The sequence below is a fragment of the Rhizobium sp. SL86 genome, from assembly GCF_026672545.1.
GTDB lineage: Bacteria > Pseudomonadota > Alphaproteobacteria > Rhizobiales > Rhizobiaceae > Neorhizobium.
Map to the genome: position 1 here is coordinate 57,672 of NZ_JAPPRJ010000007.1, position 108,135 is coordinate 165,806.

Annotated in this window: 92 protein-coding genes, 9 pseudogenes and 1 CRISPR repeat array (1 of these 102 cut by a window edge); of the genes and pseudogenes, 41 read left to right on the forward strand and 60 right to left on the reverse strand. The window is 59.7% G+C overall.

The annotated features are described in order from the left end of the window. The 11 genes and pseudogenes from OU993_RS20170 to OU993_RS20220 form a co-directional block, all read right to left on the reverse strand. Positions 1-571: pseudogene (locus OU993_RS20170) on the reverse strand (DUF7007 domain-containing protein) (it extends 323 nt beyond the left edge of the window). Beyond that, positions 568-2,319 (reverse strand): ParB N-terminal domain-containing protein, encoded by a 1,752-nt coding sequence (locus OU993_RS20175; protein ID WP_268160489.1) that lies wholly within the window; start codon positions 2,317-2,319, stop codon positions 568-570. Before OU993_RS20175 ends, OU993_RS20170 begins: the two are co-directional and overlap by 4 nt. A gap of 382 nt (positions 2,320-2,701) precedes the next feature. After that, complete coding sequence (locus OU993_RS20180) at positions 2,702-3,913, reverse strand: IS256 family transposase (RefSeq protein ID WP_268159800.1); 1,212 nt, start codon at positions 3,911-3,913, stop codon at positions 2,702-2,704. A 661-nt stretch (positions 3,914-4,574) separates the two neighbouring features. Beyond that, on the reverse strand, positions 4,575-9,665 hold the full coding sequence (locus OU993_RS20185) for a DEAD/DEAH box helicase family protein (protein WP_268160491.1): 5,091 nt from the start codon (positions 9,663-9,665) through the stop codon (positions 4,575-4,577). 91 nt (positions 9,666-9,756) lie between these two features. Then, a complete protein-coding gene (locus tag OU993_RS20190; RefSeq protein ID WP_268160493.1) occupies positions 9,757-10,362 on the reverse strand; it encodes a DUF1419 domain-containing protein in 606 nt (201 codons plus the stop codon). A 208-nt stretch (positions 10,363-10,570) separates the two neighbouring features. Beyond that, entirely contained in the window at positions 10,571-11,464 is an 894-nt protein-coding gene (locus tag OU993_RS20195; protein WP_268160494.1) for a DUF3991 and TOPRIM domain-containing protein, read from the reverse strand. A 183-nt stretch (positions 11,465-11,647) separates the two neighbouring features. Continuing rightward, a complete protein-coding gene (locus OU993_RS20200) occupies positions 11,648-11,824 on the reverse strand; it encodes a hypothetical protein (protein WP_268160496.1) in 177 nt (58 codons plus the stop codon). Positions 11,825-12,748: 924 nt separating this feature from the next. Then, positions 12,749-13,177, reverse strand: coding sequence for a GlcG/HbpS family heme-binding protein (locus tag OU993_RS20205; protein WP_268160498.1), 429 nt, complete (start codon positions 13,175-13,177; stop codon positions 12,749-12,751). Between the two features lie 77 nt (positions 13,178-13,254). Then, positions 13,255-14,343 carry a substrate-binding domain-containing protein gene (locus OU993_RS20210; protein ID WP_268160500.1) on the reverse strand — a complete coding sequence of 363 codons (1,089 nt, stop codon included), beginning with the start codon at positions 14,341-14,343 and terminating at the stop codon, positions 13,255-13,257. Positions 14,344-14,371: 28 nt separating this feature from the next. Further along, on the reverse strand, positions 14,372-15,394 hold the full coding sequence (locus OU993_RS20215; RefSeq protein ID WP_268160502.1) for an ABC transporter permease: 1,023 nt from the start codon (positions 15,392-15,394) through the stop codon (positions 14,372-14,374). An 8-nt stretch (positions 15,395-15,402) separates the two neighbouring features. Next, positions 15,403-16,896, reverse strand: a complete 1,494-nt coding sequence (locus OU993_RS20220; RefSeq protein ID WP_268160504.1) for a sugar ABC transporter ATP-binding protein — start codon at positions 16,894-16,896, stop codon at positions 15,403-15,405. Between the two features lie 151 nt (positions 16,897-17,047). On the opposite strand from OU993_RS20220, the gene OU993_RS20225 reads away from it, so the two are divergent. Then, complete coding sequence (locus OU993_RS20225) at positions 17,048-18,043, forward strand: LacI family DNA-binding transcriptional regulator (protein WP_268160506.1); 996 nt, start codon at positions 17,048-17,050, stop codon at positions 18,041-18,043. 15 nt (positions 18,044-18,058) lie between these two features. Here the strand turns inward: OU993_RS20225 and OU993_RS20230 are convergent, their stop codons facing one another. The 3 genes from OU993_RS20230 to OU993_RS20240 are packed head-to-tail and all read right to left on the reverse strand — an operon-like array spanning position 18,059 to position 20,963. Further along, a complete protein-coding gene (locus OU993_RS20230) occupies positions 18,059-18,949 on the reverse strand; it encodes an SMP-30/gluconolactonase/LRE family protein (RefSeq protein WP_268160507.1) in 891 nt (296 codons plus the stop codon). Positions 18,950-18,981: 32 nt separating this feature from the next. Continuing rightward, the gene (locus OU993_RS20235; RefSeq protein WP_268160412.1) at positions 18,982-20,016 is read right to left on the reverse strand and encodes an L-idonate 5-dehydrogenase; all 1,035 of its coding nucleotides are present in this window, start codon (positions 20,014-20,016) and stop codon (positions 18,982-18,984) included. After that, positions 20,016-20,963 (reverse strand): 2-hydroxyacid dehydrogenase, encoded by a 948-nt coding sequence (locus OU993_RS20240; protein ID WP_268160414.1) that lies wholly within the window; start codon positions 20,961-20,963, stop codon positions 20,016-20,018. The genes OU993_RS20235 and OU993_RS20240 overlap by 1 nt, the downstream gene beginning before the upstream one ends. A gap of 97 nt (positions 20,964-21,060) precedes the next feature. Here OU993_RS20240 and OU993_RS20245 point away from each other — a divergent pair, with 97 nt between their 5' ends. The 5 genes from OU993_RS20245 to OU993_RS20265 are packed head-to-tail and all read left to right on the forward strand — an operon-like array spanning position 21,061 to position 24,595. Then, positions 21,061-21,816, forward strand: coding sequence for an SDR family oxidoreductase (locus OU993_RS20245; protein WP_268160416.1), 756 nt, complete (start codon positions 21,061-21,063; stop codon positions 21,814-21,816). Next, on the forward strand, positions 21,813-22,310 hold the full coding sequence (locus tag OU993_RS20250) for a gluconokinase (protein ID WP_268160418.1): 498 nt from the start codon (positions 21,813-21,815) through the stop codon (positions 22,308-22,310). The genes OU993_RS20245 and OU993_RS20250 overlap by 4 nt, the downstream gene beginning before the upstream one ends. Continuing rightward, positions 22,307-23,194: an NAD(P)-dependent oxidoreductase gene (locus tag OU993_RS20255; protein WP_268160420.1), complete on the forward strand. Its 888-nt coding sequence runs from the start codon at positions 22,307-22,309 to the stop codon at positions 23,192-23,194. The genes OU993_RS20250 and OU993_RS20255 overlap by 4 nt, the downstream gene beginning before the upstream one ends. Further along, positions 23,191-23,526, forward strand: a complete 336-nt coding sequence (locus OU993_RS20260) for a hypothetical protein (RefSeq protein WP_268160422.1) — start codon at positions 23,191-23,193, stop codon at positions 23,524-23,526. Before OU993_RS20255 ends, OU993_RS20260 begins: the two co-directional genes overlap by 4 nt. Positions 23,527-23,578: 52 nt before the next feature. Further along, positions 23,579-24,595 carry a LacI family DNA-binding transcriptional regulator gene (locus OU993_RS20265; protein WP_268160509.1) on the forward strand — a complete coding sequence of 339 codons (1,017 nt, stop codon included), beginning with the start codon at positions 23,579-23,581 and terminating at the stop codon, positions 24,593-24,595. Positions 24,596-24,651: 56 nt separating this feature from the next. Here OU993_RS20265 and OU993_RS20270 read toward each other — a convergent pair whose 3' ends face one another. From OU993_RS20270 to OU993_RS20280, 3 genes are read right to left on the reverse strand one after another with little or no spacing between them, the layout of a single operon-like run. Continuing rightward, positions 24,652-25,626, reverse strand: a complete 975-nt coding sequence (locus tag OU993_RS20270; protein WP_268160426.1) for a TRAP transporter substrate-binding protein — start codon at positions 25,624-25,626, stop codon at positions 24,652-24,654. A gap of 26 nt (positions 25,627-25,652) precedes the next feature. Continuing rightward, complete coding sequence (locus OU993_RS20275; protein ID WP_268160428.1) at positions 25,653-26,933, reverse strand: TRAP transporter large permease subunit; 1,281 nt, start codon at positions 26,931-26,933, stop codon at positions 25,653-25,655. Then, a complete protein-coding gene (locus tag OU993_RS20280; RefSeq protein ID WP_268160511.1) occupies positions 26,930-27,421 on the reverse strand; it encodes a TRAP transporter small permease in 492 nt (163 codons plus the stop codon). The genes OU993_RS20275 and OU993_RS20280 overlap by 4 nt, the downstream gene beginning before the upstream one ends. Here OU993_RS20280 and OU993_RS20285 point away from each other — a divergent pair. Continuing rightward, positions 27,381-28,541 carry a LacI family DNA-binding transcriptional regulator gene (locus OU993_RS20285; RefSeq protein WP_268160513.1) on the forward strand — a complete coding sequence of 387 codons (1,161 nt, stop codon included), beginning with the start codon at positions 27,381-27,383 and terminating at the stop codon, positions 28,539-28,541. The genes OU993_RS20280 and OU993_RS20285 overlap by 41 nt on opposite strands. Positions 28,542-28,730: 189 nt before the next feature. On the opposite strand, the gene hydA is transcribed toward OU993_RS20285, so the two are convergent. Genes hydA through OU993_RS20300 form a run of 3 tightly spaced genes read right to left on the reverse strand, consistent with a single transcriptional unit; the run spans position 28,731 to position 31,674 of the window. Continuing rightward, positions 28,731-30,128, reverse strand: coding sequence for a dihydropyrimidinase (gene hydA / locus OU993_RS20290; protein WP_268160515.1), 1,398 nt, complete (start codon positions 30,126-30,128; stop codon positions 28,731-28,733). A gap of 2 nt (positions 30,129-30,130) precedes the next feature. Then, positions 30,131-30,925 (reverse strand): GntR family transcriptional regulator, encoded by a 795-nt coding sequence (locus tag OU993_RS20295; RefSeq protein ID WP_268160517.1) that lies wholly within the window; start codon positions 30,923-30,925, stop codon positions 30,131-30,133. A gap of 47 nt (positions 30,926-30,972) precedes the next feature. Beyond that, positions 30,973-31,674: a maleate cis-trans isomerase family protein gene (locus OU993_RS20300; RefSeq protein WP_268160518.1), complete on the reverse strand. Its 702-nt coding sequence runs from the start codon at positions 31,672-31,674 to the stop codon at positions 30,973-30,975. 361 nt (positions 31,675-32,035) lie between these two features. Between OU993_RS20300 and OU993_RS20305 the strand changes: the two genes are divergently transcribed. The 5 genes and pseudogenes from OU993_RS20305 to OU993_RS28950 all read left to right on the forward strand — a co-directional run. Beyond that, the gene (locus tag OU993_RS20305) at positions 32,036-33,079 is read left to right on the forward strand and encodes a TRAP transporter substrate-binding protein (RefSeq protein ID WP_268160520.1); all 1,044 of its coding nucleotides are present in this window, start codon (positions 32,036-32,038) and stop codon (positions 33,077-33,079) included. Between the two features lie 73 nt (positions 33,080-33,152). Next, a complete protein-coding gene (locus OU993_RS20310; protein ID WP_268160522.1) occupies positions 33,153-33,752 on the forward strand; it encodes a TRAP transporter small permease subunit in 600 nt (199 codons plus the stop codon). Then, on the forward strand, positions 33,752-35,053 hold the full coding sequence (locus OU993_RS20315) for a TRAP transporter large permease (protein WP_268160524.1): 1,302 nt from the start codon (positions 33,752-33,754) through the stop codon (positions 35,051-35,053). The genes OU993_RS20310 and OU993_RS20315 overlap by 1 nt, the downstream gene beginning before the upstream one ends. Positions 35,054-35,061: 8 nt before the next feature. Continuing rightward, positions 35,062-36,537 carry an amidohydrolase family protein gene (locus OU993_RS20320; RefSeq protein ID WP_268160526.1) on the forward strand — a complete coding sequence of 492 codons (1,476 nt, stop codon included), beginning with the start codon at positions 35,062-35,064 and terminating at the stop codon, positions 36,535-36,537. Beyond that, a pseudogene (locus OU993_RS28950) lies at positions 36,534-36,737 on the forward strand (NAD-dependent epimerase/dehydratase family protein); the annotation flags it as partial. The gene OU993_RS20320 and the pseudogene OU993_RS28950, both read left to right, overlap by 4 nt. A 3-nt stretch (positions 36,738-36,740) precedes the next feature. Here the strand turns inward: OU993_RS28950 and OU993_RS20325 are convergent. From OU993_RS20325 to OU993_RS20360, 8 genes are all read right to left on the reverse strand, one after another. Then, positions 36,741-36,917: a hypothetical protein gene (locus OU993_RS20325; RefSeq protein ID WP_268160528.1), complete on the reverse strand. Its 177-nt coding sequence runs from the start codon at positions 36,915-36,917 to the stop codon at positions 36,741-36,743. Then, entirely contained in the window at positions 36,914-37,714 is an 801-nt protein-coding gene (locus tag OU993_RS20330; RefSeq protein WP_268160530.1) for an aspartate/glutamate racemase family protein, read from the reverse strand. Before OU993_RS20330 ends, OU993_RS20325 begins: the two co-directional genes overlap by 4 nt. A gap of 93 nt (positions 37,715-37,807) precedes the next feature. Continuing rightward, positions 37,808-39,295: an amidohydrolase family protein gene (locus tag OU993_RS20335; RefSeq protein WP_326493857.1), complete on the reverse strand. Its 1,488-nt coding sequence runs from the start codon at positions 39,293-39,295 to the stop codon at positions 37,808-37,810. 91 nt (positions 39,296-39,386) lie between these two features. Next, a complete protein-coding gene (locus OU993_RS20340) occupies positions 39,387-40,199 on the reverse strand; it encodes an ABC transporter ATP-binding protein (RefSeq protein ID WP_268160532.1) in 813 nt (270 codons plus the stop codon). Beyond that, positions 40,186-41,067, reverse strand: coding sequence for an ABC transporter permease (locus OU993_RS20345; RefSeq protein WP_268160534.1), 882 nt, complete (start codon positions 41,065-41,067; stop codon positions 40,186-40,188). Before OU993_RS20345 ends, OU993_RS20340 begins: the two co-directional genes overlap by 14 nt. Before the next feature lie 41 nt (positions 41,068-41,108). Next, positions 41,109-42,170, reverse strand: coding sequence for an ABC transporter substrate-binding protein (locus OU993_RS20350; RefSeq protein ID WP_268160536.1), 1,062 nt, complete (start codon positions 42,168-42,170; stop codon positions 41,109-41,111). A 189-nt stretch (positions 42,171-42,359) separates the two neighbouring features. Continuing rightward, positions 42,360-43,757, reverse strand: coding sequence for an amidase (locus OU993_RS20355; protein WP_268160538.1), 1,398 nt, complete (start codon positions 43,755-43,757; stop codon positions 42,360-42,362). Between the two features lie 30 nt (positions 43,758-43,787). Further along, positions 43,788-44,837: a serine hydrolase domain-containing protein gene (locus tag OU993_RS20360; RefSeq protein WP_268160540.1), complete on the reverse strand. Its 1,050-nt coding sequence runs from the start codon at positions 44,835-44,837 to the stop codon at positions 43,788-43,790. Between the two features lie 211 nt (positions 44,838-45,048). Between OU993_RS20360 and OU993_RS20365 the strand changes: the two genes are divergently transcribed. Next, the gene (locus OU993_RS20365) at positions 45,049-45,762 is read left to right on the forward strand and encodes a GntR family transcriptional regulator (RefSeq protein ID WP_268160542.1); all 714 of its coding nucleotides are present in this window, start codon (positions 45,049-45,051) and stop codon (positions 45,760-45,762) included. A 62-nt stretch (positions 45,763-45,824) separates the two neighbouring features. Further along, positions 45,825-48,255: a CRISPR direct-repeat array (repeat unit 32 nt; unit sequence GTTTCGATCCACGCCTCCGCGAGGGAGGCGAC). 219 nt (positions 48,256-48,474) lie between these two features. On the opposite strand, the gene cas2 is transcribed toward OU993_RS20365, so the two are convergent. Genes cas2 through cas3 form a run of 8 tightly spaced genes read right to left on the reverse strand, consistent with a single transcriptional unit; the run spans position 48,475 to position 56,510 of the window. Then, positions 48,475-48,765: a CRISPR-associated endonuclease Cas2 gene (cas2, locus tag OU993_RS20370; RefSeq protein ID WP_268160543.1), complete on the reverse strand. Its 291-nt coding sequence runs from the start codon at positions 48,763-48,765 to the stop codon at positions 48,475-48,477. A 9-nt stretch (positions 48,766-48,774) separates the two neighbouring features. Beyond that, positions 48,775-49,809: a type I-C CRISPR-associated endonuclease Cas1c gene (gene cas1c / locus OU993_RS20375; protein ID WP_268160544.1), complete on the reverse strand. Its 1,035-nt coding sequence runs from the start codon at positions 49,807-49,809 to the stop codon at positions 48,775-48,777. Beyond that, on the reverse strand, positions 49,806-50,480 hold the full coding sequence (cas4, locus tag OU993_RS20380; protein WP_268160546.1) for a CRISPR-associated protein Cas4: 675 nt from the start codon (positions 50,478-50,480) through the stop codon (positions 49,806-49,808). The genes cas1c and cas4 overlap by 4 nt, the downstream gene beginning before the upstream one ends. 4 nt (positions 50,481-50,484) lie before the next feature. After that, on the reverse strand, positions 50,485-51,435 hold the full coding sequence (cas7c, locus tag OU993_RS20385; protein WP_268160547.1) for a type I-C CRISPR-associated protein Cas7/Csd2: 951 nt from the start codon (positions 51,433-51,435) through the stop codon (positions 50,485-50,487). Continuing rightward, positions 51,432-53,213: a type I-C CRISPR-associated protein Cas8c/Csd1 gene (gene cas8c, locus OU993_RS20390; protein WP_268160549.1), complete on the reverse strand. Its 1,782-nt coding sequence runs from the start codon at positions 53,211-53,213 to the stop codon at positions 51,432-51,434. The genes cas7c and cas8c overlap by 4 nt, the downstream gene beginning before the upstream one ends. Next, positions 53,210-53,878, reverse strand: coding sequence for a type I-C CRISPR-associated protein Cas5c (gene cas5c, locus OU993_RS20395; RefSeq protein WP_268160551.1), 669 nt, complete (start codon positions 53,876-53,878; stop codon positions 53,210-53,212). Before cas5c ends, cas8c begins: the two co-directional genes overlap by 4 nt. After that, positions 53,875-54,231, reverse strand: a complete 357-nt coding sequence (locus OU993_RS20400; protein WP_268160553.1) for a GIY-YIG nuclease family protein — start codon at positions 54,229-54,231, stop codon at positions 53,875-53,877. The genes cas5c and OU993_RS20400 overlap by 4 nt, the downstream gene beginning before the upstream one ends. Further along, positions 54,228-56,510, reverse strand: coding sequence for a CRISPR-associated helicase Cas3' (gene cas3 / locus OU993_RS20405; protein WP_268160555.1), 2,283 nt, complete (start codon positions 56,508-56,510; stop codon positions 54,228-54,230). Before cas3 ends, OU993_RS20400 begins: the two co-directional genes overlap by 4 nt. Positions 56,511-56,870: 360 nt before the next feature. Between cas3 and OU993_RS20410 the strand changes: the two genes are divergently transcribed. Then, complete coding sequence (locus OU993_RS20410; protein ID WP_268159913.1) at positions 56,871-57,218, forward strand: hypothetical protein; 348 nt, start codon at positions 56,871-56,873, stop codon at positions 57,216-57,218. A 5-nt stretch (positions 57,219-57,223) separates the two neighbouring features. On the opposite strand, the gene OU993_RS20415 is transcribed toward OU993_RS20410, so the two are convergent. The 3 genes from OU993_RS20415 to OU993_RS20425 form a co-directional block, all read right to left on the reverse strand. Continuing rightward, positions 57,224-58,897 (reverse strand): IS66 family transposase, encoded by a 1,674-nt coding sequence (locus tag OU993_RS20415; protein WP_268159912.1) that lies wholly within the window; start codon positions 58,895-58,897, stop codon positions 57,224-57,226. Positions 58,898-59,225: 328 nt separating this feature from the next. Continuing rightward, a complete protein-coding gene (locus OU993_RS20420) occupies positions 59,226-59,657 on the reverse strand; it encodes a plasmid maintenance toxin (PemK-like) (RefSeq protein ID WP_268160128.1) in 432 nt (143 codons plus the stop codon). After that, entirely contained in the window at positions 59,644-59,922 is a 279-nt protein-coding gene (locus OU993_RS20425; RefSeq protein WP_268160130.1) for a type II toxin-antitoxin system Phd/YefM family antitoxin, read from the reverse strand. Before OU993_RS20425 ends, OU993_RS20420 begins: the two co-directional genes overlap by 14 nt. A gap of 77 nt (positions 59,923-59,999) precedes the next feature. Between OU993_RS20425 and OU993_RS20430 the strand changes: the two genes are divergently transcribed. Together OU993_RS20430 and OU993_RS20435 are read left to right on the forward strand one after the other, a co-directional pair. After that, the gene (locus OU993_RS20430) at positions 60,000-61,163 is read left to right on the forward strand and encodes a site-specific integrase (RefSeq protein ID WP_268160557.1); all 1,164 of its coding nucleotides are present in this window, start codon (positions 60,000-60,002) and stop codon (positions 61,161-61,163) included. Next, positions 61,164-61,547 carry an ABC transporter ATP-binding protein gene (locus OU993_RS20435; RefSeq protein WP_268160559.1) on the forward strand — a complete coding sequence of 128 codons (384 nt, stop codon included), beginning with the start codon at positions 61,164-61,166 and terminating at the stop codon, positions 61,545-61,547. Positions 61,548-61,896: 349 nt separating this feature from the next. Here OU993_RS20435 and cynS read toward each other — a convergent pair whose 3' ends face one another. The 3 genes from cynS to ntrB are packed head-to-tail and all read right to left on the reverse strand — an operon-like array spanning position 61,897 to position 64,139. Next, a complete protein-coding gene (gene cynS, locus OU993_RS20440) occupies positions 61,897-62,388 on the reverse strand; it encodes a cyanase (protein WP_268160561.1) in 492 nt (163 codons plus the stop codon). Between the two features lie 40 nt (positions 62,389-62,428). Beyond that, entirely contained in the window at positions 62,429-63,358 is a 930-nt protein-coding gene (locus OU993_RS20445) for an ABC transporter ATP-binding protein (protein ID WP_268160563.1), read from the reverse strand. 4 nt (positions 63,359-63,362) lie between these two features. Further along, on the reverse strand, positions 63,363-64,139 hold the full coding sequence (ntrB, locus tag OU993_RS20450) for a nitrate ABC transporter permease (RefSeq protein ID WP_442793020.1): 777 nt from the start codon (positions 64,137-64,139) through the stop codon (positions 63,363-63,365). Between the two features lie 419 nt (positions 64,140-64,558). Here ntrB and OU993_RS20455 point away from each other — a divergent pair, with 419 nt between their 5' ends. The 6 genes and pseudogenes from OU993_RS20455 to OU993_RS20485 form a co-directional block, all read left to right on the forward strand. Then, complete coding sequence (locus OU993_RS20455; RefSeq protein WP_268160567.1) at positions 64,559-65,905, forward strand: CmpA/NrtA family ABC transporter substrate-binding protein; 1,347 nt, start codon at positions 64,559-64,561, stop codon at positions 65,903-65,905. A 210-nt stretch (positions 65,906-66,115) separates the two neighbouring features. Further along, the gene (locus OU993_RS20460) at positions 66,116-67,675 is read left to right on the forward strand and encodes a sigma 54-interacting transcriptional regulator (protein WP_268160569.1); all 1,560 of its coding nucleotides are present in this window, start codon (positions 66,116-66,118) and stop codon (positions 67,673-67,675) included. Positions 67,676-67,884: 209 nt separating this feature from the next. After that, positions 67,885-68,433, forward strand: coding sequence for an OsmC family protein (locus OU993_RS20465; RefSeq protein WP_268160570.1), 549 nt, complete (start codon positions 67,885-67,887; stop codon positions 68,431-68,433). A 77-nt stretch (positions 68,434-68,510) separates the two neighbouring features. Continuing rightward, positions 68,511-69,677 (forward strand): acyl-CoA dehydrogenase family protein, encoded by a 1,167-nt coding sequence (locus tag OU993_RS20470; protein ID WP_268160572.1) that lies wholly within the window; start codon positions 68,511-68,513, stop codon positions 69,675-69,677. Next, positions 69,674-71,014 carry an FAD-dependent oxidoreductase gene (locus OU993_RS20480; RefSeq protein ID WP_326493858.1) on the forward strand — a complete coding sequence of 447 codons (1,341 nt, stop codon included), beginning with the start codon at positions 69,674-69,676 and terminating at the stop codon, positions 71,012-71,014. The genes OU993_RS20470 and OU993_RS20480 overlap by 4 nt, the downstream gene beginning before the upstream one ends. A 373-nt stretch (positions 71,015-71,387) precedes the next feature. After that, positions 71,388-71,597: pseudogene (locus OU993_RS20485) on the forward strand (hypothetical protein); the annotation flags it as partial. Positions 71,598-71,882: 285 nt separating this feature from the next. On the opposite strand, the gene OU993_RS20490 reads toward OU993_RS20485, so the two are convergent. The 8 genes from OU993_RS20490 to OU993_RS20525 all read right to left on the reverse strand — a co-directional run bounded on the left by OU993_RS20490 (position 71,883) and on the right by OU993_RS20525 (position 79,267). Beyond that, complete coding sequence (locus tag OU993_RS20490) at positions 71,883-73,208, reverse strand: NtaA/DmoA family FMN-dependent monooxygenase (protein ID WP_268160574.1); 1,326 nt, start codon at positions 73,206-73,208, stop codon at positions 71,883-71,885. Positions 73,209-73,311: 103 nt separating this feature from the next. After that, entirely contained in the window at positions 73,312-73,815 is a 504-nt protein-coding gene (locus tag OU993_RS20495; RefSeq protein ID WP_268160576.1) for a flavin reductase family protein, read from the reverse strand. Next, positions 73,812-74,309, reverse strand: coding sequence for an NADPH-dependent FMN reductase (locus OU993_RS20500; RefSeq protein ID WP_268160578.1), 498 nt, complete (start codon positions 74,307-74,309; stop codon positions 73,812-73,814). The genes OU993_RS20495 and OU993_RS20500 overlap by 4 nt, the downstream gene beginning before the upstream one ends. A 24-nt stretch (positions 74,310-74,333) precedes the next feature. Next, positions 74,334-75,077 carry a GntR family transcriptional regulator gene (locus OU993_RS20505; protein WP_268160580.1) on the reverse strand — a complete coding sequence of 248 codons (744 nt, stop codon included), beginning with the start codon at positions 75,075-75,077 and terminating at the stop codon, positions 74,334-74,336. A 48-nt stretch (positions 75,078-75,125) separates the two neighbouring features. Next, positions 75,126-76,433, reverse strand: coding sequence for an NtaA/DmoA family FMN-dependent monooxygenase (locus OU993_RS20510; RefSeq protein ID WP_268160582.1), 1,308 nt, complete (start codon positions 76,431-76,433; stop codon positions 75,126-75,128). A gap of 63 nt (positions 76,434-76,496) precedes the next feature. Beyond that, positions 76,497-77,258 (reverse strand): ABC transporter permease, encoded by a 762-nt coding sequence (locus tag OU993_RS20515; protein ID WP_268160584.1) that lies wholly within the window; start codon positions 77,256-77,258, stop codon positions 76,497-76,499. Positions 77,259-77,351: 93 nt separating this feature from the next. Continuing rightward, on the reverse strand, positions 77,352-78,158 hold the full coding sequence (locus OU993_RS20520) for an ABC transporter ATP-binding protein (protein WP_268160586.1): 807 nt from the start codon (positions 78,156-78,158) through the stop codon (positions 77,352-77,354). Further along, on the reverse strand, positions 78,155-79,267 hold the full coding sequence (locus tag OU993_RS20525) for an ABC transporter substrate-binding protein (protein ID WP_268160588.1): 1,113 nt from the start codon (positions 79,265-79,267) through the stop codon (positions 78,155-78,157). The genes OU993_RS20520 and OU993_RS20525 overlap by 4 nt, the downstream gene beginning before the upstream one ends. 235 nt (positions 79,268-79,502) lie before the next feature. Here OU993_RS20525 and OU993_RS20530 point away from each other — a divergent pair, with 235 nt between their 5' ends. Next, positions 79,503-80,687, forward strand: coding sequence for an MFS transporter (locus OU993_RS20530; RefSeq protein WP_268160590.1), 1,185 nt, complete (start codon positions 79,503-79,505; stop codon positions 80,685-80,687). 501 nt (positions 80,688-81,188) lie between these two features. On the opposite strand, the gene OU993_RS20535 is transcribed toward OU993_RS20530, so the two are convergent. Further along, the gene (locus OU993_RS20535) at positions 81,189-82,451 is read right to left on the reverse strand and encodes an MFS transporter (RefSeq protein WP_268160592.1); all 1,263 of its coding nucleotides are present in this window, start codon (positions 82,449-82,451) and stop codon (positions 81,189-81,191) included. A 148-nt stretch (positions 82,452-82,599) separates the two neighbouring features. Between OU993_RS20535 and OU993_RS20540 the strand changes: the two are divergent. Then, a pseudogene (locus OU993_RS20540) lies at positions 82,600-83,285 on the forward strand (IS5 family transposase). Between the two features lie 117 nt (positions 83,286-83,402). On the opposite strand, the gene OU993_RS20545 reads toward OU993_RS20540, so the two are convergent. After that, a complete protein-coding gene (locus tag OU993_RS20545; protein ID WP_268160594.1) occupies positions 83,403-85,004 on the reverse strand; it encodes an ABC transporter substrate-binding protein in 1,602 nt (533 codons plus the stop codon). 617 nt (positions 85,005-85,621) lie between these two features. Between OU993_RS20545 and OU993_RS20550 the strand changes: the two genes are divergently transcribed. After that, positions 85,622-86,701 carry an IS630 family transposase gene (locus OU993_RS20550; RefSeq protein ID WP_268160596.1) on the forward strand — a complete coding sequence of 360 codons (1,080 nt, stop codon included), beginning with the start codon at positions 85,622-85,624 and terminating at the stop codon, positions 86,699-86,701. Between the two features lie 198 nt (positions 86,702-86,899). Here OU993_RS20550 and OU993_RS20555 read toward each other — a convergent pair whose 3' ends face one another. Next, positions 86,900-87,583, reverse strand: coding sequence for a helix-turn-helix domain-containing protein (locus tag OU993_RS20555; protein ID WP_268160598.1), 684 nt, complete (start codon positions 87,581-87,583; stop codon positions 86,900-86,902). A 690-nt stretch (positions 87,584-88,273) separates the two neighbouring features. On the opposite strand from OU993_RS20555, the gene OU993_RS20560 reads away from it, so the two are divergent. The 5 genes from OU993_RS20560 (at position 88,274) to OU993_RS20580 (ending at position 94,646) form a co-directional block, all read left to right on the forward strand. Next, on the forward strand, positions 88,274-90,544 hold the full coding sequence (locus OU993_RS20560) for an amidase family protein (RefSeq protein ID WP_268160600.1): 2,271 nt from the start codon (positions 88,274-88,276) through the stop codon (positions 90,542-90,544). A gap of 198 nt (positions 90,545-90,742) precedes the next feature. Further along, complete coding sequence (locus OU993_RS20565) at positions 90,743-91,786, forward strand: ABC transporter ATP-binding protein (protein WP_268160602.1); 1,044 nt, start codon at positions 90,743-90,745, stop codon at positions 91,784-91,786. Next, the gene (locus OU993_RS20570) at positions 91,786-92,787 is read left to right on the forward strand and encodes an ABC transporter ATP-binding protein (protein ID WP_268160604.1); all 1,002 of its coding nucleotides are present in this window, start codon (positions 91,786-91,788) and stop codon (positions 92,785-92,787) included. The genes OU993_RS20565 and OU993_RS20570 overlap by 1 nt, the downstream gene beginning before the upstream one ends. Before the next feature lie 9 nt (positions 92,788-92,796). Next, complete coding sequence (locus OU993_RS20575; protein WP_268160606.1) at positions 92,797-93,750, forward strand: ABC transporter permease; 954 nt, start codon at positions 92,797-92,799, stop codon at positions 93,748-93,750. Then, positions 93,747-94,646: an ABC transporter permease gene (locus tag OU993_RS20580; RefSeq protein WP_268160607.1), complete on the forward strand. Its 900-nt coding sequence runs from the start codon at positions 93,747-93,749 to the stop codon at positions 94,644-94,646. Before OU993_RS20575 ends, OU993_RS20580 begins: the two co-directional genes overlap by 4 nt. A 406-nt stretch (positions 94,647-95,052) precedes the next feature. Here the strand turns inward: OU993_RS20580 and repC are convergent, their stop codons facing one another. From repC to repA, 3 genes are all read right to left on the reverse strand, one after another. Beyond that, positions 95,053-96,291: a plasmid replication protein RepC gene (repC, locus tag OU993_RS20585; RefSeq protein WP_268160609.1), complete on the reverse strand. Its 1,239-nt coding sequence runs from the start codon at positions 96,289-96,291 to the stop codon at positions 95,053-95,055. A 152-nt stretch (positions 96,292-96,443) separates the two neighbouring features. Beyond that, on the reverse strand, positions 96,444-97,466 hold the full coding sequence (gene repB, locus OU993_RS20590) for a plasmid partitioning protein RepB (protein ID WP_268160611.1): 1,023 nt from the start codon (positions 97,464-97,466) through the stop codon (positions 96,444-96,446). A 92-nt stretch (positions 97,467-97,558) separates the two neighbouring features. After that, a complete protein-coding gene (gene repA / locus OU993_RS20595) occupies positions 97,559-98,767 on the reverse strand; it encodes a plasmid partitioning protein RepA (protein WP_442793019.1) in 1,209 nt (402 codons plus the stop codon). Positions 98,768-99,199: 432 nt separating this feature from the next. Between repA and OU993_RS20600 the strand changes: the two are divergent. From OU993_RS20600 to OU993_RS20610, 3 genes and pseudogenes are all read left to right on the forward strand, one after another. Further along, positions 99,200-99,310: pseudogene (locus tag OU993_RS20600) on the forward strand (acyl-homoserine-lactone synthase); the annotation flags it as partial. A gap of 44 nt (positions 99,311-99,354) precedes the next feature. Continuing rightward, a pseudogene (locus tag OU993_RS20605) lies at positions 99,355-99,534 on the forward strand (type IV secretory system conjugative DNA transfer family protein); the annotation flags it as partial. 212 nt (positions 99,535-99,746) lie between these two features. After that, complete coding sequence (locus OU993_RS20610; RefSeq protein WP_268160182.1) at positions 99,747-100,007, forward strand: WGR domain-containing protein; 261 nt, start codon at positions 99,747-99,749, stop codon at positions 100,005-100,007. Between the two features lie 86 nt (positions 100,008-100,093). On the opposite strand, the pseudogene OU993_RS20615 reads toward OU993_RS20610, so the two are convergent. After that, positions 100,094-100,279 (reverse strand): annotated as a pseudogene (locus tag OU993_RS20615) (hypothetical protein); the annotation flags it as partial. A gap of 825 nt (positions 100,280-101,104) precedes the next feature. On the opposite strand from OU993_RS20615, the gene istA reads away from it, so the two are divergent. From istA to OU993_RS20635, 4 genes are read left to right on the forward strand one after another with little or no spacing between them, the layout of a single operon-like run. Next, positions 101,105-101,953 carry an IS21 family transposase gene (istA, locus tag OU993_RS20620; RefSeq protein WP_268160613.1) on the forward strand — a complete coding sequence of 283 codons (849 nt, stop codon included), beginning with the start codon at positions 101,105-101,107 and terminating at the stop codon, positions 101,951-101,953. Between the two features lie 22 nt (positions 101,954-101,975). Beyond that, positions 101,976-102,605, forward strand: a complete 630-nt coding sequence (locus OU993_RS20625) for a Mu transposase domain-containing protein (RefSeq protein ID WP_268159760.1) — start codon at positions 101,976-101,978, stop codon at positions 102,603-102,605. Then, positions 102,598-103,371 (forward strand): IS21-like element helper ATPase IstB, encoded by a 774-nt coding sequence (istB, locus tag OU993_RS20630; protein ID WP_268154921.1) that lies wholly within the window; start codon positions 102,598-102,600, stop codon positions 103,369-103,371. The genes OU993_RS20625 and istB overlap by 8 nt, the downstream gene beginning before the upstream one ends. Further along, on the forward strand, positions 103,368-103,565 hold the full coding sequence (locus OU993_RS20635; RefSeq protein ID WP_268155107.1) for a hypothetical protein: 198 nt from the start codon (positions 103,368-103,370) through the stop codon (positions 103,563-103,565). The genes istB and OU993_RS20635 overlap by 4 nt, the downstream gene beginning before the upstream one ends. Positions 103,566-103,630: 65 nt before the next feature. On the opposite strand, the pseudogene OU993_RS20640 reads toward OU993_RS20635, so the two are convergent. After that, positions 103,631-103,885, reverse strand: a pseudogene (locus OU993_RS20640) (transposase); the annotation flags it as partial. On the opposite strand from OU993_RS20640, the pseudogene OU993_RS20645 reads away from it, so the two are divergent. Next, a pseudogene (locus OU993_RS20645) lies at positions 103,885-104,067 on the forward strand (IS6 family transposase); the annotation flags it as partial. The pseudogenes OU993_RS20640 and OU993_RS20645 overlap by 1 nt on opposite strands. A gap of 107 nt (positions 104,068-104,174) precedes the next feature. Here the strand turns inward: OU993_RS20645 and OU993_RS20650 are convergent. Next, entirely contained in the window at positions 104,175-104,831 is a 657-nt protein-coding gene (locus tag OU993_RS20650) for a TetR/AcrR family transcriptional regulator (protein ID WP_268160615.1), read from the reverse strand. A gap of 281 nt (positions 104,832-105,112) precedes the next feature. Here OU993_RS20650 and OU993_RS20655 point away from each other — a divergent pair, with 281 nt between their 5' ends. Together OU993_RS20655 and OU993_RS20660 are read left to right on the forward strand one after the other, a co-directional pair. Then, a complete protein-coding gene (locus tag OU993_RS20655) occupies positions 105,113-106,096 on the forward strand; it encodes a helix-turn-helix domain-containing protein (protein WP_268160617.1) in 984 nt (327 codons plus the stop codon). Positions 106,097-106,546: 450 nt separating this feature from the next. Next, a complete protein-coding gene (locus OU993_RS20660) occupies positions 106,547-107,527 on the forward strand; it encodes a PAS domain-containing protein (protein WP_268160626.1) in 981 nt (326 codons plus the stop codon). An 11-nt stretch (positions 107,528-107,538) separates the two neighbouring features. Here OU993_RS20660 and OU993_RS20665 read toward each other — a convergent pair whose 3' ends face one another. Next, positions 107,539-107,880: a GGDEF domain-containing protein gene (locus OU993_RS20665; protein ID WP_268160620.1), complete on the reverse strand. Its 342-nt coding sequence runs from the start codon at positions 107,878-107,880 to the stop codon at positions 107,539-107,541. 12 nt (positions 107,881-107,892) lie between these two features. Between OU993_RS20665 and OU993_RS20670 the strand changes: the two genes are divergently transcribed. Further along, the coding region (locus OU993_RS20670; protein ID WP_268160622.1) for a hypothetical protein at positions 107,893-108,135 on the forward strand (243 nt) is incomplete at its 3' end.

The following is a 108,135-nucleotide window of genomic DNA, read 5'->3' on the forward strand; positions in this document are numbered from 1 at the left end:
CCGGCCAGGTATTGCGGATGGTCTTATCGGCCGCGGCTCGCTCATATCCAGTGAACAGGTCCGGAAAGCTGATTGCCACGATCGCCCATTCGCAATCTTCCTCGTACCATGGCGTGTCCTTCCGCAGCAGCCGGTGGACTTTGGCGTTGCGGTCGGCAGAGAGGTGAAAGCCGCCGTGGCCGGCCGTGCTATGGGCGACAACGCCCTCGGCATAGATGACCGCCATCTGCGAGCCACCTCAGGGCGTGCTCGTAGACATGCGCGTCCGCACGCGGTTCAGTTCCGCCAGATCGCGCTTGTGACCGGCCGTCTCGGCAACGCGCGCTCGAAACTCATCCTCGTCGGCCACCCGCCCGTCGTGTCCGATGAAATCGGCGCGCGTGAGTTCTGCCAGCGGCCGGTGAGCGGAGACGGCGCTCGCGAGGAATGCGAAGCCGTTGGGCGACGTGACCATAGCAAGGACAAGGTCACTGATGCGGGCGACAGGCATGCCGTCCGCGCTTGTGGCAAACTCCACCCCCGAAGGATCGGGGTTGGGTTCTTGCAAGTTCATCTGAAGGGCGGCGGTCATGCGGCCGCCCTCTGATCGAAATCCTGGTCGTGGCCATCGTCGGCCTCGGCGTCGGTGTCTTGCGGATCAACCTGATCCGCCTCCTCTTCAGCTTGCCGCCCATGCTCTTCAATTGGGTCGCTGGCACCACCGTCGTCGTCATCCCGAGAGCCCGTGCCGATGACGTCAGCGGTAGCACCTGCGCGAATCCAGTCGAGCAATTCGTCCGCCGTCGGCGCGAAGCGACCGGCCGGATGGAGGTAGTGCTCGGTCGCGAAATGCTCGACGAGCGCTGCGCGGGTTTCCCGGACCTTTTGCCGTGGCTGAATCGATGCCTCGGCGCAAGACGCTTCCAGCGCCTGACGCGACAGGCACAACAGGAAGTCCTCCGAACCCATGTTGGGAAGGAACTCGTCGGCGCCGATCGCATCGCCTGCGATGCGCGCGACCATGCCGCTGTTCGACATGCCCTGACGGCACGACAGAACATCGATGAGGACCGAGCGAACGGCAACGCGTAGCCTGTCCTGATCGAAGGCGAGCTTGCCATGCTCATCGAACAAGCCGACCGCATGTCGCGAGAAACGCTTGCCGCCATAGAAGGTGCCACCCGCACCGGAGTCGACGCGGACGTTCTGTCCCGCGAAGGCCAGCACCATCAGCGCCATCAGCATGTCGTCCTCGATCGGCGCGCGACCGAGCGCATCGTGGAGCGCATCCGTGCGGAAATCGCCGATCATGTCGTGGCCCTTCTGGGTCACATCGGGCCGGACCTTCGGTGTGACGTTGGCGTCATCACCACCACCGACAGAGCCGTCACCAGCACTGCTCATTGGCTTCGCCACCTCGGGCATGCGATAATGGATAGTCTGCACTTTGCCATCGCGATCGAGGTACATCGCAGCGTGGTCGAACTTGGACGGCTTGCCGTAGACTTGGGACGCCTTCTTCGGAATTTCCGGCTGGCCCCAGCTGTTGACCTCGACGATCGCACCCTTCTTCGGCAGATTGTTCGTCATCCATTCATGCTGGGCACCGAGGAACCCTTCGACGTTCGTGGTATAGCGACCATCCTGGTCGGCTGGCGCGAATAGATCCTCGACCCATTCAATACCATAGGCCTGAGCGAGATCATCTCCAAAGCTCGCATCTTTGGCATACATGCGCTTCTTGGTCAGGGCGTTGGCGATCTGCCACCAAGGCGCCGTGTCCCCCTTCTTCGGCTTGTGAGCTTTCCAGACCTCCTTCTGGTCGACCTGGCCGGCAGCCGCAATCACACGCAGCTGTTGCTCGTTCGGCATATCGCCCAGCGCCATCTGTTCGAGCATGGCCGGCAGGACATTGGCAAGGAGCCGGAGCTTGCGGATCTGGCGGACGGGAAGGGCAAGAGCAACGGCAATTGCTTCCTCGGTCCAGCCGAGAGCAACGAGCCGTTCGATACCGCGCCATTGGTCGACGGGATTGAGGGCTTCGCGAACACTGTTCTCGACCATCGAGCGCATCGCGCCGTTATCGTTGGCCGCATCCACGACCAGGATCTCGATCTCTTCGAGACCGGCTGCGATTGCAAGGCGGACGCGACGATGGCCGGCGTCGATGATATAGCCGTTGCCCCCATCCGTTTCGGGTGCAACCACCGGCGGCTGGACGATGCCGACGGCCTTGATCGTTGCCAGCATCAACGCGTCTGCCTGCGGCGACGACTTCGACTGGCGCATCCGGTCGGGGTTTTCCTTCAGAGCGCGCGGGTCAACCTTCATGATCTGCATGGGACGGTTCCTTTCAGGAGAGTTCCGGACCGGCGCCTTGCCAGTCCTTCCTGTCTTCATTTTTTCTCGAAGACACCTCCCGGACCGCCGATCAGCCGGACTGACGCAACTGCGACCGAGCATCCCTGCCGCGAAGGACAAGCGGGGCTAACAGTCCTGCGAAGGACAAGTGGCCGGGATGGCGCAGGTGGCAGTTGAGCGACAGCGGCGGCAGGAGGACCGATCGGCGATAGGCAATTTCCTGTTTTCTGTCTCCCTTTCCTCCCATTTCAGGTTACTTTCAAACCGATGCACGTGAGTTGAAAAAATATTTCAGCGGCCGGCGATAAGATAGCGTCCGTCAATCTGGTGTAAATTCGGGCGCTGGACCGGGCCGTCATGATCAGGCGGCTTTTGGTGTCATCTGAAGGGGCTTTTCCTCCTCAATTCTTGGTGTGTTGAGCTCTGCCATGCCCTCGATCTGCATGTAGCGGTGCTGAAGCTGCCATTCGTCGTTGGCTTCGAGGAGCACGGCTCCGATGAGCCGGACAATGCTGTCCTCGTTGGGAAAGATGCCGACGACATCAGCGCGGCGCTTCACTTCCTTGTTCAAGCGCTCCAGAGGGTTCGTGCTGTGGAGCTTGGTGCGATGCTGGGACGGGAACGCCATGTAGGCAAGTACGTCAGTCTCTGCATCGTCCATGAAGGCTCCGAGCTTCGGCCATCTGGCGCGGAGCTGGTCAGCGACATGCCGCCAGGTCTGAACGGCTCCGTCATGGTCAGGCTGGATGAAGGCTTGGCGGATCGCGGCGGCCACCATGGTGTGCTGTCCCTTGGGCACATAGGCGAGTGCATTGCGCATGGCGTGAACCCGGCATCTCTGCCACGTCGCGCCGAGCACACGGGTGATGGCGGCCTTCAATCCCTCATGAGCATCGGAGATGACGAGCTTGACGCCCGTCAGCCCTCGGCGCACCAGATCACGCAGGAAGCTCGTCCAGAACGGTTCGGCTTCGGAAGGGCCGATATGCAGGCCGACGATTTCCCGCTTGCCGTCCGTGTCGACAGCCACCGCGATTATTGCCGCGACAGAGACGATGCGTCCGCCTTCGCGCATCTTCAGATAGGTCGCATCTAGCCAGAGATACGGCCAGGCGCCGGAAAGTGGGCGTCTGAGGAAGGCGTTCACACGCTCATCGATATCCTTGCACAGCTTGGAAACGGAGGATTTGGAGATACCGGTCATCCCCATGGCCTGCACCAGCTCATCGACCTTGCGGGTCGATACACCATTGATCCAGGCTTCTTGAATGACGGCCACCAGCGCCTTCTCCACCGTCTTCCTCGGCTCCAGAAAGCCGGGAAAATAGCTGCCGGAGCGCATCTTCGGGATCTTCAGGTTCAAGGTGCCGAGCCGCGTGTCGAGCGTCCGGTCGCGATAGCCGTTGCGCCAGGTCTGGCGGCTTTCGCCACGCTCGTAGCGTCCGGCTCCGATCAGGCCGTCCACATCGGCCTCCATGATCATTTGCAGCACGCTTTCGGCAATCAATCGAAGAAAATCCGGATCGCCGCTCTTCGCGGCAAGCTCGGCAAGAGGTAATCTGTCGTCGGTCATCGGGTCTTCCTTTCGGTCAGGTTGAAGTCTCGCAACTCCACCTTCTCCGACGGGCCCGGTGCCCACCTGACGTCTCGCGGAAAACCAAAGCGAAATCTCCACCGCTTTCTCCACGAAAATCGCCCCCGAAATTACACCAGCTGCGCGGACGTTATCGGCGATAAAATCCCAAGTTTCTTTCAAAGCCGGTTTGAAGTGGCCTCAAACCCCTCTTGAAGCCTCTTCAAAGTCCGAGCTTTTGGGCAAGAAATGCCATTTCTTGAATGAAAGGCCCCTTCGGGCGATATGCGGCAGCAAGGCAGCGCTGATTTCTTTGCTGCGAGGTGCGCCATGAACAACCCGATCGACTATCTGTCAATAAAGCTCCTGGGTATGGAGGCGTCCGCGAGCGGGCACTTTGCGATTGCTGCCGTGGTTTTAATCGCGTTCGCACTGTTGGCCGCTCGATCTCGGAGCTGACATGCGGACGGAAGGTGCAGCGGCGATCTAGGGCAAAAAGAAAGGGCCGACGGAAGACCGCGGCCCATGAAGTGTGAAGATCTTGAACCTCCAGAGGGGAACAGCTGCTGCGACGGAACTGGGAGGTGACCGTCATGTGCATCAGCTGCAGGCCTTATGCCTGAATTTTGAGCAGACGGAAAACATTTATTGTGCAATACAGCTATGCGGCGGCTGCGTTGGTCTCGTCGTCCAGATCCTCCGCCAGCCGGGCCTCGATTGCCCTAAGCTTTAGTCGCTTTTCCTTCAGATCATTGGCAAACGCGAAAACACCGCCGTCACGCGACCGGTAAGAGGCCAGACGGCGTTCGGCTTCCTCCAGCCGCCGCCGATACTGACGCTGCTCGTCGTCAAAGCCATCGAGTGCATGCTCCAGACGAGAAATAGCGCCAAGCGGCGTGACCGTAATTGCCAAATCGATCTCATAGTCGGCGCCGGTGCGCTGGAGCAGGGTCTCGAAGCGATAGCTATCCCCTTTGCCAAAGCGCTCGCCCTCATAAACCAGATCGAAGCCACCGATCGTCGCCAGATGCACCTCGCCCTCCTGCTGGAGCTGCAGAAGCGTCAGGATCTCCTTCATTAAAGCGCGGCCGGCCTCCTTGCGCTCGGTATGATCCTGACCGAGCACCGTCATGGTGAAGGAATCGCCGCCTGTTGGCTTAAGCCGCGCGATATCTCGGCCGATCTCTGCGATACGCCGGGTCGAGATCTCGATCTCGCGCTCTGCATCACGCATCTGCCGGCGGACGGCATATTGATCGTCTTCATGGGCAGCACGCAATCGTTCAAGCCTCGCGATGTCCGCCTCCAGTCCGGCCTTCTGCATCAGCCGCTCGTCGCCGGAGGCGATGGCCTTGGCCATCGCGAACTGGTTGGCAGCCCCTTCACCGACATCCTCCAGCCGCCGGATCGAGGTGTCCCCCGAAAGTGCTGCGGCGATGAATCGAGCCTTGCGCTCGTTGTTCTGCCACATGGAGGCGTCGAGCGAGCCCTCGGTGGCATAGGCGAAGATATCGACCTCCTCATGCTGGTTGCCCTGACGCACGATCCGGCCCTCACGCTGCTCGATCTGCGACGGCAGCCATGGCACGTCGAGATGGTGGAGAGCCTTCAGGCGAAGCTGGGCGTTGACCCCCGTGCCCATGGTCTCGGATGAACCGATCAGGAAACGGACCTTGCCGGCGCGGACATCGCCGAACAACCGTTGCTTGGCTTCGGTCTTCTTGTAGTCCTGCATGAAGGCAATCTGTGATGCCGGCACGCCGAGCCGGACCAGTTCGTCGCGGATAAAGCGATAGGCCGAGAAGCCACGGGTCTTTTCGACATTAATCGTGCCGAGATCCGAGAAGATCATCTGGGCGGCGCCTGGCAGATCAAACTCCTTGCCGTCGGGGCGCCGATAAATCGCCTCGCCGGTTTCTTTCCAAATCCGATGTGCATTGCGCACTAGCAGATTGAGCTTGTTGTCCGCCTCGTTCTCGGCCGCCGGCATGACGAAGCGCAGGTCGATCGCGGCGTGGCGGCCATCGGTGATGACCGAGAGCAGAATGTCGTCGCCAGGCTTGGCCGGCCCCTCACGTTTTTCAATCGCCTTGATCCTGGTGTCGAGAATTTGCTGATAGGTCTTGAACAGGGCGGTCGGCTTGGCCGTCAGGATCTGCCGGCGCCCGGTCGAGATATCAGGCACCTTCACATATTGCCGGAAATCCTCCGGCATCACCACGTCGGCGAAGGCACGGAACATGGCGATCAGCTCCGGCACATTGACGAAGGAGGCAAAGCGGCTGACGGGCTTGTATTTACCGGAGGGCTGGATTTCGAGTTCGGTCGTCGTATCACCGAAGCACGAGGCCCAGGCATCGAATTCGTGCAGTCCTCGCTCGGCAAGTGCCTCGTGACCGAGCAGGCGCTGGATCGAAAACATCTCGCCGAGCGTGTTGGTGATCGGGGTACCCGAGGCCAGCACCAGGGACCGCCCGGGATTCTTCGTCTCGATATAGCGGGACTTCACATAGAGATCCCAGGCACGCTGCGAGCCGTTCGGATCGATGCCCTTCAGCGTCGACATATTGGTGGCGAAGGACAGTTTTCGGAATTCCTGCGCCTCGTCGACGACAATCTGGTCGACGCCGATTTCCGAAATCGTCAGCAGATCGTCCTTGCGAGTGGCGAGTCCCTCCAGACGCTCTTGCAAACCTTCCTTGAGCCGTTCGAGGCGCTTGCGCGAGACGCGATCCTCGCTGTCGACTTTGGTCAGCAGATCCTCATATAGCTGCAACTCATCCTGGATCATCGCCTGTTCAAAGGTGGAGGGAACCGCGATGAAGCGGAAAGCGGAATGGGTGATGATGATCGCGTCCCACGTGGCGGTCGCCGCGCGCGACAGGAACCGGGCGCGCTTGTCCTTGGTGAAGTTGGTCTCGTCGGCGACGAGAATACGGGCATTCGGATAGAGCGCCAGGAATTCGCGCGCGGCCTGCACCAGGCAATGGCCTGGGACGACCAGCATCGCCTTGGCAATCAGGCCGAGGCGGCGCTGCTCCATGATCGCCGCGGCCATGGTCATCGTCTTACCGGCGCCGACAGCATGGGCGAGAAAGGTCGAGCCATCTGCGATAATCCGCCAGATACCGCGTTTCTGGTGGCCGTAAAGAACAAAGGCGCCAGAGGCGCCAGGAAGTTTGAGGTGGGAGCCGTCGAATTTGCGCGGCGCGATATTGTTGAAGCGGTCGTTATAGTCGCGGGCCAACCGATCAGTGCGGTCGGCATCGGTCCAGACCCAGTCCTGAAAGGACTGTTTGATCCTCTGCAGCTTGTCGCGCGCCGCTTCGGTGTCGACGACATTGAGGACACGGCGCTCGCCATCGACGTCCCTGAACACATCGAAGATCTGTGGGACCCGGCTGTTGAGCGCATCGGCGAGCAGATCGCCGGCATGGCGGCGGCTCGTTCCCCACTCCGATGTCCCGGCGGCGCTATAGCCCAGCTGACGTGCCTCCACCGTCCAGGACCCGAGCTCCGGCATATGGTGGATGCGGATGTCCGCCTCCATCTTCTCTTTGACGAAGGCGACGACATCGGCGGCCGGGATCCATGGCGCACCGAGGCGAGCTGTGATGTCGGAGGGCCGAAGGTCTGCCGGCTGGACATCAACCAAGGCGCGGACGTTCCGCTCAAAACCCGGATCGAGCTCGGCTGCCGCTTGTGCGGCGGCGAGCTTAGAGCGGACAGCCCCGGAGAGATAGGCATCGGCAGTCCGCCAGGACCCATCGGCAGGGTCGCGAAACACTTCGTCACCGAGCTCGTCCAGCACCGTCGCCGGATCGCTATGGAGCAGTTCCGCGATATGGTCGATATCAACGTGACCACGCTCGTTCAGCACCACCGCGAGCGCATCGGCCGGAGATGTTATGGTCGGCGCCGACGGGGGCGCGATCACGCGTTCGGAGAAGATCGGACCGGGCTTTGCCGTGTCGGTCTCCAGATCGTAATCCTCGATCGAGGCGACCAGCCAGCAATCGGGATCGTCGCGGAAAGGCGCGAGGTTTGGCTGGCGATGGGTCTCCCTGACCTCGCCCGTCGCCGCATCCTCGTGGATCGAGACTGTGGTGTGATTGATAGGGCCGAAGTCCCTCACGAAGGAGGACCAGGCGATGCGCAGCCGAACCTGGAGCGCGCGCCAGGGCCGGTCAGTCTCCTGCGCTTTTAGCACCTCGCGGACGGCATCACGGACCGGGATCAGCTTCGAGATGATCCGGATATGCTTCTCAGAAACTCCATCGCCTGAGCGACCCTTGCGGACGGTAATCGGCGCAGCCGATCCGTCGAGCATCTGCATCAGGCCCTTGGAGCGGTCGACAAAGAAGCTTCCCTCGCGAACAGCGCTGTTCTTCGGCCGCAGGTCGACGATCTCGCCCAACTCGTCTTCCAGATCGATATCGATCGACGTGGGCTCGCCATCGTAGAGATCGGCCGGCAGAAGTTCGATGGCATCTGCGAGAGCCGTTTCAAGATCCTCGCCGTCGCGGGGCCGGCATGTGTAGGTCTCGCCGAACGGGCCGGAAGTTAGGGCATGCGTGCCGAGTACGAAGTCGGGATGACGGGCAAACCACCTGTTGACGCGGATCGCATCTTCTTCATCGGTGGCCAGCCTGATCTCATCGACATCGAGCCACAGCTGATCGCCTTCAGGCTCACCGGCCTTGCGTTTGCGGAAGAAGAGGATGTCGACCACCACGTCGGTACCGGCGTCACGGCGGAAGCTGCTCTCGGGCAGGCGGATCGCGGCGATCAGGTCCGCGGATTTGGCGATATGCTCCCGCGCCGTCGTCTCGGCCTTGTCCATCGTGCCGTGTGAGGTCACGAAGGCGGCAAGCGCGCCAGGCTTCAGCAGGTCGATCGATCGGGCTATGAAATAGTCGTGCAGGCGAAGACCGAGCGACCTGTAAGCGCGGTCCGAGCGAACGGTGCGATCGGAAAAGGGCGGATTGCCAATGGCGAGATCGTAGATCGGCGCCAGATCGGTACGAGCGAAGTCGCCATTGATGATCCGGGCCTTCGGCTGTAGCAGGCCGACGATACGGGCTGTGACAGGATCAAGCTCGATCCCGGTGACATAAGATATATCGCGGTAGGGCTCAGGCATCAGGGCCAGGAAGAGGCCTGTGCCAATACCGGGCTCCAGTACGCGGCCGCCGCGCCAGCCCATGCGCTGCAAACCCGCCCAGATCGCCCGGATGATGAACTCCGGTGTGAAGTGGGCATATTGGGTGCATCGCGCGAGCGAGGCGTATTCCGCTTCGGAGACAGCTGTTTCGAGACAAGAACCAAGATCATCCCAACCTTGCCGGAAATCGACCTCACCGGGCCGGCGGAACATACCATTGGCCAACTCACTGGCGCCGAAACCGGTGAAGCGAATGAGCTGCGCCTGCTCTTTGGGCGTCGCGGGTCGGTTCTGCCTGGCGATGCCGTCGGCAACGAGGATTGCCGCGACATTGGCACGGGCGCGATCCTTCCAGCTGGCGCCCAACGCGCGGTCGCCGTCAAGATAGAAGTTTGCCCGAGACCCCGCTCGCCGAACAGGTGCGGCAATGACGGGGAGGGCAGGGGCTGGTGTGGGCGGAGTAGGATCCGGGTCGTCATCATTGGCAGCATCCGGAGAGAAACCGCCGAACGCGGTTACACCAAGCCCAAGGCCGGAGGACAGGGCTGAGCTACCGAACATGTCGAGAGTGAAGGGATCGTTGCTCATAGGAAAGGCTCCTTTGGTATGGGAACGAGCGCTGTCGTTCGGTCGGAGGCCCGACCGGCTGCAGGCAGGTTTCGCGATGATGAGATCTGGCTCAGGCGGCCAGGGCTGAGGGGAGGTGGCGTAGATGCACCGGCAGCTTGGCCGCGATCTCGTCGTCAGACAGGGTGTCGAGCAACTTCAGGAAAGTGCCTTCACTGCCACCATAAAGCATCACCGTGCGATGGCCCTGCATCGGCTTCGGCCAGGTGTCGCCGGCATAGCCACGATAGTCGTTGGTTGTCGTGCTCCAGATATGCTCGAGCCGTTCTTCACGGCTCATGGCCCGGACTGGTCGGGTTTCGCGGTCAAGGATCACCGAGCGCATCGCCTCGACCGAGTTTGGATCGGAGAGGTCGCAGTAGGTGTGGAAATAGCGGACGGCGTCATCGATCCGGATCGCATAGAAGACCGAGGTTACGGAACCGGTCATGAACTCGCGTATCGCAAAGATCGGTCCACGCATCCACAGCGGCGGCAGAATGTCGAGCATATAGGAGTAGGAGGTCTCATCGATTTCGAACCATTCGCCAGCATAGGTACCGGACTGATCGCCGCCAAAACGGTCTGGGCGCTTGGCGTGCCGATCGAACATGCGGAACATGTCGGTGCGCTTGGCCACACCCTGAAACACTTTGCGGGGGAGGGACATCGAGGTCATCAGCTTGATCCTTTCGGGGTTTTGGGACCGAAGGCAGCACTGTCGTTTCGACCTCACTATCCTCTTCAGTCCTTCATGACCCTTCCCGATCGGCCGACCTCGCGTCCGGGCGGGTCAAGGGCCGGCCTTGGCCGGGCGAAGCCTCCCTTGACGCGGCCGGCGCGCATGCGGCAGGCCTCATCTTCTGCTCCATATTCCTTTCCCGTCTCTACCTTTCTCTGTTCTTCAAGACCTCGTTCCAGTCGTCCGCCGGCGGACGTAGCCTCTGCCAATCGCAGCCGGACGCCTCGGCGAGCGCACGCAAACGCGCTGCGTAGATGTCTCCTTGGGAATTGCCATCCGTCGCGGCCACCAGTGTCAGCCCCGGCCGGAGGGCGAGTTCGCAGAGCGCTGCATCTGTCGCCGGTGACCACCCGCCGCCTGTACTGAGATAGAGCGTGCCCTCGCGTGAACACTCGAGCGCTGCGAGGCTCATCGCGTCGATCGCGGCCTCGGTGACGCAAATGCGGTTGGCATCACTCGGACCCAATCGGAACAGAAGCTTCGATCCCCTGGTCGAAAATCCGCGCCATTCGGGTCCTCGTTCTTCCCAGCCGACCACTCGGCCATGGCTATCAACATGCGCCGCCCACATGCTGCCAAAAGGTCCTTCCTGCAGGACGTTTTCCCGAATGGCCTGCCGTATTATGGCAGGCGGGATCAAGCGCTGCCAAGATAGATAGCGCCACGCGCCCGATCCCGGCGAAGGCGAGCGCCGGCATCGCCAACGGTCAGCAATGGCCTCGTCTGACACTGCAGACCGCGCCGGACGCCATTTCGGCCGGGAAAGCTGAAACCCGACCAGCGCTGCGACAGCGGCCGCGGCGGCCGGGAACGCCGTCTTTTCCAGAAACATCGCGAGGCCGAAGACGTCACCCTTCTCGTCACTCAGCGGATCGAACCAGCCTCGTCCGTCATGGGTCACGATAATGATGCTGCCACCATGCCGGTATTTGACGGCGCGACGCGTGCTTTCTCTCAGATCGAGTTCGTATCCGGCTTGCTCCAACAGGGCTTCACAACTGACCCTGGCGCGCAGCGCCTCTAATTTTTCTCGTTTCATAGTTCTTCCGGCCGTGTAGCGGACGCTCCTTCTTTGTTGTCGCAATCTGCGGGTCACCTCTGTCCCGCCGCGAAGAGCGGAGGGGGCAAGGGCGCAGTACGCAACTGACAAAAGTTGCAGCTATGTGCTGCGGTGAAGCTTCCCTTGCGGCCGACAGGTCGCCAGCGGCAGGACATGCGGGTCTCAATGAGACCCGCGGGGGAGATACTCATGAACGATCTCAAGATCGTCTTCGTCATCGAGTTCGTCGGACGGAAGCACGCCGAATTCGTCGCCGGATTTGAACAGGGTGATCGGGACCATGAGGATGCGCGAAAGAGAAAATGCGTGGGCTTGTGCGAGTGCAAGATCCTGTGCCATTTGGGAAACCTCCGTCCGGAGCGGGCCGATCCCGCTCGATGGCTCCTCGAAAGGACCAGGACAGGTCGCGATCACCGCGCAGGCGAAGACAAGCGGCGGCAGCTTGCTAGCCGACCCCGATAGTGGGTTGATCGACGGAGATCTGGACATGGTCCAGGACGCCATCCATAAAGAGCGGGATTGATCTGCTTCGGCCGGAATTGAGGTATCCGGCACAGATCAGTTACGGAAGCCAGTTCAGCATTTGTTGCCGAGCACCTCTCTTGCCAACCCACCAGGCAGCCGCGGCCAGCATTGTCCTGATCGGACTAGGCTTGGAGGACAGCGAAATCCGTCTCAGCTCGAGGCTCTACCAAGGCTACTTCGCTGGCGACTTTGTGACCAGTGCCAGAACTCGTCGAGATCATCATCGGCCCGGCTACGGAACGCATGGCGTTGCACTTCATAATAGGATCCCAGTAGATCTAAAGCTGCTACAAGCCTGGCATCTATCTGAAATCGCTGCCTTGTTGCACGGCAATGTATGATCCATCGTGTGAGGAAGCGGATTATCTTTCTCCCGAGAACGGTTGCGACGCAGTCGACACACCACATATCACGCTTAAAGGAGAGGCAATATATACTAGCTTTTTCAATAACTTACTAAAAATCGCATAATCATAATTATGGAACCGGGACGCACATTTCGCCTCGCCACCATCCACGCCATATAGGCGATGCGCGTCTATTCGATGCTGGGACGATCCGGCTGCTGCCTACACGATTGTCAAGCATGCGGGAGCCCCGCGGCTCAGCCGCCGTTTCGAACGCGCTCCGCTCGCCCTAGTATGAAAAGCCCTCGCTACGGCTTTTCGCCACGGCGCGGGCGATCTTCCGGGTTTCCACATGGCTCCCGAAGGACTAGGGATGCTTGCTCGATCCAATTTAGGACGACAGGGGATCTGCACCGATAGCTTTAAGCGCTGCACGTGCTACATCCTCGTCTTGATCGCCACTCCCCGAACCGACACCGATACCACCGACGAGAACCCCGCCAAAACGAATGGGTAGACCACCCTTGAGCCCGGTCACCTCGCCCTGCGTGGCGCCGGAAATCAGAAGACGTGCCTGTTCTGGAATGGCCGTCGAAGGCGCATTGATGGAGGCAGCGGTCCGAGCTTTGGCAAGAGCACTCTTCAAGGAAAGAAAGCGCGCACCCTTCATCCGAAAGGAGCCAAGCACGACACCGCTCTGGTCGACGATGACGATGCATTGCGGCTGCCCCATCGCCGAGGCCGTGTCGATCGCCGCCTGCAGCATGGCGAGCACGCCCTTGTCCGTCAGTTGCGCCGAAGGCTCAAAGAAGCTGCTCATGGGCTGATTTCCTATCTCATTTTGAAGTAATCGCGGCCGGCGCGGAGGAGTTTGCACCGGCCGCGAAGGAGCAAGTCTTATTTGCCCCAGATCTTAGCATACTGGTCGCGATAACCATTGCCCGGATCGAAAATGTTCTTGTCACCACCGTCGGAGCTGATGTTCGCCTTGGTGACGACATGCAGCGGCGATGTGTAACCCGACCATTCGACCTTGCTCACGGCGCGGTTCAGCTCGTCGATCAGCTGCCAGCCCTGCAGGTTGAGCGGCTCAGCGACGGTCACAGCCTGATACTGACCGGAACGGATGCGCTGATAGGCGGACTCGGAGCCGTCGCCAGCGGCAACCGCCTTTGGCGCACCGTCACCGGCAATGCCGGCTGCAGCCAGGCTCGGGCCCATGAAGTCGAAGTAGATGTCGTTGATCGCAAGTGCATGCGTCCAGCTTGCACCATACTTCTGCAGAAGCGAGGTCGTCAGCGTCGGCATGCGGTTCGAGGTGTCGGCGATCGGCGTGTCGACATATTCGAGCACGGTACCGCCAAGCTTCTCGATCGTCTCCTTGATCTTGTCAGCCTTGGCAATCGCGATCGCATAGGTCGAGTCCGTGAAGATCACGACGCCCGGCTTGCCACCGGCATCGGCAAAGGCCCATTTCCCGGCAGCGGCCGAGACTTCCATCGCATCGGTCGAGACATTGGCGAACAGGCAATTGGCCGGATCAGGGCCGATGACCGGGCCGGCATGCCAGCTCACCATCGGGATGCCGGCATCGCAGGCCTGCTTCAAGGCGGCCTGCTGCTCGACGGCATCGAAGCCATTGATGATGATACCATCGGGCTTCAGCGCAAGCGCCTGACCAAAGGCGCCGGCTCGGCTCTGCACGGAACCAGCGCCATCAAGAACGGTAACCTCCCAACCGATCTTGGCCGCAGCTTCCTGGATGCCGTTGGTGACGCCGAGAATACCGCCATTCTTCATGTCGGCGGCGAGCACGACGATCTTCTTCGCCGCCGCTGCGGTCGGGCCACTGGTCGGACCATCCCAGGTGGTCTTCTCGCCGGCATATTTCTCAACTTCTGCCATGGCGTCCGAAATCGCGTCGGCATAGGCAGGCATGGCGGCCGTCAGCGCCAGGATCGATACGGCTAGGGCTCTCTTCAGCATGGTTTCCTCCCAAAGTAGCTGAATGGACTTATTTGGACTTCGCGCCTTTCTTTCTTTGCGCGTAACCGGCGATCCCGATCGCGATCAGCAGGGTCGTGCCGTTGAACAGGGGCTCGACCCAGAAGCTGCCGCCGAATTGCTGGATGCCGGAAATACCGACGGCGAGGATCATCACGCCGACGATGGTGCCCCAGACATTGACGCGTCCGGGCTTGATGGTGGTGGAGCCGAGAAAGGCGCCGACAAGCGCCGGCAGCAGGAATTCCAGACCGACGGAGGCCTGGCCGATGCGCAGCTTCGAGGCGAGCAACACGCCGGCAAGTGCGGTCATCAGACCTGAGGTGACAAACGCGCCGATGACGAACTTGCGCGTCGGGATACCGTTGAGTTCGGCCGCCCGCTGATTGGCGCCGATCGCATAGAGATACCGGCCGACCGGGGTGTATTCGAGCGCGACCCAGAGTACGACCGTGATGACAAGCACGTAGATCGCGGTGATCGGGAGTCCGAAAACAAAGGTGCCGTTGATCGCATAGAAGGCATCTGGAAGCGCGCCAACCATCTGGCGACCGCCGGTATGCCAGAGCGCGAGGGCGTACAGGATCGTGCCCGTGCCAAGGGTTGCGATAAAGCTGTCGATCCGCGCAACCTCGACCAGGAGACCATTGAGCGCGCCGATCACGACACCGAGTACCAGCACGATGGCAACCGCCACCGGCCAGGGGAAGCCGTAGAGCGTCTGCAGGCTGATCGCCAGAATATGCCAGAGAACGATGCCGTAGCCGACCGTCAGATCGATACGGCCGGCGACCATGGGGATCATCGCCGCCAACGACAGAAGAGCGATGATCGCCTTGTCTGACAGGATGGCTCTGACATTAAGCATGGTCGGGAATGTGGTCGGCAAAAGGATCGAGAACAGCAGGATCAGACCGAACATCAGGATGACGAGACCATAGGTGGGCGCGAGGCGCACGAGCTTGCGACCGGGCGACAGGCCCCGCAATTCGTCCTTGGTGGGTTCAACAGCGTTGGATTGGATACCGGGCATGGCGGTCCTCAGGCGGCTTCACCGGCCGATGCGGCCTGGATCAGGGATTCGGTTGAGAGTTCGACGCCGCTCAGCTCGGCCACGGGCAGACCGCGGCTGAAGACGATGGCGCGATGGCAGATATTGGCAGTCTCTTCGAAATCAGTGGACACAACGAGGACGCCCATGCCGCTTGCGAGAGCCTGATAGAGAAGATGATAGATCTCGGCCTTGGCCCCGACATCGACGCCGGCGGTCGGATCTTCCGCAATCAGCAGCCGGCGACCAGAATCAAGCCAGCGTCCAACGACAACCTTCTGCTGATTGCCACCCGACAGCGCCTCGATGGCGAGCGTCGGATCATTGGGCGAGAGGCCGACACGGCGGCCCAGTTCATGGGCGAGTTCATCTTCGGTCTTAGGCGACAGCAGACTGAGCAGACGTCGCCCCGTGGCCGAGGGATTTAGAAACGCGTTTTCTCGGATGGAGAGTCCCGGCGCGACACTTTCGGCAATACGGTCTCGCGCCACGAGGCCGATGCCCGAGCGCATCGCGGCACCGGCGTCTTTCAAGTCTGGCGCAACGCCGTTCAGCACAATCTTTCCGGCATGCGGGATGAGGCCGAAAAGGGCGCGACCGACATCCTCGTGACCGGCCCCGCGAAGGCCCGCGAGACCCAGCAGCTCGCCGCGCCGGATCTCGAAGCTGACAGGGCCGACTGCACCTGTTGCGAGACTTGAAACTTTGAGGATCGCCGGCCCTTCAAGAATGGCAGGCCGGGCAATCTCGCGCGCTTTTCTGCCAACGATAAGACCAACCAGTTCCTCCGGCGTCGTATGTTCGATCGAACGCATCCCGACCATCTGCCCGTCGCGCAGCACGGCGACCCGATCGGCGATACGGAAAATCTCATCCAACCGGTGGCTGACATAGATCATGCCGACGCCGCGGGCTTTCAGCGGACGGAGGGCTGCAAACAGCCGCTCCACCTCATCGGCTGGCAGGCTGGCGGTCGGCTCGTCGAGCACAAGGTAATCGCAATCGGCGGCAAGCGCACGGGCGATGGCGACCAGGGATTTCTGCGTTCGGGCGAGACTGGAAACCCGCGCAGTTGCTGAAAAATCGGCTTCGACCAGCGCCAGCGCCTTGTCGGCCAGAGCCTCGGTCGCAGCCCAATCGATCCGACGGCCCTTCTTCACATAGCCGAGCGACAGGGCAATGTTTTCGGCAACACTCATCCACTCGATCAGACCGAGATCCTGGTGGATGAAGGCGACCTTCTGGCCGCCGGCCTTGCCGGCCTCATGGGCGTAAGGAATGCCATCGATGAAGACGCCGCCCTCGTCGGGGCGGTGGATGCCGCCGAGGACCTTGATGAGCGTCGATTTGCCGGCTCCGTTCTCGCCGAGCAGGGCGACGATTTCGCCACGCTCGACCTTCAGCGAAACACCCTTGAGGGCTTGCGTGCCACCGAAGGACTTCACGATTCGATCGAAAAGCAGGCCGTCTGCGGACGGTTGCATACTGTGTCTCCTCCCATGCCCGGATCCAGATCTTGCGTCAGGTTTACCGGTAACGTAATCAACCTACTTGCATCATTTGCCGAGTCAAGAAAAAAGTTATCGATAACATGAACTGTCTCACCAGCGCCGATTCACGAGGACGGCGCACCCGATGAAGGCCAATCTGGAAGACATCGCCCGGGCCGCGGGCGTGTCCAAGATGACGGTAAGCCGCGTGCTACGCGACGGGTCGGGCTTCTCCGATCAGACCCGCCGGAAGGTCATGGAGATCGCCGCGCAACTGGGCTACGTCCCGAACCGGCTTGCCGCCGCCTTCGGCTCGGACCAGGCGGAAACCCTGGTCGGCATGTGTGTCCCGCGCCTGACATCGGGCCTGTTCGGGCATGTGCTCGATGGCGTCGACCGGGCGCTTGGACGCCTCGGCTATCAGCTGATCATCGGCGCTAACGATCATTCGATGATCGAGGAGGAAGCCTGGATCCGACAGGTCGTCAGCTGGCGTCCTGCGGGCCTCATTCTCTCAGGCCGCCACCATACGCCCGGCACGATTGAGCTCCTGCGCAGTGCCGCTGTACCTGTCGTCGAGATCTGGGATCTGACCACCAGCCCGATCGATATGGCCGTCGGCTTTTCCCATACCGACTGCGGCGCCGAAATGGCCCGGCACCTCCTGGCGCGCGGCCGGCGCAAGGCGGGTTACGTCGGCGCGCTTGCCCGCTCCGACGTCATGGGTCAGGCACGTTTCGAAGGCTTTCGCGACTCGCTCGCCCGTGCCGGACATCCGCTCGTCGATGCCGAGATGCTGCACGACGCGCCGGGCTTCTATGCCGGCTATTATGGGCTGGAAACCTTGCTCAGCCGGAAGAACGACTTCGACGTCGTCTATTTCCACAATGACGAGATGGCGATCGGCGGTCTTGCCTTCTGTCAGTCCCGCGGCTTGAGCGTGCCCGATGATATCGGCATCGCCGGCTGGGGTGGGATGGAGGCAGCATCCATCCTGCAGAAGCGCCTCACCACGACCGTCGTGCCGACGACCAGCATCGGCAAGGCGGCGGCAGAGGCGCTTGTGGCCAAGCTAAAGGGCGAACCAGTCCAGACCGTCACCTTCGTGCCGACAAGGCTGGTACCCGGCGAGACGCTCTAAGGCACCAAACCTTCCTTATGGGGTCTGGTTGCCGCGACGGTTAAGCACCACCGAATAGAGGCTCGTGGTCGCTGTGATGAACAACCGATGCTTCGAGTGACCGCCGAAGCAGAGGTTCGACACCAGTTCCGGCACCAGGATCTTGCCCATCAGGTGACCATCCGGCGCAATACAGTGTACCCCGTCAGCCGCGGAGGACCAGAGGTTTCCATCGCAGTCCACCCGCATGCCGTCAGCGCAACCGGGCGTAATCACATGGAAGATCCGCCCATTGACCGGCCGGCCATCGACCATGTCGAACACGCGGATATGCTGCGGATCGGAAGAGAACATGCGCCCTGTATCCGCCACATAGAGACGGCTGCCATCGGGGCTAAAGGCGAGGCCATTTGGCCCCTGCATGTCGGTGATCACAGCTTCGATGCCGCCATCCGGCGACACCCGGTAGACCGTACAGGGCAGCTCCTGCTCTGCCTTTGCGCCCTCGTAATTGGTCATGATCCCGTAATGCGGATCGCTGAACCAGATGGCATCATCGGGAGCAACGATGACATCGTTCGGACTGTTGAGACGCTTGCCTTGATAGCTGTCGGCGATAACCGTGATAGACCCGTCCCATTCGGTCCGCGTCACCCGGCGCGTTCCATGCTCGCAGCTGACGAGACGGCCCTGCCGGTCTCGTGTATGGCCGTTCGCAAAGTTCGAGGGCTGGCGATAGGTGGTGACGCCATCCTCGCTCCAGCGGACGATGCGGTTGTTGGGAATGTCGGAAAACAGCAGGCAGCCGGCATCGCCGAACCACACCGGCCCTTCCGTCCAGTCAAACCCGGTCGCCAGCCGCTTTACCGGCGCATTGCCGAGCACATAGGTGGCGAAGATCGGATCGATGACTTCAAAAAACGACATGGCTCATGCTCCTCCCTGAACAGTCGCCGCACTTAAGCCGAAAACGCAATCTGCGCCTTCATTGCCTGGCTCCGATCCGATGCGAGCAGAAAGCCCTTCTCGGCCTCGGCCAGCGACACGGTATGCGTGATCAGCGGCTTTACGTCGATCAAGCCTTTCCGCATCAGTTCGACACCGATGGCAAATTCCTGATGGAAGCGGAAGGAGCCTCTGAGTTCGAGCTCCTTGGCCGTGATCGCCATCATGGGCAGTGTCATATCGCCGCCCAGGCCGAGCTGCAGAATGATCCCGCGTGGCCTGAGCGCCGGAATGGCGCCTGCAAGCGCCGCAGCAACACCCGTGCACTCATAGAGCACATCGAAAGTGCCCTTGTCGCCGGCATAGGCCGACAGCGCATCCGGCTCATTCGCCGTATTGATCACCCTGTCAGCCCCGACCTTTGCGGCCAGCGCCAGCGTGAAATCGGAGAGATCGGTGGCAACGATCTCGGCAGCACCAGCGCGTCGTGCGGAGAGGATCGAGAGCACGCCAATCGGTCCGCAGCCGGTCACGAGGACCCGCTTGCCGAACAGGCTGCCCGCTCGCGTCGTGGCATGCAGGGTGACCGCCAGCGGTTCGGCCATCGCCGCCTCGCCGGCAGAAAGCCCCGTCGCATCGACGCATTGATAGGCATCCGCCACCAGGCTTTCGCGGAAAGCGCCCTGAATGTGCGGGAAGGGCATGGCGCTGCCGTAAAAACGCATGTTGAGGCACTGGTTCTGCAGTCCCTCGCCGCAATAGCGGCACTGGCCGCAGGGCCGAGAGGGCGAAACGGCCACAAGCTGCCCGATCTCGAAGCCGGAGACACCGGGCCCGATCGCCTCGACACGAGCCGAGACCTCATGGCCAAGGATCATGGGTTCTTTCAGCCGCACCGCGCCGAAGCCGCCGTGATTGTAATAGTGCAGATCCGAACCGCAGATCCCGCCTGTCGCGAGCTTCAGCCGCAGCTGGCCGGCTTGCGGGTCTTCCACAGGGCGATCTTCGATCCGGAGATCACGGGCGGCATGAATGACGATGGCTTTCATCAGAGCACCGGAGTGAGGAGGGCTTCACCGGCGAAATGCGCGGTGAGATTGTCGCGGACGAGCTTGCCCATCGCCTTTCGAGTCTCGATGGTCCCGCTGGCATGATGGGGCTGCAGCAACACATTCGGCAGCGACAGAAAGCGCGGATTGAGATTGGGTTCGCCTTCGAAGACATCGAGGGCTGCCGAGCCAAGCTTGCCCGTCTCAAGCGCTTCCAGCAGGGCTTCTTCATCGATGTTGGAGGCGCGGCTGATATTGATCAGCATGCCCTCGGGCCCGAGCGCCTCGATCACCTTGGCACCGACAATATGCCGGGTCGCAGCCGAAGCTGCCAGCGTGACAAAGAGGAAGTCCGAACGCTCTGCGAGTGCTACAGGATCGGCGATGAATTTCCAATCCTTGGCGAAATCCTTGGCCGAGACATCGCTATAGGCAATCTCCATGTCGAAGCCGGCTAGGCGTTTGGCAACCTCGAATCCGATCCGCCCAAGGCCGAGCACCCCTGCCCTGCGTCCCCAGACGCGACGCTTCAGGGGATAGAGACCCTTGGCCGCCCAGGACCCGTCTTTCACCCAGGTTTCAGCACCGATCATCCCACGCGACTGGACCAGCATCATCGCGACCCCGAGATCGGCGACATCGTTCGTCAGCACGTCGGGCGTATTCGTAACGCGGATTCCACGCTCCCGGCACGCGCCGAGGTCGACCGCATCAAAGCCGACGCCATAGACCGAGATGACTTCGAGATTCGGGCAGGCTGCGATCGTCTGTGCATTGGCGCCGAGCTCGCCACGGGTCGCGATACCCCGGATTTTCTGCCCGACCTCGGCCAGGAAGGCAGCCTTGTCGTCAGCCTCGAAGTAGCGATGCATCTGGAAGCTTTGCTCCAGCGGCACCTGGTCCCAGTCCGGATAAGGACCCATCTGCAGGATATCGGGCTTGGTCATGATGTCTCTCCCCAGGGATGCTTGACTTTCGATTGTTATCGATAACATATACAAATCATCCGACGCTTGTCGAGAGCGAAACTGAAGGGAGTAAACCGTGGCACTGAACCTGTTCGACCTGAAGGGCAAGCGCGCTCTGATCACCGGATCCTCGCAAGGGATCGGCTTTGCGCTGGCAGAGGGTCTCAAGGCTGCCGGCGCCGAGATCGTCCTCAACGGCCGCGACGAGGCAAAACTCAAGGATGCGGCCGCACGGATCGAGGGTGCCGACCAGCTCGCTTTCGATGCGACGGACCACAATGCTGTGCGCGCGACCGTCGATGCCTACGAGGCCTCCGGCAAGGGCATCGACATCCTCGTCAACAATGCCGGCATGCAGCATCGCGCACCACTCGAAGACTTCCCCGCCGACGCTTTTGAGCGCCTGCTGCAGACCAATATCGCCAGCGTCTTCCATGTCGGCCAGGCCGTTGCCCGCCACATGATCACCCGTGGTCGCGGCAAGATCATCAATATCGCCAGCGTCCAGACCGCACTCGCCCGCCCCTCGATTGCCCCTTACACCGCGACCAAGGGCGCGGTCGGCAACCTGACCAAGGGCATGGCCACCGACTGGGCCAAGCACGGCCTGAACTGCAACGCGATTGCACCCGGTTATTTCGACACGCCGCTGAATGCAGCTCTCGTCGCCGACCCGACCTTCTCGGCCTGGCTCGAAAAACGCACGCCGGCCGGCCGGTGGGGCAAGGTCGAGGAATTGCAGGGCGCATGCATCTTCCTCGCTTCCGATGCATCCAGCTTCGTCAACGGACATATCCTTTATGTCGACGGCGGGATCACGGCATCGCTATGAGCTTGCGTCTGGTCATCATGGGCGTGGCAGGCTGCGGCAAGTCGAGCGTCGGCGCCGCTCTGTCCGAACAGCTTGATATCCCATACCGCGACGGCGACGATCTCCACAGCACCGAAGCCGTCGAGAAGATGCGGGCAGGTATTCCGCTTGACGATGACGACCGCTGGCCCTGGCTCGATCGGATTGCCGACACACTGAGAAGCGAGGCGCCGCTGATCATCGGCTGCTCTGCGCTTCGGCGCGTTTACCGCGACAGAATTCGCGCTGGCGCTGGCGGAGAGGTGACATTCGTCCATCTCGCGGGCGACCGCGATCTCATTGCATCGCGCATGGCCTCCCGCGCCGGCCACTACATGCCCCTGTCACTGCTCGACAGCCAGTTCGCGACCCTGGAAAAGCCAGGGCCGGACGAAGCCATCGAAGTGACGATCGACCAACCGATGGCAAATATCGTCGGCGAGGTCCTGTCTAATCTCGGAGGAAGCCCGCAATGACCAACAAGATCGCCCTCATCGGGGCCGGTGCCATGGGCGGTGCCATCGGCGCCCGCCTCACAGAGACCGGAACGGACCTGATCGTCTACGATCGTGACCCAGAAAAGATTGCAGCCCTTGTCGCAAAGGGTGCCGCTGCAGCTTCGTCGGCAGCAGATGCGGCAAGCCAGGCCAAGGCCGTTATCCTCTCGCTTAACTCGGCAGCCATCGTCCGCGCCGCCGTCTTCGGGCCGCAGGGCGTTGCCGAAGGGGCCAAGCCCGGCACGCTGATCATCGACATGTCCTCGATCGACCCGGAGACGACAAAAGCACTCGCGACAGAAGGCGCGACCCGTGGCTTGCGCTGGGTGGACAGCCCTCTGTCCGGCGGCATTCCGAAGGCCGCGATTGGCCAGCTGACCCTGATGCAGGGCGGCGCCGAAGCCGACGTGCAGGAAACGCAGGGCATCCTGTCGAAGCTCGCCGGAAACCAGACCCATATGGGCGGTCCAGGTGCTGGACAGACCACCAAGATGATCAATCAGGTGCTCTGCGGCCTCGGCTTCCTGGCTGTGGCCGAGGCAACCGCCCTCGCCGAAGCAGCCGGCGTCGATGTCGAGAAGATTCCGCAGGCGCTCAAAGGTGGCCGCGCCGACAGCGCACTTCTGCAGGAATACATGCCGCGCTTCGCCAGCAGGGATTACCGCCGCACCGGGCGCATCGACAACATGGTCAAGGACCTCAACGCCGCCCAGGATCTGGCGAGGCTCACGCACACCTCGATGCCGCTGACAGCGATCTGCGCCGAAGTCCACCGCATGCTGACAGCCGCCGGCCTCGGCGGCGAGGACCAGGCCGCATTGATGGAATATTTCAAGGGACCCAACAAGGAGATTGCCCCATGATCACCCGCTACGCATTGTTCGACGGCAAGATCCATGAAGGACAGACGGAGGCTTTCCGCGCCGCCGTCCTCGCCGAAATCCTGCCGAAATGGCGCCAGTTCCCCGGCGCCCTCTCCGTCCGCGTCACCTTCGCCGAAAGTCGCGATGACGGCGCACCGGAATATCCGATGATCCTCGCCATCAGCTATCCAGATCTGCCGAGCGTAGACGCAGCCCTTGCGAGCCACGTTCGCACCGAGGCGAGGGCCGCGACCGAGTCCGTCCTGGAGCGCTTCTTCACTGGCTCGATCCATCATCACGTCACAACGGCGCATGAATACACGCCCCTGTGATCTAACCCTGCAGAGACTGGATTTTCGCCAGAGATAACGATAACAAAATGGTATGAGCACGCCCCGCAAAGCACCGACCATGGCCGACGTCGCCCGCCTTGCGGGCGTCTCGCCCATGACGGTGAGCCGGGCGTTCAAGCGTGACGCCTCCGTGAGCGACGCAACGCGCAGTGCCATCCTCGAAGCCGCCGACAGCCTCGGCTACGTCTTTGACAGCACGGCGTCCAATCTGCGTTCGCAGCGCACCGATTTTGTCGCCGTGACGATCCCATCGATCAACAATGCCAACTTCGCCGATACCGTGCGCGGACTGTCCGAGGGGCTGAAGGAGCGCGGCCTGCAGATCCTGCTCGGTTATACGGATTATGACATCCAGGAAGAAGAGCGACTGGTCGAACAGTTGCTTCGCCGCCGCCCGGAAGCGATCGTCGTGACGGGCGGGCGCCACACCCCGCGGACGCGGCGTCTGCTGGAAAATGCAGGCATACCTGTCATCGAGACCTGGGATCTGCCCGACAATCCCGTCGGCCATGTCGTCGGCTTCTCCAACGCGGCTGCGGTTCGCTCAATGGTCGACCACTTCGTCTCGGTCGGGATCACCCGAATTGCCTTTATCGGCGGCGATGCCGACCGTGACACCCGTGGCACGGATCGCCGGGCGGGCTTCATCGCGGCCATGCAGGCACACGGTCTGGATCCCGATCGACTGATCGCGGCCGGCACACCGCCCATTTCCATGAGAGAAGGCGCAGACGCCATGGGCCGATTGTTGGACACGCTGCCGGACACACAAGCCGTCATCTGCGTGTCCGACCTGTCAGCCTTTGGCGCCCTGACGGAATGTCAGAGGCGCGGCGTGAATGTCCCTGGACAGATCGCCGTCGCCGGCTTCGGCGACTACGAGATCGCTGGGATCTGCGTGCCGTCGCTCACCACTATAAACCCGCTGCCCCGTGAAATCGGCAAACGCGCGGCCGAGCTCATCCTTGATGTTCTCGATGGCACGCAGGCAGGCCCCGCGACCATTGCTCTTGAACCGATCCTGATGCGTCGCCAATCGAGCCCGTAATGGCATGAAAAAGGGCGCTGATTATGCGCCCTTTCTCTTCGCCAATTTTCAATCCGTTACTTTTGGGTTGCCAGCACAGCATTGACGACTGCATCGCCATTGGCGGCGGTATAACCATCCCAGACCGACTTGACCGCAGCCTGGAAGGCCGCAGCGTCGACATCCGTGTTGACCTCCATGCCGGCAGCCTGGAGCTCGGCGATCATCGATGCCTCCTTCTCCTGTGCGAGCTTGCGCTGCATGGCAACAGCCTCGGCGGCAACTTCAAGGATCACCTTCTGCTCATCGGCGGTCAGGCCGTTGAACTTGGCATCGTTGATGGCGAGCGCCAGCGCCGAATAGGCATGCTGCGTCATGCTCAGATACTTCTGCACTTCATTGAACTTGAAGGACAGGACGATGCCGATCGGATGATCCTGCGCATCGACCACACCCGTCTCAAGCGCTGTGTAGAGTTCGGCGACCGGCAACTGCGTCGGATTGGCGCCGAGTGCCGCGAACATGTCGTTCAGGGCCTTGGAGTTGTTGACGCGCATGTTGAGCCCGGAAACATCGGCCGGCACGCGGATGGGACCGCGATTGTTGGTCATGTTGCGGTAGCCGTTTTCCGGATAGCCGAGCATCTTCAGGCCATGCTGGGTGAACTGGGCCGAAACGCCCTGCCCGACTTCCCCGTCTAGGACCTTGTAGGCAAGTTCCCGGTTGGGGAACATGAAGGGCAGTTCAAAGGCACCGGCATCCGGCACCAGACCGGTCAGGTTGTTGAGGCCCGTCATGACGATGTCGATGATGCCGGAACGGGCACCATCGATCATCGCCTGGTCGTTGCCGAGTTGCCCCTGGGGGAAAATGGTGACCTTGACCGAGCCGTTCGTGCGCGCTTCGACCTGCTCCTTGAAGAAGACGGAGAGGGTCTGCTGCAGATCGGTATCGGGCGCGGCATGAGCAAGTTTCAGCTCTGTTTCGGCATGCGCGGAAACCCCGGTAAAGGCGATTGCGGTTGCTAGTCCAAGCACTTTCAAGATTTTCATGTCAGGCTCCTCCCTGTTGTGAAGTCTCAGCCGCCAAGGAACTTGGCGGGAACGGTAATGAGTTGCGGAAAGATGATGAAAAGGCCGAGCAAAGCCGCGTAGGCGAGCAGGAACGGTGTCACACCGCGCACGGCCACGCTCATCGGGACGCGTCCGACCCCACAGATGACGTTGAGGACGGTCCCGACCGGTGGCGTCAAAAGGCCGATCGAGCAGTTGAGGATGAACATAAGTCCGAAATAGACCGGATCGATGCCCGCCATCTTCACGACAGGCATGAACAGTGGCACCAGGATCAAAACGGTCGGAGACAGATCCATCACCATGCCGACGGCCAGCACGATCAGCATGATCACCAGCATCAGAAGCCTCGGGCTGTCGATCAGCGGCTGCAGCGTTTCGGCAAGCTGCTGAGGCAACTGTGCGACCGTGATCAGCCAGGCGGCAACCATGGCTGCACCGACCAGGAACATGACCATGGCTGTCGACCGACCAGCCGTCACCAGCACTTCAAAAAGGATCTTCCAAGTCAGGGCGCGATAGACGAAGGTGGACACGAGGATTGCATAGACGGCGGCAACGACTGCGGCCTCGGTCGGCGTGAAGGCACCCGAACGAATGCCGCCAATGATGATCACCGGCAACAGCAGCGCCCAGATACCGTCTTTCAGCGCGGCCAACCGCTCCTTGCCGCTCGCCTTCGGCAGCGTGTCGATCTGCTCGTTGCGCATGATGAAGGACCAGACTGCCATCAGCGTCAGCCCCATCATCAACCCCGGCGCAATACCGGCCATGAACAGCTTGGCAATCGAGATATTGCCGGCAACGCCGATCAAGATCAGCGGCAGGGAAGGCGGAATGATCGGCGCGATGATGCCACCCGAAGCGAGCAGGCCGAGGCTTCGACCTTCCGGATAACCGGCCTTGCGCATCATGGGATAGAGGATCGCCACCAGGGCTGCCGCATCGGCAACGGCTGATCCTGACAGTCCTGCCAGAACGATCGCGGTCAGAATGGCAACATAGCCAAGGCCACCGCGCTTGTGGCCGACAAGCGTCATCGCGAGACGAACGATGCGCTCCGACAGCCCGCCCTTGGACATCACCTCCCCGGCCACAAGGAAGAAGGGGATGGCGAGCAGGGGGAAGCTGTCGACACCGTTGATCAGACCCTGCGCCAGGATATCGGGGCTGAACGTGCCCAGATGCAGCATGAGCGCCATGGCGGAAAGCAAGAGAGCAAAGGCGACGGGAAGCCCCGCAAGGATCGCGACGAACAGAACGCCGAGGAACAGGATAAGAGTCATTCCTTGGTATCCTCTGCAATGCGAGCATCTATGCTCATCGGATCGATGAAGCGAACGATGGCGATCGAGGCCATCAAAACAGACGAGACGACGCCCGCGAGGTAAAAGAGACCGGACGGCAGCCCTGTCAGAGGCGACAGGTTGTTCCAGTTCGCCATGGTCTGGTTGAGCGCGCCGATGAACAGCATGCCAACAGCAACCATGACTACGACCCAGCAAAGCCGGCGCAGGATCGGAACGGCTCTCGGCATCAGCGCTTCGGAAAACTCGGCAACGGCAAGATGCTCGCCACGGCGCAGAACGACGGCAGCACCCAGCATGACGATCCAGACGAACCATAATCGGGCCAACTCGACCGACTGTCGTATGCCCGAGGAGAAGCCGTAGCGCAGAACCACATTGGCGAAGACAAGCGCAATCATGGCTGCGAGAATGACCGCCATAAGGATGTCGATCATCGACCAGATCGCCTGGAACAGACGTCGCATGAGATCCTCCTCCCCGAAGACTCGTTGCGTCAAACCCTACAATGGGTTATCGTTAACCCAAATTGGTATCGATAACATTGCTATGAGTCAAGTCCCGCATTTCCCCCGTACGATCACGATCGCCGACGTTGCCAAGGCCGCCGGCGTCAGCAGCATGACGGTCTCAAAAGTGCTGCGTGGAACAGGCCGTATCGCCAGTGAAACGCGCGACCGGGTCTCCCGCATTGCCGATGAACTGGGCTATGTTCCAAACCGCTTGGCTGGCTCACTGTCTTCGCAAACGAGCTCGCTGATCGGAATTGTTATTCCCTCGATCGGCGATCAGGTCTTCGCCGGCGTGTTGGCTGGCATAAATGAGGTCCTGAACAAAAAGGGATACACCGCATTTATTGGGGAAAGTTTCTTCGACCCAGCGAACGAGCTTCGCATCGTCCACATGATGCTAACGATGAAGCCGGCTGCCCTCATTTTGACAGGAGGCATTGCGCGCGACGAACGCACCAAGCGTCTGCTGCGCCGGTCTGGCGTAAGGGCCGTGCAGTTGTGGGATGGCGACAAACCGGACCTTGATGCCACAGTAGGCTTTTCGCATTTGAGCGCCGGCCGGTTGGCGGCCGAGAGCTTCATCAACGCCGGCCTGACCCGCTGTGCATACATCGGATCTCAACTATCTCAAGATCTCTGTGCGGCCTCAAGGCTTGAGGGGTACGGCAATTCTCTGGCGACACACGGCGCCAGCCTGGAGTTGGTGACTGATCCGCAGCTGCCCCGCAGCACGGAGACCGGCTACTCATTAACAAAATCGCTCATCGCCAAAGGAGAAATGCCGCAGGCAATTCACTACCTCAACGACGCCATGGCGATCGGCGGCCTTCGCTACCTGCTTGAGACAACGGTTGACGTCCCAAACGATATCTCGGTCAATGGCTTTAACGGAACAGCGCTTTTGCATTCACTCACAACACGGTTGACCACCATTGAGGTACCCCTATTGGAGATTGGCCGTAGGGCGGCAAACGCAGCACTAGCCCCCTCCGAGTTACGCTCGAAAACCTCGGTTGATCTGATTGATATCGGTCTGACCGAAGGCAACACCGTGTGCGCAAAACGAGAAACTTGATTGCCGCTCTTGAAGAGATTTGAACCTTCGACCCTTTGTAAAAGATCATGGCAAAACATTGAAATCTCTAGCGAATGTCAGGCAGCCTTCGTTCTGCCCGTGTACATTAACACGGTGGGTGATGGGTTAAACCATAAAATCAGCCAACGAAACAGAGTGGCCTGTAAGAGCGCGTACTTAGGTGTGACTTCAGGCATAACTGCTGATGTCGCGTGGCAGATAGGTTCCGCCCCCCTTTTCAGCCGCGAGCTGTCCGTCACGCACGACGATCTTGCCTCGCACCATCGTCAATATAGGCCAACCGGTTACTTCAAGCCCCTCGTAAGGCGTGTAGTCAGAGCCGTCATCCAGCATGGAATGGGTCAGAACCTGTCTGAGTTCGGGATCCCATATTGCGATGTCTGCATCGGCGCCGACGGCGATCGTACCCTTGCGCGGATAAAGACCATAGGTCTTGGCGTGGTTTGTCGAAGTGACCGCTACGAATTTATTGATGTCTATACGACCCTTCATGACGCCCTCCGAAAAAAGGATCGGCAGACGCGCACCAACACCCGGAATGCCGTTTGGCACCCATCGAAAGCTTGTCCGCCCTTTGGGCGTGAGCTTGCCCTGCGGATCATCGTAGCGGAAAGGACAATGATCGGAGGAAAATACCGTGAAGACATCTTGCTGCAGCCCTTCCCAGCAGGCATTCTGGCTGTCTACGTCACGTGGTGGTGGTGAACAAACATACTTCGCGCCCTCCATGTTGAGTCCGTCGAGATCGCTTTCGGTCAGTACCAGATATTGGGGGCAGGTCTCACCGTAGATTCGCAGTCCGCGCTGCCGAGCACGCCGGATTTCCTCCATCGTCTCGCGGTTGGAAACATGCACGACCATCAGCGGAACATCCGACAGTTCGGCGAGCGAGATCGCGCGATATGTCGCCTCCCTCTCAGCGATCTTCGGACGGGAAGAGGCGTGATATCTCGGAGCCGTCTTGCCCTCGGTCTCGAACTGCTGGGTCAGATAGCGGATGATGTCATAATTTTCTGCGTGGACCATCACTAAGGCACGGGTTTCTTTGGCAACCGCCATGACCCGCATGATATCGAGGTCGCTGAGTGCGAGACCGTCATAGGTCATGAAGATTTTGAAGGATGTATAGCCGTCGCGTACCAGTGCAGGTAGTTCCTGACCGAGAACCTGCGGAGTTGGATCTGAAATGATCATGTGAAATGACACATCAATGTAGCACTGGCCTTCAGCCTTGGCATGGTATGCCTCGATCGCCGTACGTAGCGACTTCCCGCTTTCCTGCAGGCAAAAAGGCAGGATTGTAGTGTTGCCACCGATTGCGGCGGAACGCGTCGCACTTTCGAAATCATCCGCCATGACGATGCCTTCGCCCGAGGGCTGGGAGATATGGACGTGGCTATCTATACCGCCGGGCAGGACCCAGCGACCGCCAGCATCGATCACATCCCGAGCCTCTCCAAGATCCGTGCCGAGTGCTGCGATCTTGCCATCACGGATAGCAATGTCACAAGTGAAGACATCGGATGCCGTAGCGACACGGCCTCCCTTGATGATGGTGTCATACATGTTCAGGCTTGCTCCGTATCGATGGGATTGGGTGATCGCCTTGCGGGAGCGCGGCGTTTATTCGCGTTCTCTGATGCCGTTTCGAGTTTCCTGCTTGCAACGACGGCAAGCATTGCCTGGCCGGTCAGACGGCTGTGCGATTCCAGCCGCTCGGCGAGATCGAGGGGCGTGCGCGCCTTAAGTGCAGTCAAAATGCGCTCATGTTCGGCGAAGGATTGCTGCAGTCTTCTGTCGTGCTCGTTAACCAGGAAGCGGTAGCGCCAAATCCTCTGCTGAACCGTTTCATAATTCTGGATCAACAAAGGATTGCGTGTAGCCTGAGCGAGGCCTCGGTGAAATCGGTAATTCAGATGTGTGTAATCGTCGTGCCTACTGGCACTGAGCGCTTCATTTAGCTGAAGATGGAGTACCTCAAGCGCTGCGATCTCTTCATCTGTTGCACGCTCGGCCGCCGTCAGCCCGATCAGCCGCTCCAATGCCCCTTTGAACTCATAGAGCGGCCCGACTTCTTCCGGGTCGATCGGCGCCACAATCGCACCTCGATTGGGCCGCAGGATGACAAATCCCTCTGCAGCCATCACCTTCAGCGCCTCGCGGAGGGGCGTGCGTGAGACCCCGAAACGCTGGCATAGTTCTGCCTCTGGTATGCGAGATCCATCCGGAAGTTCACTCGCCATGAACATGGCACGCAGGCCAGCCAGCAAATTGTCGTGCAGCGTTGATGAGCCACCGGCCGTGGTATCGTCCAGTGTCTCGTCGTCGCGTAGGGTCGGAGCGGTTTGTATGTCTGCGCTCATTGATCATTTCCGGTATATTGCAAACTGTTGCGGGACATGAAGCCGCATCAGACCGCAAACATCCTGCCGTATTTGGAAAGCGCCGTCATCGGCACACCTGTTTCGTCAAGGCAGCCCCAAAGGGTGAAAGCAACCGAGTCGAGTACCGGAATACCAAGCTCCCGCTCGAGCTCAGCCGCGATCATCGGGCCGCGCATATTGGTGCATAGAATCACGATCGCATCGGGTTTCGACTTCGCGACATCTCGGCACATTTCAGCAATTTGCACCTCGGTGACCTGCGCAAAGGCGAAATTCTCCGAAAGTCCCGAATGGCTCTCGGCCACGGTTTCGACGCCGATCTCGCGATAATTGGCAATGATCTTCTGCTGCACGTCGTCAGTATAAGGACTCACAAGTCCGAGCCGCTTCACACCCAGCTTTTCGATTAAGCGATTGAGGCTGAGGATTGCGCTCGTCGCCTTTACACCGAAACGCTGTTGCAAGGTAGCGCATAGCTTTTCGTCCTTATCAAAACCCAGCCAACTTGCAGACGTACCGTTCCAGGCAATCACATCGGGATTGGCATCCATCAGAAGCTCGGCCGCCTGATAGATGGGATCGAGCTCGAACTGTTGGTCGGAATCGCTGTCCAGCGCAATGCGCACTACTCGGAAACGGCTAAAATGCACGCTTACCTGCGGAAAGAGCGGCTGCGCCAACGCGCAGGTGAAGGGCTCGACAACGGTATTGGATGAGGGCGTCAACATTCCGATAATCGTTCGCCGGATATCACTACTGCTATTTTGCATTCAAAATCTCGCTATATCCACAGTCATCGCACGCGCTCGCAATCAGCGCACCCCAGCTGATCGAGCACGGGTTGAGCGCCATGTCCTCTCCTTTTATCACCGAAGAAGGCCATTAAACGCAAGATAAAACTACCCGCCATATCGCCGACAGATCCCGCAATTGCTGGCTTTTTTGCATAAAATTCTGCTTAAATGATTATTTTTTAGCCATCTCTGGCTCGGCGCTATTTTTTCCGCATTCAAATACGATTTGCAGTTGGCGACAGGTTTTTTATCTGCAACACTCTTGCAATAAATGAATTCAAAAAAGGGGTTCTTGATGCGCAATACTCTTTTCGCTCCATTGCTGGCAGCAGGCCTAATTGCTTCTGTCACGGCAGCAACTGCTCAGACGCCACTGCGCGTGGCGGGCAATTTCTCACAAAACAACAAGCAAGTTGATATCGAACGCTCCTTCTTTGAGGGGTTGCCCGCAGCCTCCGGCGTCGATCTTGCGGTCAACTACAATCCGATGGATGTCGTCGGAGTAAAGGCTCCAGATGCCCTGCGCATGCTGCGTGGCGGCTCCTTCGACGTCATGTCGGTGCAAATCGGCATGGCTTCTCGCGACGATCCCTTCTTTGAGGGCGTTGACCTTATCGGCGTTGCCACCGACATGCCGTCGCTTCGCAAGGTAGTGGATGCCTATCGCGACGCTTTCGACCAGCGCTTGCAGCAGAAGTTCAATGCCAAGGTTCTGACCCTTTGGCCATTTGGACCTCAGGTTTTCTACTGCAACCAGGAAATCAAGGAACTTGCCGACCTCAAAGGTCTGAAGGTTCGCTCCTTCACGCCATCAATGTCCGCAATGCTTGAGAGCTTTGGCGCTACACCGGTCACGCTACAGTTCTCGGAAGTTTATCCTGCCCTCCAGCGTGGTGTCGCCTCCTGCGGCGTGACCTCGCCGACTTCAGGTAACACAGGCAATTGGCCGGAAGTAACGTCCTATCTGCTGCCGCTTTCCGTTTCGGGTTCGATACAGGGCCATTTCATGAACCTCAACACATGGAAGAAGCTGTCATCCGAGCAGCAGACCGCGCTTATGACGCAGTTCAAGGCGCTGGAAGACAAGCTGTGGGACCTGGCCACCACCGCCAATGACGATGCCGTCGCTTGCAATACCGGCGAAGCAAGCTGCGCCAACCATAAAAAGTTCAGCATGAAGCTTGTTGCGATCAGTGATAGCGACCGCCAGAAAATCAAGGACGTAGCCGAAAACACCGTCCTGCCGATCTGGAAGGAAACCTGCAACAAGGTCGATGCAACCTGCTCGGAAACTTGGAACAAGACGGCCGGTGCAGCAGCCGGCCTGACGATCAAGTAGCTCCACAAGCGGAGGGCTGTTCATCTGGACTGCCCTTCGCCTCTTTCCGTCCATTCCCCTGGGACCGCTTCACATGACGAACACCGATAATCCGCTGACGCGGTCTCTGATGCCAATCGCGCGACTGATCGCACTGATCGCCGGCTACATGCTGCTGGGCCTGACACTTCTGATTACAGCCGAGGTGGTGATGCGCTCGGCTTTCAACTTTTCACTGCAGGGCTCTGACGAATATGGCGGCTATGTCCTGGCGATCCTGGCTGCGTTCGGTTTTTCTTACGCGCTTCTGGAACGAGCCCATACCCGTGTTGAAATCATTGTGGAGCGCGTCGGCACTGGACCGCAGGTTATACTGAACCTGATATCCTGCTGGTGTGTGGCACTGATGGCTGCATTCATCGCTTGGCGCAGTGGGGCTGCATTGTCCGAAAGCCTCGAGTTTGGTTCGCTTTCGGGAACGCCTCTGATGACACCACTCTGGATGCCACAATTACTTTGGGCCGCCGGTCTTGTGGTCTTCGGCATCACCTCAACGCTTATTGCCCTGCATGCCACGCTGCTGGCCATGAAAAACCAACGCAGCCTAAACCGCTTCTACGGCATCAAGACACTCGACGAAATCATCGAAGAGGAACGTATCGAGATCAGCGACAATTCGGAGGCCTTTCACTGATGATCGATATTTTTGGAGCCTCAATCGGTTTTCTCGTTATGCTTGGGCTGATGCTGATCGGCCTGCCTGTAGCCGTCGCGCTTTTCCTCACCGCATTCGTCGGCGCCTGGGCCTTCCTCGGCTGGCCGACCCTGCTCGGCTTCGGCAATCAGATGTGGAGCGGCCAGAACGATTTCATTCTGACCGCCATCCCTCTCTTCGTCTTCCTGGGCGAAATTCTCGTCCGATCAGGTGTGGCGGACGGTCTCTATCGCTGCCTGTCTGATTGGATGCGCAAGTTGCCAGGAGGACTTCTGCACTCGAATATCGGCGCAAGCGCCGTCTTCGCCGCTGTCTCAGGTTCTTCGGTCGCAACGGCCGCCACCATTGGCACGGTTGCGCTCCCGATCCTCAAGGAACGGAAATATGACGACCGGCTGACGACGGGCTCGATCGCAGCTGGCGCAACACTCGGGATCCTCATTCCGCCATCGATCAACATGATCATCTACGGGTCTATGACGAATACTTCAATCGGCCAGCTGTTTGCCGCCGGCATCATACCGGGCCTTCTTCTGACAGCCTGTTTCATGATGCTGATCGTAGTGATCTGCGTGTTGAAGCCCGACCTGTCTGGCCCCACTCTTCCGGATCGTCCCTTCGCGGACAAGATGGCAAGCCTTATGGACATGTTCCCGCCTTTCGTCATCTTCGTCGTGGTCATGGGTTCGATCTATGCCGGCTGGGCCACCCCGACGGAATCCGCCGCGATTGGTGTGGTCTGCTCAATCGCGGTCGCTATCGCCAAGCGTCGCTTCACCATCACATTGATGCATGAAGCGATGATCTCGACAGTGCGCATCTCAGCCATGATCCTGCTTATTATGGTCGGTGCGCAGTTCCTTAATTTCGTGATCGGCGTCCTTGGGGTGCCTCAGGCGCTGACCGCCTTCGTCTCGCAATTCGGCGCAGGTCCCGTCGAAATCCTGCTGTTGCTGATCGTTTTTTATCTTGTTCTCGGTTGTTTCATGGAAACGCTGTCGATGATGATTGCCACGCTGCCGGTCGTCTTTCCGCTTATCGTGCATCTGGGCATCGACCCGGTCTGGTTCGGCATCTTTCTGGTGCTGATGATGGAAATCGGTCTCATCACCCCGCCAATCGGCATGAACCTCTATGTGGTGCAGGGTGTGCGCGGCCAAGGCTCGATCATTGACGTCATCCGTGGCGCAACACCTTTCGTGCTCCTCATGCTCGCCTTCACCGGTGTGCTTATCGCGTGGCCGGAAATGGCGCTTTGGCTGCCCCGCCAGTTGTTCTGAATATGCGGTTGCTCGAGGCAGATTTCGTGGTAGCGGCAGCAGAAGCTGCGGTTGGCATCACCATGATCGAAAAGGGCGCGGTCGCCATCGAAGGCGGACGGATCGTGGATATCGGATTGTCCGCCGATCTTGCCGCCCGACACATGTCGTCAGAGCGGGAGCAATTTCACGATGCGATCCTGTTACCGGGTTTCGTCAACGCCCATCAGCATGGCCGTGGCCTCAGCCAGGTCCAGCTTGGCTATCGCGATGATCATCTTGAGCCATGGATAGCTCGCCGGCGTAGTCGCGGTGCGCCGGATGCCTACGCATTGACCCTGCTCGCAGCGGAAGAAATGCTGGCAAACGGCGTTACCGCGACGTTGCACGCCAACTACAGCTATGCCTCCGGCAATTATGAAGCCGAACTGCGCGCATCCATCCGCGCCTATCTCGAAACCGGCCTGCGCGCGACGGTATGCGTCGGTTACGCCGATCGCGGCAGCCTTGTCTATCCGCCTGCTGACGAGAGCGTCTTCAAAGCTGGTCTTTCAGCAGTTGCGCAAGCGCTGCTGCAATCGGAACGTCCGGCATGGCTGCAGCTGGAAGCAACAATCGACCTGATGGCGCGGCTTTGCGAAGAGTTTGCCGGACATCCGACCATCACTCTGGCCTACGGCCCCGCCGGTCCTCAATGGGTCAGCGATGCGGCGTGGCGATCGCTGGCCGAAGACGCGGCGCGTCGTGGTCTCGGACTACACTTTCACCTACTGGAATCGCCGGCTCAGGCAGCTTGCGCAAAAATCCTCTATCCGGAAGGCGTGCTCAATCGCCTGCAATCGCTAGGCGTATTCGAAACACCTGCAAGCGCTGCTCATTTCGCTCAGGCGACTGAAAGCGACATTTACGATGCGACCAGGGTGGGTCTTGTCATCGTCAGCAATCCCGGCTCCAACATGCGGCTTGGCAACGGCCCTCCCGACATCGCCCGCTGGAGGGCTAAAGGACTTGATGTTGCGCTCGGTACCGACAATTGCGCATTTCAAGACAATGAGGACTATCTTTCCGAATTGCGGCTTGGCGGCCTGCTGGCGCGCGGTAATGTGGCAGCAGGCAAGTCCGATGGAGCCGCGACATTTTTGATGGGAACCGATGCGGGTGCCCGCGCCATATTCGTCACCGATGTCGGTCGACTGGCGCTCGGCATGAAGGCTGATCTCGTGGCCCTGGACCTCTCCCGACTTCGCGGCACCTATCTGGATCAGGATACCGATCTACTCGGCGCAGTTATCGCGCGAGGACGTGGCTCGGACGTGCTGATGACCATGGTCGATGGGGTTGAGCGCTATCGGCGCGGCAGGCTTGCGGATCTACGCCGCAATCAAGCAGCAGAACTTGCGGCCAAAGCCGCAGCAGCATCGCGAAGCGTAGGTGAAGATGGTTCATTCGCGGCAACGGAAATCGCCGAGGCACTTCGCAGTCACTATGCGACGCTTGCACAATGACGGATCGATTACCGAGCTTTGTCGTTCACGTCACCGGTGCCTGCGGCTTCGTCGGTTCCGCCATCTGCGAGGAACTGGTGTCGCGCAACATCACCGTCATCGGCGCCGATTATACGCTTCCCCGTTTTCCCAAGGCCGATTGGGCCGGGCGTGTGACGTTCGTCTATCTCGACATCCGCGATAGTCAGGCCATAGCGCAAGTTCTACATGATCATGTCGTCACGCACATCGTTCATCCGGCGGCGATAACGCCAGACATGGATCGGGACGGTGACGCGCGGAAAAAGCGGTGCCAGCAAGGCGCTCGTATAGGGTTCGACCACCGTGCTCGAAGAAGGAGTCAGCATCCCGATCCGTACTGGTCGTTCACTGCCGCTCATCCCTCACCTCCTGCACTGTGCGGCCGTATCGCCGTGACGGAGGGCATGGCCTCCTCATGGGCAAGCCAGGCAGCCAGCGAAGCGGCGAGCCCTAGAGTCGGCTTGGGGTCAGGCCGACGGAACGCCCCTGCCGATGCCGGTCTCACCTTGAGGGCGACGATCGCTTCGGCCTGTTTGACAGCCGCCACGACCTGATCGACAACGGGCACCGGCACGCGCTCCCTGATCTTCTCGGCAAGCCCGGTCAGCGGTGCGCCAGCCGGAATGATCACGTCGGCGCCGTCTGCCTCCACAGCCTTCAAGCAGAGTTCGACCAACTGGTCCTCTCTCTCCTCCTGCACCATGGCAACGTCGCCGCCTGGGGTCGCATCGGGCGTGCGGATGCCCGAACAGCGCGCCGTGAGCCCGTGCATCGCCACGCAGTCCTCAAACCAGTGACGCAGGACAGGTGAGAAGGTCACGATTCCGAACCGGCCGCCGAGCATACAAGCTGACAGCATCGCTGCTTCCGCAAGCCCGATGACCGGGATGTCGAAGAGTTGCCGGGCGGCGAACAGGCCGGGATCACCAAAAGCGGCGACGATGGCCGCGTCGCGCCCCGCCCGGTTTTCAGCAAGCAGATCCAGCAGGGTTCGACCGCCGATCTGGGCTTCGGCCCGGGTCGCGATATAGGGCACACCCTCGCTGGCGGTCACCGCTCGGATCTGCGTGCCCGGCTGGGCGCAGGCGAGCGCAGTGCGCATCATCCTGTCCGTCATGGAATGGGAGGTATTGGGATTGATCAGCAGTAGCCGCATTCGGATCTCTTCCGCATGGATTTTTGATGGTGGACCGCTCAGATGTTTGAGCTCTGGCGGTAGAAGGGCACGTGCTTGGCCGGATCCATGTAGTTATTGTAGAACTTGCGCACATGCGGGCATCAGCGCCTTGGACAGCTTGCGGCGTTCGACCTCGTCATCGGACAGGGCGGCCTTGAGATGTTCGTGCAGTTCGGCAAGCGCCGCATCCTTGTCGACACGTGTGAAGCGCCCATTATCAAGGATCACTTCTCCGTCGCACATCACCAGCTTCACGGCGGACGACTTGGCCCTCTGGATGATCGCGTCGAGGAGGGGCATCTCCCCATCGAGATAGGGATAGGTGACGCTCTTGGCATCGATCAGCGAGAGGTCGGCAAACTTGCCAGGCTCGAGTGTGCCTATCTGCGATCCATAGGGTGTCGTCTTCGCGCCACCGCTGGTGGCCATGCGCAGAACCTGCCCCATACCCGGCACGTCGGCATCCTCCTGACCGGGGATACGGTGCGCGCGCAGAACGAGGCGCATTTCCTGGAGCATATCGCGATCGTCGTTGATGCCGGCTTCGTCCAGGCCGATGGCGGTATTGACCTCTTTCGCCTCGAAGGCATTAAGCGGGGCGATGCCGCTGCGCAGGCGGAAATTTGACGAGCAGTTGTGGCACACGCAGACGCCACTCTCGGCGATCGCGTCGATATCCTTCTCGTTGAGCCAGACGCCGTGGCCGAGCGTGAGACGGGAGTTGTGCAGGCCGAACTGCTTGAGATAGTCGAATGCGGTCGTTCCCCCGCGACGCATCGCATATTCCTTCTGGTATGCAGTCTCCACCAGATGCATGTGCAGCGGCACATTAAAGCGTTCCGAGGTCTCAGACAGCGCCGCGAGCGCCTTGTCCGAGCACCAGTGTAGATTGGCCGGCGCCAGCTGGATCTTGCTGCGCGAGCGGTCCTGATATTTGTCGAACAGCGAATGGAACAGGTCAAGACTGCCTTCGAGCTTCACCTTGGTTCGATCAAAATGCGCCCGCATCGGTCCCTGCAGCTCCGCAGGGAGACTGGCGACAAACTCCGCATCATCCTGATAGACGAGCGTGTTCTGGTCGCGGACGGCATAGCAATAGGACACGCGCATGCCGATGTCGTGATAGGCCTTCAGTACCTGTTCCGACTTCGCCCGCACCTCGTCCAGCGTGCCGGGCATCCAGCCGTGGATGTGCTGGACGGTGGTGATGCCGGAGGAGATCATCTCAAATGCGGAATAAAGCGTATCGAGATAGAGATCGACGGAGCGGGTGACCATGCGGGTGACGAACCACAGTTCCAGCGGCATGTCGGGCGAGCCGAGCTGCACCGGTGTGAGGCCGACATGGTGATGACCGTTGACGAAGCCGGGCAGCATGAAACTGTCGCCATTGCCATGCACCTCCACGGTCGGGAAGCGTCTCGACAGGTCTTCATAGGTGCCGGTTTCGAGGATGATGCCGTTTTCCTGCAGCACTGCGCCATCGGCAATGGCTTCGAAGCGATCGCGGTCGAGCGGTTTGGTAAACATGACGCGCGAACGCACTATGGACTGTGACATGCTTGTCTCCTTGGATCTGCCCTTTTCGGGGGATGTGCCCTCTGGGCGCGATGTCTTTTGGGCGAGGCCGACGCGCTGCGCCGGCCCTGGGTCAGGCGGCACTCATCATTTCCTGTTCGGCAAAAGCACGGTCAACTTCGTCGCGCAGAAGCTCCGTCAGGTGCCTGCGCAGCGCCTCCGCCTCTGGCGAGAATAGGTCCCGCGGGCGGGGCAGGTCGACGGGAACGATCGTCTTGATCCGGCCCGGTCGCGCGGTGAAGACGGCGACCCGGTCGGACAGTGCGACCGCCTCGTCGATATGGTGGGTGACGAACAGGATTGAGGCGCTACTGTCCTTCCACACGTCGATGAGGAAATCCTGCATCTTGGCGCGGGTCTGGACGTCAAGCGCAGCAAAGGGCTCGTCCATCAGCAGCACCTTGGGCCGCATGGCCAGCGCGCGCGCGACGGCGACGCGCTGGCGCATGCCACCCGACAATTCGTCCGGGCGCTTATCGATGGCATGATAGAGCCCCACCCGCTGTAGCGCGTCTGCGGCGACCTCGCGGCGTTCGCGGGCTTTCCTACCGTTGACCCAAAGGCCGAAGGTGACGTTCTGCCAAACCGACAGCCAGGGAAAGAGCGATGTCTCCTGGAAGATCAGGCTGCGCTCCGGCGAAGGGTCCGTGACCTTTTTTCCGAAGGCCGTCAGCGTGCCGCCAGTTGCCGTCTCCAGTCCGGCGATCAGGTAGAGGAGCGTACTCTTGCCGCAGCCCGACGGCCCGAGCAGGGTCACAAATTCTCCCGGCTTGACGTCGAGGTCGATGCCGCACAGGGCCTCGTGGGCGCGAGGCGTGCCTTCCGCCCAGACCATGCCGACATTGCGGCAGGACACGGCGAGCGAGGTGTCGTTACTTGAGGCCATTGAGCACCGCCTTGTTTTCGGGAATCCAGTAGAGAATCTTCTTCTGCATCATCCTGAGGGCGAGATCGCACAGATAGGCCATGATGCCGATCAGCCCGATGGTGAAGAAAACGAGACCGGGATTGAAGGTGTTGCGGGCGAGCATGATGATTTGGCCGAGACCGTAGCCGACGCCAGTCGCCTCTGCGATCAGAACGGCCATCCAGGCGCCAAACAGGTTCATGCGCATCAGCATCAGCAAGCCCGGCAGGATTGCCGGAATGATCACGCGGGTATAGGTCTGCCATTTGGTGCAGCCCATCGTGCGCGCCACGTTGATGAAGTTCCTGTTGACGTTGTCGATGTGGGCGATGGTGGCGAGCACCATGCTGAAGAACAGGGCTACGACTACCATGAAGATCGCCGGCCCGTTGCCGATGCCGAAAATGAACAGGGCAACCGGAAGCCAAGCCACCGGCGAGATGGGGGCCAGCAGCGTGATGGTTGGCAGTGTTAGGTTCTCGAACAGCTTGTAATAGCGCACCATCACGCCGACGGAGATAGCAAGTGCAGCGGCGATAACAAGGCCGACGATGACGCGTATGAGGGTCGCAAGCATCGTGTAGATCATCGCCTGCAGCGGTGTCGGGCCGCTGCCGGGCTTCACGCCCATTTCCCAGCGGCTCGCGGTGTTGAAGAACTTCGCCTGGTCGGGAATGTTGGCGATGAAGATGTGAGGAGGCGGCAGTAGCTTCGGATCGGAAATGCCGAAGTACCAGAGCCCCTCCCAGATGCCGACGAAAAGCCCCACGGAGACGATCGTCCACCCGATCCTGCCGGCCAGCGACTTCATGGAAGGTGACAATAGCGGGGCAAGGATGGGGCGCATGGCCCCATCGTTCTGCAGAGTTTTTGCGGCGCCCTTCATCGTCAGGCCGCCTTGATCTTCAGCGAGGCATAGAGATCGGCGTTTTCGGCAATGACCTGCTCCAGAAGCGACCAGTCGATGGCATCTTCCGTCGGCTTCTTCTTGATATAGCCCATCTCGATGAGCGAATCCGTGCGCTCCAGGATGAAGGCCTTCTGGTCACGCATATCGATGACGCTCGGCTGGGCGCGCTGGGCGATGCGTGCGTTTTCGAGCGAGGTCTTGTAATAGGTGCCGACGACCTTGCCGAGCGTGGCTTCAATATCAGCCTCGGCCATCGCCTGCGCCTTCATCATCGCTTTGATCAACCCTTTGAGGATGGCCGGATTTTCTTTCATCAGCTCCGCGCGCGAAGCCAGGATGCAGTCGGTGTAGTTCTTGCCGTAGAGATCGATGCCGTTCGACAGAAGGACCGATCCGGCCTTGTCGTTGAGCAGGGCGGTGCCGTAGGGTTCGATCACGCAGACCATGTCGATCGCGCCGGCCATGAAGCCCTCGACGGCTTCCGCCATCGAGCCGAGATAGCGCACGGTGATATCCGAGAAGGGAATGCCCTTCGCCTTCAGCCAGTCATAGGGCATGACCTCCAGCGTATCGAGCTGGAAGGTGCCGAGCGTCTTGCCCTTGAGCTTTTCCGGCGTGTCGAGGCCCGGCTGCGCGACCAGCATGCAGCCCTGCACGCCGCCGCCGGCGACGACCTTGACCGGCGCGCCTGCATCATAGAGCGCGAGGAAGCTGGTATAGGGCATCACCCCGACATCGACCATACCGGAGCCGATCATCGTCACCTGGTCGGAAAAGCTCGGGGCGATCACGAACTCGATCTCGAGCCCGTCTTCCCGGGCGAGTTGCTCAGCATGGGCGAGGAAGAGGTTCAGATTGCAGAAGCCGTTGCCATGGGTCGACTTGACCGTACCGGCGGCGGCATGGGCGGTTCCGCCGAACAGTGTCGGGGAGACGGCCATGGTGATAGTCGCGGCAGTTGCCGCCTTGAGCAGGCTGCGCCGGGAAAGATCCAGCGACTTGAAATCAGGCTTCGTCCAATGATCGTGTCTGTCACACATGTTTTCGGTTCCCTCTGAAGGTCTTGGCTTATCCGCCCGCTGCCCTCCCGAGGCCGGACGAATATAATTATGAATGCAATGTGCGTGCCAAGTAAGCTCCTCCTGCATTTCGCATTAATAATTATATTTCAGCGAGTGGCGTGGCGAGCGGCTGTGCAGGCCGCCTGTTATTGCTAGGCAACGCGCTTATTAACGAGGCATTAAGGTGTCTCCATTTGCCGCAGCCAGCGCGATCTCGATCCTTGCTGCAAGTGCCAGCAGAGCATCGTCGCTGAAACGTGGACCGATAATCTGCAGCCCGACCGGAAGTCCGCCGCGGCCGGTGCCGGCCGGTAGTGAGATCGCCGGGCAGAAGGCATGGTTGATGAGCGGCGTGAACACCGCATGCCCGCGATGCGGTACGGTGACGCCGCCGATTTCGGCAGGACCGAGTTTGCTCCACGACCAGGCCACGCACGGTGTTGTCGGGGAGAGCAGGAAATCCCAACCGCCTGCAAAGGAGCGCGCGGCTGCCCCGGCGACTGCAGTGCTCATCGATCCAGCGCGCGCGACATCGGTGGCGCTCAGTCGCAGCCCGTCTTCAATCTGTACGCCGACGTCGGGATCGAAGAGGGTCGGATCTCGCAGCCACAGATCGCCAAAGCGCGCTGCCAATCCCGCATGCTGCAACGGCATCAGGGCGGCTTCACCCGCCCCTTCCGGCCAGATGGGATCTGCCTCGCTAAGCTCAAACCCGCTTGCGCGTAAAATCTCGATTGCATGTTGGAGCGCTTCCGCGACATCCGGATCGACAGGGACATCGAGACCGAGCCTGGGGCTCCAGGCAAGCTTCGGCGAGCCTGGTAGGAGTGCTGAAGGCAGGGCCGGGACGGAGAAGGGATCGCGCGGATCGTAGCCCCGGATCGCCTCGAACAGCAGGCGAGCATCCTCAACAGTGCGCCCCATCGGACCCGCCACGCCGACCTGCGAAAGCTCCCGCTCGGAGGCCACCACGCCGCCAGACGGCTTGAAGCCGACGACGCCCGCATGGGCCGCAGGCCGCCGAGCCGAGCCGCCGCCGTCGCTGCCGAGCGCGATCGGCACATAGCCGGCGGCAAGTGCGGCTGCCGCGCCGCCGGACGAGCCGCCGGTGGTGAGGTTTGGATTAAGCGGATGGCGGGTCGGACCATAAAGCAGGTTGGTGGTGACGCCCTTACAGCCGAATTCCGACATGTTGCTGCGACCGATAATGATGGCGCCGGCCTGCCGCAGACGCGTGACGATCAGGTCGTCATCCTCCGCCACGAAGCCGGCAAACAGCCGCGACCCCTGGGTGGCCTTCCAGCCCTTGACGCGGAAATGGTCCTTGACCAGCACCGGCACGCCGGCAAGCGGGGGCTGCTCGCCCGCGGCGAGGCGCCGCGCGAGCGCATCCACCTGCGGGTCGGACAGCGCCGGATCATGATCGATCACGGCGTTGATCGTTGCATTGGTCGCGGCTATGGCCCGGTGGGCGGCGATCGTGGCGGCTCCCGGCGCTATGTCGCCGGCCCGCACGGCCGCTGCGATGGCAGCTGCCGACCGGGGAACTGAAGTAATTTCGGTCATGAGTGCTCCCTTGAAACTGGATGGCCGGTGTCAGGCGATCGCCCGCATCACGCTTTCGATGAAACCGCCGAAGGCGTCCTTGTCGAAACCATGGGCGACGGCGACGAGGTTATGCGGCGCGTCGATCCAAATGGCGTTCATGCCGACGCCGAGCGCGAAGACCGATGTCGCGGGGGCCGCAGGAAAAAGCCGCCTATCCGTGTTGAGCCACCAGAGACCCCCATAGACCGGCATCAGGTCGCAGGGCGTCAGCAGCATTGACAGCGCTTCTTGAGATACAATGCGGCGATCCTGATGCAGTCCGCCCGTCATCACGAGTTGGCCGAGGGCGGCATCCTTTTCGACGCTGGTCGCGATGCCGCCGCCCCAGTGGCCGCCGCCAACGACCACCGGGATGCTTTGGCCTTCGACATCGATCGTCGTCTCGGGAGGGTAGCCGCCCCAGTCCCAGCCTGCATCGGAGAAGGATTCGGGAAATCGCGACCGGAGGACGTCCGGCAGGGATTGTCCGAAGACATAAGTGAGGGCGAGGCAAAGGGCATTGACTCTGATATCGTTGTAATCCCAGTAGCTGCCCGGCGCGCCATAGGGCGTTGTGGCGCCGAAGCGGGCGCTGCTCTCGGTCGGAGACAGTTGTCGATTGCGATCCACCGCGTCCGGGATACCCCACAGCGTTCCCTGCCATTCGCTGGTCTGCTGGAGGAGTTGGCGCCAGCTCACAATGTCATTGGGCGGCTCAAAAGCCGACTGGGCCACGGATTGACTGACCGGCGCATCCCAGGCGGGTATCCGGCCTTCGTCCATGGCGATGGCCGCGAGCAGTCCGACATAGCTCTTGGTGACGCTGAAGACCATGTCGGCGCGAAACTGGTCACCCCAGGACGCCGTATGGTTTTCCACCCGGATCAGCCCGGCAGGCCCGACGCGATCGCGCAATCGCCCCTTGACGATATTCCACGGTGGCGGGTCGAAGGTCTGACCTTCGATAACCGCGCGGATGTCCGTAGGCCACGAGGTCGGATGAGAAACAGCGTAATCGACTGCATCCTGCAACCGCACGTCGGTGAGGCGCGTATCCATTGAAACTCCTGTGAACAACGCCCGACGCTTGCAGGTCGGGCATGAGGTCAGCAGAACCCGTGCAACAGCTGCAACGCACCACCTGAAGTATGGTGCGAAGGGACGCGCGGGGTCGAGGCGAACAGGAGGGCAGGCCGAACCGGCGCTTGTATTTATAATTACGATAATTATAAGAGCAAGACCCCCTGGGAGGGAGCACGAAGAAAACGCCATGACGACGCTGAGTACAATGAAGAAGAAGCGGCGCCCGCTGCAAGCGGCCCCCTTTCGGGAGAGCCTGCACGATTCGCTGACCGACCAGTTGCGCAACATGATCCTCAAGCACGAGTTGCAGCCCGGCGAATGGATTCAGGAAATGCAGCTTTGCGAGACCCTGGGCGTATCTCGCACACCTATGCGCGAGGCGCTGAAGGTGCTGGCTTCCGAAAAGCTCGTGGTGCTGCACCCCTATCGTGGCGCCTCGGTGGCGGAGATCGAACTGGAGGTGGTGGCCGAACTTTTCGAGGTGCAGGCGATCCTCGAGAGCCAGGCGGGCATTCTGGCCGCAGAGCGCGCCAGCGATGCCGAGGTCGCTGCCTTTTCCGCCAAGCAGGATGAAATGACCGGCTATTTCCGGGTTGGCGATCGCAGCGCCTATTTCCGCCTGAACCAGGAATTGCACACGGCCATCGTCACCATGGCCGCCAATACGCGCCTGCTGGAAAGCCATCAGTCCGTGATGACGCAAATTTCCCATGCGCGCTATGCCGCGCTGGATGAGGACAACCGCTGGCAGGTGTCGATCGAGCAGCATGCTGCGATCCGGGATGCCCTGGTCAGGCGTGACGGGCCGGCTCTGGCTGCGCATATTTTGAAACATGTCAATGACACCAAGACCGCCATCCTACGCGGTCTGGAACGGGGCGCGGCCGCAGCTGCTGGATAGAAGCTTAGTCCCGGCATTCGATGGGTCGCATCGAAGATGAATCGATCTGGCCTTCATTAGGCGTTTCGATCCACGCCTCCGCGAGGGAGGCGACCGTCAGTCACCGCCCCAGCTGATGATGACGCCTTCGTTTCGATCCACGCCTCCGCGAGGGAGGCGACGCCGGCGGCACGCCCCTGCTTGTGCAGGTTGGAGTAGTTTCGATCCACGCCTCCGCGAGGGAGGCGACCATGGCCTTGAGCTGTTTGGGTCGCGCTGTGTCGGGTTTCGATCCACGCCTCCGCGAGGGAGGCGACGAGGATCAGGCGAGAGACGCGCATCATCCCACCCTGTTTCGATCCACGCCTCCGCGAGGGAGGCGACGCGGCGGGCCGATATCGCCAAGGTCTATCGCGGGCGTTTCGATCCACGCCTCCGCGAGGGAGGCGACCGTAACCACTAAGCGTGAGTACACGTACCAGTCGGTTTCGATCCACGCCTCCGCGAGGGAGGCGACGACGGATTACCGTGCGCGATTACATTCCGGGGGTGTTTCGATCCACGCCTCCGCGAGGGAGGCGACCGTCATTCCTCGGATTCGAACCACGTCACGACGGCGTTTCGATCCACGCCTCCGCGAGGGAGGCGACCTCTTCCGCGCATCGACCCGTGCCCTTTTGGGCTGTTTCGATCCACGCCTCCGCGAGGGAGGCGACATTGCAGGCGGTGCGCGCTTTCCAGGCTGAACACGGTTTCGATCCACGCCTCCGCGAGGGAGGCGACCAGCCCGGTTAGTCGCGACACCAAAAGTTCCGATGTTTCGATCCACGCCTCCGCGAGGGAGGCGACCCTTCTGTTTCGTGCAGAATGGCCTTCGCCAACGTGTTTCGATCCACGCCTCCGCGAGGGAGGCGACGGGCGACCGCAGATCGATTGGTTGGATGATAGGAGTTTCGATCCACGCCTCCGCGAGGGAGGCGACCCGCCCGTCGCGCGTCTTATAAAAACGACCGGCCTGTTTCGATCCACGCCTCCGCGAGGGAGGCGACGATTGCGACGTCATCTGCGGTGGGTTCCCCTGCCAGTTTCGATCCACGCCTCCGCGAGGGAGGCGACACGGATCGATCGGACTAGCGACGGAGCAAGGGAGTGTTTCGATCCACGCCTCCGCGAGGGAGGCGACGTTGCGCCGAACGTGCTTGGCGCAGCTATAGGCGGTTTCGATCCACGCCTCCGCGAGGGAGGCGACTCCGCTTGAAGGTCGTGTTCTGCGTTCCTTCGCTTGTTTCGATCCACGCCTCCGCGAGGGAGGCGACAGCAGAACTTGCCTCGTCAGAACGTCGAATGGCTGTTTCGATCCACGCCTCCGCGAGGGAGGCGACAAGAGATCAAATCCTTGAAGGCAAGGATAGGGAAGGTTTCGATCCACGCCTCCGCGAGGGAGGCGACCCGCCGTCTTCCTCCCAGGCTTTAATGTTGCGCATGTTTCGATCCACGCCTCCGCGAGGGAGGCGACGCTGACAATCGCAGAAGGTCAGCTGCTCGGGAAAGTTTCGATCCACGCCTCCGCGAGGGAGGCGACCCCATCGCCCCAACCGAATGTGGTGAGATTGGAAGTTTCGATCCACGCCTCCGCGAGGGAGGCGACCGGGCCTGGGAGATAGAGCCGCGCCTCTGTCCGTAGTTTCGATCCACGCCTCCGCGAGGGAGGCGACTTCGGCTAGAGCAATGATACGGCTACCCAGGACAGTTTCGATCCACGCCTCCGCGAGGGAGGCGACAACCAACCGCGCACCACCAAGGAGACCGACATGAGTTTCGATCCACGCCTCCGCGAGGGAGGCGACCTCGGCTGTCAGGGTTTAGCCGCCGCATGTCCTTGTTTCGATCCACGCCTCCGCGAGGGAGGCGACTCGATGAAATGACACGGCGCATGCAGCTGGTGCAGGTTTCGATCCACGCCTCCGCGAGGGAGGCGACCTTGGCAAGGGACCCCACCGCCGCAGTCATCTTGTCGGTTTCGATCCACGCCTCCGCGAGGGAGGCGACTGCGGAGGTAAGCCGGGGTGTGTGCCGGCGCTGTGTTTCGATCCACGCCTCCGCGAGGGAGGCGACGTGTACGGCAAGACCCTTATGCCGTAGCCCTCAAGGTTTCGATCCACGCCTCCGCGAGGGAGGCGACTGGATCATTTAGGACGTGTCTCGTATATCGTCTGGTTTCGATCCACGCCTCCGCGAGGGAGGCGACGTCAAACTGAGGCGGATTGCTCCCTTGAGGATAGGTTTCGATCCACGCCTCCGCGAGGGAGGCGACGCGACTGCAGCGTCTCGACGGAGATCCCTGCGATGTTTCGATCCACGCCTCCGCGAGGGAGGCGACCAACCACGCCAAGACGATGTACGAGCGTGCGGTCGTTTCGATCCACGCCTCCGCGAGGGAGGCGACGGCCGTCCAATGGACATGGCTGCAATCGAATATGCAGTTTCGATCCACGCCTCCGCGAGGGAGGCGACTGTCTGGGTGTAAAACACAGTTTTTGTTATGCGGCAAAGGCCGGAAGTGCGAAGAGGATACGTTTCGGCGGTCATGCGTGGGGCAGATGGTCCGCAGAGCGAACAAGTCCTTACAATGTCAAAGATCTGGCTGCTGTGCGAACAGTCTCGAATTGTTCAGCGCGCTTATGGTTCGCACCCGAGAGGATGTAATCCGGTGATGCATGCAAAAGCGACACGTCAGATGATCAGAGGACCATTGAGGTCGGTGGCGGGTTTGGCGCCCACATGCTCCACGCGCCGTTCCCAGTTTGCACCCAGATAGTAGTAGCGCAGGCTGTCTACAGCCGGGTTGATAATCCCTTCCAGCCGTGCCTTGAGCTTCACCCATTGTGCCGGATCGACCTCGATCTCGAAGACGGAAAACTGGACACGCTGACCGTAATCACGACAGGCCTTGGCCACGGCGCGCAGCCGCGCCTGCCCCTTGCCCTCCAGCGTGTGAACGTCATAGGTCACCAGAACCAGCATGGTCTTGCCTCATTTCCAGAACCAGGGTGGATAGGCGTCAAGATCGCCGCGCAGATGTCGAGCCAGCATCTGCGCCTGCAGATAGGGCACCAGCCCGAGCGGGGCCTTTTCATCGAGAAAGACATGCAGCCGCTCCTCCCGCTTGCGCTCCTGCCAGGCGGTCAGCACAGTCTTGCGCGCATCCTCGCTCATGAGCACGGCGCCGCCCTCCTTTCGCTCGAAATCCCCGGAACGCACCTGGCGCCGGTTGATCAGCGACAGTGCGAGACGGTCGGCCAGCACGGGACGCAGTTCTTCCATCAGGTCGAGTGCCAGACTGGGTCGGCCGGGCCGGTCGCGATGCAGAAAACCGGCGGCAGGATCAAGCCCGACACTTTCCAGTGCGGAACGGCAGTCATGGGTCAGTAGTGTGTAAAGAAACGACAGCAACGCATTGACCGGATCGAGCGGCGGGCGCCGCGAGCGGCCTGTCCAGCGCAGGTCGGGGTCCGGCGAGCGGATCAGATGATCGAAGACGGAGAAATAGAGATTGGCCGCCTCTCCTTCCGAGCCTCTTAGCCTCTCCAGCGTGTCATCGGCGCGCTCCACGCGACGCAGGATCTGAGCGAGCCGCTCCGTCACAACATCAATGGCGGCACGATCTTCAAGCGTGTACTCCTCGCCATAATCGCGCAGCGCGCGCATCAACACCGCACGCTGGTTTGCAATCTTGCCGATGAGGAAGGAGCGGACCACCTCTTCCGGTGCATCACAAACGCGATATTGTGCCCGGCGCAACAGGATGTTGCCGCTGATGGGTCCCTCCAGCCGGGCCTGAAAGCGGCCGTTTCGATCCAGAAAGGTCAGCGTGATGCCCGCCGCCGCAAGCGCCGCCATCAACGGTGGCGAAACGTGAATGGCGCCGAACACCACTGCGGCGGAGAGCATGTGCAGCGGCACGCGGCTCTTCTCCATGCCGTCAATCTCGGCCACCAGGTTTTCGCCATCCTTGCGCAGAGCGGCCCCTTCGGTCGTGACGTAGATGGTGTTGAGCAGCTTCTTCATGGAGCGACTTCAGATGATGAAAGGCTGCGCTCGACCATACGCGACCGCCAGGCCCGCACCGGTTTTGCAACGGCATCCGGTCGGCACAACTCGAGAAGCGAACAGGCGCGGCAACGCTCGCGGCGCGTGGTCGGCGGCGGCGTGCGACCGGTGGCCAAGACCTCCGCCAGGGCCTGGACCGTGTCTTCGGTCAGCCGCCGCAGATCCGCATCGAATGGCACCACCACCCGGCGCTTCGTCTCGGCGTAAAACAACGCACCCTCCGGGACGGGCCGTCCTGTCATTTCCTCAAGGCAGAGCGCCTGCGCGCACAACTGCACCTCATCGGCCCGGTGCAGCTTGGGTTTGCCGCGCTTGTATTCCAGCGGGTAGGCGGTCTCCACCTCGCCCTCCTCCAGAAACTCCACCACATCGGCGGTGCCGGACAGGTTCAGCCGCCGGCAGGAAAGCGGCAGCGCCATCACGCGACGTACACCGCGGATCTTGCGCTTGCCGCCCTTGTCCGCCACCGCATGCAACACATTGCCTTCGGCGGTGAAACGATTGTCCGCCCAGGCGCGCTCGATATGGATGAGAGCGGCCTGCCTGAGACAATAGACGGCGTGCTGCAGGGCCGAGAGCGGGATGGGCTCCCGCTCGTCCACAAGCAACGTGACCGCCTCGCCCGCCATGGCGTCACAGCTTTTCGATGATCTCGACACCGTCTGGCAGGTTGTCCCGGTCGATGGTGACGAGGTAATCGGAGAAGGCGCGGGCGGGCGGCAGATTGTCCAGGCGGCTGTCGATAGTACGGAATTCACCATCTACATTCCGACCAATCCGAATCCGCTCAAACAGGCTGTGGGCCGGCGCGTTGCCCAAAGCATTCCCGTGCTTGAAGACAATCAATTTGCGGGTCGCCATCTCGCCGCGGGCAGCGGACCGATCATGTTCGAACATGCTGCCCAGTGCCTCAAGGAGAAGCTCAAAATCCGCCTCGGAAAAGCCCGTGCGCTCCGCGAACTTGGCTGAAATGAACCCATGTGCGACATAGAGTCCGTAAGGCACGATATGCTTGCGGCCCATCGTTCTGTTGTCGGTGCGATCACTGGAATCGTCGCCCTCCGCCTTCTGCTTCTTTTCCGCCTCGTTGGTCGCGGCCATGCGGGTGATGGAAATTTCGAGCGGCAAGATCGGCTCGACCGACCGGGCGAAGCTCATCTGCACCGGTCCCTTGACCTGGCCGCAATTGACCCCGGTGGACATCACCGCTCCGAAGGTGCGCACGTCGAAGAAATTGTCGCACATGAAGGCATTGAGTTTCTTTGCCTCGGCATCGTCATTCGGATTGAGCTTCGGGGTCTTGTCGACCTTGGGGTCGTCCTTGCGCACAGCCCGATAAGCCTGACGATGTTTCTCGTTGAGGATCGCGCCTTCTTCGACATAGATGTGGAAGCCATCCTGCCCGTGGCGGGCAAGATCCACATAGTTGCGGATCTTGCGCTTCAGGCTGACGTCCGTCACCAGGCCGCGATTGGTCTCCGGATCAAGTCGCGGCAGATTGCCGGCATCGGGATCGCCGTTCGGATTACCATTGATGACCTCGAAAACGAGAACAAAGTCATAGCGGTTGGTGATCGTGGTCATGCTGTTTCCCCCTCGGGTGCCAATTCCGTTGTCTTTTTGAAGAAATCGCTGCGCTGATGGTGATAGCCGAGCCCGAACCAGGCCTGCTCCTGTGCGGTCAGGGACACCGGGAAGGGATCGCGTACCGGATCCTCTGATGGCGTCATCAAATCCATGATGCCCCTGAGCGCTTTCTGAAGGTTCACTTCCCGGCCCGGGCTGGTCTTGCGAACCTTGGCAAGGTGGTTTGACGAACCGCTTTCCAGCACCGCAAAAACCTTACGCGGCGTGGCCGAAGCCGAACCATAGAACTTGTCCTTGATCGTGGCATTGACCTTGCCGCCCAGAGCGGCGCGCTGAATTTCCTCATAAAGGGCAAAGAGCCGTCCGAGAAGATAGCCCCTGTTGGTATTGTCCGGGTCCAGTGCCACGGGTGCCTCCATCTTGAAATTGCGGATGAGCAGAGCTTTGAGAATACCCGCCCTCAGCGCATTGACCTCGCCATCGGCGCGGATGCGGGTCAGCACCGATGACATGAGCGTCAACGGAAAGGCGGTTCCAGTCAGAATGGCGCGCATCCACTCGCCGGCGAGATTGGGCGTGACGTTTTCTCGCTTTCCGAGCACCGCCGTTTCCAGAAGATAACGCCAGAGCGGCGGTACTCCCTCGCGCGGCGGCGGTTCAACGTGCATGTCGGACAGAAACCGCTGGTAATTGGCCGTGAGGTGTCCAAAGTCGTCTTCGAAGTAGAAGCGCACCGAAAGCCGAGCGGCATTGGGCGCAAGTCCGAGAATGAAGAAGCGCACGCCCTCCGTCAGCCTTGGCTCGATCTGGCCGAGCGGCATTCCCTGGCGAATCTGTTCCAGTTTCGTCGCGATTTTTCGTGCGGAAGCCCTTTCCTCGGCTTGCCTGTCCTCTTCGCTCACTCCGGTATCGTCGAAGAACAGGCCAAAGATCGCCTCGGCCTCCGTTGCCGCCTCGATGTCCGTCGCATCCGCCCAAAACACCGTCGAGGCATCGGCGATCTGAATGCGGTGGCCGCTGTCGCGTTCGAGGAAACGGTTGAGGGCCGTAGTATAGGCAAAGGCAGCAGCCTCCGAGACGGGGGCGTTATCGCCCTGTTCGTGGCCGTAGGATGTGAAGGCGTCGAGATTGAAGGAAACGATAGAACCGCCGGCGACCTGCCCACCCCACACACCTTTAATTGCCTGATGAAGTCGCGCCACGGGAGCGCGATGCCCCGTTACTAGACAGACTTGCGTATCCTCTCCATCAGAACTGGAGATTCGAGACCAGATTTGCCGTGCTTCAGACCGATCATGGAGAAATCCAATGTGACGCTCGCTCTCCAACGCGAAAACAACGTTTTGGTCCTTCAGGTCTTCTGGCCAGCGAGGCGGCTGGAATTCTTTCGGATCCCATTCTTCGAGAAAATGCTTGAAAGCCAATAATCCAATGTCACTTGTGTCTTTCAACGCAGAAAAATGAAGCTCTTTGAATGCAGTGTGCCTGCTTGCGCAGTCCTTTGACTCATCGGAACTGACACCCAAGACATAAGCAGAGTTATCCCAGAGGAAGAACGCACGAGGCGTCACCCCCGGACGCTTGAACGAAGCCGGGACTGGAAGCAGTCTGAGCCGCGCCTTTTTCCCCTCCCCTTCCCGCCAGTCGATGACATCGAACACGCTGCCGTCCTCGTTCAATGAAATCACAAAGCCAATTTTTTCCGAGGAAAACCCGAAGGGCGGCGCATCCGGCAGGCGGTCATAGGCTTTGGCAAGCGCAGACAGAATGGTCATCGCAGCACCTCGCGCGAGGCATGATGCGGCACGCGCACCACGCCGTTTTCCATCTTTGCACGGAAGAACAGAGACGGACGATCCTTCGTCTGATGATCGATGTCAAACAGCATGAAGCCGAGGTCGCGGCTCTCATCAAGGGCACGCGGCAGGTCTGCCTTCGGGTCCAGCAACTCGAAATGCGCGGCGAATTCGCGCGTACCGAGGCAGGGCTGGTGAAAACACTGCCCCCTGGAGGCGCGGCGATTGAAGGTGTCGAGATGCTTGCCCTCGTTATCTTCGGGCCCGGCCTTGTCGGTCAACTCGAAATGCGCCTCGATGACGTAAGCAGGCTTCACCAGCACCAGGGACGCTCGCTGCTGGCGGTCTTCGTCCACGAGGAGGTTCAGACCCTCCAGATCGCCGCGCTTCATGGCGGACTTGATCTTGCCCGCCGGCGCCTTGTGGCCCACCTCGTTGCGGCGGATGGATTGAAAGCGGATCGGCTCCAGCACGTGGATGGCATCGACAACCCAGCGGATGGCCGGCTTCCAGTGAATGGCTTCCAATATGCCGCGCGCCGCCGATGGCGTCATCACGTCATAGGAAACGCGCTCCACCTTCATCTCAGGACGCGTGAAGCAGGCGTAGTCGCCCGAGACTTTGAGACGAATTCCGTAGGTCAAGAGTTTGCCTCATTGAAATAACATTGCGAAACAGGATTATTGACTTTCTGTTTGAATCGCGGAGATCGATTGTATCCAATCGTGGGGTCGTTCGCAGACAGCCTTCTAATGAAGCCCATCTCAACGCGGCGAACCTCTGCGTCAGAAGCCGTCTGAGTTTCCCAGAGAATTTCGCGCGAAATCGTCATTGTGCGCCTATCCTCGCGCGACGGGTAATCAGCCTCGATATCGCGCAGCGCGAGACCGGAAGGACTGCCAAAATAGTGAACATTGTCCGTGAGATCACTGCCGACATAAATTTTGCCATTCGGCCAAGTGATCTTGTAAACTACCTTGAACCTCTGCTTGCTCACCACATAAAATCCTCCGCAGCCAGATATTCTGCATCCTCCCAGATCAGACCGAGGCCGTCACGATAGAGGCTGTCCTTCTTCAGCACCGCGAACTGATCGCCGCGCAGTTCTGTCGCCAAAAATTCCACATGACCGCAGGCTCGCAGCCGCTCCCGCGCCTTCGGTGGCACCTGCACGCTGAAGGCCTGGAGCTTTCGAGCCAGAAGACCGCTTGAGACCGCCTCCACATTCAGCTTTCCCACCCAATCCTTCGCCTCATCCTCGATTGCGATGATGACCGGCACCAGCCCGCTTTCGATCATGCGGAAATCCTGTCCCACCTGGCGGTAGGAGAAATCAGTGAGTTCATTCGGGTTGAACTTTGAAATATTGAATCGGCCGCGAATGCCCTTGCCATCCAACCCCTCTTGTCCCACCCGCCAATAGACCTCGCCGAAATAGTCGGCGATGGCAGCAGGCATCGTCAGATCCTCGTGCTTGTCGATGATCCTCTTCATGTCGCCGATCAGGCCTTTGATCTCGCGTGGCGGCGCATATTGCGGCGGCGCGAAGACGGAGACGAAGCTGGCATCGCGCGGCCGCGTTCCCTCGCGGTTCACCCGGCCAGCCGCCTGGATGATCTGGTCAAGCCCGGCTTCGGCCCGAAGCGCCGCCGGAAAATCCACATCCACGCCCGCCTCGATCAGGCTCGTGGCAATCAGCCGACACGGCGCGCCGGATTTTAGCCGTCTGTGCACCTCCTGCAGCATTGTCCGACGGTCGGCGGCGTATTGGCGAGTTGTCAGGTGCATCACGCCATCAAGCCCAGCCGCCTGTGCCTGCTTATAGAGGTCCAAGGCATGGCGGCGGCTGTTGACGATCACCAGCATCTGCTCGCACTCCGCCAGTTGCGTGATGAGATCATCATTCTCCATGGCGCCCGCATGGCGGATGCGTGTCCGGCCAAGCCGGCGGGCAAGATTTTCCGGATCGGGCGCAAGCTCCCGATCCGGCGAGAGCGGCAAGCCAAATGGAAACGCATCCGTTTTACCAAGTGCCGGCTGGGTGGCCGTGCACAGAATGATGGAGCAGCCATAGCGCTCGGTGAGTTCCTCCAGGGCGCGCATCACCGGCAGCAGCAGAGGCCGCGGCAGGGTCTGGGCCTCATCCAGCACGATCACGGAATTGGCAATGTTATGCAGCTTGCGAGCACGAGACGGTCGGGCGGAGAACAGGCTTTCGAACAGTTGCACAGTGGTCGTGACGATGACCGGAGCCGCCCAATCCTCCATTGCCAGCTTCAGCTTGTCACGCCGCTCCCGTGCTTGAAACTTCTCCTCATCGATATTCGAGTGATGCTCCAGCACATGCTCCTCGCCCAGCACGCTACGGAAGATCGCCGCCGTCTGGTCGATGATGGAGGTAAAGGGAATGGCGTAGATGATGCGTTGATGGCCATGGGCTTTGGCATGATCCAGCGCGAAGCCGAGCGAAGCGAGCGTCTTGCCGCCGCCGGTTGGCACGGTCAGGGTGAACAGACCCGGCCGTTCCTCGGCCTTGCTGCGCACCTGCGACAGGATGTGGGCGCGCAGATCGTTCAGGTCCCGGCCCTTGCCGGAGGTCACCGACCGACCGGAAAAGCGAGCCATGTGCACCTCAAAGCGCGCCAGAAAATCTGGGATCAGGTCTTGCAGAAGCGGCCATTCGCGATCGGCCTGCCTCTCGCCCTGAGAGACATAGAAGGCCTCCGTGTCCTTGAAATCTGCATCAACCAGACAGGAGAAGATCATGCGGCCGACGAAGGATAGAGTAAAACCTTGGCGCTCCCGGTCCTTGACCGCAAAGCGCCTCAGTTCCTCTCCCATGCCAGAGATGCGAGCAGCAAGGTCGTCCCCCAACTCCTTTCGCCAAGCGTCGGCGATCCTGAGAGGATGCCCGATCCGCAGGTTGAAACTTCCGCCTGTGGTATTGTCGCGATCTGGCAGGCCCGCATGATGGCCGAGAATGGCATAGGCGATGATTTCAGCCATTGCCTTGTCCGGCCCTTGCGCAAGATCGCGCAGCACCTGCGCACCGGCCGTCGAATGTTCCACCGATGCGCCCCGTCCTGCGATATAGGCCTGAAAGGCAGGATCATATTTGCCGACATCATGAAACAGACCGGCGATATAAGCTGCGCGCGCCAAACCGGTCTTCTCGCCGAAACTGCTGGAAAGCCGGGCCACGTTCAGCAGATGCGCATCAAGCCTCTGCCAATCACTCCCGTCTCCGCAATTACCGCTGTGACCAAAGTAAATCACAGTCCAACCTATCGGTCGCCGCCTTAAACAGCGACCGCCCCCATGAATGCGTTTTGCAAAACTGTTATTGTATAAATTTGGGAACTTCACAATCCAAGGATGCGGCAGGATCACGTAAATCGCTGCGGCACGTTACATTTCCCGATGAGCATTACGACAAACCGCGTGCAGAATTTTCAGCTTACGGCTTCAATTGAAATCGCTAGCTAAAATCCACACCGGATTAGCCCCGCTTCCTAACCGTGGTAAGCGGGGCAGATTCGGTGGCGGTGCCCGAAAACAGGCCGGTGTCCGGTTGCCTGCTAGCGGCGCTATCGGCATGGTAGCCGTAACGCCGAACAGGAGGGTAGGGCACAACGCATGAGGCAGATCGATATCGACAGCCTGGACGAGGCGACCCTTATCGAACTCAACGCACGCATCGTCGAGCGTCTGCAGTATTTGCATCACCAGCGAACCACGGCGGCCCTGCAAGACATCAGGGTGGGGAGCGGCGTGGAGTTTGAAGGCCCTGGCGGCGCTCTGGTCCGGGGTGTCGTGATCCGTCGCAACAAGAAGACGGTGACGGTGCATGCCGATGATAACCGTCAATGGAATGTTTCGCCGACACTGCTGAAGCCCACCGGCGTCCACGTGCTCGACACCGCGGGTCAGATCCAGTCCGACGACGGCAAGGTCGTGTCCTTCCCGAAGCCAGACCGTCGGTGATGCGCTCAGGATCTGGCAACGATCATCGTGGCCAGTTGGGGAATGGCTGGGTGCGACGTGCCGATCCCCAGCCGATCGCCCAGATAGTGCCAGAACGACAGACCAAGCTTCTGGCAGGTCTTGGAAAGGCCCAGCATGCTGTCGCGCGCCTGGCGCCCATTGCGACTGACCGTCCCTCCGGAAATCTTCCGCTTGATGACAAAGCCACGCAGATCTCGCTCCGACGCATTGGTGTGGAGCGGGATTTCGGGCCGCTCCAGAACCCTGAGCAGCTCCGGCTTGCGGCGCTTCAGCCGAGCAAGGAGCTTGTCGAGGTCACCATAGCCGGTCTGGATCGAGAAAATTCGATCAAACCGGACCTGAAGACCGTGAGCTGCACGTTGGCTGGGACTTCGCTGATAGTTTTTCAGCTGCTTGTAAAAGAGCCAGATCAGCTCGCGGAGGGTTTCGACGTGTTTTACCTGGCGCGGCGTTGCCGGCATCAGCTTGTGCAGCAATCGCTCTGCGTGGACCCAGCACAGCGCGTGGGTACCGACCCGAAACTGCCCGGCATCGTCGGAGACGATCACTGCCTTGCCGACCAGCCCATGATGGCGGATGGCACCCCAGATGCCGGCCTCGGCGAACGGGCGGATGATGTCCCTGTCGAAAATGTCGATACCATGTTCAGCCAGATAGGCGAGAAACGGAACTTGATTGGCAAACCGCCGCGGTTCGTTTCTCTTCAGCCGCGCCAGAAGGGCAGGGTCCACCTGCCGGTCTTCGAGAAAAGCGAAGGCGGCATCGTTGAGGATATAGTCCTGATAGCTGCCGCGCAGCAGGGCCAGGAAGTTCAGTCGCGACTTCGAAGACGTCGTGCGAAAGGCGGTGAAATGCTCACCGCCGATATGCGTCGTATAAACATTGCGGTTGGCGTGACGGGCACCGGTGTCGTCGACCGTCACAAAAGGCGCAGAGACGAGGCCGGCGTGGAGCACGGCTGCATCCTCGGCATGAAAGCCATCCAGCCTCTCTGTGAGAAAGCGGACCACCTGACGTTTGGAGATTTCGACACCAACGTCGTTGAGCAAGGTCGTCATTCGCTGCGTCGTGACTTGGCCATGCGCATGGAGCATCAGACAAAACCGTCGCAGATTGGGCCCAAAGCCACCTCGTATCCCCGCAGGCAACGGCGCGATGATGGTGTCTCCCTCCGGCGTTACCCAGCATTCCCGACGGTAACGAACCACCTCGACCCTGAGCACCAGATCCCGGACGAAGCAGTCCTTGTAGCCCTTGAAGCGCGATCCAACTGGCACGCTGACAGGCAGTACCTCTTCACGCGTCACCCGCTTCGTGTCGTTCTTCGGCCCTCGCGGCCGGGACGCCGGATCTTTGCCGGTGAGCGTCTTGTCACCGGTCGCCTTCTCCATTCCCGACGGTCTGAAGGGTGGGCGCGGCGGCAGGTTTTTCAGGCGCGCAATCTCGTCACGCAGAAGCTGGTTGTCGATCTTCAGCCGGGTGTTCTCGAGCCTGAGCTGGTCGTTCTCATCCCGAAGCCTTTGGTTCTCAGCTACGAGCTTCTCAATCCGGGCGTCTGCCCGATCAGCCCGCTCCACCAGACCCGTCACGAGTTCTCGCAGCGCCTTCAGCGACAGCGTGTCGGCATGCTCGGCCATGGGCAGGCGGCGCTTCGTCATGAAAGAAGAATCTCATGATTTGCAGAAAACAGGAATCCCTCCTGCCACCGGATTTGCTCCAGGTACCTAACCGTGCCGATCAGTTGGGAATTTTAGCTGGGCATAAGACACGGAAATTATGGTAAATCTTTCGTTAAACGGAAGGTACTGATGACTTTGTGTCCCTCACTGATCAATTCCGTAGAAATGACTTATAACAACCGATAAGTAACCCTTATCGGTGGTTATTGATCTGACGACTCCGAAGTCCTAAAGTCGTGGCAAATCACTGTGAAGATCACTGCTGGACGCGCAGAACTCGAGGGCGAACAAAAGGATGAAGAACAGCTCAGTCGCTGCGAATGGTCGCCTTGTGACGCTGGCTTCTGGCGAGCTCAACGAACCGACGTTTCACCTCTTCGAAGAGCGCCGGAGGCAGCGGCCCGTGATATCCGCTCTCGCTGTCAACAGGGCGAACATCGGGCCCCGGCCAGACGAAACGATTGCTTTCGGTCAACACGATCCAGGATCGCTCGTCATCGAGACCCAGGCGGCGTTTGGTAGCCGGCGGGATTTCGACTGCGTCGCTGGGATCGGACGGTGGGGAATGCGTGATCGGCAGAACACGTACTGCAGGTGTCCCGTCCTGAAGCGTCGCAACAATGGCCAGCACGAGAGCCGGGCGATCCTTGTCCCCCTCCTCTCGTCCGTCCAGATACTGCCAATGCCAGAGATAGGAATAGCGGAAAATCCAGCCGACCTTGGGTTCAATCGGCAGCATTCTTGTCCATCAGCAGTTCGGCATTGAGATGATCCAGGCCCGGCTCCATTGTCGAAGCCTCGATCGCGGCAAGTTCGTCGTCACTGATCGCAGCCGTCAGATCGACCCGACGGTCCCGCTTGGCGAGACGAAGGTAATCCTCGTAGGCCATGAGCACCGTGCGCGGCCGGCCGTTCTTGGTGATGATCACTGGCTCTCGCACGGCCGCATCCTGGTAGGCACCAAAGTTCTTCGAAACCGCAGCTGCTGTCACAGTCGACGTCATGGCAAATCTCCTTTTTTCCGGAATATACGGGCTTTCCGGAACTTTTTCAAATGTGCTCCTGAAAGTGACGGAATACGATGACGCGAAAGCAACTAACATCCAAATCGACCGACGATGTGGTTACGCGACGTGTGGAAGAACTCGATACCATCGCTGCCGTACTCCCAATGGAACGCCGTGACGAATTGGCTGAGCTCCTGACGGACCAGGATGTCGAGACGCTCCGTCATCTCGTCAACGAAGGCATGGGCGCAAATACACTGCGCGCGCTCACCTCCGATCTCGCCTACCTGCAGGCCTGGTCGCTGGCGGCATCAGGACGGTCACTCCCCTGGCCCGCGCCGGAAGCGCTGCTGCTGAAGTTTGTCGCTCATCACCTCTGGGATCCGGAAAAGCGTCTGACGGATCCGGATCATGGCATGCCGGCCGAGGTCGAGGACAAGCTTCGCCTCCAAGGGTTTCTCCGTTCTTCAGGCCCCCATGCACCCGACACCGTGCGCCGACGTCTGGCAACCTGGTCGACGCTGACCAAATGGCGCGGACTGCAGGGTGCCTTCACCTCCACTGCCCTCAAGTCGGCCATCCGGCTGGCGGTGCGTGCAACGCCACGCCCGAAGCGGCGCAAGAGCGCCAAGGCCGTGACAGGCGATGTCCTGTCGAAGCTGATTGGCACCTGCCGGACCGGCAGCCTGCGCGATGTCAGGGACAAGGCGATCCTCATGGTTGCCTTTGCCTCCGGTGGGAGGCGCCGCAGCGAAGTGGCGGGGCTGCGTAAGGAGCAGTTGGTCATGGAAGCGCCGATCCCTGTTGAAGGATCAGCTCCCCTGCCCTCGCTGTCCATCCATCTCGGTCGCACCAAGACCAGCGGCGCCGACGCCGACGAGATCGTCTACCTCACTGGCCGGCCCGTCGATGCGCTGGATGCCTGGCTAAAGCTTGCCAGGATCGACAGCGGCAGTGTGTTTCGCGCCATTGATCGCTGGGGAAATGTCTCACAACGTGCTCTGGATCCAAAAGCGATCAACGACATCGTCAAGCAGCGCGCCGCCATGGCAGGGCTGGACCCGGCGGAGTTTTCTGCACACGGATTGCGCTCCGGTTATCTGACCGAAGCAGCCAATCGCGGCATTCCCCTGCCTGAAGCCATGGAGCAGTCACGCCATCGATCCGTCCAGCAGGCATCGGAATACTACAACAGCGCGACCAGGCGGAGTGGCAGAGCGGCTAGGCTGATTGATTGATTGAGAAGCTACCCGTCGCAACTTTCGGGCGGGATGCGCCAGCGCGCTTCCATTGCGCGCTCGCTCTGTTATCGGCCCGAGGTGCTGCTCATGGACGAACCCTTCGGCGCACTCGATGATTTTACGCGCAGGGAAATGAGTGAGGAACTGTTGCGGATCTATGCCGAGCAACAATGTTCCGTTTTCTTCGTAACCCATTCGCTGCCGGAAGCTGTTCTGCTTTCCGACCACATCGTGGTGCTGAAGCCACGCCCCGGAAGGGTTCAGTCAATCATTGACATAGCCCTGCCTCGTCCGCGAAGTGCGAATGTCCGCAGCAGCTCTGAATTCCGTCGCTATCTCGATCAGCTTGAAGTGATGATCTTTGGAGATGGACATGCGTGAACGCACCGACAAAGGCTTCGACTATCGCATCCAGGCAGCTGTCCTCGCATACCTGCCGCCACTTCTGCTCTTTCTGCTAGTAAGCGCCTTGTGGGAGTGGATCGTCCATGCCCGCCCGCCGGAAGGATGTTTATGGCCTACGGAAGGATCGCGGGCCGAGAACCCGGTTTTTCGACGAAGGCGATTACGTAACTGCCGACCTGCTGGGCCTTGCCTTAGGAAGACCTTCTGTCGGCTGCCCGTCGATGCATTACAGTCGGGTCGGCCGGCGCACTTTGCCGCGCGCAGTGGCCGGTAGATACCACGCAGGCAAGAGCCCGCGCGGCCGTCTCGTGGCAATTCTAGTGACCTACGGTTTCTGTTTGTAGCCGAGCGCGGGCGCTCCGTTTCGCGGACTATGGTAGCGATAGGGCAGGAACTTGCCGTTCATTGTAATTTTCACGCGATCGCCGGCATCGTTGGGCTCGCGCTCCAGCTTCAAATCGAAGTCGATGGCCGACATGATGCCGTCGCCGAATTCCTCATGGATCGCTTCCTTCATGCTCGGACCGAACACCATCATCGCCTCGAAGAAGCGGTAAAGCGTCGGATCGGTCGGCGGGGTGAGCGAACTCTCCCCGCGATAGGGAACCTCCATCAGCATCTTGCGTTCGCTGTCGGTGAGGTCGAACAAGGCTGCCGCCTTCTCCGCCTCGCGCTTCGGCAGCGGCATCTGTCCGAGAAGGGCGGTGATCAGGAACAGTTTCGAATAGCCGCCGATCGCATCCGCGATCGCTTCCCAGGTCAGGTCCTTGTCGCGCTTGACGTCGAGGATCTTCTCGACCAACTCATGTCTCTGCATTCTCTGTCCTTTCATGGATTGTGAAGTTGGGGCAAGCGGATTAGACGCCGCTGCCAATCTCGACGACGGGAGGCCTTTTCGCCGACCAACCGGCCTGTGTGGCCGCTTCCACGTCGAAGCTGCCGGAGCGGCTGACGAGAAAGTCCATCAGGTGGTTGCGGATGTCGTAATAGCCTGGCAGGTGATGGAGTTCGTTGCGGGCGCGCTCACGCGGCATCGTGTTCCTGACAATTTCCGCGACCCTGGCATTCGGCCCGTTGGTCATCAGCACGATCCTGTCGGCCAGATAAATCGCCTCGTCGACATCGTGGGTGATCATCAACACTGTCTGCTCGGTCTCGACACAGATCTTACGCACCTCGTCCTGCAGGGTGCCACGTGTAAGCGCGTCGAGCGCTGAAAAGGGCTCATCCATCAGCAGCATCTTAGGTTCGATCGACAGCGCCCGGGCAATGCCGACGCGCTGCTTCATGCCACCCGACAATTCGCTCGGGCGCTTGTCGAGCGCATAGCTTAGCCCGACCTTGGCGATGAAGGAGGCCGCGTGCTCGCGCACCTTAGCGCGCGACCAGCGCGGATTGCGGGCAGAAACAGCATAGGCGACATTGCCGAGCACCGTCATCCATGGCAGCAGGGCATGGCCTTGGAAGATTACGGCCCGGTCGAGCGACGGGCCGGAGATTTCACTGTCGTCAGCGATGACGGTGCCCTCGGATGCCTCGGAAAGACCCGCCAGGATGTTGAGGACAGTGGTCTTTCCACAGCCGGAATGGCCGAGGATGCAGACGAACTCGCCCCTTTCGATGAACAGCCATATATCCTCGAAAATGGTGACCGGCGCACCGCCGCGTTTCGGGTAACACTTGGCTAGACCTTCGATCGAAATCATCTTGCGCCCGGATTTACGGTCTGCAATGTCGGCGGTCTCAGTGCATGCGCCCTTCGGCATCAACTTCAAAATGGTGTTCATGGCGCTACTCCTGGAATGTGATGAGACGGGAGATGCCAGCCAGCATCTGGTCAAGGATCATGCCGATCACGCCGATGACGAGGATGGCGACGATGATGTTGACGATTGAAAGATTGTTCCACTCGTTCCAGATGAAGTAGCCGATACCCGTGCCGCCGACGAGCATCTCTGCCGCGACGATGACGAGCCAGGCGATGCCGATCGAGATGCGCATGCCGGTGACGATGGTAGGGGCGGCGGCCGGCAGGATGATGGTGAGCGCCCGCTTCAAGGGCGGCACTTCCAGCGTGCGGCCGACATTCAGCCATTCGCTGCGCACGTTAGCCACGCCAAAGGTGGTGTTGACCAGCATCGGCCAAATCGAGCAGATGAAGATGACGAAGATCGCCGACTGGCCGGAATCCTTTATCGTGTAAAGGGCAAGCGGCATCCAGGCGAGTGGCGAAACAGGCTTGAGAATCTGGATGATCGGGTTGAGCGCGCCCGAGAGCAGTGGCGACATGCCAATGACGAAGCCCAGCGGAACGCCGACGATCATGGCGAGCGCAAAACCGAGCAGCACTCGGGCCAGTGAATAGGCCAACTGCAGGCCGATCCCCTTATCGTTGGGGCCAGCATCGTAGAACGGGTCGGACAATTGCTGGACAAGTGCCCGGCCGACATCAAGCGGCGAGGGAATGCCAGCGCCGCCGGCATCCTCGTTCATCAGCGCTGCATATGCGGGATCGGCCCCGCTCGCCACACCACCGCCAGACTGGGTGGTAAAGGCTGTCCATACCATCAGTACCAGAACGACGATGGTGCAGGACAACAAGGACGATTGTATGCGGCTCGTCTGCTTCATCTCGCGTCTTCCTTGCTTGGCTGCACCGCCAGTCGGTCGCCTCGTCAAAGAAGGGAGCAATCACCGTGCCAATTGGTCGCAGCATCAGCGACAAACCGCGGCGCCCGGCATGAAAGGCCGGATTTCAGCCAGAATCGACGGATTTTCGATCGCCAGCCAAGACGGGAGATGCCGCAACATTCACAATGCGGGTCAACAATGGCAACGATTGTCGATCTTTGTCGACAAAGTCTGAGGCCAGATGAAGCATCGGAAAAATTGGTTGATATGAATCAAAGCATTACCCGAAATGCCTGCGCTGGCACAGTGCTTGCTTCGAAACCTCTGTCGAAATCAAGAACTGGGAAGGCATCGATATGGGGAAGTTTTTCTACAAGGGCCGGGCGTTTTCAAGCGGTTGCAGCTGCGGCGCGCATAGCGACCAGGCAAGCCATGACCGGGATATCGGCAGCGAGGCGCATCTGCGCGACGTGACCGAACAGGCGCTGCTGAAGGCTGTATTCCCGCATGCGATGGAACGGCGCACGCTGCTGTCGACCATCGGCAAGGCAACGGCACTTGCCGCCATCGGATCGCTGCTGCCGATCGACCGGGCGACAGAGGCCTTTGCCCAGGCGGGTTCGCTGGAAAAGACCAATGTAAAGATCGGCTTCATCCCGATCACCTGCGCGACACCGATCATCATGGCCGAGCCGATGGGCTTTTACGAAAAACAGGGACTGAAGGCGGAAGTCGTAAAGACCGCGGGCTGGGCCGTGGTGCGCGACAAGACGATGAACAAGGAATATGATGCGGCCCACATGCTGGCACCGATGCCGATCGCGCTCACGCTGGGCATCGGCTCCGATCCGAGCCCCTTCGTGGTGCCGGCGATCGAGAACGTTAACGGGCAGGCCATCTGCCTCGCGCTGAAGCACAAGGACAACCGCGACCCGAAGAACTGGAAGGGTTTCCGCTTCGCCATTCCCTTCGAATTCTCGAACCACAACTACCTGCTACGCTACTATCTGGCCGAACACGGCATCGACCCGCAGACCGACGTCGAACTGCGCGTCATCGCCCCGCCGGACATGGTGGCCAACCTGCGCGCCGGCAATATCGACGGCTTCCTGGCGCCCGACAACGTCGTGCAGCGCGCCGTCTACGACAAGATCGGCTTCATCCATATCCTATCGAAGGAAATCTGGAACGGCCATCCGTGCTGCTCCTTCTCGCTGTCGAAATCGACCATCTCAGACATGCCTAACACCTCCGCCGCAATGATGCGCGCCATCCTCGATGCCACCGCCTATGCGTCCAAGGCGGAGAACCGCAAGGAAATCGCCGCCGCAATCGCTCCTGCCAACTATCTCAACCAGCCACCGACAGTGGTCGAACAGGTTCTGACCGGTGTCTACGCGGACGGTCTCGGCAATGTCATCAAGGATCCCGACCGCGTTACCTTCGATCCCTTCCCCTGGGAAAGCTTCGCCGTCTGGACGCTGACCCAGATGAAGCGCTGGGGCCAGATCAAGGGCGATATCGACTACCAGGCGATTGCCAAAAGCGTCTATCTGGAAACCGATGCGGCAAAACTGATGAAAGATCAGGGCATGGCGCCGATGTCCGATGCCGCCAAGGGCTTTACCGTTATGGGCAAGGCCTTCGATCCGTCGAAGCCGGAGGAATATGTTGCGTCCTTCGCGATCAAGACCTTAAATTGACCGCAGGGCAGGTGCGTGTCGCCTGCCAGCGCAAACCATCCTCCAGGCGGGGATCGCTAGCATAGCAGGCGGCGGCGGGGTGCCCAACCTCTCCGCCTGCTATGCGGTGCGAAAACTAGGTGACGTCAATTGACCCATGACCTCAAAGAGCCATCGTCAGAGCGTCCTCAACTGCCCGGTTCCTGGTGGCGGACGCAGGAAATGTTCCTGATGCAGGAGGTCATGAGCCTGATCGGCAAGGACCTGCCGCTCGAAAAGGTCTTGCGCGAGATCCTGCACCTGATGTCGGAAATGCTTGGCCTCAACCGCGGCCGCATCGTCCTAAAGGATAACGACCGCGGCGATTTCCACATCGCCCATTCCTACGGCCTCACCCGCGAGGAGGCGACGCGCGGCCGCTACCTGCCGGGCGAAGGGATTACCGGTCAGGTGATCGCCAGCGGCCAGTTGGTCCTCGCGCGCAATATCAAGACCGATCCCGTCTTTCTCGGACGCGCCGTCCATTTGAGTTCGCTGCCGCCTGGCGCCGTCTCCTTCATCGCCACGCCGGTGAAGATGGAGGGCAGGGTAGTCGGGGCGCTTGCCTGCCACCGCATCCTGCATCGCGACCGGCCGCTTTCCGACGAGTTGACGCTGATGAAGATCATGGCGACGCTGATCGGCCAGCTGCTGACCCTGCACGACCGCGTCGAGCGCCAGACGCGGGAATTGCGCGCCCACAACAAGATGCTCGAGGATGCGCTGAAGGGCGGACGGGCACGCTACGGCATCATCGGCACCTCCCCTGCCCTTTTGCAGGCGATCGCCCAAATCGAGAAGGTGGCGGCCGCCACCGCCAGCGTGCTGCTTCTTGGCGAGTCCGGAACGGGCAAGGAACTGTTTGCCCGCGCCCTGCATCTGGCCGGTCCTCGACGCGACAAGCCGTTTATCAAGGTCAACTGCGCCGCCATTCCCGAAAGCCTGTTCGAATCCGAGCTGTTCGGCCACGAGAAGGGTGCCTTTACAGGCGCCATAGACGCCCGCCCCGGCTGGTTCGAGCAGGCTGGTGACGGCACGATCTTCCTCGACGAGATCGGTGAGTTGCCGCTTGCGATGCAGACGAAACTGCTGCGCACGCTGCAGGAAGGCACCGTTATCCGGCTCGGATCGAAGAAGGAGACTCGCGTCAATGCCCGGCTCGTCGCCGCCACCAACCGCGATATCGGCCGCGAGGTGATGCGCAAGAATTTTCGCGAAGATCTGTTCTACCGCCTCAACGTCATCCCCATCCGACTGCCGTCGTTGGACGAGCGGCAGGGCGACATTCCGGAGCTGGCGCTGTTCTTTGTCGACAAGATCAACCGCGAGAACCATCGCAATGTCAGCCTGTCGAAGAGCGCCGTCGATTTCATCGCCTGCCAGTCCTGGCCGGGTAATATCCGCCAACTCGCCAATTTCGTCGAACGGCTGATCCTTCTGTCGACAGAGACGGTGCTGGAGCGCCAGGATGTCGAACAGGTCCTGCTCGGATCCGCCCCCTCGGCGCCGATCGCCTCACCGGTCATGGCTGCGCCGGTGATGACGTCGGCCTATCACGGCGAGCGTCCCGCCATGCCGTCGCCGGACCCCGCCTTTCCCTTCCGCCCCTATATGAAGGCGACATCGCATGAGCGCGAAACGCTAGAGCGGGCGCTAATGGAGGCGGGCGGCAACAAGACCCGGGCCGCGCAGCGCCTCGGCATGACGGAGAGGCAATTCTCCTATCGCTGGAAAAAGCTCTCCGCCGCCTAACAATGTCGTTTTTTGACAATGTCGATAATGTCAATCGCGATCACCCTGCAGAAGCGGCGCCGCTCCCCACCGCACAATGCTGAATATCAATATTATCCAATAATTTACGCGATTATCAGTCTCTATATCCGGTGTCTGGCATGGCGCTTGCTAACCTCTTTTCCAGGGGGGATCACCCCTTCCCTCACACAGGCACAAGAGGAAACACCATGACCGAGACAGCTTCGCAGACCGTGACGACCTACCTGCGACCGATCGATCGCGACGGCCTGCTGGCCTTTGCCGAACGCGGCCGCAACAATCCCAACAGCCGCGGCACCAACATCGTGCGCACCGTCTGCGAGGGCCAATACCGGACACTCAGCTATGTCGGCGAGCACGAAGCCGTCGTCGTCGACGAGCCCCGGCATCTCATGGGCCAGGACACGGCACCGGCACCGGGCGAGATCGTCTTGTCTGCGCTCGGCGGCTGCCTTGCCGTCGGCATCACCGCGGTCGCCACCTGGAAGAACGTAAAGCTGTCGCGGCTCGAACTACATATCGAGGGCGATATCGGCAACAGCGCTGCCTGGGGCGCTGGCGGCGCCGAACGTGAGCCAAGCCAGATGGGCTTTCAGGAAATCCGCGTCAAGGTCGATATCGACGGCGATGCGACGCGCGCGGAACTCGACGAGATCGTCCGGCACGCGAACCATTTCTCGCCGGTCGCCAACACGATGCGCAATCCGATCCCCTTCCAAATCTTGCTTACGGACTAAAGGCCGAACCGCCGCGCCCCGGACACCTGGGGGACGGCACAGGATCATTCCACGCGGACGAGTTTCAGGAGCACCCGATGTCTGCCAGCAGCGCCGCCCTTACCATGGATCGAACCATTGCCGCCCGCCCGCCCGCCGCCATTCCAGCGCTAGACATCATCGCCAACATCGCGCAGGTGCAGCTCACACCGATGGCAGTCGAGATCGACGAAGGCCATTACCCCCTGGAGATTATGGCGGACCTGGGCAAGGCCGGCGCATTCCGCTTCCATCTCGCCGATGGTGGGCACCGCTTCGATCTCGCCATCAGCGCGATGGAGACGATTAGCGCGGCTTGCGGCTCAACAGGTTTTCTCGCTTGGTGCCATGACGTGATGGGCCTTTATCTGGACCAGAGTGACAATGCCGGCCTGCGCGAGCGGCTGCTGCCCTACCACGCCGTCGCCCGCACATTCGGCGGCACCGCCCTGTCCAACCCGATGAAGTCCTTTGCCGGCATAGAGCCCGTCCTGCTCAAGGCGCGGCCGGTCGCCGGCGGCTATTCCGTCACCGGCAGCCTCCCTTGGGTCAGCCATATTGCACCCGGCCAGTATTGCGCCGCTATCGCCCAGATCGAAGTGGAGGCCGGTTGCGAGAGCCACGAAGTCATGTTCCTGCTGCCCTTCGACGGCCGCGCCCGGCTTCGTACCTGCCCGAAATTTTCCGGCATGGAAGGCACCAGCACCTGGGGCATCACCCTCGAGGACTTCTTCGTACCGGTCGCAGATATCATCGCCGATCCGGTCAAGCCGTTCATCGCCCGCATCCGCGCTTCCTTCATCCTTCTACAGACTGGCATGGCGCTTGGCGTTGCCCGCGGCGCGATCGCAGATATCCGCGCGGTTCACGGCCATCTCGCCCATGTCAACCAGTATCTGTCGGATGGCGCCGACGAGTTGGAACCCGAACTGGACGCGCTGCGCGCCCGGATCATGGCGCTTGCCGCAACCCCCTTCGACACCTCCCGCGATTATCTGCTTAACGTGCTCGATGCCCGCGCCGAAGGGGCGGAACTCTGCCTGCGCGCGGCGCAATCCGCCCTGTTGCACCAGGGCGCGAGTGGCTATTTGATGACCTCCGCGCCGCAACGGCGCATTCGCGAATCCCATTTCGTCGCCATCGTCACTCCGGCGATCAAGCATCTGCGCAGACTGATGGCGCAGCTCGAGCAGGATCCCTCCCCGGCTCAGGAGCAGGGCCGATGAGCGTGGTGATGGCAGAACCCAACGACGATCGCGGCCCGTGGAAGGAATTCCTTTGCCGCGCCTGTGGCCTGATCTACAACGAGGGCGAAGGCGATCCCGACAGCGGCATCGCGCCCGGCACCCGTTTCCACGATATCCCCGACGACTGGAGCTGCCCGATCTGCGGCGTGCGAAAGCAGGATTTCGAACCCTATGAGCGCGCAGCCGCCATCCCCCTGTCCGCGGCGCCGGTCACGCGCCGCGCGAAAGGAGGCGTCGTCATCGTCGGCGCCGGCATTGCCGGCTGGTCGGCGGCGAAAGCCATCCGCGCCCGCGATCCCGATATCGCCATCACCATGATCACCAACTGCGCCGGCCATGTCTACAACAAGCCGGAACTGGCCGTGGCGCTGTCACGAGGCATGACCGAGGAGCGGTTGCGACGCGAGATCGGCAGCGAGGCCGCATCCCGTCTCGGCCTGCGGCTGATAGCGGAAACGAGCGCGGTCGGTATTTCGGCCCGTGGAAGGCGGCTGCGCACGACGCGCGGCACGTTTGCCTATGACAGGCTGATCCTCGCCTCCGGCGCCCGTGCCATGCCGCCTGGCGGTCTGGATCCGGCACGCTGCTGGCGCATCAACGACCTCAATTCCTGGATAGCGCTCAGCAACAGACTGTCCGGCAAACACCGTCATCTGGCAATCATCGGCGCCGGCATGGTCGGCTGCGAGTTGGCGGAAGACCTGGCGCGGGCCGGCCATGAGGTGACACTTGTCAGCCTGACCGCGGAGCCGATGGAAGGCTTCTTTCCGGCAAGGGCCGGAGAGCGGTTGAGGCAGGGTCTCGAGAGCCTCGGCATCCGCCTCCACGGCGGCGTCACCGTCACCGCGATGGAACCATGCGAAGACGGGACCAGCATGCTGTCGCTCTCCGATGGGAAGGCGATCCACGTCGATCACGTCATCACCGCGACCGGCCTTGCAACCCCGAGCCGGATGATCGCTGCCGCCGGTATCGCCTTCGAAAACGGCATCGTCGTTGACCCGCAAACATTGCAGACCAGCGTCGCGGACATCTTCGCGCTCGGCGACTGTGTCAGTATCGGCGGCACGCCCTGCCGATACGTCGAGCCGATCGCTGGCCAGGCCGCCACGATTGCAGCGGCGGTAACCGGCGCCGCGCCGCTGCCCTATGACCACCGCCCGCCGATGATCCGGCTGAAAACCCGCTCCGCCCCGATCGTCGTCGAGGGCTCTATCGTGCGCGGCGGCGAATGGCGCGAGGCCAAGGGCGCCAGCGGCGAGCTGATCATGGAACAGTGGGTGGACGGAAGCCTCACCGCCCGCCTCGTCGCCTGAGCGGACGAGGCCGACATGACTGTCGCTTTACAGTTAATCGCAAGAATCTCCCCTCAACATTTTCAATCAGATAGCGCAGCACCTAATTTGAGACGCGGCAGTTAATTTGAGAATATAGCGCGGATATTGGCACTTAACGTGAGATTCAGCCGCGCACGATATGTATTACAGAATCTATGATTTTTGGATCGCTGCGACGTAACCAGAAATCAATATTATCTTTTCTATTCTATGGTTTAGCAGCTAGCTCAGGCAAACCAGGTTAGCTTGAAACTAGCAACAAACTTGCGACGGGATTTGACGAAATTCTCAGATTAAATGCCTAACGAATTTCAAATGCCCGCATTATTGCGGTTAACTGCCAAACGACACCGGTCGCCTCGACAGAAACGTTATCCTCGGACATGATGGCGATGCCGCCAACGCCACCCTCGTGGCCGCCGGCCACAATCTGCGCCTCATCCTCAAGGCAATGGCCTTTTGGTGCGCCTATATCATCGCTGCCATCCGCAACGCCAAAGCCAAAACCGCAAAAAACGATACTTGGACGATACCGTCAGCCATCGCAAATTCAACACCTTGAGAGTTGTTCAGGGCGGACTACTTCGATCTTGTCGGCAATTTTAGAAGCCCTGGGTTGCAGGAAGCTTACAAAAATGCGCGGTTCGATAGGTTAGTCGCAACGGCTCAATAGCAGGGATCGTTCAAAAGCTGCAGACGTCCGCCGAGCCAAGATTTAAGGTTTGCGCATGATCCACATACCTCGCAGGGTGGTGACGCCGAGCCCGATTTCAAAGATAGACTCTTAGGAGCGCAAAGGAGAATCTGCTGAGGCGGAAATCATGACCGATTTTGTACAAAGTTGAGCTCAGCTGTTCAGATTAGCGCGCAGCGTGTCATGGACGTATTCCTTGCGCACCAGTCCACGTCTTTGCAGCTCTGGCACGACGAGTTCTGCGAAATCTCGTAACGCCCCATGCGCGGAATAGCTCTTGGTCAGGATGATGCCGCCATTGCGGCCACCGGCCTCATGCACGCCTTCGATATGGTCGGCCACCTCCTTGACGCTGCCGACGATGAAGTTTGAACGCTCGGTGATCCAGCGTCGGCCCAGATCCTCAATTTCCGTGTCGGGATCCTCTGTCTTAAGCAATTCCTCGAATGGTCCCCAATAGGTCTTCTGCGCCTTGATCATGTCGACCATGTCGACCAGCTTCATCTTGCCGTCCAGCTTGGAGAAATCGAAGCCGAACTGGAAAGAGAGTTCGATCAGGCCGGCATTGGCTGGCAGACCGTCGACAAAACGACGTTCCTTGCGGATGGCGTCCTCGCGGGTCTCGCCGGCGACGACGCGGACCTGCCAGAACACGCCAAGATCGCGCGGCTGACGCCCGTGTTTTACGGTCAGTTCATCCAGCACCGCGCGGTGGGCGGCAATGCTCTTGTTGGTGCGCCGCGAGACGAACTGCATGTCGGCGTATTTAGCCGCCAGATTCATGCCGTCCTCAGACTGGCCCGCCTGGATGATGATTGGTTTTCCCTGACGCGACGGCAGACAGGGCAGCGGCCCGCGAACCTTGAAATAGTGGCCCTCATGATTGATCAGATGAACCTTCGACGGATCAGCAAAAATGCCGTTGTCGCGGTCCATTATGATGGCGTCCGCCTCGACGCTGTTCCATAGGTCAACGACAACCTTGAGGTGCTCGCCTGCCTTGGCGTAGCGCTCTTGGGGCGGTAGCATGGTGTCAAAACCCCAATTAGCGGCCTCGTTCTTGTAGGCTGAGGTGACCGCGTTCCAGCCGACACGCCCGCCCGTCACATGATCAAGCGAGGAAAACAGGCGCGCGACATGAAACGGGTGCTGGTACGTAGTCGACATGGTCAGACCAAAGCCGAGATTGGGCGCCGCCTTTGCCATCAGCGGAATCATCGGCATCATGTCGTGCTTGGGCCAGCGGTAGCCCTCGCGCAGAGGCGTTGCATAACCGTCGCCGAAATTCTCCGGCGTCTCGGCCGCATCGCCGAAGAAGATCATGTCGAACATGCCGCGCTGCGCGATGCGGGCAAGCTCTTCATAGAAGTCCGGTCCATAATAATGATAGTTCACCCAGGATCCGGGCGTGCACCACAGGTGATCAGTGTGGATGAACGAACTGTCGATGGCGAGATGGATGGCATCGGATACACACATGGCAAGGGCTCTTTGTGTTGCGATATCTATCTGGAGCACACTGGTCCGCAGTCCCTCTGGAACCGCGTGGCCAAGAGTGTGGGCTCATCAGGATGGCATAATGTCAGGGCGCTATAGGAGACAGCCGGCGCATCCTGGAGCCGTGAAACACCAGCGGCTGGACGTCGGGCGTGGTTCCAAGCGCGTGAACACGCAGAAGTACGATCGCATGATCTCCCGCATCGAAACTACCATAGATGGAACAATCGAGTTGGGCGGTTGAGCCCTCAATGAAAACCGCGCCGGTTTCCTCGGCAGACCAATCCAGCCCCTCGAAACGGTCGCCGGTTTTGGAGGCAAGCTTGACACAGGCGAGATCCTGATTCTCACTTAGCACGGAGACGCCAATACGCTGCGCCTCCTTCAGGCGCTGCCAGGTGGTGGAACTGTTCTGGATGCAGACCGAAACCAGCGGCGGCTCCAGAGAAACCGTGGTAAACGACGACGCGGCCATTCCGGTAGGCACCCCGTCAACAATGGCGCAAACCGCGGTCACACCACTCGGGTAGCAGGCAAAGGCATTGCGAAGAGCACGCGTGTCATCCGGGACGTTCATTAAAACAGTCATTGGGAAACCTCTCTTTTTCGCAAAGGCAAGTAGGAACTGGCTCTTTCGGCATAGGCATCAAGCCTGGGATCCTCGGCAAAGGTCTTGTCAATCAGATAAAGACCTGGGAACGGACACATTGCTTTCAGTTCAACCAGAACCGGCTTGAGCAGAAGATCCGGCGCCAGCGCATGGTTCGGTCCGGCTCCCAGCATCAGCGGGAGCGCCACCACGCCATCCAGCCCATCCGGCGGAAACATGTCGAGAAAAAGCTTTAGCAAGCCCGTATAGGTTGCCTTGTAGGTGGGGCTAGCGAAGATCGCCACATCTGCCTCGCAGACGGAGGCGATCACTGCAGCGATGTCAGCATTGCCAAACTCAAGCAACGTCGCACCGAATACGGCGAGATCGATCACAGGATCAGGCGTCCCGCCGACTTTGCCAGCCAGAAGCTTCGCGGCTTCGAGAGTCCGGGACGCTGGTTTTGGATTTCCCACGATAACTGCGATCTTCATGTCTTTGCCCGTGTTTTCCCGCCCTCAGTCCAAGGACTTTTCCCGATCACCGAAGAATTTGCGCACCGCCTCGCGATTTGGCTTCGCGTGCTCCACCATGGCGGCCATGGCCGCTTCAGGGTCACGCGCGGCGAGTGCGGCCAGCAAGGCACGGTGTTCGCGGTTTGCCTGAGACAGGCGATTGTCAATTGTTCTAACCGTGATGTTGAGCATCACCGACTGGGAGTCCCTGAGCGGATTAATGATCCCGCTCAAGCGCGGTGCACGCGCGCAATTGGTCAGAAAATTGTGAAACACGCGGTTGAGCCTGACGAACTCGGTGACATCGGTGATCTGCTCAAGTTCATCCTGCAATGCGACGGCGTGCTCCAGCTCAGCCTCGGTGATGTTTTCCGCCATCAGCTTTGCCGACAAAGGTATCAAGGCAGCGAGGATGCTCGTTGTCTCAATCATCTCTTCCTCGCTCATCTTGCGCACCACGGCGCCGCGATGCGGGTCAAGATGTACGAACCCTTCGGCGCTGAGCTCGTTCAGAGCCTCACGTACGGGGGTGATGCTGATACCCAGCCCTTCGGCCAGATCCTTTTGCAGCAGTTTTTCCCCAGGCTTCACCTTGCCAGCCAGAATTGCGGCGAGGATACCCTCGCGCGCGAACTGCTTCAGTGTCTGTCGTCGCGAGCTGTCGGACCGCAAGTGCTTCACGGCCCCTGCAAAGTCCGTGAGGGTTGCGTCGCTCTGCGCAGCAACTTTCCGAGCACTCATTGTCATGGCTTCCTCCCGTTTATGGACGACCCCACCACGGCGGGGTCATGCTGTTTAGCTGTTGAGATTTCCGCGCAGCGTCGTTGCTGCATATTTTGTCCGCATCAGGCCGCGCCGCTGCAGTTCGGGAACTACCATCTCGGTGAAGTCGCGCAGCATTCCCGGCGCCGCGAAGCTCTTGGCCAGAATGATGCCGCCGTTGCGGCCGCCAGCCTCATGCACCGCCTCCAGATGATCCGCCACCTCATTGATAGAACCTACCACATAGTTTGAGCGATCGGCGATGTAGCGGCGGCCGACTTCCTCCAGCGTCGCCTCCTCCCCTTCGGTCTTCACCAGTTCCTGGAACGTGCCCCAATGGACCTGCTGTTCGCGGACGACATCGAGAAGGTCACGAAGCTTCATCTTGCCGTCAAACTTGGAGAAATCCGTGCCATAGAGAAAGGAAAGTTCAATAATGCCGGCATTGTCGGGAAGTGAATCAAGGAAACGCTTCTCTTTACGGACAGCATCTTCCTTCGTGTCGCCCACCTGCACGCGCACCGACCAGAACACGCCAAGATCGCGCGGCATCCGACCGTGCTTGACCGTGAGTTCATCGAGCACGGCGCGGTGTTCGGCGATGCTCTTCAACGTCCGGCGCGAGACAAACTGCATGTCGGCGTGCATGGCGGCCAGATTCATGCCGTCATCGGATTGCCCGGCCTGGATCACGACGGGGCTGCCCTGCGGCGAGGGCAGGCAGGGCAGCGGTCCGCGCACCTTGAAGTACTTGCCGGAGTGATTTACGAGATGCACCTTCGAGGGGTCGGCAAAGACCCCGGTCTCGCGATCCATGATGATGGCGTCTGCCTCGACGCTATCCCAGAGTGCGCGCACAACCTTCATGTGCTCGCGCGCCTTCTCGTAGCGTTCGGCGGCCGGCAACATGGTATCGAAACCCCAGTTAGCCGCCTCGTTCTTATAGGCCGAGGTAACTGCGTTCCAGGCCACGCGACCGCCGGTCACGTGGTCGAGCGAGGAGAATAGCCGCGCCACGTGGAATGGGTGGTGGTAGGTGGTCGACATGGTGGTTCCGAATCCGAGGTTCGGGGCCACTCTCGCCATATAGGGTATCATCGGCACCATGTCGTGCTTTGGCCATCGGATGCCTTGCTCCAATGGTACGTCATAATTGCCACCAAAGTTCTCGGGTGTCTCCGCTGCGTCACCAAAGAAGATCATGTCGAAGAAGCCGCGTTGGGCGATGCGGGCCACGTCCTCGTAGAAGTCCGGACCATAGTACTGATAGTTCACCCAGGAACCCGGTTGCGCCCAAAGATGGTCCGTGTGGATGAAGGAACAATCGACGGCAAGGTGCATGGTTTCGGACTGACACATAGACAAGGCCTTTCGTGTTGCGGAATTTGCTGCGAGGTGACGCTCTCAGAGCGGTCGGCTCCAGGAGAGGAAGTGGCGGGATGCGGCGACGACGATCGCGTGCAGCGCCACGCCGAGGACCGAGAGAACGATCAGCACGGCGAAGATGCCGGCCGAGTTCATCCGCGCATCAAAGATCTTGATCAGCGTTCCGAGCCCGACGAGCGTGCCCGACCCGAGCAATTCGGCGACGACTGCGGCCGTGAGCGCAAGCACCAGACTGACCTCGAAGGCGGCGAAAACAAAGGGCAGCGCCACATAGACCTTGACGCGCAGGAGAGTCTGCCAGCGAGTCGCTCGATAGGCCTTCATCAGCTCCATCTGCTCTTCCGACGTCGAGTCTAGGCCGGCCATGGCGTTCACCAGAACCGGAAAGAAAAGGATGCTTATGACGAGTGCGATCTTCGATTCCATGCCAAAGCCGAACCAGATTAGGAACAGCGGCGCGACTGCAACCTTTGGTACAGCCTGCAGCGCCACGATGTATGGCTGCAGGATCATCTTCAGCACGGGAACCTCGGACAAAACGACGGCAAGCACGATTCCCAGAAGGGCGCCCACCACGAAGCCGATCACGGTCTGCTGTATGGTCACCCAGATCGCGCCAATCAGGATGCCCGAAACTGTCAGACCCCATAGCGACCGCATTACCTCCGCCGGCCCCGGGACGATGCGCGGATCCACGTCCAGGCCCTGCACGAGCATTTCCCAGGCAAGAATGCCTCCGAGAAGTTGGAGGACCTTGATTGTGATCTGCTGCGCGATCATTGCGAGGCGCGGTCTCTGAAGACCAGCCAGCGTGACAGCCATCATCCCTGCGCCCCGAACCTTGTCATCCGTCATAGCCATGGCCGCCTCCGTTCAATGCGGTATGAGGGCGCGGATCTCCGCGCCGAGCCTAGCGAAATGCGGTTCGCCGCGCAGATTGGGCTGCCGCGGACGCGGTAGATCGATCCTGATGTCGGCGACCACTCGGCCAGGCCGGGACGCCATGACCAGCACCCGGTCCGACAGATAGACCGCCTCCCCGATATCGTGTGTGATGAACACGACCGTCGGGTGGCTATACTCCCAGATCGCCAGGAGTTCGTCGTGCATGTGCTCGCGCGTCAACGCGTCAAGCGCGCCAAAGGGCTCGTCCATCAGGAGCACGGATGGCTCTGTCATCAGCGCGCGCGCGATGGAGACCCGCTGCTGCATGCCGCCGGAAAGCTCGCCCGGAAAGCGCTGGCCAACGCCCGTCAGCCGAACCATCTCAAGCAACTGCTCGACACGGGCGTTGATATCCGCCTTGGACATGCGGCCTTCGAGCTCGGCCGGCAACGCTATGTTTCGGGCGACGCTGAGCCAGGGGAGAAGCACCGCCTTCTGGAAGGCGATGCCGATTTCCGGCGATGGTGCCGTGACGACGTCTGTGCCCAGCAGCACGGCACCCTTCGAGGCATCGATCAGACCCGCAATGATGCGCATGACGGTCGACTTGCCGCAACCCGACGGGCCAACAATCGAGACGAACTCGCCGCCTGCGATCTTGAACGAGGTATCAGCCAGAGCGGTCACCTCGTCGCCGGTACGCGTCTTGAACACCTTGGTCAAAGATGAAACGTGGATGGGGCTTGCCTTCGTCGACGTTGCGTTCCCGGCCGTTTGCGAGATTTGCATGTTCATCGCCCGGCCGCCTCAATAATCGGAGCGCGCTCAAACTCGTTGGCTTTAGCGTTGAACTCGTTGGTGAAAAACTTGGTCGGATCGAAATCAGTCTTGATCTGGCCGGTCTTCTTGAGGAGGTCATAGTGGCGCTGCCAGGTGGCGGCGTCCTGTGAGCCCCACTTAAAGTCGATCGGGAATTCGTCGATGCGCATCTGGCTGATCGTAGCCCCGAGAATACGGAGTTCCTTTTTCATTGCCGTATCGACGGCATCTCCCGGAAGCGGCGCGCGCGTGGGATATGTTTTCCAGAAGGTCTCGACCACCTTCTTGGGATTGGTCTTGATGAAGACAGCCGACTTGGCAACGCCGCGGGCAATCGTCTGGACGATGTCGGGATTAGCGGCGATGTAGTCGTTACGCGCCACCAGACCAATGCCGTAATAATCGTTCTGCCATTGGCCATAAGGCAGCAGTCGCAGGTTGTAGCCCGCATTCTGGTAGGCGGCGAATAGGCCGGGCCAGGCAATGAAGGCATCGATGGTGCCGGTCTTCAGAGCTTCCATGGAGGTCACACCGTAGCCCGTCTCGACCACGCTCTTGGCAGGAGCGGCCGCCTTGTCGTCGTTCATGCGGATTGTGGTGAAGGCTTCGAGCGTGGTCGACAGCGCCGGCATTCCGACTACCTTGCCAGCAAGATCGCCAAAATTCTGGATAGGGGAACCGTCCATCACCGCCGCAGTGTAAATACTCTTGCGGATCAGCACATAGATCATCTTGATCGGCAGATCGCCGCCCTTGGCTGCCGCTAGCAAAATGCTGTCAGGTCCGAGCATCGCGAATTGTGCCTTGCCGGAAAGCAGAAGCTGCATGACCTGCCCGCTGGTGCCAGCGGTCTCAATGGTAACGTTGAGACCCTCATCCTTGAAGTAGCCGAGCTGCTGGGCCAGTGGCCCGTATGGCTCGTAGGAAACGTCCTGGTCGGTCGTGCTCAAAACGATTGTGGCCGTCTTCATGTCAACGGCAAACGCCGTCCCTTGAAACGGCAATGTCAGGCAGAGAAGGCCGATAGCGAGTGTGTAACGCGACAGCAGACTAACGGTGGTCGAGGCATTTCCGTGTGTGCGCATATCAGTTGTTCCCTGTTCGCAAGAGCTAAAGAACGTTCAATTCGAGCTTTCATATAATTTATAAAATCTTACTCGTCAGACCATTGTCAAGCTGTTATGTTTAAAAAAATAGCAAGCTCACGGATTGCCTATCAAATGATCATTCGCCTTTTTCCCGCCGCTTTACGTCGCATTTCGACTGCCTATTTTCGTGACAGCCGCCGCATGAATGCGCAGCGGCGCAAGGTGCATCTGGATGCGTGACGCAACCGTCAACAGCGGCTACAACCGCGCTGTGCTTTTGCTTTCAGCCTCGGGTTTTGCAGCGAGCGTGAGTTTGCGATCGATGGATACGCTGCTGCCGAGCCTCGCAGCCGATTTTGGCGTCACTGTCGGCCAGGCGTCCTATGTCATCACGGCCTACGCGCTCGGTTACGGTGCCTGCCAGTTGGCGGCGGGCCTGATCGGTGACCGCTTCGGCAAGTTCCAGCTAATCCTGACATTGTGTATCCTGAGCGCCGCAGCAACCGCGCTGTCCAGCCTCGCCTCTTCCCTTTCCCAACTGGTAGCCGCACGTATGCTGGCAGGCATGGTCGCCTCCGGCATCGTGCCGCTCGCCATGGCCTGGATCGGCGACCAGATCCCGATGGAGCAGCGCCAGGCAGTGATGGCGCGCTATATGGGCGGCATCATTTCCGGGACGCTTCTGGGGCAGGTGATTGGTGGCATCTTGGCCCAGAATGTCGGTTGGCGCATGACCACACTGGTATTCGCCATGGGCTTCCTCATCGTGGCCGCCGCCCTCTTTGCTGAGTCACGCAACGTCCAGAAGAGAGCGCACAAGGAGGCGGCGTCGAGCGGGCCCGGCCTGCTGCAAAATTTGCGCTCCATTCGCAACAACCCCTATGCGCTGACGATCCTGGCCGGTGTCGCTATTGAGGGTGTCGCTATTTTTGGCGTCTTGACCTTTACCGGCGCCAGCTTGCATCTTCGCTTCGGCTTGGGCCTTGGCTGGGTGGGCGGCATGCTTGCGTGTTTCGCTCTCGGTGGCCTTCTTTACTCCACCATGGTTGGCGCGCTGTTGCGTCGCTTTCACCGTGTAGCGCTGATCCGGGCGGGTGGGATCTTGTTGGCCTTAGGTCTGATGGCGCTCGGGTTCAGCCCGGTCGTATGGATTATGCCCTTTGCAATTATGGCCATGGGGGTCGGGTTTTACCTCATCCACAATCCGCTTCAGGTCCATGCCACGCAAATCCTGCCCTCGGCACGCGGAACCGGCGTGGCTCTGTTTGCAACCGTCCTGTTCCTGGCACAGTCGCTCGGCGTAGCGATTGGCGCGCCGCTGGTCGACGCCGGTGGGCTGTGGCCGATCTGCATGGCCTCGGCTTGCATCATGTCAGTCACCGGGTTCTGGCTCGCCCGCCAAATTGGCAACCGTTGACTGTGCTGCGGCCCCGCCGCCGGCGGCCCATCCCCTCAACCATGGGCATTCAGTCTGCACACTCCGGTATTGGACTTCCAAACGAACGATGGGCAAGCGGGTGGGAATTTCAACGACACAAACAGGTCTGCTGCCGAATTCGCCGGGAGATGCCTTTGTGGGCTCCACCGAAGTCGGAGGAAGTTAGGTAGATCTGGTATAATGAGATCGGTGCAGCAAGCCAACAAGGCTGGTTCAGCCAGAAAATCTTCGAGATGACGCAAGCTCAGCGAAAAGCGGAAGTAGAGCCATACTGCAAACACCACGGCTCCGCACCTGGTGCGAACGCTCCGCCGATCGGGTCATGCCGAACTCCAGATCGACCATTTCCAATCGTAGAAAAGCGCGGCTCCGAAACCTTGCCGTCTCCTGATCCACGCGCTCAGCCTGAAGCTGCACCAAAGCCGGAGAGGAGAGGAGACGCTACGTGGAAAATTTAGCGGCTTATCGCAATGGAACGCTTTATTTGATTTGTGGCAGAGGTGCATTGGCATTGTAGGTGCCGAGGTCGAGTCGCCGCAGGATGGGCGCCCGCCAAGCGACCATGGCAACAACCAGCATTGTGAGGCACCCGCCAGCAACAACGGCGCGGACCGGACCAAGTGCCGTCGCCGACAAGCCCATCTGTACGGCACCGAGTTCGTTGGAGGAACTGACGAAGACCATGCGCACCGCTGCAATGCGGCCGCGCATGTGCTCGGGCGAGGCGAGTCTCAGGATTGCGTGGCGGATCACCATGCTCAACCCGTCGCAGACACCGGCGACGAAGAGGGCTGCCATCGAGAGATAGAAATTCGTGGAGAGGCCGAAGGCAATCATGCTGAGACCGAAGCCGCCGATGATCAGGTGTAGCGTTAACCCTGCGGAAGCCTTTGGCATATATCGGATTGACACGATCGCTGCTGCAAGCGCGCCGGCAGCAATGGCCGCCCGAAGCAGGCCGAAGCCCGATGGGCCGACATTGAGAATATCTGTTGCAAACACCGGCAATAGGGCCGCTGCGCCGCCAAAGAAGACGGCGAAAAGATCAAGCGCCATTGAGCCGATCAGAACCTGGTTACTAAAGACGAATTTGACGCCTTCATAAATGCGGGTGAGCGGACCGGGGCCGCCCGCCTGCCGCTGCGGCACTGGTTTTTCGCCAATGCCGGTGGCGAAGATCAGCAACGTAGCGACGAAAAGTCCGCAGAGCACGCCGTAGCTGACGGCGGCACCGGAGACTGACCAGATGAAGCCCATCACCACAGGACCTACCATGTCGGCAACACGCCCGGAGGTGGAAATGATCGGCACACCGCGCAGCACCTGGGCGACCGGCAGGATCTGCGCTTCGAGGCCGACCGCGGCAGGCGTCTCATAGGCCCGCACGCTCGCCGAGAGGAAAGCCGCCAACAGTAGCATCGCGAGCAACCCGAACCCCGATAGGGACACCAAGACCAATCCGCCGCAGATGCATGTCAGCAGACCCACGGTGATCAAGACAATCGCGCGGCGGCTGTAGCGGTCGGCCACATCACCTCCATAGAGAGATAGCGTCAAAGCCGGGATCACCTGAACGATGCCGAGAAGCGCTATATCAAGCGGATCCTTGCGCACTTCATAGACGTGAAACGCCAGCATGACGGTCAGTGCGGAGGCCGCAAAGCGCTCTACGGTATTGGCTGCAACGAAAGCGCGAAATTCGCGGTTTCCCCATAGGTCGTGTTTCAGAAAGCGCGAAAGCATTACTGGCAACTCCGAATTTCAGATATCTGCTTTAGGGTCTGTGGGGATTCACAAATCAGCGCGAATGTGATTCACGCTTTGGATGGATGGTTTTGTACTGACAGACGCCCAATGGGCGAAGATAGAACCGCATTGTCTGGGAAAACCTATGGATCCCGGTCGCAGCGGAAGAAACAACCGGCTTTTCATTGAAGCCGTGCTTTGGATTGTGCGCACGGGCAGCCCATGGCGTGACCTGCCCGCCGCGTTTGGCAACTGGAGCACGGCATTCCGCCGGTTTCGCGACTGGCGTGAAGCCGACATTTTCAAACGCATATTCGATGCCCTCTCTGAAGAACCGGACATGGAATACGCCATGGTGGATGCCACCATCGTCAAGGTCCACCGACACGGTCAGGGCGCAAAAGGGGGACTCAGCGCCAGGCCATTGGTCGCTCAAAAGGCGGAATGACAACCAAAATCCTGGCCCTGACCGATGCTTTAGGCAATCTGGTCCGGTTCGAATTGCTGCCGGGCCATCGCTTCGACACGGTCGGCGTCGCGCCGCTCATTGATGGCATCGAGTTCGGTGCGCTACTCGCCGACAAAGCTTTCGATAGCAACAACATTGTAGCCGATCTCAACGAGCGCGGCGCGAATATCGTCATCTCACAACATCCGCGTCGATCAGCGCCTCTCCAAATCGACCCAGAGATTTACAAATGGCGACACCTGATCGAAAACTTCTTCTGCAAACTCAAAGAGTTCAAGCGCATTGCGATGAGAGCCTGTAAAACGGACCAGAGCTTTGAGGCCATGATCTATCTGGCAGCGGCTGTGATCAACTCACGATGAATCCCCACAGACCCTAGTTGGAGACACACGCACCTCACGGACGAGCCGTCCTGTGGGACGGCCCGCCGCATGCCATATGCAGTGGTAGAATTGGACACAGCCTGCCGTGATAATGGCCTATGGCTCAACCGTCACTTGCGTGAAGTCCTGGTACCAACTCTGCGCCTGAACGAAGCCCTTCACCTTGGGTGAAAGTGCGCGCGGATTGAGATCGTGAACCACGAAGAGCCGGGGCGCATCGTCGACAACAAGCGCATGCGCCTCGGCGATCTTCGCGTCCTGCTCCTCAACGTCAAAGCTCCCAAAGGCTTCCTTCATAAGTTGGTCGACCTTTTCGTTCTTGTAGTTGCTCCAGTTTGACGTGCCGGCCATGCTGGTCACGTTCGTGTAGAAGTTCGTTGGGTCACCAAACGGCTGACCGTGATTGATCGCGTCGCGATGCGGGGTTCCTTCTGTCCCGGGCATGATGCGCATGCCCTGCAACACCGTTCCCCAGTCTGCCACTTCATATTCAACCTTCACTCCAACTTCGGCGAGGGACTGCTGGACGAATTCTGCCATTGGAAGTGGGACCATATTTCCAGAGCCCGCGGTCGGCAGGAGAACCTTGAAACTCGGTTGATTGTCCGGCCCAAAGCCTGCCTCGGCGAGCAAGGCCTTGGCCTTGTCTGGATCATAGCGATATATTTCGGTCGGCTTGCCGAAATACTTGTTTTCCTTCTGGTAGATTCCAACCGCAGGAACGGCTGTTCCATTGAGGAGGGAGACCATTGCATCGCGGTCTATCGCGTAGTTGAGGGCACGGCGAACGCGGACATCCAGTAACGGACCCGGCTCCTTCAAATTGAACCGCCAGGACCAGACATGCAGATAGGGCTTGGTCACAACCTTGAAGCCTGCCGCTTCCAGGGAGGGAATGGAATCGGGCATCGGGAACTCGATCCAGTCAACCTGCCCAGAGCGCAGCGCGGCGACACGCGTATTGGCGTCCGGGATTGGAAGAAGTGTCAGCTTCTCGACCTTGGGGATCCGCCCCTTGTCCCAATAGTCTTCGTTGCGCACCAGTTCAATCGATGTCTGCCTGGTGACCTTCACCAACTTGAACGGCCCGGTGCCGGCGGGGGCAGCCTGAAACGCCACCCAATTTCCGGCCTTTTCATACTGCCGCGGACTGACGATGAAGACACGGGAAATTTGGTACGGCAGCATGCTGAACGGTATTTTGGTAATCAGTGCGATATGTTTGTCGTCGATCTTCTCGTAGGAGGCAATCATGCCTGTGTAAGTGCCGTAGCTGGCGGCCTGGGCCTGATCGTAATGCTTAGCTTGCTTGTTAAGGTGACGGTCGAAATTCCAGATGATGTCGTCGGCCGTCATTGTCGTGCCGTCATGGAACCGGACGCCATCGCGCAATGTGAAGATCCAGCGCTTGTTGTTGGCAGGATCGACATTCCATTCGGTCGCCAGTCCCGGAGTGAGGTCTGCTGGCGCATCAACCTTGGTGAAGTCCCAGTTCACCAGGGCATCGTAGATGGTGTAGCCGGCAAAGCGGCCACCCTCGCTGCCATTGTCTGGAATGCCACCAGTGGCAGGTACGTCCGATGTTGTCATCGCAATACGAAGGGTCTGCGCCTGGATCGACGCAGGGGCAAGCGCCAATGCGCTGGCGACAATCAGTGTTCTCGCGCCAGCAACACTCAATTTCCTCAGGATTCGCATGAAAGTTTCCTTTTTCCGTATGCGGACAACAGCTGCTGCCCACAGGGATTACCGTTCAGTGCGGCGCTGCTAAAGCGGGCACAGGTTCTCTTGCAGCCGCTTCAGCGGATGCGAGTTTTGAAATACGAGGTGGGAAACAGACGTCCTTCGCGCGCTGAAGGAGGTGCCTATTCAATAAATCGGGCCAAAATCAAAGGCGTGTCGGCCCAGTCATGACGGAAAGGCCGAATTCTCCGACCTGTCCTGCTGCCATACACCATAATCCGATAAGCGGATGCGGTCGTATCAATCGACGTCTGCGTGTCGCAGACACAATCGTCTCGTTGGACAAGAAGCATGATGGCCTTCCGAGCTGGTCTCTGCCCTTGTATGAAGCGAGTTAAAAGCGATGAGAACATCTTGTCAAGCGACTTGAGTAAAAATCACGTATGCTCTAATTGCATAGCAGCAATATTCTTTTTGCATTGGAGAAGAAGTAGCCGGACTGACCATTGGCGGCGCTGCCGATGGACAAAAAAATGGGCAGATCAACCGTCTGCCCCTTCCTAGTGGATTGATCGAAACAAAAGATTCCGTTTTGCGATTCCCAAGGGTTGTAGAATGTGCGACATTCGGGAATGCGCACAGGGATCACATTTGACGTCACGGTCGCCGACCGAGTTCGGCTTCAAGCCATCATAGCCGCCCCGACCTCTCCGCAAAAGCATGTGTGGCGGGCGAAGATCATCTTGATGAGCGGCGAGGGTCTGGGAACGGTCGCGATCATGGAGGCGACAGGAAAATCCAAACCCTGCGTCTGGCGCTGGCAGGAGCGTTTCATGTCCGAGGGTGTCGATGGCCTCCTGCGCGACAAGAGCAGACCGCCCGGCATTGCGCCGCTTGATGGCGAACTCGTTGAGCGGGTCGTGGCACTGACGCTTGAGCCGCCTCGAGAGGAAGCCACGCACTGGACCGTTCGTGCGATGGCGAAGGCTGCCGGGATTGCCGCCTCTTCGGTCGTGAAGATCTGGCATGAACATGGCCTTGCGCCGCACCGCTGGCGCAGCTTCAAACTGTCGAATGACAAGGCGTTTGCCGAGAAGCTTCACGATGTCGTCGGCCTCTATGTCTCCCCGCCGGCCCACGCCATTGTCTTGTCGGTTGATGAGAAAAGCCAGATCCAGGCGCTCGACCGGACCCAACCGGGCCTGCCGCTCAAGAAGGGGCGCGCCGGCACCATGACCCACGACTATCAGCGCCACGGCACCACTACCCTGTTTGCCGCCCTCAATGTTCTCGACGGATCGGTGATCGGCAAAAACATGCAACGCCATCGGCATCAGGAGTTTATTCGCTTCCTCAACGCCACTGAGGCGGAACTGCCGAAAGACAAAGCCGTCCACGTCATTCTTGATAATTACGCGACCCACAAGCAGCCGAGGGTTCGGGCCTGGTTGGCAAGGCATCCAAGATGGACCTTCCACTTCGTTCCGACATCCTGCTCTTGGCTCAACGCAGTTGAAGGCTTCTTCGCGAAACTGACACGCCGACGGCTGAAGCACGGCGTCTTCCACTCCGTCGTTGACCTGCAGGCGGCCATCAATCGCTTCGTCAAGGAGCACAATCGAGAACCAAAGCCGTTCATCTGGAAAGCAAACCCGAACGACATAATTGCTGCAGTCAGGCGTGGGCACCAAACGTTGGAATCAATCCACTAGTGGTCTGATTTTGACATTTGCTACCGTCCGCAGCACCCTCGCGAGCAAATGTCAAAATCATCAAGACCACTAGCAACTATTTGTTTCTAGTGGAATTTTCGAATTTGACATTTGATCCTCGAGCTCGCCGCAGGTGGGTATCAAATGTCAAATTCATTCCACTAGAAGTGCCGCGACAAGTCTTTTATGGCCTGCACATCAAAGGCTGGGCGGCGTATTGACCCACAAGATACGGGCCACCTTATCGCTTACATTGTGATAGCCGTGCGGCAAGGATGACGAGAAGAACAGCAAATCGCCCTGCTTGAGCGAATAGCATCGGCCATCGACGGTGACGTTTAGCTCGCCCTCGATGAGATAACCAACCTCCTCGCCAATATGCTCGACATCATTGTCGCTCCTCACGCCAGCTGGAATGTTGAGGATCAAGGCCTGCAGAAGTCCGCTTCTGACCACGGGAAGGATGCGTTCAAACCAGGCGCCCTGGCGACCGGCGCCACGGTCCTCGATCCGTGCCCGTCGTTCTGACGGGAAATGATGGGCAGGGCCTTCATCCGCTTCGAATTCGGCAAAGAGCTCCGCAATACTGGTACCGAGCGCGCTTGCAAGACGGTGCAGAAATGAAATCGACGGCATCAGCTTTTCGTTTTCCAGCTTTGAAAGCATGCTTTCAGAGCAGCCTATGATATCGGCGAGTTCCTTGAGTGTATGGCCCTGCAACAGGCGGGCGTGTCGCAGCTTTGACCCGACGCGGAACTCGGCCGGCATTCCGTCGGCAGGCGGGCGCCCCTTGAGCTTGATAATCGTCGAGTCCTTGTCACCCGCCACGTCCTCGATGAGATGGGCAGTGTCTTTGGTACCGCTTGATTGCACCACGGTCATTGTTCCTTGACTATCATTCCGCGATCTTGCGGCTCGTTGCACTCTTTAATCGAGGAGACAACACAGGTCCACAACAGGCGCAATTGACCTCGCCCCGCCTCAGATGCGCGCTTGGGCATAAGACCCCGCCTAAACGCCTGCAGAACTCCTGGAGGTCTGCACCAGCGCGCGTAAAGTTATGGAATCCGCTCATGACATGGCTGAAAACGTTCGCGTAGCAGGCTGCGCCAACATCAATGCCCGTTCTTTTGCGGGTCCGGCTGTTTTCTCCCTGATGCAGAACTATCGCATTCTTGATTGCGCATCAAGCCACTTGACAAAACTGCGATCCTCTCGCAGGCTATACCCGTTAGCCATCGAAGGGCGTCCGAGCCTCCCGATGATCGGCCGACGAAACTGAATGCTCCGGCGCTTTGCCGGTGCCGTTTCGTTCGGCTCACATGTCTCTCGCAGGCATGTTCTCCGAATCCATTCCAGCCCCGCGAGACGATCTGCCCGCTCTCAAGAGCCTTGTGGGTTGATCGTCGGAAATTTTCACCGCTCCCGTGGAGGAGCTATTCACCGGCCGTATTGCGCCGTGGTGAGGGTATGATCATGAATGAAGCTATTGCGCCTGTCGCCTCAGAAGCTGCGCGTGCCCCAAACCTTTTCCGCCCGCCCTTCCAACTCGAAGAGGCAACGATCGACGAAATGCATGCGGCGATCGTCGCCGGGGAAATCACCTGCGTCCAGATCGTCCAGCACTATATCGACCGTGCGCGAGCCTTCAACGGCGTTGCCAGCATGCTGGTGACCGAAGATGGCGCGCCGGTGCCGGAATTGCCAGGCACGGTGCGCGCAACTGCGCCGCTCAAGTTTCCAACGCAGACCGTCAAGGCATCGGACATTCTGCCCGATCTCGATAAGTACCAGGGTCCTCCGCTGGAATTCGGCCGCATGGAAACAACCGCGTCCGATCCAACAGTCTACCAGCAATATGGCATGCTTGTTGGCATCCCGAATGCCGGCCAGGTGAATGGCATCGGCACGCTCAACATCCGCGGCGAACGCTCCGTGACGTGCCGCGGCGATTTTGACCTACACCCAAGCAAGGGCCCGCTGCCTGCCGGAGCGCCGGCCGTTGCCGAAATCTTCCGCCATTATCCGGACGCACTTGAACAGGCCGCCCTGCTTGATGCCGAATACGGCACCAATCCGGATCTAGAGAAACTGCCTTTGTACGGCGTTTGCTTCTCGTTCAAGGATCCGTTTGACTGCAAGGACATGCGCTCGACCGGCGGTGGTGACGCCGCCTATGATATGGATGCTCCGGCCAAAGACCATGTCCTCGTCGACCAGATCCGCAAGAAGGGCGGCATCATCTTCTGCAAAGCCATCAACACCGAATATAATGGTCGCGCCGGCGATCCTGGCGGACGCCACAGACCAGACAAGATCCTTCCCTCTGTCCTAGGATACCAGCGCTCCAGCTGGGGCGGTAATCCCTCCAACCCATATGACACGACCCGCGCAGCCTCGCTTGGCTCAAGCTCTGGTTCCGGTGTGACGGTCAGCGCCAATTTCTGCATGATCAGCCTCGGCGAAGAAACGCGCGCGTCCTGCCGCGGCCCGTCAAACCACAATTCGATTGCCCTCATCCTGCCGCACAAGGCCATGATTGGCTTTGATGGCGGTGCCATCGGCGCGGATATCTATTGTGACCGGACCGGGATCCATGCCCGCAAGATAGCCGATGCCGCCAAGGTCCTTGATGCCTTGAAAGACCCGGAACAGGGCTATTACGACCCACGCGATCCGTTCACCACCGTGCCGCGCAGTTCGGTCCTTGCCACGCCCTACCTCAGCCATGCGAAAGGCAGCGGCGCGGCCGGGGCGCTTACGGGCATACGGCTGGGTGTAATTCGCGAGTCGATGATCACCGCCGGCTCCAAGGCCGCCGAGCCGATCGCGCAGGCTGCCGTCAAGGAGATTAACACAATCCTCAAGGACCACCTGGGGGCAACGCTGGTCGAATCCCAAGACCGGCGCTGGACGCCAGACGGCTCTATCGAGCAGATGAAAGTCGATTTCCGAAAGGCGCTGGCTCGACTGGTTCCGGTGTTCATGCCCGATCTGATGTTCCGACTGACGCCGCAGGGCGAACCGCTATTCAAGGAGTTCGCCGAAGCCATCCAGCCCACTGAATTCATGCCCGGCAAAGTGTTCGGTTCCGGAACTATGAAGCCCATCGATTACTTCGTGGCCATGGCCGACAGCGTCATCACCCCCCCGTCGAACCTCGACATTGCAACGGTGCAGCAGCAGGAACTGGCCAATACATTCCGCTACCACCTGCCGCAATATCTCACCCGCCGCGCCGCCGATTGGGCGGAGAAGGGAATTACGGAAACCCTCATCAACTTCGAGGAGCTCAACAAGCGCTCGAAATACTGGGGCGATGATCAGCGGGCCGCGTTCTTGAACTGGGAGGAAATAGCCGATCCCCGCAACCCATGGGAAGGACGCCAAGGCGTCAACGAGCGGATCATGCTGCGTGAACTGCTGCGCCGTTGCGACATGATGGTGATCCTGGAAAACAAGCTCGATGCCTTCGTGCGGCTGCATACGCCTTTGCCGCCGGCTAAAATCGGCGGGGCCAACGAGCCGGGAACAATCCAGAACCTGCGCCTGGAATCTTTCTACGGGCCAAACGGCGGACTCACCGAGGTCCTGATCCCGGCCGGTTTTGTCAGGACCGTCTATGACCCCGTGCTGACGCTGTCGGACGACGGCAAGCGGTATGTTCCGAAGCTTTCGGACGTCGCCACCGAGTTACCGGAGCCCGGCCTCCCCTTCTCGCTGGTATTTCGCGCGGAGCCTGGAAAGGAAGACCTGCTGCTGAAGGTCGCGTCATCTTACGAGAACGCGTCCAAGCGCCGCGTCCCTCCGCCGGCCTTCGGCCCCATACCACGCAGCAGCTGACTGGTCTCGCCTCGGCCTTGCACAAGGCCGAGGCGTTCATCCGGCCTCATGGGCGGTTTTAACGAATTCTATATCGGCGACCTCAAAATATCGCTGCTGCAATACATCACTCCGAATTGGAACGTATTTAATCGTCACCTACCTATACGCATTTTTGCTTCGACTATTGCGCTTTATTCTGAAAATTGAGGACGAGCGATGGCAAACGAACTGAACCAGTTACCCGACCGCGGCGGCCCCGCACAACCTCTCCTGATCGTCAACGGACTGACGAAGCACTTCCCGGTCGGCTCCCTGCTATCGGGCGGCAAGCAGCTAGTGCGCGCCGTCGATGGGCTTAGTCTGACCGTCGCCAAACAGGAGACGCTTGGAATCGTCGGTGAATCGGGCTGCGGCAAGTCGACCGCCTCGCGCTTGATCATGTCCTTGATCGAGCCGACGGCCGGCGAGGTGATTTTCGATGGCGAAGTGGTCGGCTCGCGGGGAGGCTTGCCCCTTAAGGACTATCGACGACAGGTGCAGATGGTGTTCCAGGACAGCTATGCATCCCTCAATCCGCGTCTGACGATCGAGGAATCCATCGCCTACGGGCCAAAGGTCCACGGGATACCACACGCCAAGGCGGTCGAGCGCGCCAACGACCTCCTGGAGGCTGTCGGCCTGATACCCGCGCAATTCGCCAGGCGGTTCCCGCATGAGTTGTCCGGCGGCCAGCGCCAGCGCGTCAACATCGCCCGTGCCTTGGCCCTTCACCCGCGCATGCTGATCCTTGACGAGCCGGTTTCGGCACTGGACAAATCCGTGGAGGCGCAGGTGCTGAACCTGCTGCTGGACCTCAAGGCACAATTTGGCCTGACCTACCTGTTCATCAGCCACGATCTCAATGTGGTCGAACACGTCGCCGACCGGGTGCTGGTGATGTATCTCGGCCGCGTCGCCGAGATCGGACCGGTCGCTGATATATTTGGGGCGCCGGCCCATCCGTATACGACAGCATTGCTCGCCAGCCGACCATCGATGGATCCACGACGTCGGCGCACCGAGCCACCCCTGAAAGGGGATCCGCCAAATCCGATCAACCCGCCCTCAGGCTGTCGATTCCGAACGCGGTGTTCGCTCGCAAGGGCCCTGTGTGCTGCCGAAACCCCGGCATTGTCGTCGTCAGACAGCCAGCACGCCGTCGCCTGCCACGCGGCTACCCCCGGCAGTGGCTATGCCCAAAGCGAAAGAATGGTGGCGTGATGAACGAGACAGTGAGCCAGACAAGGACTGGCGATTACCTGGTGCGTGCCCGTGACCTCAACGTTGCTTTCGTGTCGCGCGAGGCGACGGTGAACGCCGTCAACGGGATCGATCTCGATCTCGCCTTCGGCGAGGTGCTGTGCATTCTCGGTGAAAGCGGCTCAGGCAAATCGGTCACCTTGCGGGCGCTGATGCGGCTCAATCCCAAGGGAAAGACCGTCATGAGCGGCGAATTATCCGTCGCCGGCCATGACATGATGGCGCTGCCAGACTCCATGCTCACGTCGGTGCGCGGGCGCGAAGTGTCGATGATTTTTCAAGAGCCCATGACGGCGCTCGATCCCGTGTTCACCATCGGGCGACAGATTGGCGAGACCATTGTTCGCCATGAGGGCATCAGCCGCAGGGAAGCAGAACAGCGTGCACTTGACCTGCTGGAACTGGTGCAGATCCCCTCTGCCAAACGCCGGCTCAGCGCCTATCCGCACGAACTCTCCGGCGGACTTCGTCAGCGCGCCATGATCGCAATGGCAATCTCGTGTCGCCCGAAACTGCTGCTGGCGGATGAGCCTACCACCGCTCTCGACGCCACCGTGCAGATCCAGATCCTGCTGCTGCTACGCCGCCTTCAACAGGAACTTGGAATGGGCGTGATTTTCGTCACCCACGATCTTGGCGTTGCAGGCGAAATCGCCGACCGCATAGCCGTCATGTATGCGGGCCGCATGGTCGAACAGGCATCGGTGACCGATTTCATCACGAGGCCGCTCCATCCTTACGCCCAAGGCCTAATGGGCGCGACCGTGCATTCGGGCATGCGCGGCCATCGTCTGACCACCATACCCGGTTCGCCGCCGGACCTGAGGCTGCCGATCAGCGGCTGCGCCTTTGCAGCACGCTGCCCCCATGTCGTGAATGCTTGCCGGGCCGCATTGCCGCCCTTCCGCCATCCTGAACCCGGCCGTGCGGTCCGGTGCGTCAGGTTTGAAGAAGCCGCCTGAGGATTGATCATGTTTTACTATGTCGTCCGCCGCATCATTTACATTATCCCGATTTCACTGGCGGTCAGCCTCGTCTGCTTTCTGCTCGTCCATATTGCTCCGGGCGATCCGATCGACGCCATGGTGGCACCGGACACCCCACCTGTTGTCATCGAACAGGTTCGCGCCCAGTTCGGTCTCGACCAGCCCCTCCCCGTACAGTTCGGAATCTGGCTCGCCAAGGTCGTCCAAGGCGACCTGGGCAACTCGCTGATCAAAGGCAGGCCGATTGCCGCCGACCTGCTATCCGCCAGCGCCAATACCTTCATCCTCGCGATGACAGGCGGGCTTCTTGGAGTTTTGATCGGCTGCGTTTTCGGGGGCATCGCCGGCGTCTATCGGGGTACCTGGATAGACCGAGTCCTGCTCGGTACCGCCGTCGCCGGCGTCTCGGTGCCTCATTACTGGCTTGGCATGGTGATGGTCATTATCTTTTCTGTAAATCTCAACCTGTTGCCGGCCATGGGTGCCGGCCCTGGCGGCTCGACCGAATGGGCCTGGGACTGGGCTCATATCCAATTCTTGATCCTCCCCTCGATCACGCTGTGCGTCATTCCGGCGGGCCTCGTGACCCGAACGGTACGCGGCCTGGTGAGCGACATCATGAGCCAGGACTTTATTACCACGCTACGCGGCAAGGGTCTGCGCCGCTCCGGCATCATCAATCACGTGATACAGAACGCGGCACCAACCGTGCTCGCGGTCATCGGTCTGCAACTCGCCAATCTGATGGGCGGATCCATCCTGGTGGAGACCGTCTTTGCATGGCCGGGAACCGGCATGATGCTGAACAATGCAATCTTCCAGCGAGACATCCCAGTCCTGCAGGCAACAACCCTTGTCCTGGCCCTCTTCTTCGTCGTCCTTAACCTGGTGGTGGATCTTATCCAGACCGCCATAGACCCACGGATCATCCGCCGATGAGCATTCTTTCACACCAACAATCTGCCGTTGTTTCGTTGGCGCGCAAAGTGTCCACTAGCGACAGCTACTGGCGCGGCGTTGGCAGGCGGCTGCTGCGGGACAAGACGACGATGGTTTGCGGCGCAGTCCTCATCGTCATGGCACTGATGATGATCTTTGCGCCCCTACTGACCTCCTACGCACCGACGGAAGGCAGCATTGCGAGGCGTCTGAAGCCGGTTGGCACGCCGAGCTATATGCTAGGCACCGACGAACTGGGGCGGGACATGCTCACCCGGCTGCTGTTCGGCGGACGATATTCCTGGTTCGTGGGCATCACGCCAGTCATTCTCGCCTTCATCGTCGGCGGCATGCTCGGCATCATCGCCGGCTTTGCAGGCGGCAAGGTCAATATGTTGATCATGCGCGTAACAGACGTCTTCTACGCCTTCCCGTCGGTGCTGCTTGCGGTCGCCGTCAGTGGCGCACTTGGTGCCGGTATCCTGAACGCCATCCTATCGCTCACGATCGTCTTCATTCCGCCGATCATTCGCGTGTCGGAGAGCGTCACGACTGCCGTGCGCAACCTCGACTATGCCGAAGCGGCGCGCGCCACTGGTGCCAGCGCTTCCTCGATCGTGCGGGTTCATGTGCTGCCAAACGTGCTCGGTCCGATTTTCGTCTATGCCACCAGCCTGGTGGGCGTGTCCATGATCGTGGCCTCAGGTCTTTCCTTCCTTGGCCTAGGCATCAAGCCGCCCGATCCGGAATGGGGACTGATGCTCAACACCCTGCGCACCGCAATCTATTCGCAGCCGCTGATCGCCACGCTTCCCGGCATGTGCATTTTCATGACAAGCGTCTGCTTCAACTTTGTAAGCGATGGCTTGCGCACTGCCATGGATGTGCGGGCCTGATCGGCATGCCGTCCCTTCCATCTGCTTTTCTCCGAGGAGTTTTACAATGAAAGCAGCCGTGTTGCATGGATCAGCGGGATATCGACGCGATACCCTCAACCTGTAGGGGCACATCGAAAGCTACCGTAAACGCCTGAAAGAAATGAAAGCGCCTCAGGCTGGTGAGGTAGCTGATGCGCCTTTTGGGTATACCTACTGAGACAGTCTCCGTGAGACGCAAATCAGTGTATCATTTGGGTCGGTTTTCAATTTTTGGGACAGCATCCGGGGCAGGTCCAGAAGCTATTGAGACGTTCTTGGTGCGCTTTGACTCCTAGCAAATCAAGAAACCGTGGAACGAATGCTGAATGAAAAGCGGCGCCACCGCCGTACGATCATGCCTCTACCTTGTACGTCGTACAACCCATCACCCCGTTTTCCGATCGCCGTTCGCATTGGCACGCATCAGTGACATTAGCATCGGTCCCAGCCCGAACTCCCCTGCCCGCGCTCGGCGCGTGAGATCGCGGAGATATCCACCTGCCGAGTTGATATGCCCTGCCCTCTCCAAGATTGCAGCCATGGCAACCGCGGCGTTCTCCGGCCCCATCACCTCGCAAGCCTCCTGGTAAGCCGACGGGCTAACACCAAGCATTGATCGTACCACCACCGCGGCGCCCATCAGCTCGCGCCAATGGGAGATCGTGCCGCCGGGCCCGTAGTCCGAAATCTGCGGGCAAGCTTTCAGGACCATCGACAGCGGGAACGCCTTCATCTGTTCCGGCTTTGCCAACGGCTGAGCAACCGCTTTGGGTGCTAATTCCAGCTCGACGGCTCCGCCCTGCTCTTTTCCAGAGCTAGGTTCAAGTTCACGGATGGATTCGGGTTTTGAATTCTGTATGTGGCAGCCATTTTGAACAGCATTGCCGTCCATATTTTGAGAATCTAACTGATTTTCCAGAAGGTTAAGGACTTCGGTGCGCACAAGCTGCAGCTCGTCGAGGATTGCCTCCACCTGGTGACGGTCAGGGTTGCGGGGAAGTCGGCTGACAATGCCGACATACATGTCTTCGATGGCTTCCCAGTCGCCGTCAGCACCCTCCTCCATGGCGGCGGAAATTAGCTTGCGCACATCACGCCGGCAGATAGTCAGTGCCTCTTTGGCTCGCCTGAACTGCAAACGTTCGGCAGCGACTTCCTGTGCCAGGATTGCAAGTTCCGCAGCACGAGCCAAAAGTGGAGAAAGATCGAACCCGAAAGCTTGCTCGATATCGCCCCCCTTGTCCCGGTGAGCGTAGCGCTTCCCGTTCGGACTATCCTTGCGCTGGATGAGCCCGGCTTCGACCAGGGCAGCCAGATGTCGCCGCAGGGTCGTCCCAGCGATGCCGTGCGCTCTGACAGACAGCTGAGCATTGGATGGAAAGACCACCAATCCACTATCGGAGTTGAGCTCGCTTTCCGGATAAAACGTCAGCAGTGCGTCCAGCACAGTCAGCGCCCTGTCCTGGAGGCCGAGGCGTTCACGGGCCTCACAGGCGTCGCGAAACACTTTCCATTTTTCTACCGGGCGGCTTGGTTTCGTCTCGGACGTCTGGAGCTGCCTCTTTACAAGAGCAAGCATAGCCGGCCGCCGCCCAAAGGGCGTCGTCACATTTCCCGTCTGCATATTCCTTCACCTTTCTTGAGGCAAAAGAAATCCGCCCACCGAAACGATGCCAAAGACTCTTGACTAGGATTCATGAAAATGCGATTCTCAGGCTGCTTAGACCAATGAGAGAGGCTTCCATGACGGCAACGTTTGGGGGCCTTTTTCTTTTGCTATTTCCCTTCACTCTCTTTACTCGAAGATTGAGCGTGGCTTTTGAAACTCGAATAGAGATCCGGAAGCTGCTGCATCACGAATGATGCGAAGGCCTCATCACGAGCTCGATCGATCTGAATTTTGCAAGATTTGCCAGAAACCGCCAGTCTTGCGATTTCAGTGCCATCGGACAGTTTCGCGACCAATGCGTGATTTGGCGATGCCGGGCTGGCCTCATTTTTTGCCTTCGCAGCACGAAGGACGACCGCGAATCGCTCATCGCTGTCCTTATGCCGAAAAGTGGCGTGCTCGGTGGCTTTCCGGATTTTTGTTTCCGCACCTGTTTCCTTCAATAGTTCGGCCAGCTCCTGCCATCTTGGACGACCAATCTTTGGAGCTCGACCGATCGCAGTGACTATCCACTGAGGAACGGCCCGGGCCACCGTTACAAGTTTCGAGGCTTCCTGGCGGTCCACCGAGAGTGCTGTTTGAATTAGAGCCCGTTGGAAACCTCCGTCTTCAAGCCTCAAAGCAAACGTTGCACGTTCGATGAATGTCAGATCTTCACGGGCTGAATTCTCGACGCCTTGCGCAACGATGAGCCGATCATCGTCTAGCTCCCGGACGTAGGCTCTAACTTTGAGACCAAGATCCGAGGCAGCTTTTACTCGCCGATGGCCATAGGCAATCTGATAACGACCGGGAGAGGTTGGATGAACTCGAACAAGGATCGGGATTTCCTGACCATGCTCCTGAAAAGACGTTTTCAGCGCCTCGACAGCTGCTAGATCCTGGTCAGCGAATCTGTCTGCGAAAGGGGAGGGGTCGAGCAATTCGGTATCAAGCTCGACAGGAACCGCGCCGCTTGAAACCTGACGCTTCAGCTCTTCGTAGTCCCTTTCGACCTCGGAGAATGTATCCTTCAATGAGCGAACCGCTCCGGATGCGACCCGCTCAACAGGAGGCCTGACACCCTCTGCGGACGCGGAGCCGGATTCTGCTGCGAAAAGAGATCGGATCGATTGTGTGCGTTTACTCATCTTATCCTCTCGGGGCCATCAATCCAGACGCCGTCCTCTGTAGTCAGCTGACAACAGCTTAAGCCATTGAAAAATAATGAGCCGAACTAGATTCACCGCTGCCATACCTGGTTCAGGAGCCCAACGACTTCTTCGTTTACTGCGTTGATTGACTCCATGGCTCGATCATAAGTGGACCGCCCAACTGCACCTCTAGTCAGCTCGTAGAGCGACTGCTTTGTAAGCCCAGCATTGGCAATTGCAGTCGACTTCCATGCGGTCGCAGACATCACGTCGGCACCAAATACGTCTCGCATCAAACCAACAATTTCTTGCTCTGGAACGTCGCGAGGATCATGCCGCGTGACCAGGAAGCGAAGGAAGTCGTAGTCTAGGCGACCACCGGCTTCCTCGATCACGGAGACCAGATCGGAGGTCATCAACAAGAACTGACTCATGGAGGCGACATCAACCATCTGGGGATGCACGGTGACGATCATGCCAGTGGCGGCATTCAAGGCGCCCATGGTAAGGAAACCCAATTGCGGTGGGCAATCGACGACGACAACGTCAAAGTCGTCCTCCACCTGAGCGATAGCCCCTGCCACGCGACGGAAGAAGAGATCCTCCGCTTTCCCCCTATTCTGCAGCATGAATCTTGGAGTCTGATGCTCGAACTCCATGAGTTCCAGGTTACCGGGCACAATGCTAATCCCTGTGAAATAGGTCGGACGGACCACGTCCTTCATCAGTACTCGTTCTTCATCGTACCGGATGGCACCGTACAAGGTGGTGTTCTCGGCGACGTCAAACTCTGGCTGATAACCAAACATCGCTGAGAGGGATGCCTGCGGATCCAAGTCGATCGCGAGAACCCGGTAACCCTGAAGAGCGAGCCCCTGTGCGAGATAGACAGAAGTAGTCGTTTTGGCCGACCCTCCCTTGAAGTTTGCGACCGTGATCACCTGCAACTTTTCACCGCTGCGCCGCTGCGGGAAGAATCTTGCAGCTTCCTTCGGCCTGGCGGTCGCTAGATATCGCCTGAGTTCATTGATCTGTTCAAGAGTGTACGATCGGCGCCCGCTGTTACCCAAATCCGGTGTTGGTCCCAATCCATCAATCGAGAGCTGTCGAAGATAGCCGTCAGACACGCCAACAATCTCTGCGACTTCCCCGGAGGTAAATGATCGCAGGGACTTCTGTGCCGTTGGTGGGAATGCGCGCTCTCCTACAGCTCGGAGCCTCGCTGAAAGCGCTTCAGCGCGCTGAGTAATGTTGGCTGAAGTTGATGGTTTTCCGATGTTGCGATCGATCACGTTCACTTTTGCCTCTATCCTCAGACGGTTTTTTAGCGTCAGACGCGCTATTTCCGTCTCAAGGATAAGTCACGATTCCCGTTGGTCTGCAAGAGAAATAGGGTTAACAAAACCTTAACAGCTCAGGAAGGAGCTCACACGCATGTCGTCAGGCTCGGCCATTACGCTTTGCGAGCAATACCTTAGCGGATTTCGCGACTTCGCGGTCAAAGCGTCTTACTAACACTTTTGTTAGTCACCGAGGCATCCCGCCGAACCCGAAACGTTAGACTCGCAGCCGACTGAGCTAGAATCAGCAGCTGACACTTTTGGCAGTAGATCGAAGCTGGATGCCCCGGCAAAGCTCCTCGCACCACCAAAGCAGGGGAGATTTGCCCGATGCGCATCGTCGCCATCAAGAACCCGAAAAGCGAAGCTGAACAGCGCCTCATTCACGACATGCACCGTCTCCGCGCTCGCATTTTCCGCAGCAGACTGGCCTGGAACGCCCGCTGCACATCCGGCCTCGAGGTAGACAGCTTCGATAAGTTAAAGCCGACGTACATCCTTTGCATTGGCCGTTCCGATGCTGTGATTGGCTGCGCGCGGCTCCTGAGGTGCTGCGAATGCGAGCCGATGAGCAGATCATCTTTACCGCAGGCAATCCGCCGCTTAGATGCGGTCGCGCCATCTGGTTCCGGCGCAACGACATGAAAAACTGCGTCGGGCAAAACCGGTTTCATCAACCGGCTGCTCGATCGGGTCATCTCTTGAGTAAGGATCAGCCGGAGTAGCCAATGTGCGATCCGATCCATGACGAGAGGATCGCCACTGGAATCGGCGCAGTCCGCTTGTAGGCTTGGTACGCGCTGGGAATAGAGCGGTGCGCCGAAGGTGGACCGCTCGACCTGATCGATACCGATTCTTCACCGAACTGAATCGATCCGGCACAATCGATTCATAAATCTCGTTGGACGCAGGGCGCGCTTCACGCGATTCTTAGCGCATGATCGCCCAACCCTATCACCTCTATGTCGAACGCAAGGATGCCAGTAAGAACCTGGCCCGCTTCTACGCGTTGTCGATCGAGCCGAACCTGTTCGGAGAGGCATGCCTGACGCGGCGATGGGGACGGATTGGGACGAACGGTCAGGTGAAAACTCATCAGTTCGAAAAGGAACAGGACGCGGTTGATCTCTTCCTTGATCTTCTGAGGCAAAAACGCCGCCGGGGATATCGGGCAATTGGCTCTGTCGCTTCGAAGTAAACACCCGACGATACCGCCGCTGGCAAAAGAGAATGTGAGGGCGGACCTTGGTCTTCTCGAACGGAGACCCTGCTGTCCACACTCCGCTATCTCGATCGGCTAACTTCCGCAAAGGACTTTCGACGGGCAATAAATTCGCGCAGAAGCGGCAAAAAGAATGCCTTGCTGAAGTGACCAAGCGGAGGCTCAGGCTCCAAATAGAATGACCGGCCTATGATATCGCTGTTGAACTCATCCAGGATGAGCCACAGCGGAAGATCTGCATCAAGACCTGTCGGTGGCTGTTGAGAACCGCGCATATTTGGTGCCGAGACGGGATTACGGCGAATCTGGACGCGGCGGACAGGGCCCTGAGATTATTGCAAAGGTTTTGATGGGGGAGATGAGCGCGGGATGTGGCGTCAGGAGCCCGGAGGGCGACTGAGGCACATCCCGCGCTGCGTCCGTCAATGATAGACTGGCGGAGCGCCGCAAACAGACATCGACCAAAGCTACCAGGCCAATTCGATGTCCAATCCCTCAGGCATCTGTGAGATGACGTGGCTGTCATCACGCAGGACTGCCGACTGGTTCACGGTGAGCGTCATTATAATGGTATTGGCGCATTCCGTCGAGCTTCTCCGATCAATCCCGACGGCGCTTCGAAAGGTGCGCCGCCGCGATGCAAACTGCTCGTTTCTTCCTCTGCGGGCGGTGTCGCGCGCAGGTTCTGCTTTGCCGCCATTGCGATCGGGGTCAGCGCTATTGCGGTTCTGCCTGCGCCCATGCGGCGCGCCGTGACAGCCTGCGGGCAGCCGGACGGCGCTACCAGAGCACCCGGCCGGGGCGCTTTGCCCATGCCGATCGCTCCCGCCGATATCGGCAGGCTCGCAAAAACGTGACGCATCACTCTCCACCCGTCGTTCCAGAGGGTTCACGACTGAAGGCGTCCACAAACGGCGGCATCGTTGCACCGGGCGATGGCACCGCTGGCGTGGTGTCATCGATCGAGCCGTGGTGCCGGCGCTGCGGCAGCTCTGTGCCGCTGTTCTTTCGCCGCGGCTTCGTGCGTCGCCGGGGGACACACGTGCGTCCATTCGACCATGGAGATCGAACCGATGACCATATCTGCCGAGAAGGAAGCGATGATCCTGCGCCTGTACCACGTTGAGAAGTGGCGCTGCGGCACGATCGCCAAGCAATTGCATTGCCATCACACCACCGTCTTCAGGGTCCTGAAGGACGCGGGCTTGCCTCGACACAGGCCGGTGATCCGCCCCGCCGAGATCGACCTGTACCTGCCGTTTATCCAGCAGACGCTGACCAAATATCCTGACCTGACGTCCAGCCGCCTTTACGGGATGGTGCAGGAGCGCGGCTATAAGGGATCGCCCGACCACTTCCGGCACATGGTGGCGCTGCACCGACCACGGAAGGCGGCGGAAGCTTATCTACGACTACGCACCCTGCCGGGTGAGCAGGGCCAGGTCGACTGGGGTCATTTTGGCCACATCGAGATCGGCAGGGCCCGCCGCCCGCTGATGGCCTTCGTCATGGTGCTATCCTACTCGCGCGACATCTATCTGCGCTTCTTCCTTGATGCCCGCATGGAAAACTTCCTGCGCGGCCATGTCGGCGCATTCAACGACTGGAACAGCCTTCCCAGAGTGCTGCTCTACGACAATCTGAAGTCCGCCGTCCTTGAACGGCAGGGCGATGCCATCCGCTTCCATCCGACATTGTTGGCCTTCGCGGCTCATTATCGCTTCGAACCCCGTCCTGTCGCGGTAGCACGGGGCAACGAGAAAGGCCGTGTCGAGCGCGCCATTCGCCACATCCGGGAAGCCTTCCTTCATCGCCCGCACCTTCAAGGACCTCGACGATCTCAATGCCCAGGCCGAACACTGGTGCCGGACCCAGGCTGCCGACAGGCCATGCCCGGAGGACCGGGCAATGACGGTGCGTGAGGCGTTCTCAAAAGAACAGCCCATGCTTCTGCCCTTGCCGGCCAATCCCTATCCCGTCGAGGAGCAGGTGGCCGTGAAGGTTGGCAAGACACCCTACGTGCGCTTCGATCTGAACGATTACTCGGTCCCTCATACGCATGTCCAACGAACACTCACCGTTCGCGCCGATCTCGTCCAGGTCAGGATATTCGACGCCGCCACGATGATCGCCAGCCACCGTCGCAGCTTCGATAGGGGCCAGCAGATCGAGGATCCTCAGCACCTGAAGGCACTCGTCGCCGTCAAGCGCGAGGCACGCCAGCATCGCGGCCTCAATAGCCTGACGCGGGCCGTGCCGGCTTGTCAGAAGCTGATGATGCATGCCGCAGAACGTGGCGCCAATATCGGCGCAATCACCAACGCCATGCTGACGTTGCTCGACCTCTACGGCGCCCAGGAACTCCAGGCGGCCGTCGAAGACGCTTTGCGCGCCGGCGCCTCGCATTCCAAGGCGGTTCGATCAGTGCTCGAACGCCGCCGGATTGCGCGGGGCGCTCCGCCCCCGGTCGAAACCAGGCTGCCCGAGCATGTCCGCAAGAAGGACACGACTGTCATTCCCCACAAGCTCGACCGTTACGATCAACTCACATTGAAAGGAAACGACGATGAATAAGATCGACACCCTGTTCAATCGCGCCAGACAATTGCGCCTTTATGGCCTGACGGCCCATTGGGACGAGATCGCCACACAGGACTGGGTGCCGACCGTGATCCGGTGGGAAGAAGACGAGCGCTCCGACCGCTCGCTGCTGCGACGCATGCGCACCGCCAGGCTCGGCCACTTCAAGCAAATGGCCGACTATGACTGGAAGTGGCCGCGCCGCATCGACCGCGCCACCGTCGAGGAACTGATGACGCTGGCATTCATGAAGGATGCCACCAACATCGTCTTCATCGGTCCGAACGGCGTCGGCAAATCGACGCTCGCCCTCAACATCGCCTACCAGGCACTCATCCGGGGCCATTCGGTCCTGTTCCGCACCGCCAGCGAAATGCTCGGCGAACTCGCCGCCATCGACAGCGATTCCCTGCTGCGCCGCAAGCTTCAGTACTATGCTTCCCATGACGTCCTGCTGATCGACGAGATCGGCTACCTATCCTATTCCAACCGCCATGCCGATCTGCTCTTCGAGCTCATCAGCCGCCGATACGAGAAACGCTCGACCATCGTCACCACCAATAAACCCTTTGCGCAATGGTCGGAGGTCTTTCCGAACGCCGCGTGCGTCGTCAGCCTGGTCGATCGTCTCGTCCACCACTGCGAAGTCGTCGCGATCGAAGGAGATTCCTATCGCTTCAAGGAAGCCAACGAGCGCTCCATAGCCCAGCGTCAGCAACGCGCCAGTCACCAATCCGGCGAAACAGAGCCCGCATCATGACCGAAAAGACGCACCACTCTTCAGGTCTCAAGCGTGGCCTGCCAATCCTCATCAGTGCCGAATGGACCCCCGAGCAGGCATGGGCCGTCTTCGAACTCCTCGATGATCTGCGCGACGCCATCTGGAACCATTACGCCCCTGACATCCAGCACATGGTCCAAAACCAACAAGCTTCCGACGATAATCAAGATTAGCAACACTGAAGGCGGCTTCTTCAGCCGCTTTCAAAGTTCTCAATCCTCGGCACCATTTATCCGCGCTTTTGGACAGCCGCCAACAGGGCCTTCTCGGCCATGCGGCGCGGTTCGAGAAAGCTCGGGAAATAGCTGCCTGTGCGCAACTTCGGAATGCGCAGCTCGACGGTGCCAGCCCGTGTCTCCCAGTCCCGATCGCGGTAGCCGTTGCGCTGGGCAAGACGGAAGCCGTTCTTCTCGCCATAGCCCGCGCCGGTCTTTGTACCGACCTCCAGCGCCATCAGCTTCTCGGCAGCAAAGCCGATCATCTCGCGCAGCAAAGCGGCGACATATGAAGCGCTTCAAGTCGGCGCGACAATGTCAGTGGTTTATCTCAACTCGCGGCCAGATCGCCAATCTGTTTCTGCTTCACCGGAAATTCCTGACCACCGCAGATCATCGCCAGCTTCGCGCCCACGCAATCAGCATCCGGCGGGAAATCGCTTTGTCGATTCGCGCCTGAATTTCAGGCCGAAGATACTAACGCGTCCAAAGCCCGGTTAAGGCGACGCCACCGTCGTGAAAAGCGAAAAACCTCATCACGGGTTCCCGCAGGGTGCGGACCTTTGCTCACCCTTGACGGGGCCGCAAGCCGTCGGCCAGCAATTTGAAGCAGCGACGAAGGTAGAGTGGCCGATCTGCGCCTCCAGGCCATTCAGGTGCGGTGGACATTTTCATGGAGGCTGCCCCGAACACCACGTCAAGGAGAAGTTTAGCAGTGGTCGGCGCATCCGGGACATTGAGTAGGCCACGTTGATCCTGACTCTCCAGCCATTGCGTCAGGAGATCGTTGGCACGCTCAGCCCCCTCCCGCATGAAGATGGGCCGGAGCTCGGGAAACTGGCGCATCTCGCTGACAAAGATTTCCATCAATGCCTGGCGCTCGCGTTCTGCATCGGCGTCGATGTCGATCAGGAAAATACGCGCCAGAGCTTCCTCGACGGGCAAGTCATCGAAGTTCCCGGGCAAAGCAATCATGCTGCGGCGATGCAAAGCGACGACAGCGGCGAACAGATCAATCTTGCCGGCATACAGCCGATAGACCGTTTGTAGCGACATGCGGGCCGTGGCGGCGACGTCGCTCATCGTCGTCCCGGCATAACCTCTTTGAGTGAAGAGAAGCGCTGCAGCGTGCAGGATCGCGTCGCTATTGCCCTCGTCGGACCGAAGTTTCGGGCGACCGCGCGGAGGGTGACCATTTGCGTTGAAATCAATATCAGACGTCATGGCAGGCTCATATTGCATGCTGACTAGATTGACAGAAACAGCGACCTGAAATTAAGTGTAATGGCAATTACTGTAAATATACCTTGGCTGGCGCACGCGGTGGTCCTGAAGGGTTCGTGTTCTCAACCGAATGACTCAACTCGGTCGTCCGGTCTTCGAGCCCAACGCATGAAATTCTACCTGGGCAGGGGCTGTTTCGTCAAGCCGCTGATCCATGCAGCGCGGCCGCGCCAGAGAAGGATCTTCACCAAGATTTTCTCTAAAATACCGGAGGTACGTTGATGACATCCATTTCAGGAAATCGGGTTAGGGTCCTGCCACCACCCGTTTTCGGCCTCCAGGCCATTTGCAAGAGTGAAGTCGAGAGACTGAACGATCTCCCTTATATAAGCATCCGCTTCAATCCTGTGGGAAAGGAACCCTTTCAACTGCAAGCAAACGTAGTAAGTGGGCGCGCGATCACACAATGGCGTACCGATGCTCTCTTTGGTTTCACCTCGAAACCGAAGAGCGTGCAGGACAGGATGACGATCCGATTCGTCACTTCTGGCACTAGCAAGAGGCGCAACCATAAGTCAGAATTTTTATGCGAGGCTGGACAGGCGACATGCGTCGCCTTCGAAGACATGGTCGAGCAGGAGGCCTCACCCAGTTTCCACGCTTTGGCAGCATGGGTAGATCGCGCAGCGCTAGTGGCCTGGCATACAGCCCTCGAAGGGACAGACGAGCAGCCGCTACCCCAATGGCAGCCGGTGGTGGATGTCGTGTCGGCTCCGATGCGCGCCTTCAGACATAACTTCGAGCTGGTCTACAACCGACTTCAATCTGGGCATGCCGATGATATGACCGTGAACCTCCTCGAAGAGCTCATCATGTATCAATTTCTAACCGCTTGGCCCCGAATGCCACATCAAGATAAGAAAGCAGTCGCAGTGCGACCATCATGGCAAGTCCGTCGCGCTATGGACTATATTGAAGCAAATCTTCACCGAAAAATTGCCCTGTCGGACGTTGCCGCCACCGCAAATTGCGGGGTTCGCTCACTGCAGCTTAGCTTTAGAAAAGAAGTGGGCAAGACACCCGTGCAATGGATGCTTGAGCGTCGTCTGCAAAAAGTCCGCGACGATCTGATATCCGAAAGCTGTCGTGGTGAAGATATAGCCTCAATTGCGCGGCGTTGGGGCTTTATCCACATGAGCGATTTCAGCCGTCGATATCGACATTTCTTCGGGCTCAGCCCCTCTCAGATGCGGGCTGACTCGTAGTCGTGAAAACCGCGAGGCGGGCAACAAAGCGTGGCAACCATAACAATCGAGCGCGACCTCCACATAACGGCGCCCAGATATCTCCCGTCTCACACACAAAACGAATTTCATGTAAAAATTGCGAATATATTTTTCATGCTGACATTTATAAAATCTAGGAAATACATTATCATAATTTTCACCAGCGTTAATTCTTGACTATAAATCGCATGTATAATTTCATTTAATAGATATACGTCCAAACGAGAAATTTTGATGTCTATCATTTCGAGTATTTTATTTTCAGTTCTATTGACAATTTTATATACGGGCCTTGAATAGAACTGACAATGAGCATCGATACGAATGAACTCTCCATCAAGCTCTGACAACGCTGAGACCTTCGCCGGCCAATATCGGTGGAAAAGGCGATCATTGCCTGGGGTTTCGTCGGCTCATCTGTTGAAGTTGGTGGAAGAGAAGGAGTGGACCGGCTTCTGGACATTGGACTTTGTGACAAACCAGCTGACTTTATCGGTTGGCCTCGATCGGCTGTTGGGAATCGAGACTGAACCGCCCTCATCCTGGGATGATCTGATAAGGATGGTCCACGTCGATGATCGGGGGGCAATTCAAGGTGTAGACGCAATCCTTCGCTCCGGGCATGCAATTGATGGAGAACTCCGTATTACTCGGCCCGACAACACCCTGCGCTGGTTGCAGTATAAGGCAGAGGTGATAATCGGCGCCGGAGGACAGCCTAGGCGTGCTGTTGGCTTGATGACGGATATCACAGTTCAGCACGCTGCCCGCAAGGCAGTGCAAGAAGGTTGGGCCCGCTATGAGGCCCTGGTTACAGCCTTTGGCTTGATTGAATTTACCGCATCAGCCGAGGGCGATATTGCCTTCGCCATAGGCTGGCAAGACTTAACGGGTCAGACTATGAAGGAGGCTGCCAACGGGGGGTGGCTTAATGCCCTTCATCCAGATGACCGGGAGGCAGCAAGCTCGAACTGGTCGCATAGCATAGTCAGCCTGAGTGCCTATGCCGTAGACTTCCGCGTGCGCTCGGCGAAGGGGCCTTACCTGATGTTAATGGCGCGCGCCACGCCATTGTTCAACCACGATGGAAGCATCAGGCAGTGGCTCGGCGCCCTTGTTGCAGCTCTCCCGGAGAAATCAGGCACACACGACAGCCGGGATACCAATGTGTTTACGATGAAGCCCGCGCATGTCAAAGCTGCGCGCGCTTTGCTCGGCTGGAGCATAGATGTTCTGGCTCACCACGCTGGAGTATCCATATCCTCTGTGCGTCGTCTCGAAGGCGAAGACGAAGGATCGGTTGGTACCCAAGTCAGAGAGCGCGTGCGAGCAGCCTTTGATGCCCAGGGCATATCATTCTCGGCTGGAGTAGATGGCATGATAACGCTCAGTTTCGCCAAGCCATCGTAACCAGTCCGGGATCACGGCATCGTCGGCATTTCGATGTATTGGACACGGTTTCTGCCTCCTAGCTTTGCTTGGTAGAGTGCATCGTCTGCGACCTTGATGGTCCGTTCCGGATACGGGGCGCAGAGAGTTATCTCAGCAACACCGATGCTGACTGTCACGGTAAGAGTTTGATTTCCAACCTCGAATGGGTTCTCCGACACATAGAGGCGAAAACGCTCCGCAAAAGCAACCGCATCTGACAATGTCACACCATTCAACAAAACGAGAAACTCCTCACCGCCCCAGCGACAGGCCAAATCATAGTCGCGCCGACCATGGGAGGAAAGGCGTCGTACAAACTCCTTTAAGATCATGACTCCACCATCATGTCCGAGCTTGTCATTGACCTACTTGAAATGATCGACATCCATGATCAGCACGGCGACATGCGGTTTTTGGCGCAGACACAGACCGATCAAATCGCCCGTACGATCATGCCGTCCATGTCGGTTCACCAAACCACCCAAGGGATCGATTTCCGCCAGTTTCTCGATCCGCAGTTGCACGAATTCAACGGATATGCCGGCTATTGCGGGCTGGAAACCCTGCTCAGCCGAAAGAACGACTTC

Bases quoted from the DNA above. Each gene is read 5' to 3' on its own strand.
- OU993_RS20470 (WP_268160572.1), top strand. From the start codon at position 68,511: ATGTCTGCCAGCAGCGCCGCCCTTACCATGGATCGAACCATTGCCGCC.
- repC (WP_268160609.1), bottom strand. From the start codon at position 96,291: ATGCAGACGGGAAATGTGACGACGCCCTTTGGGCGGCGGCCGGCTATG.
- OU993_RS20355 (WP_268160538.1), bottom strand. From the start codon at position 43,757: ATGACCGAAATTACTTCAGTTCCCCGGTCGGCAGCTGCCATCGCAGCG.
- OU993_RS20270 (WP_268160426.1), bottom strand. From the start codon at position 25,626: ATGAAAATCTTGAAAGTGCTTGGACTAGCAACCGCAATCGCCTTTACC.
- OU993_RS20195 (WP_268160494.1), bottom strand. From the start codon at position 11,464: ATGAAACGAGAAAAATTAGAGGCGCTGCGCGCCAGGGTCAGTTGTGAA.
- OU993_RS20420 (WP_268160128.1), bottom strand. From the start codon at position 59,657: ATGCTGCCGATTGAACCCAAGGTCGGCTGGATTTTCCGCTATTCCTAT.
- OU993_RS20315 (WP_268160524.1), top strand. From the start codon at position 33,752: ATGATCGATATTTTTGGAGCCTCAATCGGTTTTCTCGTTATGCTTGGG.
- OU993_RS20415 (WP_268159912.1), bottom strand. From the start codon at position 58,897: ATGACGAAGCGCCGCCTGCCCATGGCCGAGCATGCCGACACGCTGTCG.
- ntrB (WP_442793020.1), bottom strand. From the start codon at position 64,139: ATGGTATGGACAGCCTTTACCACCCAGTCTGGCGGTGGTGTGGCGAGC.
- OU993_RS20565 (WP_268160602.1), top strand. From the start codon at position 90,743: ATGGCAAACGAACTGAACCAGTTACCCGACCGCGGCGGCCCCGCACAA.
- OU993_RS20345 (WP_268160534.1), bottom strand. From the start codon at position 41,067: ATGCGCCCCATCCTTGCCCCGCTATTGTCACCTTCCATGAAGTCGCTG.
- OU993_RS20525 (WP_268160588.1), bottom strand. From the start codon at position 79,267: ATGCGCACACACGGAAATGCCTCGACCACCGTTAGTCTGCTGTCGCGT.
- OU993_RS20655 (WP_268160617.1), top strand. From the start codon at position 105,113: ATGACATCCATTTCAGGAAATCGGGTTAGGGTCCTGCCACCACCCGTT.
- OU993_RS20230 (WP_268160507.1), bottom strand. From the start codon at position 18,949: ATGTCGTTTTTTGAAGTCATCGATCCGATCTTCGCCACCTATGTGCTC.
- OU993_RS20255 (WP_268160420.1), top strand. From the start codon at position 22,307: ATGACCAACAAGATCGCCCTCATCGGGGCCGGTGCCATGGGCGGTGCC.
- OU993_RS20265 (WP_268160509.1), top strand. From the start codon at position 23,579: ATGAGCACGCCCCGCAAAGCACCGACCATGGCCGACGTCGCCCGCCTT.
- OU993_RS20205 (WP_268160498.1), bottom strand. From the start codon at position 13,177: ATGAGCAGCTTCTTTGAGCCTTCGGCGCAACTGACGGACAAGGGCGTG.
- OU993_RS20200 (WP_268160496.1), bottom strand. From the start codon at position 11,824: ATGGCACAGGATCTTGCACTCGCACAAGCCCACGCATTTTCTCTTTCG.
- OU993_RS20555 (WP_268160598.1), bottom strand. From the start codon at position 87,583: ATGACCGTGGTGCAATCAAGCGGTACCAAAGACACTGCCCATCTCATC.
- OU993_RS20325 (WP_268160528.1), bottom strand. From the start codon at position 36,917: ATGAGCGGCAGTGAACGACCAGTACGGATCGGGATGCTGACTCCTTCT.
- OU993_RS20530 (WP_268160590.1), top strand. From the start codon at position 79,503: ATGCGTGACGCAACCGTCAACAGCGGCTACAACCGCGCTGTGCTTTTG.
- OU993_RS20225 (WP_268160506.1), top strand. From the start codon at position 17,048: ATGAAGGCCAATCTGGAAGACATCGCCCGGGCCGCGGGCGTGTCCAAG.
- OU993_RS20635 (WP_268155107.1), top strand. From the start codon at position 103,368: ATGACCGAAAAGACGCACCACTCTTCAGGTCTCAAGCGTGGCCTGCCA.
- OU993_RS20340 (WP_268160532.1), bottom strand. From the start codon at position 40,199: ATGGCCTCAAGTAACGACACCTCGCTCGCCGTGTCCTGCCGCAATGTC.
- OU993_RS20570 (WP_268160604.1), top strand. From the start codon at position 91,786: ATGAACGAGACAGTGAGCCAGACAAGGACTGGCGATTACCTGGTGCGT.
- OU993_RS20365 (WP_268160542.1), top strand. From the start codon at position 45,049: ATGACGACGCTGAGTACAATGAAGAAGAAGCGGCGCCCGCTGCAAGCG.
- OU993_RS20215 (WP_268160502.1), bottom strand. From the start codon at position 15,394: ATGCCCGGTATCCAATCCAACGCTGTTGAACCCACCAAGGACGAATTG.
- OU993_RS20465 (WP_268160570.1), top strand. From the start codon at position 67,885: ATGACCGAGACAGCTTCGCAGACCGTGACGACCTACCTGCGACCGATC.
- OU993_RS20295 (WP_268160517.1), bottom strand. From the start codon at position 30,925: ATGAGCGCAGACATACAAACCGCTCCGACCCTACGCGACGACGAGACA.
- OU993_RS20330 (WP_268160530.1), bottom strand. From the start codon at position 37,714: ATGCGGCTACTGCTGATCAATCCCAATACCTCCCATTCCATGACGGAC.
- hydA (WP_268160515.1), bottom strand. From the start codon at position 30,128: ATGTATGACACCATCATCAAGGGAGGCCGTGTCGCTACGGCATCCGAT.
- OU993_RS20180 (WP_268159800.1), bottom strand. From the start codon at position 3,913: ATGACCGACGACAGATTACCTCTTGCCGAGCTTGCCGCGAAGAGCGGC.
- OU993_RS20560 (WP_268160600.1), top strand. From the start codon at position 88,274: ATGCATGCGGCGATCGTCGCCGGGGAAATCACCTGCGTCCAGATCGTC.
- cas2 (WP_268160543.1), bottom strand. From the start codon at position 48,765: ATGCTGGTTCTGGTGACCTATGACGTTCACACGCTGGAGGGCAAGGGG.
- repB (WP_268160611.1), bottom strand. From the start codon at position 97,466: ATGAGTAAACGCACACAATCGATCCGATCTCTTTTCGCAGCAGAATCC.
- OU993_RS20250 (WP_268160418.1), top strand. From the start codon at position 21,813: ATGAGCTTGCGTCTGGTCATCATGGGCGTGGCAGGCTGCGGCAAGTCG.
- OU993_RS20505 (WP_268160580.1), bottom strand. From the start codon at position 75,077: ATGACAATGAGTGCTCGGAAAGTTGCTGCGCAGAGCGACGCAACCCTC.
- OU993_RS20610 (WP_268160182.1), top strand. From the start codon at position 99,747: ATGATCGCCCAACCCTATCACCTCTATGTCGAACGCAAGGATGCCAGT.
- OU993_RS20445 (WP_268160563.1), bottom strand. From the start codon at position 63,358: ATGAACACCATTTTGAAGTTGATGCCGAAGGGCGCATGCACTGAGACC.
- OU993_RS20360 (WP_268160540.1), bottom strand. From the start codon at position 44,837: ATGGATACGCGCCTCACCGACGTGCGGTTGCAGGATGCAGTCGATTAC.
- OU993_RS20580 (WP_268160607.1), top strand. From the start codon at position 93,747: ATGAGCATTCTTTCACACCAACAATCTGCCGTTGTTTCGTTGGCGCGC.
- OU993_RS20510 (WP_268160582.1), bottom strand. From the start codon at position 76,433: ATGCACCTTGCCGTCGATTGTTCCTTCATCCACACGGACCATCTTTGG.
- OU993_RS20460 (WP_268160569.1), top strand. From the start codon at position 66,116: ATGCAGGAGGTCATGAGCCTGATCGGCAAGGACCTGCCGCTCGAAAAG.
- OU993_RS20300 (WP_268160518.1), bottom strand. From the start codon at position 31,674: ATGTTGACGCCCTCATCCAATACCGTTGTCGAGCCCTTCACCTGCGCG.
- OU993_RS20190 (WP_268160493.1), bottom strand. From the start codon at position 10,362: ATGACCTCGATGTCCCTCCCCCGCAAAGTGTTTCAGGGTGTGGCCAAG.
- OU993_RS20520 (WP_268160586.1), bottom strand. From the start codon at position 78,158: ATGAACATGCAAATCTCGCAAACGGCCGGGAACGCAACGTCGACGAAG.
- OU993_RS20535 (WP_268160592.1), bottom strand. From the start codon at position 82,451: ATGCTTTCGCGCTTTCTGAAACACGACCTATGGGGAAACCGCGAATTT.
- OU993_RS20650 (WP_268160615.1), bottom strand. From the start codon at position 104,831: ATGACGTCTGATATTGATTTCAACGCAAATGGTCACCCTCCGCGCGGT.
- cas7c (WP_268160547.1), bottom strand. From the start codon at position 51,435: ATGACCACGATCACCAACCGCTATGACTTTGTTCTCGTTTTCGAGGTC.
- OU993_RS20260 (WP_268160422.1), top strand. From the start codon at position 23,191: ATGATCACCCGCTACGCATTGTTCGACGGCAAGATCCATGAAGGACAG.
- OU993_RS20455 (WP_268160567.1), top strand. From the start codon at position 64,559: ATGGGGAAGTTTTTCTACAAGGGCCGGGCGTTTTCAAGCGGTTGCAGC.
- istB (WP_268154921.1), top strand. From the start codon at position 102,598: ATGAATAAGATCGACACCCTGTTCAATCGCGCCAGACAATTGCGCCTT.
- OU993_RS20220 (WP_268160504.1), bottom strand. From the start codon at position 16,896: ATGCAACCGTCCGCAGACGGCCTGCTTTTCGATCGAATCGTGAAGTCC.
- OU993_RS20625 (WP_268159760.1), top strand. From the start codon at position 101,976: ATGCTTCTGCCCTTGCCGGCCAATCCCTATCCCGTCGAGGAGCAGGTG.
- OU993_RS20480 (WP_326493858.1), top strand. From the start codon at position 69,674: ATGAGCGTGGTGATGGCAGAACCCAACGACGATCGCGGCCCGTGGAAG.
- OU993_RS20575 (WP_268160606.1), top strand. From the start codon at position 92,797: ATGTTTTACTATGTCGTCCGCCGCATCATTTACATTATCCCGATTTCA.
- OU993_RS20210 (WP_268160500.1), bottom strand. From the start codon at position 14,343: ATGCTGAAGAGAGCCCTAGCCGTATCGATCCTGGCGCTGACGGCCGCC.
- OU993_RS20500 (WP_268160578.1), bottom strand. From the start codon at position 74,309: ATGAAGATCGCAGTTATCGTGGGAAATCCAAAACCAGCGTCCCGGACT.
- cas4 (WP_268160546.1), bottom strand. From the start codon at position 50,480: ATGGCGGGCGAGGCGGTCACGTTGCTTGTGGACGAGCGGGAGCCCATC.
- OU993_RS20280 (WP_268160511.1), bottom strand. From the start codon at position 27,421: ATGCGACGTCTGTTCCAGGCGATCTGGTCGATGATCGACATCCTTATG.
- OU993_RS20430 (WP_268160557.1), top strand. From the start codon at position 60,000: ATGACGCGAAAGCAACTAACATCCAAATCGACCGACGATGTGGTTACG.
- OU993_RS20495 (WP_268160576.1), bottom strand. From the start codon at position 73,815: ATGACTGTTTTAATGAACGTCCCGGATGACACGCGTGCTCTTCGCAAT.
- OU993_RS20310 (WP_268160522.1), top strand. From the start codon at position 33,153: ATGACGAACACCGATAATCCGCTGACGCGGTCTCTGATGCCAATCGCG.
- istA (WP_268160613.1), top strand. From the start codon at position 101,105: ATGACCATATCTGCCGAGAAGGAAGCGATGATCCTGCGCCTGTACCAC.
- OU993_RS20240 (WP_268160414.1), bottom strand. From the start codon at position 20,963: ATGACCAAGCCCGATATCCTGCAGATGGGTCCTTATCCGGACTGGGAC.
- cas8c (WP_268160549.1), bottom strand. From the start codon at position 53,213: ATGACCATTCTGTCTGCGCTTGCCAAAGCCTATGACCGCCTGCCGGAT.
- OU993_RS20410 (WP_268159913.1), top strand. From the start codon at position 56,871: ATGAGGCAGATCGATATCGACAGCCTGGACGAGGCGACCCTTATCGAA.
- OU993_RS20665 (WP_268160620.1), bottom strand. From the start codon at position 107,880: ATGATCTTAAAGGAGTTTGTACGACGCCTTTCCTCCCATGGTCGGCGC.
- OU993_RS20285 (WP_268160513.1), top strand. From the start codon at position 27,381: ATGTCGATCATCGACCAGATCGCCTGGAACAGACGTCGCATGAGATCC.
- OU993_RS20490 (WP_268160574.1), bottom strand. From the start codon at position 73,208: ATGTGTGTATCCGATGCCATCCATCTCGCCATCGACAGTTCGTTCATC.
- OU993_RS20335 (WP_326493857.1), bottom strand. From the start codon at position 39,295: ATGTCACAGTCCATAGTGCGTTCGCGCGTCATGTTTACCAAACCGCTC.
- OU993_RS20305 (WP_268160520.1), top strand. From the start codon at position 32,036: ATGCGCAATACTCTTTTCGCTCCATTGCTGGCAGCAGGCCTAATTGCT.
- OU993_RS20235 (WP_268160412.1), bottom strand. From the start codon at position 20,016: ATGAAAGCCATCGTCATTCATGCCGCCCGTGATCTCCGGATCGAAGAT.
- OU993_RS20545 (WP_268160594.1), bottom strand. From the start codon at position 85,004: ATGCGAATCCTGAGGAAATTGAGTGTTGCTGGCGCGAGAACACTGATT.
- OU993_RS20425 (WP_268160130.1), bottom strand. From the start codon at position 59,922: ATGACGTCGACTGTGACAGCAGCTGCGGTTTCGAAGAACTTTGGTGCC.
- OU993_RS20275 (WP_268160428.1), bottom strand. From the start codon at position 26,933: ATGACTCTTATCCTGTTCCTCGGCGTTCTGTTCGTCGCGATCCTTGCG.
- OU993_RS20185 (WP_268160491.1), bottom strand. From the start codon at position 9,665: ATGAGCAACGATCCCTTCACTCTCGACATGTTCGGTAGCTCAGCCCTG.
- cynS (WP_268160561.1), bottom strand. From the start codon at position 62,388: ATGCAGAGACATGAGTTGGTCGAGAAGATCCTCGACGTCAAGCGCGAC.
- OU993_RS20515 (WP_268160584.1), bottom strand. From the start codon at position 77,258: ATGATCGCGCAGCAGATCACAATCAAGGTCCTCCAACTTCTCGGAGGC.
- cas1c (WP_268160544.1), bottom strand. From the start codon at position 49,809: ATGAAGAAGCTGCTCAACACCATCTACGTCACGACCGAAGGGGCCGCT.
- OU993_RS20550 (WP_268160596.1), top strand. From the start codon at position 85,622: ATGCGCACAGGGATCACATTTGACGTCACGGTCGCCGACCGAGTTCGG.
- OU993_RS20175 (WP_268160489.1), bottom strand. From the start codon at position 2,319: ATGCAGATCATGAAGGTTGACCCGCGCGCTCTGAAGGAAAACCCCGAC.
- OU993_RS20350 (WP_268160536.1), bottom strand. From the start codon at position 42,170: ATGTGTGACAGACACGATCATTGGACGAAGCCTGATTTCAAGTCGCTG.